This window comes from Aeromonas sp. 604282 (assembly GCF_049170575.1).
In the GTDB taxonomy this organism is placed as follows: Bacteria; Pseudomonadota; Gammaproteobacteria; order Enterobacterales; family Aeromonadaceae; genus Aeromonas; species Aeromonas veronii_A.
Genome location: NZ_JAAKMV010000003.1, coordinates 56,007 through 171,349 on the forward strand (window position 1 = coordinate 56,007; position 115,343 = coordinate 171,349).

General features: G+C 57.1%; 96 protein-coding genes, 1 tRNA gene and 2 pseudogenes (1 of these 99 only partly in view). 65 read left to right on the top strand and 34 right to left on the bottom strand.

Translation table 11 applies throughout. The features are described 5' to 3' along the window. Window positions 1–108: 108 nt before the first annotated feature. On the bottom strand, window positions 109–1,488 hold the full coding sequence (locus G5367_RS05630; RefSeq protein WP_421244154.1) for an MATE family efflux transporter: 1,380 nt from the start codon (window positions 1,486–1,488) through the stop codon (window positions 109–111). Between the two features lie 120 nt (window positions 1,489–1,608). Between G5367_RS05630 and G5367_RS05635 the strand changes: the two genes are divergently transcribed. Together G5367_RS05635 and G5367_RS05640 are read left to right on the top strand one after the other, a co-directional pair. Beyond that, on the top strand, window positions 1,609–2,466 hold the full coding sequence (locus G5367_RS05635) for a helix-turn-helix transcriptional regulator (RefSeq protein ID WP_227341102.1): 858 nt from the start codon (window positions 1,609–1,611) through the stop codon (window positions 2,464–2,466). A 69-nt stretch (window positions 2,467–2,535) separates the two neighbouring features. Then, the gene (locus G5367_RS05640; RefSeq protein ID WP_100654267.1) at window positions 2,536–4,230 is read left to right on the top strand and encodes an NAD-dependent malic enzyme; all 1,695 of its coding nucleotides are present in this window, start codon (window positions 2,536–2,538) and stop codon (window positions 4,228–4,230) included. Between the two features lie 85 nt (window positions 4,231–4,315). Here G5367_RS05640 and G5367_RS05645 read toward each other — a convergent pair whose 3' ends face one another. From G5367_RS05645 to G5367_RS05660, 4 genes are all read right to left on the bottom strand, one after another. Further along, complete coding sequence (locus G5367_RS05645; protein WP_421244153.1) at window positions 4,316–5,353, bottom strand: OmpA family protein; 1,038 nt, start codon at window positions 5,351–5,353, stop codon at window positions 4,316–4,318. Window positions 5,354–5,586: 233 nt separating this feature from the next. Then, window positions 5,587–6,585, bottom strand: coding sequence for a porin OmpA (gene ompA, locus G5367_RS05650; protein WP_127008130.1), 999 nt, complete (start codon window positions 6,583–6,585; stop codon window positions 5,587–5,589). Between the two features lie 307 nt (window positions 6,586–6,892). Then, entirely contained in the window at window positions 6,893–7,912 is a 1,020-nt protein-coding gene (gene ompA / locus G5367_RS05655) for a porin OmpA (protein WP_421244152.1), read from the bottom strand. Window positions 7,913–8,220: 308 nt separating this feature from the next. Continuing rightward, window positions 8,221–8,817 (bottom strand): hypothetical protein, encoded by a 597-nt coding sequence (locus G5367_RS05660; protein WP_421244151.1) that lies wholly within the window; start codon window positions 8,815–8,817, stop codon window positions 8,221–8,223. Between the two features lie 258 nt (window positions 8,818–9,075). Here G5367_RS05660 and G5367_RS05665 point away from each other — a divergent pair, with 258 nt between their 5' ends. Then, window positions 9,076–9,342 carry a helix-turn-helix domain-containing protein gene (locus tag G5367_RS05665; RefSeq protein WP_005343938.1) on the top strand — a complete coding sequence of 89 codons (267 nt, stop codon included), beginning with the start codon at window positions 9,076–9,078 and terminating at the stop codon, window positions 9,340–9,342. Window positions 9,343–9,542: 200 nt separating this feature from the next. Beyond that, complete coding sequence (locus tag G5367_RS05670; protein ID WP_337072569.1) at window positions 9,543–10,904, top strand: sodium-dependent transporter; 1,362 nt, start codon at window positions 9,543–9,545, stop codon at window positions 10,902–10,904. A gap of 69 nt (window positions 10,905–10,973) precedes the next feature. Here the strand turns inward: G5367_RS05670 and G5367_RS05675 are convergent, their stop codons facing one another. Further along, entirely contained in the window at window positions 10,974–11,843 is an 870-nt protein-coding gene (locus tag G5367_RS05675; RefSeq protein WP_005343942.1) for a patatin-like phospholipase family protein, read from the bottom strand. Window positions 11,844–11,877: 34 nt separating this feature from the next. Then, window positions 11,878–13,431 (bottom strand): sensor domain-containing diguanylate cyclase, encoded by a 1,554-nt coding sequence (locus tag G5367_RS05680; protein WP_421244150.1) that lies wholly within the window; start codon window positions 13,429–13,431, stop codon window positions 11,878–11,880. A gap of 198 nt (window positions 13,432–13,629) precedes the next feature. Between G5367_RS05680 and G5367_RS05685 the strand changes: the two genes are divergently transcribed. The 41 genes from G5367_RS05685 (at window position 13,630) to G5367_RS05885 (ending at window position 53,832) form a co-directional block, all read left to right on the top strand. Beyond that, window positions 13,630–14,679 carry an efflux RND transporter periplasmic adaptor subunit gene (locus G5367_RS05685; protein WP_421244149.1) on the top strand — a complete coding sequence of 350 codons (1,050 nt, stop codon included), beginning with the start codon at window positions 13,630–13,632 and terminating at the stop codon, window positions 14,677–14,679. Beyond that, window positions 14,679–17,783: an efflux RND transporter permease subunit gene (locus G5367_RS05690; protein WP_421244148.1), complete on the top strand. Its 3,105-nt coding sequence runs from the start codon at window positions 14,679–14,681 to the stop codon at window positions 17,781–17,783. Before G5367_RS05685 ends, G5367_RS05690 begins: the two co-directional genes overlap by 1 nt. Window positions 17,784–18,020: 237 nt before the next feature. Further along, window positions 18,021–18,338, top strand: coding sequence for a flagellar hook-basal body complex protein FliE (gene fliE, locus G5367_RS05695; RefSeq protein ID WP_005343949.1), 318 nt, complete (start codon window positions 18,021–18,023; stop codon window positions 18,336–18,338). Window positions 18,339–18,383: 45 nt separating this feature from the next. Beyond that, window positions 18,384–20,090 (top strand): flagellar basal-body MS-ring/collar protein FliF, encoded by a 1,707-nt coding sequence (gene fliF / locus G5367_RS05700; RefSeq protein ID WP_005343951.1) that lies wholly within the window; start codon window positions 18,384–18,386, stop codon window positions 20,088–20,090. Then, window positions 20,083–21,144 carry a flagellar motor switch protein FliG gene (gene fliG, locus G5367_RS05705; RefSeq protein WP_005343953.1) on the top strand — a complete coding sequence of 354 codons (1,062 nt, stop codon included), beginning with the start codon at window positions 20,083–20,085 and terminating at the stop codon, window positions 21,142–21,144. The genes fliF and fliG overlap by 8 nt, the downstream gene beginning before the upstream one ends. Before the next feature lie 69 nt (window positions 21,145–21,213). Next, on the top strand, window positions 21,214–22,032 hold the full coding sequence (gene fliH, locus G5367_RS05710) for a flagellar assembly protein FliH (RefSeq protein ID WP_005343954.1): 819 nt from the start codon (window positions 21,214–21,216) through the stop codon (window positions 22,030–22,032). A gap of 52 nt (window positions 22,033–22,084) precedes the next feature. Further along, a complete protein-coding gene (gene fliI, locus G5367_RS05715) occupies window positions 22,085–23,416 on the top strand; it encodes a flagellar protein export ATPase FliI (protein WP_421244147.1) in 1,332 nt (443 codons plus the stop codon). A 27-nt stretch (window positions 23,417–23,443) separates the two neighbouring features. Further along, complete coding sequence (gene fliJ, locus G5367_RS05720; protein ID WP_288726579.1) at window positions 23,444–23,884, top strand: flagellar export protein FliJ; 441 nt, start codon at window positions 23,444–23,446, stop codon at window positions 23,882–23,884. 66 nt (window positions 23,885–23,950) lie between these two features. Then, on the top strand, window positions 23,951–25,888 hold the full coding sequence (locus tag G5367_RS05725) for a flagellar hook-length control protein FliK (protein ID WP_421244146.1): 1,938 nt from the start codon (window positions 23,951–23,953) through the stop codon (window positions 25,886–25,888). A 57-nt stretch (window positions 25,889–25,945) separates the two neighbouring features. Further along, window positions 25,946–26,461, top strand: coding sequence for a flagellar basal body-associated protein FliL (fliL, locus tag G5367_RS05730; protein ID WP_005343959.1), 516 nt, complete (start codon window positions 25,946–25,948; stop codon window positions 26,459–26,461). A gap of 7 nt (window positions 26,462–26,468) precedes the next feature. After that, window positions 26,469–27,539 (top strand): flagellar motor switch protein FliM, encoded by a 1,071-nt coding sequence (gene fliM / locus G5367_RS05735; RefSeq protein WP_005343961.1) that lies wholly within the window; start codon window positions 26,469–26,471, stop codon window positions 27,537–27,539. A 49-nt stretch (window positions 27,540–27,588) separates the two neighbouring features. Next, window positions 27,589–27,981, top strand: a complete 393-nt coding sequence (gene fliN / locus G5367_RS05740; RefSeq protein ID WP_005343964.1) for a flagellar motor switch protein FliN — start codon at window positions 27,589–27,591, stop codon at window positions 27,979–27,981. Then, a complete protein-coding gene (gene fliO / locus G5367_RS05745; RefSeq protein ID WP_216979261.1) occupies window positions 27,978–28,358 on the top strand; it encodes a flagellar biosynthetic protein FliO in 381 nt (126 codons plus the stop codon). Before fliN ends, fliO begins: the two co-directional genes overlap by 4 nt. Continuing rightward, window positions 28,345–29,118 carry a flagellar type III secretion system pore protein FliP gene (gene fliP, locus G5367_RS05750; RefSeq protein ID WP_421244145.1) on the top strand — a complete coding sequence of 258 codons (774 nt, stop codon included), beginning with the start codon at window positions 28,345–28,347 and terminating at the stop codon, window positions 29,116–29,118. Before fliO ends, fliP begins: the two co-directional genes overlap by 14 nt. A gap of 25 nt (window positions 29,119–29,143) precedes the next feature. Further along, window positions 29,144–29,413, top strand: coding sequence for a flagellar biosynthesis protein FliQ (fliQ, locus tag G5367_RS05755; RefSeq protein WP_005343969.1), 270 nt, complete (start codon window positions 29,144–29,146; stop codon window positions 29,411–29,413). Beyond that, complete coding sequence (gene fliR, locus G5367_RS05760; protein WP_005343970.1) at window positions 29,410–30,207, top strand: flagellar biosynthetic protein FliR; 798 nt, start codon at window positions 29,410–29,412, stop codon at window positions 30,205–30,207. The genes fliQ and fliR overlap by 4 nt, the downstream gene beginning before the upstream one ends. Next, a complete protein-coding gene (gene flhB / locus G5367_RS05765) occupies window positions 30,200–31,330 on the top strand; it encodes a flagellar biosynthesis protein FlhB (RefSeq protein WP_421244144.1) in 1,131 nt (376 codons plus the stop codon). Before fliR ends, flhB begins: the two co-directional genes overlap by 8 nt. 107 nt (window positions 31,331–31,437) lie before the next feature. Next, window positions 31,438–33,543, top strand: a complete 2,106-nt coding sequence (gene flhA, locus G5367_RS05770; protein WP_005343972.1) for a flagellar biosynthesis protein FlhA — start codon at window positions 31,438–31,440, stop codon at window positions 33,541–33,543. A 16-nt stretch (window positions 33,544–33,559) separates the two neighbouring features. Continuing rightward, window positions 33,560–34,984: a flagellar biosynthesis protein FlhF gene (gene flhF, locus G5367_RS05775; protein ID WP_005343974.1), complete on the top strand. Its 1,425-nt coding sequence runs from the start codon at window positions 33,560–33,562 to the stop codon at window positions 34,982–34,984. Window positions 34,985–35,018: 34 nt separating this feature from the next. Then, a complete protein-coding gene (locus G5367_RS05780) occupies window positions 35,019–35,861 on the top strand; it encodes a MinD/ParA family protein (RefSeq protein ID WP_408082997.1) in 843 nt (280 codons plus the stop codon). After that, window positions 35,854–36,573: an RNA polymerase sigma factor FliA gene (locus G5367_RS05785; protein WP_421244143.1), complete on the top strand. Its 720-nt coding sequence runs from the start codon at window positions 35,854–35,856 to the stop codon at window positions 36,571–36,573. Before G5367_RS05780 ends, G5367_RS05785 begins: the two co-directional genes overlap by 8 nt. A 111-nt stretch (window positions 36,574–36,684) precedes the next feature. Then, complete coding sequence (gene cheY, locus G5367_RS05790; RefSeq protein ID WP_041234108.1) at window positions 36,685–37,068, top strand: chemotaxis response regulator CheY; 384 nt, start codon at window positions 36,685–36,687, stop codon at window positions 37,066–37,068. A gap of 12 nt (window positions 37,069–37,080) precedes the next feature. Beyond that, window positions 37,081–37,821, top strand: coding sequence for a protein phosphatase CheZ (locus tag G5367_RS05795; protein WP_421244142.1), 741 nt, complete (start codon window positions 37,081–37,083; stop codon window positions 37,819–37,821). Between the two features lie 11 nt (window positions 37,822–37,832). Then, complete coding sequence (locus G5367_RS05800) at window positions 37,833–40,043, top strand: chemotaxis protein CheA (RefSeq protein WP_421244141.1); 2,211 nt, start codon at window positions 37,833–37,835, stop codon at window positions 40,041–40,043. A 32-nt stretch (window positions 40,044–40,075) separates the two neighbouring features. Continuing rightward, window positions 40,076–41,191 (top strand): protein-glutamate methylesterase/protein-glutamine glutaminase, encoded by a 1,116-nt coding sequence (locus tag G5367_RS05805; RefSeq protein WP_421244140.1) that lies wholly within the window; start codon window positions 40,076–40,078, stop codon window positions 41,189–41,191. Window positions 41,192–41,193: 2 nt separating this feature from the next. Then, window positions 41,194–41,931, top strand: coding sequence for a flagellar motor protein (locus tag G5367_RS05810; RefSeq protein WP_005343988.1), 738 nt, complete (start codon window positions 41,194–41,196; stop codon window positions 41,929–41,931). A gap of 2 nt (window positions 41,932–41,933) precedes the next feature. After that, the gene (locus tag G5367_RS05815) at window positions 41,934–42,854 is read left to right on the top strand and encodes a flagellar motor protein MotB (protein ID WP_236344704.1); all 921 of its coding nucleotides are present in this window, start codon (window positions 41,934–41,936) and stop codon (window positions 42,852–42,854) included. Between the two features lie 4 nt (window positions 42,855–42,858). Then, window positions 42,859–43,653: a ParA family protein gene (locus G5367_RS05820; protein ID WP_005334696.1), complete on the top strand. Its 795-nt coding sequence runs from the start codon at window positions 42,859–42,861 to the stop codon at window positions 43,651–43,653. Beyond that, window positions 43,650–44,522: a chemotaxis protein CheW gene (locus G5367_RS05825; RefSeq protein WP_421244138.1), complete on the top strand. Its 873-nt coding sequence runs from the start codon at window positions 43,650–43,652 to the stop codon at window positions 44,520–44,522. Before G5367_RS05820 ends, G5367_RS05825 begins: the two co-directional genes overlap by 4 nt. 69 nt (window positions 44,523–44,591) lie before the next feature. Further along, a complete protein-coding gene (locus tag G5367_RS05830; protein ID WP_005343991.1) occupies window positions 44,592–45,080 on the top strand; it encodes a chemotaxis protein CheW in 489 nt (162 codons plus the stop codon). Window positions 45,081–45,108: 28 nt separating this feature from the next. Then, window positions 45,109–45,486 carry a DUF2802 domain-containing protein gene (locus tag G5367_RS05835; RefSeq protein ID WP_216980226.1) on the top strand — a complete coding sequence of 126 codons (378 nt, stop codon included), beginning with the start codon at window positions 45,109–45,111 and terminating at the stop codon, window positions 45,484–45,486. 292 nt (window positions 45,487–45,778) lie between these two features. Next, window positions 45,779–46,414, top strand: coding sequence for a cytochrome c biogenesis heme-transporting ATPase CcmA (gene ccmA / locus G5367_RS05840; protein WP_005343996.1), 636 nt, complete (start codon window positions 45,779–45,781; stop codon window positions 46,412–46,414). A gap of 5 nt (window positions 46,415–46,419) precedes the next feature. After that, complete coding sequence (gene ccmB, locus G5367_RS05845) at window positions 46,420–47,088, top strand: heme exporter protein CcmB (RefSeq protein WP_005343998.1); 669 nt, start codon at window positions 46,420–46,422, stop codon at window positions 47,086–47,088. Window positions 47,089–47,260: 172 nt separating this feature from the next. Beyond that, window positions 47,261–48,001, top strand: coding sequence for a heme ABC transporter permease (locus G5367_RS05850; RefSeq protein ID WP_005344000.1), 741 nt, complete (start codon window positions 47,261–47,263; stop codon window positions 47,999–48,001). 2 nt (window positions 48,002–48,003) lie between these two features. Then, window positions 48,004–48,210, top strand: coding sequence for a heme exporter protein CcmD (gene ccmD, locus G5367_RS05855; protein ID WP_005344002.1), 207 nt, complete (start codon window positions 48,004–48,006; stop codon window positions 48,208–48,210). Continuing rightward, window positions 48,207–48,698, top strand: a complete 492-nt coding sequence (gene ccmE / locus G5367_RS05860; RefSeq protein ID WP_005344003.1) for a cytochrome c maturation protein CcmE — start codon at window positions 48,207–48,209, stop codon at window positions 48,696–48,698. Before ccmD ends, ccmE begins: the two co-directional genes overlap by 4 nt. Then, window positions 48,695–50,650 carry a heme lyase CcmF/NrfE family subunit gene (locus tag G5367_RS05865; protein WP_005344004.1) on the top strand — a complete coding sequence of 652 codons (1,956 nt, stop codon included), beginning with the start codon at window positions 48,695–48,697 and terminating at the stop codon, window positions 50,648–50,650. The genes ccmE and G5367_RS05865 overlap by 4 nt, the downstream gene beginning before the upstream one ends. Beyond that, on the top strand, window positions 50,647–51,177 hold the full coding sequence (locus G5367_RS05870; protein WP_005344005.1) for a DsbE family thiol:disulfide interchange protein: 531 nt from the start codon (window positions 50,647–50,649) through the stop codon (window positions 51,175–51,177). Before G5367_RS05865 ends, G5367_RS05870 begins: the two co-directional genes overlap by 4 nt. An 11-nt stretch (window positions 51,178–51,188) precedes the next feature. After that, window positions 51,189–51,668 (top strand): cytochrome c-type biogenesis protein, encoded by a 480-nt coding sequence (locus G5367_RS05875; protein ID WP_005344009.1) that lies wholly within the window; start codon window positions 51,189–51,191, stop codon window positions 51,666–51,668. Then, complete coding sequence (gene ccmI / locus G5367_RS05880; RefSeq protein WP_005344011.1) at window positions 51,665–52,933, top strand: c-type cytochrome biogenesis protein CcmI; 1,269 nt, start codon at window positions 51,665–51,667, stop codon at window positions 52,931–52,933. The genes G5367_RS05875 and ccmI overlap by 4 nt, the downstream gene beginning before the upstream one ends. A gap of 86 nt (window positions 52,934–53,019) precedes the next feature. Beyond that, on the top strand, window positions 53,020–53,832 hold the full coding sequence (locus G5367_RS05885; RefSeq protein ID WP_005344013.1) for an MlaA family lipoprotein: 813 nt from the start codon (window positions 53,020–53,022) through the stop codon (window positions 53,830–53,832). 113 nt (window positions 53,833–53,945) lie between these two features. Here the strand turns inward: G5367_RS05885 and sodB are convergent, their stop codons facing one another. After that, on the bottom strand, window positions 53,946–54,530 hold the full coding sequence (gene sodB, locus G5367_RS05890; protein ID WP_005344015.1) for a superoxide dismutase [Fe]: 585 nt from the start codon (window positions 54,528–54,530) through the stop codon (window positions 53,946–53,948). Between the two features lie 288 nt (window positions 54,531–54,818). Between sodB and G5367_RS05895 the strand changes: the two genes are divergently transcribed. From G5367_RS05895 to G5367_RS05920, 6 genes are all read left to right on the top strand, one after another. Continuing rightward, window positions 54,819–55,163, top strand: a complete 345-nt coding sequence (locus G5367_RS05895; protein WP_421244137.1) for a Grx4 family monothiol glutaredoxin — start codon at window positions 54,819–54,821, stop codon at window positions 55,161–55,163. 359 nt (window positions 55,164–55,522) lie between these two features. Then, window positions 55,523–56,527 (top strand): bifunctional threonine ammonia-lyase/L-serine ammonia-lyase TdcB, encoded by a 1,005-nt coding sequence (tdcB, locus tag G5367_RS05900; protein ID WP_005344020.1) that lies wholly within the window; start codon window positions 55,523–55,525, stop codon window positions 56,525–56,527. Between the two features lie 11 nt (window positions 56,528–56,538). Further along, complete coding sequence (gene tdcC / locus G5367_RS05905; protein ID WP_216979252.1) at window positions 56,539–57,870, top strand: threonine/serine transporter TdcC; 1,332 nt, start codon at window positions 56,539–56,541, stop codon at window positions 57,868–57,870. A 206-nt stretch (window positions 57,871–58,076) separates the two neighbouring features. Continuing rightward, window positions 58,077–59,285 (top strand): propionate kinase, encoded by a 1,209-nt coding sequence (gene tdcD / locus G5367_RS05910; protein WP_421244136.1) that lies wholly within the window; start codon window positions 58,077–58,079, stop codon window positions 59,283–59,285. 44 nt (window positions 59,286–59,329) lie between these two features. Beyond that, a complete protein-coding gene (gene pflB / locus G5367_RS05915; RefSeq protein ID WP_421244135.1) occupies window positions 59,330–61,624 on the top strand; it encodes a formate C-acetyltransferase in 2,295 nt (764 codons plus the stop codon). 69 nt (window positions 61,625–61,693) lie between these two features. Further along, complete coding sequence (locus G5367_RS05920) at window positions 61,694–62,083, top strand: RidA family protein (protein WP_421244134.1); 390 nt, start codon at window positions 61,694–61,696, stop codon at window positions 62,081–62,083. A 106-nt stretch (window positions 62,084–62,189) separates the two neighbouring features. On the opposite strand, the gene G5367_RS05925 is transcribed toward G5367_RS05920, so the two are convergent. Continuing rightward, window positions 62,190–63,401, bottom strand: coding sequence for an RsmB/NOP family class I SAM-dependent RNA methyltransferase (locus tag G5367_RS05925; protein WP_216979248.1), 1,212 nt, complete (start codon window positions 63,399–63,401; stop codon window positions 62,190–62,192). Between the two features lie 222 nt (window positions 63,402–63,623). On the opposite strand from G5367_RS05925, the gene G5367_RS05930 reads away from it, so the two are divergent. The 6 genes from G5367_RS05930 to G5367_RS05955 all read left to right on the top strand — a co-directional run bounded on the left by G5367_RS05930 (window position 63,624) and on the right by G5367_RS05955 (window position 69,606). Next, window positions 63,624–65,639 (top strand): reprolysin-like metallopeptidase, encoded by a 2,016-nt coding sequence (locus G5367_RS05930; protein ID WP_421293955.1) that lies wholly within the window; start codon window positions 63,624–63,626, stop codon window positions 65,637–65,639. Further along, window positions 65,636–65,959: a hypothetical protein gene (locus G5367_RS05935; RefSeq protein WP_337072582.1), complete on the top strand. Its 324-nt coding sequence runs from the start codon at window positions 65,636–65,638 to the stop codon at window positions 65,957–65,959. The genes G5367_RS05930 and G5367_RS05935 overlap by 4 nt, the downstream gene beginning before the upstream one ends. 171 nt (window positions 65,960–66,130) lie before the next feature. After that, entirely contained in the window at window positions 66,131–66,769 is a 639-nt protein-coding gene (gene pdxH / locus G5367_RS05940; protein WP_216979246.1) for a pyridoxamine 5'-phosphate oxidase, read from the top strand. A gap of 36 nt (window positions 66,770–66,805) precedes the next feature. Next, window positions 66,806–67,420, top strand: coding sequence for a glutathione S-transferase family protein (locus G5367_RS05945; RefSeq protein WP_216979245.1), 615 nt, complete (start codon window positions 66,806–66,808; stop codon window positions 67,418–67,420). Next, on the top strand, window positions 67,420–69,060 hold the full coding sequence (locus G5367_RS05950; RefSeq protein ID WP_421293958.1) for a GNAT family N-acetyltransferase: 1,641 nt from the start codon (window positions 67,420–67,422) through the stop codon (window positions 69,058–69,060). Before G5367_RS05945 ends, G5367_RS05950 begins: the two co-directional genes overlap by 1 nt. 6 nt (window positions 69,061–69,066) lie before the next feature. Continuing rightward, the gene (locus G5367_RS05955; protein WP_005344037.1) at window positions 69,067–69,606 is read left to right on the top strand and encodes a GNAT family N-acetyltransferase; all 540 of its coding nucleotides are present in this window, start codon (window positions 69,067–69,069) and stop codon (window positions 69,604–69,606) included. A 96-nt stretch (window positions 69,607–69,702) separates the two neighbouring features. Here G5367_RS05955 and G5367_RS05960 read toward each other — a convergent pair whose 3' ends face one another. The 15 genes and pseudogenes from G5367_RS05960 to G5367_RS06030 all read right to left on the bottom strand — a co-directional run bounded on the left by G5367_RS05960 (window position 69,703) and on the right by G5367_RS06030 (window position 84,014). Further along, window positions 69,703–70,116 carry a hypothetical protein gene (locus G5367_RS05960; RefSeq protein WP_421293960.1) on the bottom strand — a complete coding sequence of 138 codons (414 nt, stop codon included), beginning with the start codon at window positions 70,114–70,116 and terminating at the stop codon, window positions 69,703–69,705. A 183-nt stretch (window positions 70,117–70,299) separates the two neighbouring features. Beyond that, complete coding sequence (locus tag G5367_RS05965) at window positions 70,300–71,430, bottom strand: cupin domain-containing protein (protein ID WP_043820980.1); 1,131 nt, start codon at window positions 71,428–71,430, stop codon at window positions 70,300–70,302. Window positions 71,431–71,569: 139 nt separating this feature from the next. Further along, complete coding sequence (gene purB / locus G5367_RS05970; protein WP_368175098.1) at window positions 71,570–72,940, bottom strand: adenylosuccinate lyase; 1,371 nt, start codon at window positions 72,938–72,940, stop codon at window positions 71,570–71,572. 129 nt (window positions 72,941–73,069) lie between these two features. Further along, window positions 73,070–73,684: a high frequency lysogenization protein HflD gene (gene hflD / locus G5367_RS05975; protein ID WP_005334622.1), complete on the bottom strand. Its 615-nt coding sequence runs from the start codon at window positions 73,682–73,684 to the stop codon at window positions 73,070–73,072. Window positions 73,685–73,707: 23 nt separating this feature from the next. Beyond that, on the bottom strand, window positions 73,708–74,814 hold the full coding sequence (mnmA, locus tag G5367_RS05980; protein WP_005353619.1) for a tRNA 2-thiouridine(34) synthase MnmA: 1,107 nt from the start codon (window positions 74,812–74,814) through the stop codon (window positions 73,708–73,710). Window positions 74,815–74,971: 157 nt separating this feature from the next. Further along, window positions 74,972–75,469 carry an NUDIX hydrolase gene (locus tag G5367_RS05985; protein WP_421293963.1) on the bottom strand — a complete coding sequence of 166 codons (498 nt, stop codon included), beginning with the start codon at window positions 75,467–75,469 and terminating at the stop codon, window positions 74,972–74,974. Window positions 75,470–75,564: 95 nt separating this feature from the next. Beyond that, complete coding sequence (gene rluE, locus G5367_RS05990) at window positions 75,565–76,440, bottom strand: 23S rRNA pseudouridine(2457) synthase RluE (RefSeq protein ID WP_421293965.1); 876 nt, start codon at window positions 76,438–76,440, stop codon at window positions 75,565–75,567. Window positions 76,441–76,544: 104 nt separating this feature from the next. Beyond that, a complete protein-coding gene (locus G5367_RS05995; protein ID WP_421293967.1) occupies window positions 76,545–77,312 on the bottom strand; it encodes a PTS sugar transporter subunit IIA in 768 nt (255 codons plus the stop codon). Next, window positions 77,312–77,617, bottom strand: a complete 306-nt coding sequence (locus tag G5367_RS06000) for a PTS fructose transporter subunit IIB (RefSeq protein WP_005334611.1) — start codon at window positions 77,615–77,617, stop codon at window positions 77,312–77,314. Before G5367_RS06000 ends, G5367_RS05995 begins: the two co-directional genes overlap by 1 nt. Before the next feature lie 219 nt (window positions 77,618–77,836). After that, window positions 77,837–79,243, bottom strand: coding sequence for a hexose-6-phosphate:phosphate antiporter (uhpT, locus tag G5367_RS06005; protein ID WP_005334609.1), 1,407 nt, complete (start codon window positions 79,241–79,243; stop codon window positions 77,837–77,839). 565 nt (window positions 79,244–79,808) lie between these two features. Further along, window positions 79,809–81,716, bottom strand: a complete 1,908-nt coding sequence (locus G5367_RS06010; RefSeq protein ID WP_421244124.1) for a PTS fructose transporter subunit IIABC — start codon at window positions 81,714–81,716, stop codon at window positions 79,809–79,811. Between the two features lie 535 nt (window positions 81,717–82,251). Next, window positions 82,252–83,028 carry a phosphotransferase family protein gene (locus G5367_RS06015; RefSeq protein WP_421244123.1) on the bottom strand — a complete coding sequence of 259 codons (777 nt, stop codon included), beginning with the start codon at window positions 83,026–83,028 and terminating at the stop codon, window positions 82,252–82,254. A gap of 11 nt (window positions 83,029–83,039) precedes the next feature. After that, window positions 83,040–83,555: an AAA family ATPase gene (locus tag G5367_RS06020; RefSeq protein WP_323914868.1), complete on the bottom strand. Its 516-nt coding sequence runs from the start codon at window positions 83,553–83,555 to the stop codon at window positions 83,040–83,042. A gap of 31 nt (window positions 83,556–83,586) precedes the next feature. Then, window positions 83,587–83,685, bottom strand: a pseudogene (locus tag G5367_RS06025) (GNAT family N-acetyltransferase); the annotation flags it as partial. A 65-nt stretch (window positions 83,686–83,750) separates the two neighbouring features. After that, on the bottom strand, window positions 83,751–84,014 hold the full coding sequence (locus G5367_RS06030) for a hypothetical protein (protein WP_421244122.1): 264 nt from the start codon (window positions 84,012–84,014) through the stop codon (window positions 83,751–83,753). A gap of 274 nt (window positions 84,015–84,288) precedes the next feature. On the opposite strand from G5367_RS06030, the pseudogene G5367_RS06035 reads away from it, so the two are divergent. After that, window positions 84,289–84,561, top strand: a pseudogene (locus G5367_RS06035) (transcriptional regulator); the annotation flags it as partial. Window positions 84,562–84,618: 57 nt separating this feature from the next. Here the strand turns inward: G5367_RS06035 and G5367_RS06040 are convergent. Then, a complete protein-coding gene (locus tag G5367_RS06040) occupies window positions 84,619–85,551 on the bottom strand; it encodes a LysR family transcriptional regulator (protein ID WP_421244121.1) in 933 nt (310 codons plus the stop codon). A 519-nt stretch (window positions 85,552–86,070) separates the two neighbouring features. Here G5367_RS06040 and G5367_RS06045 point away from each other — a divergent pair. Then, window positions 86,071–89,172: a hypothetical protein gene (locus tag G5367_RS06045; RefSeq protein WP_421294010.1), complete on the top strand. Its 3,102-nt coding sequence runs from the start codon at window positions 86,071–86,073 to the stop codon at window positions 89,170–89,172. A gap of 96 nt (window positions 89,173–89,268) precedes the next feature. Here G5367_RS06045 and ruvC read toward each other — a convergent pair whose 3' ends face one another. The 5 genes from ruvC to G5367_RS06070 all read right to left on the bottom strand — a co-directional run bounded on the left by ruvC (window position 89,269) and on the right by G5367_RS06070 (window position 97,241). Next, complete coding sequence (gene ruvC / locus G5367_RS06050) at window positions 89,269–89,790, bottom strand: crossover junction endodeoxyribonuclease RuvC (protein ID WP_005334512.1); 522 nt, start codon at window positions 89,788–89,790, stop codon at window positions 89,269–89,271. Between the two features lie 115 nt (window positions 89,791–89,905). Then, window positions 89,906–90,955 carry an efflux RND transporter periplasmic adaptor subunit gene (locus G5367_RS06055; RefSeq protein ID WP_421244120.1) on the bottom strand — a complete coding sequence of 350 codons (1,050 nt, stop codon included), beginning with the start codon at window positions 90,953–90,955 and terminating at the stop codon, window positions 89,906–89,908. Between the two features lie 15 nt (window positions 90,956–90,970). Continuing rightward, window positions 90,971–94,033, bottom strand: coding sequence for an efflux RND transporter permease subunit (locus G5367_RS06060; protein WP_421244119.1), 3,063 nt, complete (start codon window positions 94,031–94,033; stop codon window positions 90,971–90,973). Window positions 94,034–94,199: 166 nt separating this feature from the next. Further along, window positions 94,200–96,539 carry an acyl-CoA dehydrogenase gene (locus G5367_RS06065; protein ID WP_421244118.1) on the bottom strand — a complete coding sequence of 780 codons (2,340 nt, stop codon included), beginning with the start codon at window positions 96,537–96,539 and terminating at the stop codon, window positions 94,200–94,202. 48 nt (window positions 96,540–96,587) lie between these two features. Further along, window positions 96,588–97,241: a TetR/AcrR family transcriptional regulator gene (locus G5367_RS06070; protein WP_421244117.1), complete on the bottom strand. Its 654-nt coding sequence runs from the start codon at window positions 97,239–97,241 to the stop codon at window positions 96,588–96,590. A gap of 471 nt (window positions 97,242–97,712) precedes the next feature. Here G5367_RS06070 and G5367_RS06075 point away from each other — a divergent pair, with 471 nt between their 5' ends. Both G5367_RS06075 and G5367_RS06080 read left to right on the top strand, forming a co-directional pair. After that, window positions 97,713–98,453 (top strand): phosphatase, encoded by a 741-nt coding sequence (locus G5367_RS06075; protein WP_421244116.1) that lies wholly within the window; start codon window positions 97,713–97,715, stop codon window positions 98,451–98,453. 89 nt (window positions 98,454–98,542) lie between these two features. Then, window positions 98,543–98,618, top strand: a tRNA-Thr gene (locus G5367_RS06080). 148 nt (window positions 98,619–98,766) lie between these two features. Here the strand turns inward: G5367_RS06080 and fdhF are convergent. Next, window positions 98,767–102,978 carry a formate dehydrogenase subunit alpha gene (gene fdhF / locus G5367_RS06085; RefSeq protein WP_421293972.1) on the bottom strand — a complete coding sequence of 1,404 codons (4,212 nt, stop codon included), beginning with the start codon at window positions 102,976–102,978 and terminating at the stop codon, window positions 98,767–98,769. A 549-nt stretch (window positions 102,979–103,527) separates the two neighbouring features. Here fdhF and dptF point away from each other — a divergent pair. From dptF to G5367_RS06105, 4 genes are read left to right on the top strand one after another with little or no spacing between them, the layout of a single operon-like run. Continuing rightward, complete coding sequence (gene dptF / locus G5367_RS06090) at window positions 103,528–105,147, top strand: DNA phosphorothioation-dependent restriction protein DptF (protein WP_421244114.1); 1,620 nt, start codon at window positions 103,528–103,530, stop codon at window positions 105,145–105,147. Between the two features lie 2 nt (window positions 105,148–105,149). Next, window positions 105,150–106,478 carry a DNA phosphorothioation-dependent restriction protein DptG gene (gene dptG / locus G5367_RS06095; protein ID WP_421293974.1) on the top strand — a complete coding sequence of 443 codons (1,329 nt, stop codon included), beginning with the start codon at window positions 105,150–105,152 and terminating at the stop codon, window positions 106,476–106,478. Continuing rightward, window positions 106,459–111,561, top strand: coding sequence for a DNA phosphorothioation-dependent restriction protein DptH (gene dptH, locus G5367_RS06100; protein WP_421244112.1), 5,103 nt, complete (start codon window positions 106,459–106,461; stop codon window positions 111,559–111,561). Before dptG ends, dptH begins: the two co-directional genes overlap by 20 nt. Beyond that, window positions 111,558–113,474 carry a DUF262 domain-containing protein gene (locus G5367_RS06105; protein WP_421244172.1) on the top strand — a complete coding sequence of 639 codons (1,917 nt, stop codon included), beginning with the start codon at window positions 111,558–111,560 and terminating at the stop codon, window positions 113,472–113,474. Before dptH ends, G5367_RS06105 begins: the two co-directional genes overlap by 4 nt. 20 nt (window positions 113,475–113,494) lie before the next feature. Here G5367_RS06105 and G5367_RS06110 read toward each other — a convergent pair whose 3' ends face one another. The 3 genes in view from G5367_RS06110 to dndD are tightly spaced (each overlapping or abutting the next) and all read right to left on the bottom strand, a layout consistent with a single transcriptional unit that may run on beyond the window. Next, complete coding sequence (locus tag G5367_RS06110) at window positions 113,495–113,803, bottom strand: hypothetical protein (RefSeq protein WP_139388657.1); 309 nt, start codon at window positions 113,801–113,803, stop codon at window positions 113,495–113,497. After that, complete coding sequence (dndE, locus tag G5367_RS06115) at window positions 113,800–114,147, bottom strand: DNA sulfur modification protein DndE (protein ID WP_139388656.1); 348 nt, start codon at window positions 114,145–114,147, stop codon at window positions 113,800–113,802. Before dndE ends, G5367_RS06110 begins: the two co-directional genes overlap by 4 nt. Next, window positions 114,147–115,343, bottom strand: the 3' portion of a protein-coding gene (gene dndD / locus G5367_RS06120) for a DNA sulfur modification protein DndD (RefSeq protein WP_201989033.1). 822 nt of this gene lie beyond the right edge of the window; only the last 1,197 of its 2,019 coding nucleotides appear in the window; its start codon lies off the right edge, out of view; it ends in the stop codon at window positions 114,147–114,149. Before dndD ends, dndE begins: the two co-directional genes overlap by 1 nt.

The following is a 115,343-nucleotide window of genomic DNA, read 5'->3' on the forward strand; positions in this document are numbered from 1 at the left end:
CGACTACTGGACAGGGAAATCGTGGATCCCTGTCTCTGATTGAAGAGGCGCCCAGCATACTGCAAACAGGGTTTTTCTGTCATTGATATGACCCCGATTTGTGGCTGTTTATCCGATCACCAGATTCTTCAACCAGCAGCGCTGGCGAATACGGCGCTGTACCAGCAGCACCTTGCTGAGCTCTTCCAGCAAGACCACCGCCACCACCCAGGAGAGGGGCCAACCGAGTAGCGTGACCGCCACCCAGGCGAGCGGGATGCCGATGCACCACATGCCGACGATATCGATGAAGATGCTGTAGTTCACATCGCCCCCCGAGCGAAGTACCCCGATGATCCCCACCATGTTGAACACCTTGAGCAGCATCCCGAGACACATGATGCCGAGCACCTGTCCCGCCTCCGTCATCAGCTCGGGGGGCAGGTTGCCGACCCACTGCAGCAGGTTGGCTTGCAGCAGCCAGACGATGATCCCCACCAGTAGCGCGCCAATCGGTGCCAGCAGCAGGAACAGCTGGGAGTGCTGCCAGGCGACCTCGTACTCTTCGGCCCCGAGCCGGTGGCCGAGCAGGGTGGAGCAGGCCACTGCCAGCCCGAAGAAGAGGGAGATAAGGATGCTCTCCAGGGTGCCGAGGGTGGTCATGATGGCCAGCGAATCGGTGCCAAGATGGGCATAGAGAAAGCCGTAAATCAGCATGCCGAAGGCCCAGAGGCCGTCATGGAACAGCAGCGGCAGGGCGATCAGGGTAAAGCGCACCACCTCCTTACGCTTGAAGGCGGCCAGCCAGTCTGGTGCGCGCGGGATCAGGCGCGCCTCATAACGCTTTACGTAGAGCAGCAGCAGGGCTGTCTGCAGCAGCCGGGAAATGGTGGTGCCCCAGGCCGAACCGGCGACCCCCATCGCCTCGAAGCCGAAGTGACCGAAGATGAGGGCGTAGTTGAGGATGACGTTGGCGATGATGGCGATAATGCCGATGCGAGTCGGCGCGGCGGCATTGCCCACCGAGCGCAGGGCTGACTCCAGCGGCACCACGATGGCGGTACAGAGGATGGTGGCGCCGGTGATCATCAAGAATTGATCCGCCAGTGCCCGCAGCGCCGGATCCTGACTGGCAAAACCCAGCACGCTGCCCGGTGATAACACATAGATGAAGGCAAAGGGCAGGGTGACCAGCAGGGCGCCCACTATGGCCAGCGCCAGGGTGCGGCGCACCCCGGCCATCTCCCCGCGCCCGAAGTATTGTGCTGCCAATACCGAGACCCCGCCCGCGAGGCCCGCTATCACCAGCAGATTGAAAAAGAAGACCCGGTTACCCAAGCCGACCGCCGCCACAGCCGTGGTGCCAAGCTGGCTCACCATCATGATATCGATGAGGCCGAGCAGGGAGAACATCATGGATTGCAGCGAGACAGGCAGGGCCAGCCGCCACAATCGGGTCATGAACTCGCGATCGGTGGTTTGTTTTAAAATCGCTTGCCAATAATTCATAGTTGTTAACCGGGTATGAGAAAAGCAAGGTTTGTCAGGGGTATGATAGGGGCTGATGAGGCTCTTCTCACTGTGAGTAGCTCTCGGTTTTCTTGTGTAAAACTATCCTTTTGAGGTGTTATGCCATTTGCCAGCGAGTGTCTGGAGATAGCGCCAGCCTGTGAAGAGCAGATGCTGGGACGTGAAGGGCTGCCCCTGCTCGGCGAGGCAGGGATCTTCCTGACCGGCCTCTCCCGGGTGCGGGATCACTACCTGATCCGCCGCAATCGCCCCGAGTTTCACATCCTGATGGTGAGTCACGATGAGGGGGGCGCGCTGCTCACCGACGAGGGGGAGCAAGCCATTCCGGCCGGGTCACTGATTTTCCTGCCCGCCGCCGTGCCCGGTGGTCTCAAACTGATTGGCGAAAGCTGGCAGATCAGCTGGATTTTGCTCGATGACGTGCCGCGCTGGCAGCACCTGCATCGCCTTGGTCACCGTATCTGGCAAGGGGATGGCGGCGATCAGCTCTACCATCTGCTCAGCCTGATGCAGGGGGAAGGGGTTCGCTCTTCGCTGCAACCTCAACTGCTCAGCCTGTTGCTGGCGCTGCTGGAGCGCACCCTGCAAGGGGAGGTGCGCGGCACCCCTGAACTCAGATTGCAGGCTCTGTTTCGCCGGGTGGAGGCGCGCCTGGATGAACCCTGGAGCGTCGCCCTGTTGGCCCGACAGATGGCCTGCTCCGTCCCCCATCTGCATCGCCTCTGTCAGCAAGCGTTCGGTATGGGGCCGATGGCGAGGGTGACCGAGCTCAGAATGAACAAGGCACGCCAGCTGCTGCTCTATACCAACTGGCCACTTGGCGAGCTGGCGGCCCGGGTCGGTTACAGCGATGGGGCCAACTTTGCCAACTGCTTTCGCCGTCTGACTGGTCAGACCCCCGGCGCCTTTCGTCGACTGGGTCGCAAACCTTTTGCAACGGATGTGCAAACTCTTTGAAATTAATGAGACAAGCCCCTAGGATCGGCGGGTCCCTGCGTCTAGCTAACCGTTTAGGTACCAAGATCCATGTTTGAAGATAATAACCAGAAACGTCCTCTCTACATTCCCTACGCCGGTCCCGCCCTGCTGGAGACCCCCTTGCTCAACAAGGGCAGCGCCTTCACCAGCGAAGAGCGCAGCAACTTCAACCTCGAAGGTCTGTTGCCCCAGAATATCGAGACCATCGAAGAGCAGGCCGAGCGCGCCTATCGCCAGTTTATGGCGTTTGGCAACGACATGGACAAGCACATCTATCTGCGCAACATCCAGGATACCAACGAGACGCTCTTCTATCGTCTGCTGCACAACCACCTGACCGAGATGCTGCCCATCATCTACACCCCGACGGTGGGCAAGGCGTGCGAGGAGTTTTCCAACATCTATCGCCGCGCCCGTGGCCTGTTTATCTCCTATCCGGACAAGGACAGGATCGATGACATGCTGCAAAACGCCACCAAGCAGAACGTCAAGGTGATCGTGGTGACCGATGGCGAGCGGATCCTGGGTCTGGGTGATCAGGGGATCGGCGGCATGGGCATTCCCATCGGCAAGCTGTCGCTTTACACCGCCTGTGGCGGCATCTCGCCTGCCTACTGCCTGCCGGTGGTGCTGGATGTGGGCACCAACAACCAGCAACTGCTCAATGACCCCTTCTATATGGGGTGGCGCAATCCGCGTATCTCTGGAGATGAGTACGCCGAGTTTGTCGATGCCTTCATTCAGGCGGTCAAGCGCCGCTGGCCCGATATTCTGCTGCAGTTCGAGGATTTCGCCCAGAACAACGCCATGCCGCTGCTCAACCGCTACAAGAACGAGCTCTGCTGCTTCAACGACGATATTCAGGGTACCGCGGCTGTGACGCTGGGCAGCCTGATCGCCGCCTGCAAGGCCTCCGGCGCCAAGCTCTCCGAGAAGCGTGTTGCCTTCCTCGGGGCGGGCAGCGCCGGTTGCGGTATCGCCGAGCAGATCGTGGCGCAGATGAAGGCCGAAGGGCTGACCGATGCGCAGGCCCGCAGCCGGGTCTTTATGGTGGACCGCTTTGGTCTTATCACCGACAAGATCCCCAACCAGCTCGACTTCCAGCGCCGTCTCTCCCAGCCGGTGGAGCGGATCAAAGACTGGCCAGTGGGGGACAATATTTCCCTGCTGGAGGTGATGGAGCACGGTCGCCCAGACATCCTGATCGGGGTCTCCGGTCAGCCGGGGCTGTTTACCGAAGAGGTGGTCAAGACCATGCACAAGCACTGTGCCCGTCCCATCATCTTCCCGCTCTCCAACCCCACCTCCCGGGTCGAGGCGACGCCGGCAGACCTTATCCGCTGGACCGACGGTCAGGCGCTGGTGGCCACCGGCAGTCCGTTCGCACCGGTGGAGCACAAGGGCAAGCGCTACGTCATCGCCCAGTGCAACAACTCCTTCATCTTCCCCGGGATCGGTTTGGGTGTTATCGCCTCCGGTGCCACCCGGGTGACCGACGCCATGTTGATGTCGGCCAGTCGCGCGCTGGCAGAGTGTTCGCCGCTGGTGAAAGGGGAGGAGGGCTCGCTGCTGCCGGATCTGGCGGATATCCATCAGGTCTCCCGCTACATCGCCAAGATGGTGGCCAAGACCGCCATGCTGCAGGGCAAAGCGGTGCAGACCCCGGACGAGGTGATCGATCAGGCCATCGACGCCAACTTCTGGCATCCGGAATATCGCCGCTACCGTCGCACCTCGTTCTGATTTCTGCGGGAAGATGCAAAGCAAAAGGGATGCCTCGGCATCCCTTTTTACTGCACGTCTGACATGGTTATCGCCTCAAGATCAACTACTCGCTGCCGCCCTGTACGCCGGTGACACGCACCTCTACCCGGCGATCCGGCCCAAGGCAGTCGATGAGCGCCGCCTTCGCCTTGATGGCATCACACTGGTTGCCGGTGACCGGATTACTCGCGCCATTGCCCTGGATGCTCACCTTGTCGGCAGGCAATCCCTTGCTGATCAGAAAGTCGGCAACGGTTTGGGCCCGAGCTTCTGACAACCTCTGATTGTTGGCATCCGAACCGATACGGTCGGTATAACCCATCACGACTGCACTGCCATCCTTGGGCTGCACGTCGACGATCTGCTGGTAGAGATCGTCCAGCGCACTCATCCCCTCCTGTTTGAGGTCCGCTTTGCCAAAGGCGAACAGCACATCTGAACTGAGGTTAAAGGTCTGATCCACCACCTCCGGTTCGGCCGGTGGCGGGGGAACCACGACCGGGGCGGGCGTGGGGGCTGCTTCTTTGGGTTGGCTGCGGTTCGGGTGGATCACCAGCTCCAGCGTGGCGGTGCTGATGTCGCTGACCCAGCGCTGGGTGCCGCTGTTGGCTTTGCCGTTATCCGGATCATCGCCAACGCGCACTATGTAGCGGTAGCGTGCCTGCAGATCGACCCAGTCATGGAGCCGGGCCGTCACTCCCAGACCCGCCAGCGGCGCCAGGTTGTCGTCCCCGCCATTGACCGATTCGACATGATAGATATAGCCACCACCCTCGGCAAAGAGCGAGAACATCTCGCTGAGCGGCAGGCGGCCAATGACTGACAGTGTGGCTCCCTTGCTGTTGAAGTCATGGCCGCTGATATCCCAGTTACCGGTGGAGAGATAGCCAATCTCGGCTCCCAGATTTTCCGTAAAGTTGTAGCCGCCAAACAGGGAGAGCGCAGTCGCATCCTTGCCGACATCCTGACTGAAATCATTCAGATTGTGGGCAATGGCCCAGCCACCGCCAACCCCGGCATACCAGTCGTGAACCGGTTCCGCTTGTGCGCCTGTGCTCGCCAATGCCAGTGCAATCCACACAGGTTTTACTCTTATGTTCATCGCGTATCCTCGTCGATGTTTGGTGTAGTGGGGTTGCCTGCTGGTCAAACCCCACACTTATGTATAGGTGACGGGCTGTTTTTAACCACCAAAGAGGTATGGGGGGGCGACACGCCGTGAACCATGGCGCGAGACGGGAAGAGGAAGGGGGCAAAAGAGGGTTACAAGGTGGGTGAATTAAGCGGCAAGAAAAAGGAGGCCAGGTGGCCTCCTTGTTATGTCGAACTGCAGGATTACTGTTGTACTTGCTGCACGCCGGTGACGCGTACTTCTACACGGCGATCCGGTGCCAGGCAGGAGATCAGCTGAGCCTTGCCCTTGACGCTGTTGCACTGGGTACCGGTGACCGGATTGGCTTCACCGCGACCTTCGATGGCAACTTTGCCGGCCGGAAGACCTTTGCCAACCAGGAAGTCGGCTACGGTACGGGCACGCGCTTCGGAGAGTTTCTGGTTGTAGGCGTCAGAGCCGATACGGTCGGTGTAACCGACGACCACGGCGCTGCCATCTTTCGGCTGAACATCAACGATCTGCTGATACAGGGTGTTGAGCGCTGCGACACCTTCTGGCTTGAGGGTGGATTTGCCAAAGGCAAACAGCACGTCAGAGCTCAGGGCGAAGTTCTTGTCGACCAGTACCGGCTCGGGAACCGGCTCAGGCGCAGGGGCGGCAACCGGGGCAACATAAGAGGTACGGTTCGGGTGCATCACCAGCTCCAGGGTCGCGACGCTCATGTCGCTCTCCCAGGTTTTCTGCTCGTCACCCAGATTCCACAGATAGCGGTAACGTGCTTGCACATCGATAAGGTCGGAGAGCTTGGCAGTCAGACCCAGACCCGCCAGCGGCGCAGTGCCGTTGTCGCTGTTGCCATTGCCGTTGACGTGATTGAAGTAGGCACCACCTTCAGCAAACACCGAGAAAATGTCGCCCAGCGGCAGGCGGGCGATACCGGAGAGGGTGGCACCCTGGGTTTTGAAATCGGCACCGTCAACGCCCGCTTTACCGGCGTAGAGGTAGCCCAGTTCAGCTGCGTAGTAGTCGTTGAAGTTGTAACCGCCGAACAGGCTCAGCGCAGTGGCGTCTTTGTCAGTGTCTTTGCCAAAATCATCCAGACCGTGGGCATATGCCCAACCTGCACCAACACCGGTGTACCAGTCATCGGCAGCCTGAGCTGTGGTACCTGCGGCGGCGAGCGCCAGTGCAATCAGGGTAGGAGCCATTTTGAGTTTCATCGGTTTATCCTCGTTGTGTTAGCCCATGTCGGGCAATGCACTTGTTTTTATTGCTGCGAAAAATCGCCAGCAAAGTGGATAGCGAAGGCTTTGGACTCTCATGATGCATTGGCGTCATGGACAACAGACCGGACAAGAAGCGCTTTTTAGTGCTTATCCAATACCTTACAGGCGCAACTACTTTATGCTTTCGAGACGGGGCAGGCAAGGGCAGGGAGGCGGGAATGAGGGATGCAAGCGAGAACGAGACAAACAAAAAGGGATGCCGCAGCATCCCTTTTTTTCGCACTATCTGAACGAGGTCAGATTATTGCTGAACTTCTTGTACGCCAGATACGCGAACTTCTACGCGACGATCCGGAGCCAGGCAGGAGATCAGTTGAGCTTTAGCAGTTACGCCGTTGCACTTGGTGCCGGTAACCGGGTTAGCTTCGCCACGACCTTCGATGGCAACTTTGCTGGCAGCCATACCTTTGCTCACCAGGAAGTTGGCAACGGTACGGGCACGGGCTTCAGACAGCTTCTGGTTGTAAGCGTCGGAACCGATACGGTCGGTGTAACCAACAACAACAGCGTTGCCATCTTTCGGCTGGAACTCAACGATTTGCTGATACAGACCGTTCAGGGCTGCAACGCCTTCCGGCTTCAGGGTGTCTTTGCCGAAGGCAAACAGCACGTCTGAGTTCAGGGCGAAGTTCTTCTCTACCACTTGCGGAGCAGGAGCCGGCGCTTCTTCAACAACCGGAGCAGCTACCGGAGCTACGTAGGAAGTACGGAACGGGTGGTATACCGCTTCCAGAGTAGCGATGCTCTGGTTGGCTTTGTAACGCTCACCGTTGGCGTGCAGGTCAGCCACGTCCCACATGTAGCGGTAGCGAGCTTGCAGATCCAGCGCGTCATTTACCTTGTAAGTCACACCAGCACCGGCCAGCGGGGAAACTTTAGTGTCGCTGGTGCCCAGACCATCGGTGTGACCCCAGTAGGCGCCGCCTTCAGCGAACAGGGAGACGTCGTTGCCAACCGGCAGACGGGCGATACCGGACAGGGTGGCACCCTGGCTCTCGTAACGGTTGCCGTCGGTGTTACCACGACCAGTGTACTGGTAGCCCAGTTCGGTACCGAAGTTCTCGGTGAAGTTGTAACCCATGAAGGCGTTGGCAGCAGCTGCGTCTTCCTGGCCTACATTGGTGCTTTCCAGCTTGTTCAGGCCGTTGAAGTGAGTAGCACCGACACCGGCACCGAAGTAGATGTCGTCAGCGGCGTGAGCAGCGGTAGCACCCAGAGCAGCCATGGCGATGGCGATCATGGAAGGAGCCATTTTCATCATAAAAAAATCCTCGTTGAGATCGCACGTTATTCACGTGCTTCACACTTTGTAATTTATGTAAGCTGCAGGCTCCGCCGTACGGCTGGCGTCGAGTCTGGCAGATGACCCGGTATAACCGGGTTGCACACTCTCCTGGTGTGTCGAGTGCACTGGCATGGCACGCAAAGCGTGATAAACCGCTGCCAGGCAACTGATGTCATTCCGATGACGAGGCGCACTCTATGCCGATTTTAAAACATGATCAAGCTCACAAATGAGCCTTATGGCAAATTGTGTCGTGACCTTAACTGGCTGTTTATCCAGATTAATTAGTGATCCAGATAGGCCCTGTGCAGTTTCTTTTCCAGCTTCATATAGGCCTGAACCCAGTCGGAGTGCGGGTTGGCAGGATGTGCTCTGGCAGTAAACACCTCAAGGTACTCTGCTTCCGTTGCACTTTTAAGCAGGGGAGTAAACGTCATCAGGTAGTGGCGGGCCAGATAGGGATCCAGGGGCCAGATGTTGAGTATGGCCCGTGCCACAGGCTGAACCGCAGCTGAACAGATGAAATGGCGGTGTCCCGCCTCCAGCCAGTCGGTCATCTCGCACATGCCCGATTCGGCTACCAGACCACCATCACCCGGGGTGGTTGCCAGAGCAATAGACTGGCCATTTACCGTGATGAGTCCTTCATTGTTATGCAGGGCGCCATCGTGGCTGCGCAAAGACAGGTTCTGCGACTCCTGTTCAAGAAATAGGCTGCAACTCTCCGGCAGGGCGGCCAGCAGCTCGCTGACGTGGCTTGGCATCAAGGCCGGAAGCCAGAATGCTTCGGCGCGATATTGTGCGCCTTGAGTGAGCTGTTGTTGCAATTGGGCAGGGTCAGAAACCGGGTGCAGGCGAGAGATAATGCCGGGAAACGCCATACTTATTCCTCTTAATGGGTAGCTGGCGGATTATACGAGTTATTCTGGTGGCAACAATAAAGGTTTCTTTTCGAGACTGTTTACCTGAGACAGCTGAGCGATTACCATCCCCCGTTGAAGATAAGGGTTGTCGCCGAAAGGCGCTCATAAAGATAGAGGCTCGACCATAACGAGTCCGACCAAAACTGATACACTTGACTACGAGTCGTCGCGAAAAATAAAGACGGATTTAATCCGTCAAACGGAGTATGGAACATTATGAATTCAAATATCGTCACTGTTGGCAAGAAGATCCGTCAGATCCGTGAAGCGGTCGGTCTGAGCCGTCCGAAGTTTGCAGATTTGCTCGGTGTTCCCCCCACAACCCTGAAAAACTATGAGCTGGGTTATCGTGAAGTGGGTGGCGCCTTCCTGGTTGCCCTTGCTCACCACCCGGATCTGCACAAGTTTACCCTTTGGCTGTTGGCGGACAAAAAAGTCGCAGAAATCGGCCAGATCGGACCGGATGACCTCGCCAAGGGCTGATCATCGATATGAATAGAAATGCCGCCTTCGGGCGGTATTTTTTTGCTCGCCAATAAGAGCCCTGAGCCCCGCTTTTTTCTTATCTGTGCTCTATCTAGGGCTTTTGCTCAAAACATCTTGGCAAACCGCCATAAACTTCAGAAAATTCCGACCCTAAAAACCCGGTTCATCTCGCATGATGCGAAATAAGTGAGACAAGCATGAGTCAAACCCCCCCCAAGGTCCGCGATGGCTTTACCAGTAAATTCGGTGTCCTTGCCGCTACTCTTGGTTCAGCCGTCGGCCTCGGCAATATCTGGAAATTCCCCTATCTGACCGGTGAAAACGGTGGTGCCGGCTTTCTGCTGGTCTATGTGATTGCGACCCTGCTGGTCGGTCTGCCGGTGATGATCTCCGAGATCATGCTGGGCCGCAAAAGCAAAACCGATGCGGTCACTACCCTGAACAAGCTCGCTCCGAAAGGGCAACCCTGGTGGCTGATTGCGGTAATGGGGGTGCTGGCGGCTTTCCTGATCATGTCTTTCTACTCGGAAGTCGCGGCCTGGGTGTTTGCCTATATCTTCAAGGCGATCGATGGCTCAATTCTCTCCACTGATCCCAAAGTGACCGGCGCTGCGTTTGGCTCGCTGATCAGCAACCCGCTGCAGAGCCTGCTGTGGCAGTGGCTGGTACTGGCCTTGATGGGCGGCATCCTGCTGATGGGGGTCTCCAAGGGGATCGAAGCTGTCACCAAAAAGCTGATGCCGGTACTCTTTATCCTGCTGCTGGTGATCGGTATCCGCAGTCTGACGCTGCCGGGAGCGAGCGAAGGTCTTTCTTTCCTCTTCTCACCCGATTTTTCCAAGATCACCGGCGCCGTGGTGCTGACCGCCATGGGACTTGCCTTCTTCAAGCTCTCCATCGGCATGGGCTGCATGATGACTTACGGCAGCTACTTCCGTGATGACCAGAACATTCCGGTCACCGCGTTCCGGGTTATGTGTGCCGACCTGTTTGTCTCCATGCTGGCCGGTATCGCCATCTTCCCGGCGGTGTTTGCCTTCGGGTTCGAGCCGACCGCCGGTCCTGCTCTGCTGTTCATCACCATTCCGGCGGTCTTTGCCAGCATTCCGTTTGGCCATGTTTTCATGGTGCTCTTCTTCGTGCTGTCGGCCATCGCGGCCACCGGTGCCATGCTCTCTATTCTGGAAGTGCCGGTTTCGGTGCTTTCCGAGCGCTTCAAGATGAGCCGCGCCAAGGCGACCCTGATCAACCTGCTGGTGCTGGGTGCGGTGGGGTCTACCTGTGCGCTCTCCAACAGTGCCATGGCGGATGTGCAGATTGCGGGCAAGACCTTCTTCGATCTGTTCGACTACCTCTCCTCCAACATCCTGATGCCGCTTGGCGGTATCTTCCTCTGCCTGTTTGTTGGCTGGGTATGGGGCGAGGAGAAGATGCGCGATGCTCTGACCAATGGCGGCGAGCTGGTTCTGCCCATCCTCAAGCCACTGTTTTTTATCATCCGCTACGTATCACCGCTGCTGATCCTGATCGTGATGCTCAAGGGGCTTGGGCTGTTCTAAACCGAAGGTTTTGCCATAGCAAAAGAGCGCCACAAGGCGCTCTTTTTGTTGGTGTGATGGGCGTGGGGATCACAGTAATCCAAGGCGGCCCAGTTCATCCTTGAGCTGATCGAGGTTGCGCTCGACACAGGCTTCCCCCTCGTTGATGGCATCGCTGGCGCGATGAAAATCCATGATGGAGAAGCTGCCAAGCCGTGGGCAGAGCTGGATCTCCGGCGGATCACCGGCCATCCGGGCGCGGGTGATGCGCTCCTGCATGATGTTGATGGAGCCACTCATCACGCTCCAAAGACCCGGGGTGGCTGGCGCGGATTCACCGCGGTTGAGCCACTGGCTGAGCAGTCCGCCGCTGCCGGGTTGATCCGGCTCGTCGGTCCAGGGTTGATGCATGTCGGTGTTGAGGTTGACCGCAATCACCACCTCGGCCCCCATGGCACGGGCCAGAGAGATGGGCACCGGATTGACCACAGCGCCATCGACCAGCCAGCGGTCGTTGATCCGGGTCGGGGTGAGGATCCCCGGCATACCGCAGGAGGCGCGCACCGACTGGCGCAGCGGGCCCTGTTGCAGCCAGATCTCGCGGCCTGTATCGAGCTCGGTGGCGATGCAGGCGAAGGGGATGGGCAGGCTCTCGAGATCGGGGTCCCCCAGATGGCTGGCCGCAAGACCAAACACCTTTTCGCCGCGAAACAGACCGCCGGAGAGGGCCGGGTCGAGCAGGCTGACCACCTGCAGGCGGGTAAAGCCGCGCACCCAGGTTTCCAGTCGATCCAGTTCACCAGCGGCATAGGCGGCACCGACAAAGCTGCCGATGGAGCAGCCAGCGATCAAATCCGGTTTGATGCCGAGACGTTCAAGGGCGCGGATGACGCCGATATGGGCCCATCCTCTGGCGGCGCCGCTCCCGAGAGCGAGTCCTACGCGGGGTTTACGTGGCACGACTTTTCTCCAAAAAGGGGTTTGAGCGACCAGCTTACTCCGAGAGTCGGGATGCGTCACCCCACCATCGCTCACTGCGGTTGCGTCCATTGGCCTTGGCCTGATAGAGCGCCACATCGGCGCGCCGCACCGCTTCGTGCAGAGGAATATCTGGCTGATAAGGGAGATACCCCAGGCTGATCGTAACCTTTAATCCGGGCACGATGGCCTCCCAGTTGTGTTCGGCTACGGCTTCTCGCAGCTGTTCTGCCAGCTCCTCTATCCGCACCTCATCGCTGTTGGCAACCAGCAGCAAAAACTCTTCTCCACCCCAGCGGAGCAAGCGGTCTTGCCGGCCAAGTTGCTGTTGGCAAAGCTGCACCAGCCTGATCAGCACCATATCACCCACGGCATGGCCGAAATGATCGTTGACTCGCTTGAAGTGGTCGGCATCGAACATCAGTATCCCTGCCCGCAGTTGTGCCAGCTCGCCTCCTTGTTTCAGTTGCTCCAGATAGTGGCGATTGAAGGTACCGGTAAGGGCATCGTGGCAGGAGAGGTAGTTGAGTCGCTGGTTGAGACGGCGAGCTTTCAGGTTGGCAAGTGCGGCCAGCAGCAGAAACGCAATAGCCAGAAGAGTTGGCGCAGACTGGCAGAGTATTGCCCGGAACAGCGGCAGCAGCCTCACCTGGTGTACCAGCCGCAAAGGGGTATCGGGGATAGCCAGCGTTAGCTGCCATGCCCCCTGTCGCCAAAGGTATTGGCCGGTTGACAACGGTTCTGGTGGCGGTACGAGCTCGTGCGCACTGCTGGCCAACACCTGATGGTACTGATTGAGCAGCAGATACTGCCCCAGCTCCGGGGTCAGCTTGTCGAGTTGTTGCTGCAGACGTGCGAGCAGCACATCCATACTGATCATCCCTACCAGCGTCCCCTCTTTGTAGAGTGGCTGGGACATGGTGACCATGGGGCCGCGGCCAATAAAGTCATCATAAGGGCGTGAGAGGACGGTTTTCTTGTCCGGGTTGCTGCTGGTCAGAGTGTCTTGCCAAAAGCGTTTTTGGTAGATGCTCGGGTAGAAATGAAACCTGCTGGAGGGCTGCCAGGGGTAGAGATAGATAAAGTTATCCACACCGGTAAAGTAGACCCAGGCGATCTCTTCTCCCAGGCGTTGGCTGGCGGTGGAGAGAAGCGGTGACAGACTCAGTGCCAAGTGAATGCGAGCTTCCCGCTCGCTGCCCGGTGGTGGTAGCGGACCGGTACCAGTGAGATTGCCCACCAAACCTTTGGGCAGGTCGGCAGGAATGTTGTCGAGCGCGAGCCCCTTGCCCGGAAGTTGTTGAATATGGCGATAAAGCTGGCGGGTCAGCACGGAGTGAGGGTCGCTGCGCAGCCGCTCTTCGGCCTGCCCGCGCATCGCTTCCAGAAAAATTTCGCTCTGTCGGAACTGCTCTCGTAGATAAATAGCACTGTTGAGGGTATCGCTCTGATAAAGATTCTCTATCTGTTTCAGACTGTGCTGCAGGGTCACTCCGACCAGCAGTATGGCCAGAGTCAGCAGTAGCCAGGTCAGGTGCGCAAGGCGGCGAAGATCGAACACATTGGGCATCGAGAGTCATCTGAATTGGCGAAGAAAGGGCATTAGTGTAAGCGAAGCGCGGTGAAAATGACCAGAATCCTGCACAGCGCGCTGATCTTGCCACGCTCCGGTTACGTTTTGTCACATTTATACATAGTCACGGCATAGTCTGGGGCTAAAATGGCCCCCAATCAGATTTACCCCTCTTAACACTTCATGGATTGTTTGATGAAAATGCGTATCTGGATTGGCCTCGGCCTGCTCTCTCTGATAGCGGCCATCTGGTGGGCGGTTGGCCACTTGCAACCGGCAACCAAAGCCCCTTCCCGCGAGATCAATATTCGTACCCAGACCGTCAAGCAGAGTCTGGCCGAGCCAACTCTCAAGCTGGTAGGCAAGCTGGCGGCCAACAACTCGGTGGTGATCACACCAGAGGTAACCGGACGCCTGATCAAGATTGCGGTACAGTCGAGTCAACAGGTCAACAAGGGCGATACGCTGGTCGCGCTGGATGCGGGCAAGCAACAGGCTGAATTGGCCGAACAGAGTGCCAGTCTGCGCGACGAGAATCGCAAGCTGGCCGAGATGCGCAAGCTGGTCGCTCGTGGTGCCGTCACCCAGTCGGTGCTGGAGGGGCAGGAGGCCATCGTCGATCAGGTGCAGGCGCGGGTCGATGCCGCCCGTTACGAACTATCCCTTCGTACTCTCATCGCCCCCTTTGCCGGCACGGTAAGCCTGATTGATTTGAGCGAAGGGGCGCTGGTCAATAGCGGCGATACCCTGCTGCACCTCGATGATATCGATACCCTGCGCCTCGATCTGGCGGTGCCGGAGCGTTACCTCGCCCTGCTGCGCCCCGGCATGGCGGTGACGGCGACCAGCACAGCCTGGCCGGAGCAACGCTTTAACGGCACCCTCACCACTCTCGATAGCCGCATCTCCAACGAGACCCAGAACATCAAGGCGCGGGTTGAACTGCCCAACCACAACGGTCAGCTGCGCCCGGGCATGCTGCTCAATGTGGAGCTCTCGCTCCCCTCCCGCCAGCTCACCATTATTCCCGCCCAGTCGGTGGAGTACGCCGGCGAGCAGCGCTTCGTCTATCGCCTCGAGGCCGATGGCCGGGTCAAGCGGGTACCGGTGGTGCTTGGCGAGACCGAGGGGGAGACCGTCTGGGTCACCGAAGGGCTGAAAGTAGGCGATCGCATCGTGGTCGAGGGGCTGGTCAATCTGCGTGATGGCGCCAAGGTCCACGATCTGGCAGAGGTAAATGGCTGATGTGGCTCTCCGATATCTCAGTACGCCGCCCGCTGGTGGCGGTGGTGCTCAGCGCCCTGCTCAGCGTGTTCGGTCTGGTCGCCTTCAGCAAATTGACGGTGCGGGAGATGCCCGATGTGCAGATCCCGTCGGTCTCCATCACCACCACCTATGAGGGGGCCGCCCCGGCAGTGATGGAGAGCCAGGTCACCAAGCCCATCGAGGATCAGCTCTCCGGCATCAGCGGTATCAAGAACATCAACTCGGTGACCCGCAAGGGGCGCTCGATGATCACGGTGGAGTTCAAGCTTGGCTGGAACATGGTGGAGGGGGTCTCCGATGTGCGTGACGCCCTGACCCGTGCCAAGAGCAAGCTGCCGGAGGATGCCGATGACCCGCTGGTGACCAAGGATAGCGGCAGCGGTGATGTGGCGGTCTGGCTCAACTTCAGCAGCAGCCAGATGGACCGCACCGCCATGACCGACTACGCCAACCGGGTGCTGGTCGACCCCTTGAGTCTGGTGGATGGGGTGAGCGAAGTAGCGCTATCCGGCGATCTCACCCAGGTGATGTATGTGCGGCTGCGCCCGGCCGACATGGCTGCGCGCGGCGTCACGGTGGCGGATGTGCAGGATGCCCTCAAGCGCGAGAATATCGAGCTGCCGGGCGGCGAGATCCGCAACAACTCCATGACCATGTCGGTGCAGATTGCCCGGCTCTACCACACGGCTGAAGATTTCCAGCAGTTGCAGGTGCGTACCGCCGCCAACGGTCAGAGTGTCTATCTGGCCGACATTGCCGATGTGGAGGTGGGAGCCAAGAACGAAGACAGTGCCTACCAGCGCAATGGCCGCGAGAGTCTGGGTATCGGCATCGTCGCCCAGTCCACCGCCAACCCGCTGGCGGTGGCACAGGGGGTGGAGAAGAAGTTGGTGGAGATGCAGCGCTTCCTGCCGGAGGGGGCCAAGCTGGAGGTTGACTACGACTCCACCATCTTTATCAAGCAGGCCATCGACGAGGTATATGAAACATTGGCCATCTGCGCCGTGCTGGTGGTGGCGGTGCTCTATCTGTTCCTCGGGCAGGGGCGCACCACCCTCATTCCTGCCATCACGGTACCAGTGTCACTTATCTCCGCCTTTATCGGCGCCTGGTATCTCGGTTTTTCCATCAACCTCATCACCTTGCTGGCGCTGATCCTCGCCATCGGTCTGGTGGTGGATGATGCCATCGTGGTGGTGGAGAACATTCACCACCATCTGCAGCGGGGTGAATCACCCCTGCTGGCGGCCTGGCACGGCACCCGCGAGGTGGGGTTTGCGGTCATAGCCACCACGGCGGTGCTGGTAATGGTCTTTATCCCCATCGCTTTTATGGATGGCATGGTGGGCAGGCTCTTTACCGAGTTTGCGATGTTGCTTTCGCTGGCGGTGCTCTGCTCCTCGTTGGTGGCACTCACTCTCACTCCGGCCATGGGCTCCTGGCTGATGCGCCCGCTTGACAAGCCGAATCGGCTGACGGCGGCCCTCGATCGCACTCTGGGCCGGGTGGAAGGGCACTATCGCCACCTGCTGTCGTGGGTGCTGCGTCGCTCGCGTTGGATACCGCTGGCGCTGCTGCTCTGTCTTGGCGGTATCGGTGCTCTGTTCACCCAGCTGCCGAGCAGCCTCACCCCGACCGAGGATCGCGGCGTGGTCTTCGTCTTCGTCAAGGGGGCTGAGGGGACCAGCATCGAGCGGATGAAACGCAACATGCAGCAGGTGGAATCGACCATCATGCCGATGCTGGGCCAGGGGGTAGTCAAGGCGATGAGCTTCAGTACACCCGCCTTTGGCCGCGGCGGCGATCAGACCGGCATGGTGATCATCCAGCTCACCGACTGGGCCGAGCGTGATGTGACCGCCACCGAGTTTTCCCGCTCGCTCGGCGCCAAGCTGTCGGTTATTCCCGATGTGATGATCCGCACCTTCCAGCCAGGCTTTCGTGGCGGCTCTACCGCTGCGGTGCAGTTCGTGCTGCAGGGCAACGACTATGCCGAGCTCTACCAGCAGGGGCTGGAGCTGCAAAAAGCGGCGCAGGCGAGCGGCCTGATGATAAGCCCGGATCTCGACTACGCCGAGAAGACTCCTGAGCTGCAGGTGACCGTCTCGCGCGACAGCGCCAGCCAGCTCGGCATTCCGGTTTCCACCGTCGCCAGCACCTTGCAGGCGATGTTGGGCGGGGTGAGCAAGACCACCTATGTGGACAGGGGCGAGGAGTATGACGTCTACCTGCGCGCTAACCAGAAGGAGTTCAACGGCATCTCGGATCTCGGTCGCATCTACCTGAAGGCAGCCAATGGCGAGATGGTGAGCCTCTCGACGCTGGCGACGGTCAAGCAGGTGGCGACCGCCAACCGCCTCAACCACTACCAGCGCCAGAAGGCGGTGACCCTGACCGCCGACGTGGCACCGGATCATACCCTTGGCGAGGCGCTCGACTTCCTCGACGGCTGGGCCAACGAGCATCTGCCGAGCGGCATGACGGTCGATTATGCCGGTGACTCCAAGGATTACCGCGACAATCAGGGGGAGATGGCTATGGTCTTCGGCCTCGCCCTGCTGGTGGTCTATCTGGTGCTGGTGGCCCAGTTCGAGAGCACACTCACCCCGACCGTGGTGATGATGACGGTGCCGCTCGGCATCTTCGGCGGCTTGCTTGGCCTCTGGCTGACGGAGCAGGAGATGAGTATCTACAGCCAGATCGGCATGATCATGCTGATCGGCATGGTGACCAAGAACGGCATCCTCATCGTCGAGTTCATCAACCAGCTGCGCCAGCGCGGGGAAGGGTTCGAGGAGGCGATCATTGCAGGCTCGGTGCGCCGCCTGCGGCCTATCCTGATGACTTCGCTCACCGCCATTATCGGTGCGGTGCCGTTGATGCTCTCCATGGGGGCGGGCTACGAGAGCCGGATGGCGGTGGGTACCGTGGTTTTCTTCGGTCTGTCGCTGGCGACCCTGGTTACCTTGCTGGTGGTGCCCGCTATCTACCACCTGATAGCCCGTCACGCCGGCATGACCGGGCAGCGGGATCAGCAAGTGGATGAGGCGCTGGCCGCCAGGGGGGACACTTCTGTGCCATAACGGCTGTGTCCGGTGCCTGCTTTGACCGGGGCACCGGAATACATCACGCAAACGCGCAGAGCTTGATAGCCGGCTCTGCTGTTGTAGCCTTCGAGGGGATAGTGACATGATTGAATCGGCACTATCCTACTCACCACCTTTTTCTCCTCTATTTCTGCGGCTTGAGGCCATTTTTACCTGATTGGCACTTTTATTGCTTTCGGTCTGTCAGCGTCAATGAATTGTCTGGGGACGAAAATGGAAATAAGTGCAAGCAGCCTGATGCAAGAGATGCAGGCACTCAAGGTAGAGGCCGGTGCAACCCCGCTGCCACAGCCTGGCCGCCAGGTGACCTCTGATTTTGGCCTGCTGTTGCAGCAAGCTCTCGGTAACGTCAACGAGTTGCAGGGCGCCGCCAATGATCTGCGCACCCGTTTCGATATGGGCGACAAGTCGGTGGATCTGGCCGAGGTGATGATTGCTGGCCAGAAATCCTCTATCGCCTTCGAGGCGACAGTACAGGTGCGCAACAAGATGGTTGAGGCCTATAAAACCATCATGAATATGCCGGTATAAATGATGACTGTGCATCATGACATGTCAGCAATAAGGACATAAATCGTGGCAACTGACCAAAATGGCGATCTGCTGATAAATGATGAGGGCACCGCCGCCCTCGATGCCAACGAGCAGAAGAGCTCGGCACTGGGATTCTTGTCCAATACCGATGTTCTGCGCCAGATCACGCTGATCCTGGGGCTTGCCATCTGTCTGGCCATCGCCGTCTTTATCTTGCTATGGGGCAAGGAGCCGGATATGCGCCCTCTTGGCACCTACACCACCCAGGAGCTGGTCAAGACCCTCGACTTTCTCGATCAGCAGAAGATCCCTTATGAGGTGGACGGTAAGAGCGTGCTGGTCAGTGCCGAGAACTTTGCCAGCATCCGTTTGGCGCTGACCCGGGCCGGTCTCACCAATGCGGCTGATGTGACCAATGGTGGAGAGGATATCCTGCTCAAGGACTCCAGTTTTGGCGTCAGCCAGCGGATGGAGACCGAGCGCCTCAAGCTGAGTCGCGAGCGCCAGCTGGCTAGCGCCATCGAACAGTTCCAGAATGTGGCCAAGGCCCAGGTGCTGTTGGCCATCCCCAAAGACAACGTCTTTGCCCGTAACGAGCGCAAGCCCAGTGCCACCGTGGTTCTCAACCTGAAAGGGGCTGCACTGGGGCAGGGGGAGGTGGACTCTATTGTTGATATGGTGGCCTCTGCGGTACATGGCCTCGAGCCGACCCGTGTCACCGTGACCGATCAGAATGGTCGCCTGCTTAATTCCGGTTCCCAGGATCCCGTCTCTGCCCAGACTCGCAAAGAGTTTGCGATGCAGCAGAAGCAGGAGCTGGAGTACAAGCAAAAAATTGACGCCATTCTGATCCCGGTGCTCGGCGCCGACAACTATACGGCGGAAGTGGATCTCTCTCTCGACTTCTCCCAGCAGGAACAGACTCGCAAAACCTACAATCCCGATCTGCCTGCGGTGCGCTCCGAGATGACGCTGGAAGAGAACAGCTCCAGCGGCAGCAATGGCGGAGTGCCGGGGGCCCTCAGCAACCAGCCGCCTGCCGCGTCCAATATCCCTGAACAGGCCACTGGCGGTGATGGTACAGGTGCGGCGGCTTCGGGTCGTTCTCGCAAAGAGGCGACTCGTAACTTCGAACTGGATACCACCGTCAGCCACACCCGGCGCCAGATGGGTGGCATTCGTCGCATGACCGTTTCCGTTGCCGTGGATTACAAGGCAGTGCCAGGCGCTGACGGGGCCGTGACCCGCGAAGCGCGCAGTCAGGCGGAACTCGATACCCTGCGTCGTTTGCTCAGCGGTGGCCTTGGTTTTGATGTAACCCGTGGTGATACCCTTGAGGTAGTTGCCATTCCGTTCAATCGCCCCGAGCTTGATACCGTCGCCGAGGTGCCGCTCTACGATCAGCCCTGGTTCTGGCGTGCGGTACGGATTGCGGCATCTGTACTGGTGATTATTGTCTTGATCGTCACCGTGGTTCGCCCCATGCTCAAGCGGCTGCTCTATCCGGATGCCAAGCCGGAAGGGGAAGTGGACTTTGACAACCACACCGTACTGGGTGGTGACGACGAACTCAGCTTGTTGGCAGCTCAGGTTGAGGGAGAGCAGGTATTCGGGGTACGCGATGGCCAGCTGAAACTGCCGGATCTGCATCGTGACGAAGATTTGCTCAAGGCGGTGCGTGCCCTGGTGGCGAACGAACCGGATCTGGCCGCTCAGGTCATTAAAGAGTGGGTAACCAAAGATGCCTGAAGAAAGTAAAAACCAGGTAACCGGCAACGATATCACCGATAGCCAGCGTCAGTTGCTGGATCAGATGTCCGGTATGGAGATGGCGGCGGTATTGATGTTGAGTCTTAACGAAGAGGATGCCGCCCAGATCTTCCGCCATCTCGAACCCAAGCAGGTACAGCGGCTCGGTATGTCGATGGCATCCATGTCTGATTTCAGCCACGATCGGGTAGCGGCGGTGCACCGTCAATTCATCGACGATATCCAGAAGTACACCAACATAGGTATCGGCAGCGAAGATTTCGTGCGCAAGGCACTGGTAGCCGCGCTTGGCGAGGACAAGGCGAGCAACCTGGTGGACCAGATCATTCTTGGTTCCGGTGCCCGCGGCCTCGATTCGCTCAAGTGGATGGATGCCCGTCAAGTGGCCAGCATCATCCAGAACGAACACCCGCAGATCCAGACCATAGTGCTCTCCTATCTGGAGCCGGAGCAGTCTGCCGAGATCCTGAGCCAGTTCCCGGAGCAGGTGCGTCTGGATCTGGTGATGCGGATCGCCAACCTCGAAGAGGTGCAACCGGCAGCATTGCAAGAGTTGAACGACATCATGGAGAAACAGTTCGCCGGTGCGGCGGGTGCCCAGGCGGCCAAGATGGGTGGCCTGAAAGCGGCTGCCAACATCATGAACTACCTGGATACCAACATCGAAGGCCAGCTGATGGACTCGATCCGCGAGTCGGACGAAGAGATGAGCCAGCAAATCCAGGATTTGATGTTCGTGTTCGAAAATCTCATCGATGTGGACGACCGCGGTATCCAGACTTTGCTGCGGGAAGTGCCGGGGGATCTGCTGCAGCGCGCCCTCAAGGGCTCCGACGATCAGATGCGCGAGAAGATTTTCAAGAACATGTCGAAACGAGCGGCCGAAATGCTGGCAGACGATCTGGAGGCCATGGGGCCAATCCGGGTCTCCGAGGTGGAGGCTGCCCAGAAGGAGATCCTCTCCATCGCCCGCCGTCTGGCCGATGCAGGCGAAATCATGCTGGGCTCCGGCGGTGGCGAGGAGTTCCTCTAGACCATGACCAACTCATGGAACCTGTCTGCCAGCCCAGTATGCGGTCATGGCAAGGAGCGGCGCGAATAGATGAACAACAAGCTGCGTGGCTATGTACGGCCTGAAGGGGAAGAGACCCGGGTAGAGACCTGGGGCTGGCCCGAAATGGATGTGGCGGTCGAGACCGAGACCAATGCTCTCGGTCTTGCCCCTGACTGGTATCAACAGGAAGAGGAGGTGGTGGAACCGGAGCCTGAACAGGAGCCGACTCCCAGCATCACCGCCGAAGAGCTCGAAGCGATCCGTCAGGCGGCTTGGGAAGAAGGGATGGCTGAGGGGCGCGAGGCTGGCTATGCCAAAGGGCTCGAAGAGGGCAAGCTGGAAGGACTGCAACAGGGGCACTCGGCCGGTCTCGAGCAGGGGCGGGAAGAGGGACTGGCCATGGGGCGCGATCTGGTTGAGCAGGAGATCGCTCACTGGCAGGGGCTCGCCGCCCGCCTCGCCAATCCCCTGATTGAGCTGGATCAGGCGGTAGAGCAGCAACTGGTCGCGCTGGTGATGCAACTTTCCCGCGCGCTCATTCGCCATGAAGCCGAGACCTCTCCCCGCATCCTGCTGGAGGCACTCAAGGAGGGGCTGGCATTGCTGCCCGCCGCCGAGCAGGGGGTGACTCTGATGCTGCATCCCGATGACATCACGCGAGTCGAGCAGGCATTTGGCGCCGACGAGTGCGCCAGACGCCACTGGCGATTGCAGAGTGATCCCACCCTCTCCCCTGGCGATCTGCAACTGGCTACTGAACTCTCCAGCATCGATTTGACCCTCTCCGGGCGCATCGATCAGTTGCTGCGCAACTTCTTGCGGGACAACGCGTCGCAGAACCCGGCTTCGCAGGATCCACGCCCATAACCGATGCCTGACGATGTCGTCCGGTTGCACTTTTTAGTTCCCAGGAGGCCAGATGAGCAGCTCGCTACTGAACCGGTTGCAAGGGTACAAGGTACGCGACAGCGCCCCCAAACCGCCGGTTGCCGGCAAATTGACCAGGGTGGTGGGGCTCACCCTAGAAGCCATCGGTTGCCGTGCCGCCATCGGAGCCTTGTGTCGCATCGACACTCTCGAGGGAACTCTGGAGGCTGAAGTAGTGGGGTTCTCGGGCGATCGCCTCTATCTGATGCCGAGCGAACAGCTCAAGGGGGTGATCCCCGGTGCCCGGGTGGTGCCCGTCACCGAAGAACATGGCATACCGGTTGGCATGAACCTGCTTGGCCGGGTCATCGACGGTATCGGCCAGCCGCTCGATGGCCTCGGCCCCATTCTCTCCTCCCGGACTGTGCAGTTTGCTCAGCATCGCATCAACCCGCTCTCTCGCCGCCCGATCCATCAGCCGATGGATGTAGGGGTGCGTGCCATCAATGCCGTGCTGACGGTGGGTCAGGGCCAGCGAATGGGGCTGTTTGCCGGTTCTGGTGTCGGTAAATCGGTGCTGCTTGGCATGATGACCCGCGGCTCGGTGGCGGATGTGGTAGTGGTCGGCCTCATCGGTGAACGGGGCCGGGAGGTGAAAGAGTTTATCGAAGATATTCTGGGGGAGGAGGGGCGTGCCCGCTCCGTGGTGGTGGCGGCCCCTGCCGATGCCTCGCCGCTGATGCGGCTAAAGGGATGTGAAACGGCGCTGGCCATCGCTGAATATTTTCGCGATCAGGGGCTCAATGTGTTGCTGCTGATGGACTCACTGACCCGTTATGCCCAAGCCCAGCGTGAAATCGCCCTGGCGGTGGGGGAGCCGCCGGCCACCAAGGGATATCCACCCTCGGTCTTTGCCAAATTACCTGCGCTGGTGGAGCGAGCGGGAAACGGCAGTGACGGCCAGGGCTCCATCACCGCCTTCTTCACCGTACTGACCGAGGGGGATGATCTGCAGGACCCCATTGCTGATGCGGCGCGGGCGATTCTCGATGGCCACATTGTGTTGTCGCGCGAACTGGCCGACGCAGGCCACTATCCGGCTATCGATATCGAAAAGTCCATCAGCAGGGTCATGCCCATGGTCACTTCGCCGGAACATATGGAGTTGGCGCGGACCCTCAAGCAGTTTTACTCCCTCTATCAGCAGAACCGGGATCTCATTACTATCGGTGCCTACAGTCAGGGTTCTGATCCGCGTATCGACCGAGCCATCATTCAAAAACCCTATCTGGATCAGTTCTTGCAACAGGGGATGCGTGAGGTCATTCATTACGATGATGGCCTGCAAGCCTTGCAGATGGTGGCGATGCCCTTGATGCGTTGATGACGGTTGGGAAGAGAGGGTGAGGCTATGAGTAAAGGGTTGCTATTGTTGGCTGAGCGGCTGGCTGAGGCCGAGCAGCAGTGTGCTCTGGCTCTGGTAAAAGCGCAGCAGGACCTCAAGCTGTTTATGGATCAGCAAAATGCTCTCAACCAGTACCGCCAAATCTATCACCAGCAGTGGACCGATCGAGGCTTGCAGGGGATCTCACCCCAGCAAAACAGCCAGTATCACGCCTTTATCAACAAGCTCGAGCAGGCTGCTACCCAGCAATACGAAGGGGTGCTGCAGGTACGTCAGGCTCTGGAGCAACGTCGTGAAGAGTGGCTGGCGGCTCAGCAGCGGCGCAAGGCGGTAGAGCTGTTGCTGGAGAAGCAGGCCAGCCGCGAGCAGCAGAAAGCCCAGCGTCAGGAGCAGAAAATGCTGGATGAGTACGCCATGTTGCGGCGTTTTCATCAAGCTGGCCTGTAACTTGCTTTGATCTGGACATTGTCGGCGGCTATCTCGTTGGGGCCGCCAGAATTCAGGGATGCCATCATGATGCAGACAGTGCTGACACAAACGCCTTCGGTTCCGACTAACGGATTGGATAAAGCGCCTCTGAACGGCGCTTCCGAGAGCAATGGCATTGATATGGTGGGGAGCGAGAGCAAGGGGGATTTCGCCTCGCTGATTGCAAAGGTCCAGGGCAGTGAACAGGGTGTTGCTGATAGCAATCAGAGCGTTAAGACTCTTCAGTCTGCCAAATCTTTGGCGACCGAGAGTGCCTCTTCCCACGAGGAGCCCAGCAAGGAGCAGGATCCTGACGCCGACAACAAGGTGGAGGAGGTTCCCGCTACCGACTTTCTGCTGCGTCTGCAAGACTCCCTCAAGCTTGATACCTCGCTAGTGACACCCCAGCTGGTGGTGGCAGCCCAACAGAGCGCCACTGCGCTAGACGGCAATCCGTTGCCGCAAGAGGGTGAGCAGGAGAGCATTGGGCTTGATGAAAGCGCGCTGGCCCCTGCCGCTTCCAGGATTGTCCGCCAGCTTGCTGGTCAGACCGGGGCGCAATCGCCGTTGGCCACGACCGTCACATTGACCCCGGACACCACAGTATCGCCCTCTGCGGCGCGAGTGGTGGCGCAGGGCGACGCATCATCCTCCGTCGTTCTCTCCCATGCGGCCTTCTCCTCTGGGGAGGAAGCTGTTGCCCCCCCATCGGATCAGCAGTCTGGGGAGAAAGTCTCTGCCAAGGGAGAACCGCTCGGGGCGGATGGCAAGCCAACCAAGCCCCTTACGGGGGCAGAGCGAATGACTCTGCTGGCCAAGGTGCTGCCGGTCGATGAGTCGGCCAGTACTACCAAGTCTGTTGAGTCACTCGTAGCGAAAGAGGGGGACGACAGCAAATCCGGCTCCTCAGCCAATGGTGTGGTGACCGGCAAGGGACCAACGGCGCAAGTCGTGACACAGGGGACTGTACTCAAGACATTCAGCGAGGGGCTCAAGCAACCTGATGCGGGCACCGTAACCACAACCGCTGAGAGCCTTGGCATGGCTGGCAAGGGGGCTGAGAAGCGTGCCGCCGAGGTGAGTCAGCAGACAGCCACTACCACAGTAGCCAATCAAGGTTCGGCACCGGTGATGATGACGCAAAGTGCCGCGGCTCAGGGGAGTGTGACGGTAAATGCGACGACTCAGACCGATAGCACTGCCGCTCCCGTGATGGTGGCGCCGCAGCAGGTGTTGGCCCAGGCCGAATCTCAGGGGCCACAAGCACCGCTGTCGAGCATTTCAGCCGGCATCAAGCAGATGGAAGTGACCGGTACCGACGAGGTGCGCAAAGCGATTCAGCAGGAGCTGAAACCGAAGGTCGGTGAGGCGGAGAAGAGTCTTGTTGCTACAACATCGAACAGTGAGAGCAGCCAGAGCCAGACTGTGCAGCATGGCCAGAACAGTCAGCCCCAGCCACAGCCACAGGTTGCCGAAAGCCGGGCGCCCGCCACTGAGGCTACGTTGCGCCGTGAACCGCAGAATTTACCCCATCTGAAACTGGCCAGTCAGGAAGCGCCTGCCGAATTGCACCAAAAGGTCAACGTGATGCTGGCCGAAAAACTGCAACAGGCGGAAATTCAGCTTGACCCCCTCGGTCTTGGCAAGATGAAGATCCAAATCCAGATTGGAGCGGACAGTCAGGCTAACGTCCATTTCGTTGTTCAGCATGGACAGACTCGCGAGATGCTGGAGCAGGCGATGCCTCGTCTGCGTGAAATGCTGGCAGGGCAGGGGATCCAGCTTGGCCAGACGCAGGTTCAACAGCAGTCGCAGCAACAGCAACAGCAGGGTCAGCCCACTTTTGGCGGGCAGGGGCAGCAGGGCCAGGGTGGCGGTCAGTCACATGCGGGTAACAGGCTGGTTGAGGGAGAACTCACCACAGCCAACCTCAGTTTGCTGGTGGAATCGACAAACGGCTCCGGAATAGATTTCTATGCTTGATGCAATCCCGAGTAAGTTTATGATATCGAACAAGTTTGAGACTAGGGTGGACAAGGGATGGCTGACGATAACGAATTGACGCTAAAAGACCCGGCTGCGGGCAAGAAAAAGAAGCTGATCATTATCATTGCCCTGGCGGTTATTTTGCTGGGCGGTGGTGGAGCTGGTGCCTGGTTTATGCTCTCCGGCTCGGATGCGCCCCCTGCAGAAGCGGCGGAGGGGGCCGAGGCCCAACCCAAGGTGGAAGCCCCCCAGCCATCTCTTTATGTCGGGATGCCACGCCCCTTTGTCTTCAACGTCGCGGGTGCCCAGCGGGATCGGTTGGTGCAGATCAAGATCCAGTTGATGGTGCGCGGCACCGCCGACGAGACGTTGGCCAAACAGAATATTCCCCTGATTGAAGGTACCTTGCTGCGGGTGTTCAGTGCGGCCAGTGCCGAACAGCTGATGACCTTTGAAGGCAAGGAGAAGCTGCGCAAAGATTCACTGGAAGAGTGCCGTCGGGTGCTCAAGGACCTGGTCTCTTCCCCCGTTATCGAACAAGTGCTGTTTACCGGCTTTGTAATGCAGTAGGTGAAGCGTGAGCGATCTGTTAAGTCAGGACGAAATTGATGCCCTCTTGCACGGTGTCGATGATGTCGAAGAGGAAGAGATAGGCGGCGCCGGAGACCCCGGTGTTGCCCAGTTTGACTTCTCCTCCCAGGACCGCATCGTCCGTGGCCGGATGCCAACCCTGGAGCTGGTGAACGAACGTTTTGCCCGCCACATGCGGATCAGCCTGTTCAACATGATGCGCCGTACCGCCGAGGTCTCCATCAACGGCGTACAGATGCTGAAGTTTGGCGAGTATGTTCATACCCTGTTCGTGCCGACCAGCCTCAACATGGTGCGTTTCCGACCATTGAAAGGAACCGCACTCATCACCATGGAGGCGCGGCTGGTTTTCATCCTGGTGGAGAACTTCTTTGGTGGTGACGGTCGCTACCACGCCAAGATTGAGGGACGTGAATTCACGCCGACCGAGCGCCGGATCATCCAGATGTTGCTCAAACTGGTGTTTGAGGATTACAAGGATGCCTGGGCGCCGGTGATGGACGTAGGGTTTGAGTATCTCGACTCTGAAGTGAACCCGGCGATGGCCAACATCGTCAGCCCGACTGAAGTGATCGTGGTGAGCTCCTTTCACATCGAACTTGATGGTGGTGGCGGTGATTTCCACGTGGCTATGCCTTACTCCATGCTGGAGCCGATCCGTGAACTGCTTGATGCCGGTGTGCAGAGTGACAAGGGTGATACAGACGTGCGCTGGAGCAAGGCGCTGCGCGACGAGATCATGGATGTAAAAGTCGAGTTGAGGGCCAAACTGCTGGAGACCGAGCTTACACTGCGTGAGCTGATGGAGCTGCAGCCGGGAGATATTATTCCGGTCGACATGCCTGAACATCTGCTGGTTTATGTGGAAGATTTGCCCACCTTCCACGCCAAGATGGGGCGGACGAAGGAGAATGTGGCACTCAAGATCACCGACAAGCTCAAGCGCCCGGAAGGGGTCAAGACCGAGATGCATCTGGTGACCCGGGGCGGTGTACGTATCGATGGTGAGGCCGAGCTGGAAGAGCTTGAGCGCAGCATCGAAGAACAACAGCGTTAATCGACGGTTTGCGGTTATGGACTGTCACGAAGCGGTATAAGGAAACAAGATGAGCGGAACAGAGGAAGAGGATCTGATGGCTGATGCCTGGGCGGCAGCACTGGAGGAGCAGGTGACGGCGGAAGCCAAACCGGCTCCGCTGGAAGAGCTCAAGGACGATGCCCCTATCAGTGCCGAGGAGCGGCGCAAGCTTGACACCATTCTGGATATTCCGGTCACCATCTCGATGGAGGTCGGTCGCAGCCAGATCAGCATTCGTAATCTGCTGCAGCTCAACCAGGGCTCGGTGGTGGAGCTGGATCGGGTGGCAGGCGAGCCGCTGGACGTGCTGGTCAACGGTACCCTGATCGCCCACGGCGAGGTGGTGGTGGTAAACGACAAGTTCGGTATTCGCCTGACTGATGTCATCAGCCAGATTGAACGGATTAAGAAACTCAAATGATGCGTCTGCTGCTGTTGTTGCTGCCACTGCCGGTATTTGCCGAGGTGGGGGGGGCAGCAAATGCTCCCAGCCTGAGCTCTTGGCTGATCTCCAGCCTGATGGTGATCGGGCTTATTTTGGTGCTGGGTTTTTTGCTCAAGAAGAGCAAGATTGCCAACGCCATGGGGGGCGGACAGATGAGAGTGATCGCCACGCTGCCAGTGGGATACAAGGAGAAGTTGCTGGTGGTCAAGGTGGGTGAGCAGCAGTTGCTGCTAGGGGTGACGCCACAGCAGGTCAACTTTCTCTATCGGCTGGAGGAGCCGCTGGACGAGCAGCAGCCGCAGGCATTTTCCCAGCAGCTGGGTAAATTGATGGGCAAACATGAAAAAAACTAACGGCTTGTTGTGGCAAACCGGATGGCTGGCTTGCCTGTTGATCCCGCTGTTTTACGCCTGGCCTGCGTTGGCGCAGGATGGTATGTCGGCAGTGACAGTCAAGACCATGGGAGATGGCTCTCAGGAGTACAGCCTGACCCTGCAAGTGCTGGCGTTGATGACCGCGCTCTCCTTCTTGCCGGCCATGGTCATCATGATGACCTCGTTTACCCGCATCATCATAGTGTTGGGTATCTTGCGTCAGGCGATCGGTCTGCAACAGAGCCCCTCCAACCAGGTGTTGATCGGTATTGCCTTATTCATGTCGTTTTTCATCATGTCGCCGGTGCTGGATCGTATCAATGATGAGGCGCTGCAGCCCTATCTGTCCGAAACCATTCAGGCCAAGGAGGCGCTGGAACGGGCTGAATTGCCCATCCACCAGTTCATGCTGGCTCAGACCCGGATAAAGGATCTCAATACCTTCATGGAGATCGCCAACGTACAGGTAGAGAAGCCTGCCGATGTGCCGCTGCGTGTGCTGATCCCGGCCTTTGTTACCAGCGAACTGAAAACAGCCTTCCAGATTGGCTTTATGCTGTTCTTGCCGTTTCTGGTCATCGATCTGGTGGTCGCCAGCATCCTGATGGCGATGGGGATGATGATGCTCTCGCCGATGATCGTCTCGCTGCCTTTCAAGCTGATGCTATTTGTGATGGTGGATGGCTGGAACCTGATCCTGGGATCGCTGGCTAGCAGTTTCGGACTGGGTGCCGGTTAACCGGTCGCGAGCAAGGAGCCAGAACATGAGTCCCGAAACCTTTGTCGACGTCTTTCGTGAGGCGCTCTGGCTGGTCAATATCATGGTAAGTGCCGTTATCTTGCCCAGTTTGGCTATAGGTCTGGTTGTCGCCATCTTTCAGGCCGCTACCTCCATCAACGAACAGACCCTGAGCTTTCTGCCACGTCTCATCGTGACACTGCTTGCGCTGGGTGCCGGTGCTCACTGGGGAATGCAGAGTCTGATGGACTTCTTCATCCTGATGGTTAATCAAATTCCCGAGGTGGTGGGGTGACCTATACCACCGCTCTGATCATGGAGTGGTTGTCTGCCATTCTCTGGCCACTGGCCAGAATAAGCAGCCTTTTCATGGTTATGGCGGTATTTGGTAGCCGGCTGGTCGCCGCACGGATCAGGTTGGGGCTGGCGGTAGCCGTGACGTTTCTGGTTGCTCCTCTGCTTCCTCCCATGCCTCCTGTGGAGCTCTTCTCTGCCGGCAGTTTTCTGGTCTTGGGCCAGCAACTGCTCATCGGTATTGCGTTGGGGTTGATGACCCAGTTTCTGATGGAGAGCTTCGTGATGGCGGGGCAGGTGATCGCCATGCAAACCAGCCTGGGTTTTGCCACCCTGGTGGATCCGATGAATGGCCAGTCGGCCCCTGTGGTCGGTCAGTTTTATCTGATGCTGGCGACCCTGGTATTTCTGGCGCTCGATGGTCATCTGGTGATGCTGCGCCTGGTGATCCTCAGTTTTGAGACGCTCCCCATCTCCGATAGCGGTTTGTCTGTCTCTTCGATGCAAACACTGAGCGCATTCCTGGGGGTCATGTATCAGGCCTCGCTGGTGATGGCTCTCTCTGCCATCGTGGCTTTGCTGCTTATCAACTTCGCTTTTGGCGTGATGACCCGGGCTGCCCCCCAGCTCAATATTTTCAGTATCGGTTTTGCCGTCAGCATGATGTCGGGTTTGCTTATCCTCTGGCTCACTATCGGCGGTTTCCTCGGCCATTTCGACACCTTGTGGGAGCGGGTGCAGGAGGTCAGTTGCGAGCTGATCGACACCCAATGTTTCGGAGGTGTCAATGGCTGATACCGACCAGGAACGTACCGAACAACCCACGGGCAAACGACTGCAACAAGCCCGTGAAAAAGGGCAGATTGCACGTTCAAAAGAGCTGGGAACTGCCAGCGTACTGCTGTCAGCCGTCTTTGGCCTGCTGTTGATCAAGGGTTACCTGGCGAGCGCCATGCTCAAGGTGGTGACTATGGGCTTCACGCTAAACAGAGAGCAGGCTTTCGATCCCAATGCCATGGTAGCCATGGTGCCGGCGCTGCTGGGGGAACTGGTGTTTCCGCTCGGACTGCTCTTCGCTCTGGTCGCCATCGCGGCTTTTATCGGCAATATCCTGATGGGGGGAATGAACTTCTCCACTGAGGCAATGATGCCGAAATTCAGCAAGATGAGCCCCATCAGCGGGTTCAAGCGAATGTTTGGAGTGCAGTCACTGATCGAGCTGGTAAAGTCCATCGCCAAGGTGGTGTTCATTACTCTGTTTGCCTGGTGGATGCTCTCAAGCCAGTTTAATCATCTGCTCAACCTCTCCATGGAGGGCTTTCCCGGCGGTATCATAGATGCCCTTGACCTTTTTTTGTGGATGCTGATCATCCTTTGCTGTGCCTTGTTGCCCATTGTGGCCATCGATGTGCCGTTCCAGCAATGGAACCATATGCGTCAGCTCAAGATGACCAAGCAGGAGGTGAAGGACGAGTTCAAGGATAGCGAGGGTAAACCCGAGGTAAAGGGCAAGATCCGCCAGTTGCAGATGCAGATGGCGATGCGCCGGATGATGGGGGATGTACCCAAGGCCGATGTGGTGATCACCAACCCGACCCACTACTCGGTGGCGCTCAAGTATGATGTGGGCAAACCCGGTGCCGCACCCAAGGTCGTGGCCAAGGGCACTGATGAAATTGCAATGAAGATCAGGGAGATAGCCAGAGAATACGAGATACCCATCATGCCGTCACCGGCCTTGACCCGGGCTATCTACCACTCTACCGAGTTGGGCCGCGAGATTCCGGAAGGGCTGTTTGCGGCGGTTGCTCAGGTTCTGGCCTATGTCTTCCAGCTCAAGAAATTCCGCCGTGGCCAGGGGCGCCGTCCTCAGCCGTTGGCCAAGGATCTCCCCATTCCGACCGAATATCGCAAATGACAAAGTTCTGACGCTGTAAAAGTAAATTCATTGTATTTCAATGTTTTGCATTGTTGGCTTAATGTTTGCTTTAATCTGGCACCAGCAGGTTGACATTGAGAAGAGCGATGGATTTCAAGGCAGTATTGGGCCAGTTAAAACAGTCTCGGGGAGTGTTGAGCAAAGGCCTTGGTACCCCTCTGCTGGTATTGGCTGCGCTCGGCATGGTGGTGTTACCCATCCCCCCGCTGATGCTGGATGTGCTCTTCTCTTTCAACATTGCGCTCTCTATCGTGGTGCTGCTGGTATCCGTTTATACCCGGCGCCCCCTCGAATTTGCTGCCTTCCCGACCGTATTGCTGCTCGCCACCTTGCTGCGGCTGGCGTTGAACGTGGCCTCGACCCGGGTGGTGCTGCTGGAAGGTCACAATGGCAGTGCAGCGGCAGGCCATGTGATCGAGGCATTCGGTAACGTGGTGATCGGCGGCAACTATGCGGTCGGTATCATCGTCTTTACCATCCTGATGATCATCAACTTTGTAGTTATCACCAAGGGTGCCGGGCGGATCGCGGAAGTGAGTGCCCGTTTTACCCTGGATGCGATGCCGGGTAAACAGATGGCTATCGATGCCGATTTGAATGCCGGTCTCATCAATCAGGAAGAGGCGAAGAAGCGTCGCCTTGATGTAACCCAGGAAGCCGATTTCTATGGCTCCATGGATGGTGCCTCCAAGTTCGTCAAAGGTGATGCGATAGCAGGCATCATGATCCTCTTCATCAACATCATCGGCGGTTTCATCATCGGGATGATGCAGCATCATCTTACCTTCAGCGAGTCTGCCGAGATCTATACCCTGCTGGCGATCGGTGACGGTCTGGTGGCGCAGATCCCCTCCCTGCTGCTCTCCATCGCCGCTGCCATCATAGTGACCCGTCAGAATACCGATCAGGATATGGGCACAGCGGTATTAGGCCAACTGTTCGATAACCCCAAGGCCTTGATCATCTCTGCCGGTATCCTGCTGATGATGGGGTTGGTGCCGGGGATGCCGCACTTCGCCTTCCTGAGTCTGGGGGCGCTCGCTGCCGCCGGAGCCTGGTGGTTGTTGCGTCGCGAGAAACTGGCGGTAGCCAAAGCAGCCAGTGGCGAGTTGATGCCGACCAGTGCAGACCAGCCATCGCATGAGCAGAAAGAGTTGAGCTGGGACGATGTGATGCCGGTAGACATCATCGGGCTGGAAGTGGGTTACCAGCTAATCCCGCTGGTGGATCGCAATCAGGGGGGCGAACTGCTCAACCGGATCAAAGGGGTGCGCAAGAAACTCTCGCAAGAGCTGGGCTTTCTGGTGCCTGCCGTCCACATTCGCGACAACCTGGATCTGGCACCCAACCAATATCGCATCACCTTGATGGGAGTCAGTACCGGCGAGGCCAACGTCTACCATGATAAAGAGATGGCCATCAACCCGGGGCAGGTATTCGGCCAAATTCAGGGGATTGCCACCCGGGATCCCGCGTTTGGACTTGAAGCAGTGTGGGTAGCCAAGGAGCAGGTGTCACAGGCGCAGACCCTGGGGTATACAGTGGTGGATACTGCGACCGTAGTTGCCACCCATTTGAGCCAGATCTTGACCAACCATGCGTCACTGTTGCTCGGCCATGACGAGGTACAGCAGTTGCTCGACATGATTGGCAAACATCAGAGCAAACTGGTCGAAGGGCTTGTGCCTGAAGTGATCAGCATGGGTAACCTTGTGAAGGTATTGCAGAATTTGCTCAATGAAGGGGTGCCAATTCGCGATATGCGCACTATCCTGCAGACCCTGGTGGAATACGCGCCGCGCAGCCCGGATCCGGAAGTGCTCACCGCGGCTTGCCGGATTGCCCTGCGTCGCCTGATTGTTCAGGAGATTGCCGGCCCTGATCCCGAGCTACCGGTGATCACATTGGCACCTGAATTGGAACGTATATTGCATCAGTCTTTGCAAGCGGGTGGTGGTGATGGCGCCGGTATTGAGCCGGGTCTGGCGGAGCGAATGCAGCGTTCACTGGTGGAAGCCACTCAACGACAAGAACTGGAAGGCCAACCGGCTGTGCTTCTGACATCGGGGATCCTGCGTAATACCCTGGCGAAATTTGTCAAGAATGCCATTCCTGGATTACGTGTGCTGTCCTATCAGGAAGTGCCGGACGACAAGCAGATTCGCATCGTCAGTGCGGTAGGGCAGAACTAGTTAGCGGAGACGACGGGTGAAGATTAAGCGGTTTTTTGCCAAGGACATGCGAACGGCTCTGGCCGAGGTCAAGGAGACGCTCGGGCCCGATGCCGTCATCATGTCCAACAAGAAGGTTACCGGGGGGGTAGAGATAGTCGCCGCTGTTGATTATCAATCCCAGGTTCCGGGCCCCAAAGATGCGCCGGTTCGCCGTCAGCTGAACGATGAGAGCGTCAATATTTCGTCTGCTGCTCGGCAGATGACCCGTCCCGAGCCCGCAAAGGTTCAGGAACAGAACGAACATTATGCTGATACCCTGGCCGCCCTCCTCGCGCGTCAGCAGAAACTGAAGCCTGGCAATGGGGCTCCCATGGGCAACACCCAATCGGCTGGTCTGGCTGCTGCCAATGCAGTGCCCAGAACGCTGGCCGAGCAGGGACAGTGGGGCACAGTCCCGGAACCTGCCAAACCCAAGGCGCGTGTCGTATCCGGCCAACGGGCCCATCAACCTGCCCAGCGGGATCAGGAGATGGAGGGGATGCGCAAGGAGATGGCCAGCATCCGTAAACTGCTGGAGCACCAGATCTCGGGTCTGATGTGGCAGGAGGTTGAACGACGCGAGCCGATGCGTGCCCTGCTCATCAAAGAGCTCAAGAAGATGGGCTTTGACGATGCGTTTTCCGATCAACTGGCGGGGCTGATCCCTGAAGACATGCCTATCCATCAGGCGATGGCCCAGTTGGCTGAAGTGTTGACGGCTCAGCTCAAGATCAGTGAAGACGAAATTTTACGTCAGGGGGGCGCGGTTGCTCTGCTGGGGCCAACAGGGGTGGGCAAGACGACCACCATCGCCAAATTGGCCGCCCGTTTTGCCATGAAGTATGGCGCCGAGCAGGTGGCCCTTATCACCACTGACAACTACCGGATCGGGGCTCATGAGCAATTACAGACTTATGGCCGGATCATGGGCTGTCCGGTACGTCAGGTGCGTGATGCCGAAGAGCTGGCCAATGCCCTCTATCAGTTCCGCCACCGCCGGCTGGTATTGATCGATACGGCAGGCGTGGGGCAACGGGATATCCGGCTGACCGAGCAGCTCGATACCCTGGTCAAAAATGCCAAGGTGAGGATCCGCAGCTATCTGGTGATGTCGGCAACTTCCCAGCGTCGGGTAATGCAGGAAGCGGTTGACCATTTCCGGCGCATTCCCTTGAGCGGCTGCATACTTACAAAGTTGGATGAGAGTCTGAATCTGGGCGAAGTAATTAACGTGTGTATCCAGAATGCCTTGCCTATCAGTTACATCACAGATGGGCAGCGGGTTCCGGAAGATATTCAGGTTGCCAATGCGGCGCAGCTCGTCGGAGCGGCCATGGGCTCGCTGGAGCGAGAAACAGAGGAGCCCTATTTCTGGGGCACAGGCTTTGGCGAGGCCGAAGATTCGGAGTTTTATGAGTAACATGTATATGGATCAGGCGAGTGGTCTGCGCAAAATGCGTCAAAACAATAGAGTAAAAGTGATCGCCGTTTCCGGTGGTAAAGGTGGCGTAGGCAAGACCAACGTGACCCTGAACGTGGCGGGAGCCATGGCGGCCCAAGGCAAACGGGTGATGGTGCTGGATGCTGACCTTGGTCTGGCAAATGTTGACGTCATGCTTGGGTTGCGGGTTCATCGCAATCTCTCTCACGTGCTGGCAGGCGAGTGCACGATCGACGACATTATCGTTGAGGGACCGTACGGCATGATGATTGTGCCTGCAACCTCGGGGACCCAGTCTATGGTCGAGCTTTCGCCGGTACAACATGCCGGACTGATCCGCGCCTTCAGCGAGATGAAGACCCAGGTTGATATTCTGATGGTGGATACGGCGGCGGGGATCTCGGACATGGTGCTGAGTTTCACCCGCGCCGCGCAGGACATCATGGTGGTGGTGTGTGACGAGCCTACCTCTATTACCGATGCCTATGCCCTTATCAAGATCCTTTCCAAAGAGCACGGTGTATTTCGCTTCAAGGTAGTGGCAAACATGGTACGCAGCCTGCGCGAAGGGCAGGAGCTTTTTGCCAAGCTGACCCGGGTAACGGATCGTTTCCTCGATACGTCACTGGAACTGGTTGCCTGCGTGCCTTATGACACCAATTTACGCGCAGCAGTACGCAAGCAGAAACTGATTGTCGAGGCGTTTCCCAAGTCGCCGGCGGCTTTGGCTTTCCGCGCATTGGCCAACAAAGCGGCTAGCTGGCCGGTACCCAACCAGCCTGGCGGTCATCTGGAGTTTTTCCTGGAGAATCTGTTACAGACTCAGGCCACCACACAGGAAGGTTCCCGTGAATAAAGCCCAAGCGTACTTGCGTCATCAGGATTCCTATCTGCTGGTAGAGCGCCATGCTCCACTGGTCAAGCGGATTGCCCAGCATTTGCTGGCTCGCCTGCCAAGCAGTGTCTTGCTGGATGACCTGATCCAGGCAGGTATGATTGGGCTTCTCGAAGCGTCGCGGAACTTTGATGGTAGCAAGGGGGCCAGTTTCGAGACCTATGCCGGGATTCGTATCCGTGGTGCCATGCTGGATGAGATCCGGCGTGGTGACTGGGTGCCTCGTTCCGTGCATCGAAACAGCCGAGCGATTGCAGAAGCGATCGAAAATGTTGAGCAAGCCAATGGACGGGATGCTCGTGATACGGAAGTCGCAGCGCAAATGGGAGTCTCTCTCGCTGATTATCATGCCATGTTGCAGGATGTCTCCTGCGGCAAGATCATCGGTATCGAGGATTTGGGGGTCAGTGAGGATGTGATCGGTAACCCTGATGAAGCACCGTCAGGCTCCGGGTTTGATGAACTGGCCGCAGAACGATTTCAAATTCAACTGTCGGAGCAAATCGGTCGCTTACCAGAGAGAGAAGCTCTGGTTCTCTCTCTTTACTACGATGAAGAGCTGAATTTACGTGAAATTGGTGAGGTTTTGAATGTAAGTGAGTCTCGAGTGAGTCAGATACATAGCCAAGCAATGCACAGACTGCGCGCTCGTTTGAGAGATTGGCATCTATAAGTGTTTGTACTGGCTACACTGAGATGAAACTCTAAGGCATAATCCGCATGACACAACCCATTTTTAGCATCATGTAAGTGAGCCACTCAGGTGGCTATTGAGGAGGGAATTTTGGACAAGAACATGAAAATCCTCATTGTTGACGATTTTTCAACGATGCGCCGGATTATCAAGAACTTGCTGCGCGACCTTGGGTTCAACAATACCCATGAAGCGGATGATGGCAACACAGCACTGCCGATGCTGAAAAATGGTGATTTCCAGTTTGTGGTTACTGACTGGAACATGCCAGGCATGCAAGGTATCGACCTGCTGAAAGCCATTCGTGTCGATGAGAAGCTCAAGCATCTGCCGGTGCTGATGGTGACGGCGGAAGCCAAACGTGAGCAGATCATTGAAGCCGCGCAAGCCGGCGTTAACGGTTATATCGTCAAGCCTTTCACTGCAGCAACGCTCAAAGAAAAACTCGACAAAATTTTTGAACGCCTTGGCTAAGGAGCTGCAGGGATGATGGCCAAAACGAGAGCAATGATTTCGCTCGACCAGGCAAGGATGCTTGTTGCTCATCTGGAGCAAGGTGAATTCGAGCTGGCCGATGAACTGCTTGCCAATGTATGTGCCCCCAACGCAGCCGATCTGTTTGAAAAAGTTGGTCAGCTGACCCGACAACTGCATAACTCACTTCAAGAATTTCGTCTCGACCCCCGAATTCCCGATTTGGCCACCCATGACATTCCCGATGCGAGGGAGCGCCTCAATTACGTCATAGATATGACCGACAAGGCTGCTAATCGCACCATGGATGCGGTAGAGGCCAGTCTGCCAATAGCGGATCGCCTGAATGATAATATCCAGCTGGTGATGCCCAACTGGAATGCACTGATGTCCAGAGATATGAGCGTGGGGCAGTTTAAGTCCTTATGCCATCAACTTGATGATTTCATTAAGGCTTCTGAGTCAGATGCCGATAAGTTACGACAACTGCTGACAGAAATTCTGATGGCACAAGACTTTCAGGATTTGACAGGCCAGATGATCCGCAAGGTCATAAAACTGGTTCAGGAAGTTGAAACAAAATTAATAGAAATGCTGACTATGTTTGGTGAGGCTGCAGCTGAGCATTCAACTCGTACTCTCCCTGTGAACGGGATTGAAGCCGAAGGCCCAATCATGAATCCAGAGGCGCGTGCCGATGTAGTCAATGGTCAGGATGATGTGGACGATCTGCTGTCTAGCTTGGGATTCTAATGGAGTGACGCATGGCCTTCGAAGTTGATGAAGACATACTGCAAGACTTTCTGGTCGAAGCATCCGAAATATTGGAACAGTTGTCTGAGCAACTGGTCGACTTGGAAAAGCGGCCTGATGACAAGAATCTGTTAAATGCCATCTTTCGCGGTTTCCATACCGTAAAAGGCGGTGCCGGTTTCCTGTCTTTGGGGGAGTTGGTTGACGTATGCCACGGCGCTGAAAACGTATTTGATATCTTGCGTAATGGCAAGCGAACCGTGACTGCCGAACTGATGGACGTGATCCTGCAAGCGCTGGACGCCATAAACGTCATGTTCGCCCAAGTACAAAACCGTGAAGCGCCAAGTCCTGCGTCTGATGATCTGCTCCATGACCTCCACGAGTTGTGCAAGCCTGAAGGAGAAGAGCAACTCCGAACCGCGACAAGTGGCGCTATTGCCATGGAGCAGGAGGCTGTCACTCCTGTTGTTGAGGTTGTCTCCGACCCCGAGGTTGTTGAACCGATAAACCAGGCCAGCGATCCTGCTCCTGTTAACGGGGGCGGCTCCATCGACGAGATTTCAGCTGATGAATTCGAGCGTCTGCTGGATGAGCTGCATGGCGTAGGGGGCACACCAGCCAAGAGTGCGCCAGGAGCGACTGTTGCTGGCGAATCTGGCGATATCACCGATGATGAGTTTGAGGCCTTGCTGGACCAGCTCCATGGCCAGGGACAGCACATGGGGGCGCCAGAGGTGAATCCTCTGAAATCGGTGCAAAAAGAGGTGGACGAGCTTATCGATGATGATGAGTTTGAGCGTCTGCTTGATGAATTGCATGGTCGTGGCCAAGGTCCTCAGAGTAGTATGGCACCTGCCGCACCTGCCGCACCTGCCGCACCTGCCGCACCTGCCGCACCTGCCGCACCTGCCGCGGTGACTCCGTCCAAACCGGCCACTCCTGTAGCCAAACCTGCACAGGCTGATCCCGCAAAACCTGCCGAAGCAGCCAAGGCATCAGCGCCTGCCGCCAAGGCTACGCCAGCTCCTGCCGAAAACAGTGCAGTGCAAAGCGATACGACGGTGCGGGTGGATACCAAGACCCTTGATGTCATTATGAACATGGTAGGTGAGTTGGTACTGGTTCGTAACCGGCTGGTGAGTCTGGGTATTGCCAGTAATGATGAAGAGATGTCAAAGGCGGTTGCCAATCTGGATGTGGTAACGGCCGACCTGCAAGGTGCGGTTATGAAAACCCGCATGCAGCCAATCAAGAAGGTATTTGGTCGTTTCCCACGCGTGGTACGTGATCTGGCCAGAACCCTCAAGAAAGAGATTGAGCTGGTGATGGTGGGGGAAGAGACCGATCTTGATAAAAATCTGGTAGAGGCGCTCGCCGATCCTCTGGTTCACCTTGTTCGCAACTCCTGCGATCATGGGGTCGAAATGCCTGATGTGCGGGAGAAAGCGGGCAAACCGCGGCAAGGGACGATCACCCTTAGCGCCTCCCAGCAAGGTGATCATATCCTGCTTTGCATTGAGGATGATGGGGCTGGGATGGACCCTGAAAAACTCAAGTCTATTGCCATCAGTCGTGGTGTTTTGGATGCAGACACTGCTGCTCGCATGAGTGATAACGATGCCTATAACCTGATTTTTGCCCCGGGCTTTTCAACCAAGGCCGAGATCTCCGATATCTCTGGCCGTGGTGTCGGGATGGATGTGGTTAAAACCAGCATTGTCAGCCTCAATGGGTCGGTGCATATAGATTCCACTTGGGGGAAAGGTACCCGTCTCGAAATCAAGGTTCCGTTGACGCTAGCCATTCTGCCGACTCTGATGGTTGAAGTGGGTGAGCAGACCTTCGCACTTCCCCTTGGTTGTGTGAACGAGATTTTCCATCTGGACCTGAAAAAAGCCAACATGGTTGATGGCCAGCTCACCATCATTGTGCGCGAGAAGGCGATACCGCTCTTCTATTTGCACAAATGGTTGATTCGTGGCGCCAACAAACGTTCACGTCAGGATACCGGACATGTGGTAATAGTGCAGATTGGCACTCAGCAAATTGGATTTGTGGTAGACAGCCTGATTGGTCAAGAAGAGGTGGTCATCAAGCCTCTCGATAACCTGCTTCAAGGTACCCCTGGCATGGCTGGGGCGACGATTACCAGTGATGGCGGAATTGCTCTTATTTTGGATGTGCCGAGTCTGCTCAAAGCATATGCGCGTAGACATTAATAGCTCAGGCCCAAGGAGTTAGAAAAACAACAATGGCAGTCAAGGTATTAGTTGTCGACGATTCGAGCTTCTTTCGCCGCCGGGTGAGCGAGATCATTAATCAGGATCCCATGCTGACGGTGATTGATACGGCCCAGAATGGACGTGAAGCAGTGGACAAGGTGATGTCCCTGCGTCCTGATGTGATCACCATGGACATTGAGATGCCCGTGATGGATGGCATCAGTGCGGTGCGGGAGATCATGGCCAAGTGCCCAACCCCCATTCTGATGTTTTCATCCCTGACTCATGAAGGCGCCAAGGCGACGCTGGACGCGCTGGACGCCGGTGCTCTCGACTTCTTGCCCAAGAAATTTGAAGACATTGCCAGAGACAAGGACGAAGCAGTCAGACTGTTGCAACAGCGGGTGAAGGAGATCTCCCGCAAGCGCTTCCTGATGACATCCGCTGCCCGTCCCAAAGCACCTGAACCGGTTATTCGTGCTCCGCTGGGAAGCACTGCGCCCAGAACTCCTGATCGTCAGCCTGACCTACAACGTATTGTGCCAAGTGCTTCCTTCAAGCGCAGTGGCAAGAGTTATCAGTTGGTGGCAATCGGCACTTCTACCGGCGGACCAGTTGCTTTGCAAAATGTACTGACCAAGTTGCCGGGGGATTTTCCCCATCCCATCCTGCTTATCCAGCATATGCCAGCCACTTTTACCGCCGCGTTTGCTGCCCGTCTCAACGGGTTATGTCAGATTGGCGTCAAGGAAGCGGAAGATGGCGATGTGCTTAAACCCGGACATGCCTATCTGGCGCCTGGTGGTAAGCAGATGCTGTTGGAAGGTCGCGGTACTGGGGCTCGCATCCGCATCGTGGATGGCAACGACAAGGTAAATTATAAGCCTTGTGTGGACATCACTTTTGCCTCTGCGGCCAAAACCTATGCCGACAAGGTATTGGCGATTGTGCTGACCGGTATGGGCGCAGATGGCCGTGATGGCGCCAGACTGCTGAAAGAGCAGGGATCAACCATCTGGGCTCAGGATGAGGCTTCCTGCGTGGTATATGGTATGCCCCAAGCGGTAGCCAAAGCGGGGATTGCCAGCGAATCACTCCCTCTGGACAAGGTGGCCCAGCGTATTCTGGTTGAGTTGGGGCGCTAATCATGGGCTTGCTCGGTCTGCTCCTGGCATTGGGGGCGATTGCCATTGCCCAACTGTGGCATGGCGGCTCCCTGTTGACATTGGTGGACGGCCCCGCTTTTCTGATCGTGCTGGGTGGTACCGTTGGTGCCGTCACGTTGCAGACTCCAGCCAAGTACATCCTGCTGGCGTTGCGCCAGCTGTTATGGATTTTTACCCCTCCCCGCCAGGATCTCGCGACGCAGGCCGAACGGTTGCAGTCATGGGCCGTCTTTGCGCGCCAGCAAGGGCTGCTGGCCCTTGAAAATCAGGCCGAGCAGGAGGAAGACAACTTTACCCGTCAAGGGCTCGGCATGATTGTCGATGGGGTATCCACAGAGGATATCCGGATGCTGCTGGAAGCGGACATCGATATCGAGCAGGAGCGCAATGAACATGCCGCCAGAGTATTTGAAGCCATGGGGGGGTACAGTCCGACCATCGGGATCATCGGTGCCGTGCTGGGCCTGATCCAGGCCATGTTTCATCTCGAAGACCCGTCAGCACTGGGGGCGGGGATAGCAGTGGCATTTGTGGCAACCATCTATGGAGTGGGGTTTGCCAACCTCATCTACCTGCCTATCGCCAATCGGTTACGCGCATTTCACTATCACTATGCACTTTTTCAGGAGATGACCCTGGAAGGGCTGCTGGCTATCGCCCATGGTGAAAACGGCTTGCAGGTTGAACGCCGGCTCAGGGCCTATTTGAAAGGAGAGTAGCCATGCGCAAGCGCTATCGGTTGCACTTGCAGGGTCGCGAGCATCTTGACCGTTGGCTGGTCTCCTATGCCGATTATATGACGCTGATCTTTGCCTTGTTCGTGGTGCTCTACTCTGTTGCGCTGGTGAACAAGGACAAGTATCGCGCGGTGATTGATGGTATGAGCCAGGCGTTCAGTGTCATGCAGTCTGGCGGCAATGGCTTGCTTGAAGGGCAGGGTAATTCCCTGCTGGATAACGCGGTATCTGCCTCTCCATCGTTGCTGGAAAGCCCAGCATCCTCCTCTCCTTCACTTGCTCCCATTTCTGGTGTGCCAGTGCTGCAAGATGGCGCGACACTTGCAAAACTCGATATGCAGTTGCAACAGAGCATGGGCTCGCTGGTGGATGCCGGTATCGTCAAACTGACGCAAGACGAGAACTGGCTGACGGTTGAACTCAGTTCTGGCTTGTTGTTTAGCAGCGGCAGTGCCTTTTTGGGGCCAAACGCCGCACCGGTCATTAATACTCTTTCAAGTATTCTCAAACCGGTCGATAACTATGTAAGGGTTCGGGGTTATACCGATAACCAACAGATAAATAATGAAATTTATCGTTCTAACTGGGCGCTTTCTGCTGCTCGGGCCGAGGCGGTCCTCAATGGCTTGATTGCCGATGGGATCGCCCCCCAGCGTCTGGCGTTCGAGGCATATGGCGAGTTTTCCCCTTTTGCTGACAACGGCAGCGAGCAGGGCAGACTGCAGAATCGCAAGGTTGTGGTCGCTATCTCCAAATTTGCCTGGGTGCCGCCGGCACCTGTGGTTGCAACGCCTACGGTAGTTGCTGAACCGGTTCCTGCTGTACAACAGGCGGTGGATGCAGGAGAGATAAAGGTGATCACCTTGCCCGGTGGTGGCATACGCATAACAACAAGGCAGGATTGATACAGTGATTGTTTGGACGGTTGCCAACCAGAAAGGTGGTGTGGGTAAAACCACCACAGTGGTCTCGCTTGCGGGGATCCTGGCCCAGCGTGGCCAGCGGGTGCTGTTGATTGATACCGACCCCCATGCTTCGCTGACTGCATATCTTGATTTTGATTCAGATCGCCTGGATGGAACCCTCTATGAGTTGTTTCAAGCTGTCAAACCGACAGCCGAGCTTGTCAATAAACTGACGCTCAAGACCAAATTCGAAAATATCAACTTACTGCCAGCATCTATTACCTTGGCGACCCTTGATCGGGTGATGGGCAATCGTGAGGGGATGGGACTGGTACTGAAACGGGCACTGCTGCGCATACAGGATCAATATGATTACGTGCTGATCGATTGCCCGCCAGTGCTGGGGGTGATGATGGTCAACGCGCTGGCTGCCTGCGATCGCATTCTGGTGCCTGTCCAGACCGAATTTCTGGCCCTCAAGGGGTTGGAGCGGATGATGAAAACATTTGAGATCATGCAGCGTTCCAAGCGTGACAAGTTCCGTTATACCGTGATCCCGACCATGTTCGACAAGCGCACCCGTGCCTCTCTGATGACCTTGAAGTCGATTAAGGATCAATATGGAGATTCAGTATGGAATGCGGTGATCCCTATTGATACCAAGTTTCGGGATGCCAGCTTGCTGCATATCCCCCCGTCTATCTATTCTCCCGGGAGTCGTGGAACCTATGCATATGAAACGCTGCTCAACCATCTGGATGCCCTTGAGCGGCAACGGGTTCATGAGGTGACGGCATGAGAGATACTATTCAAGTACGGGCGATGGATGACTATTTCCACTCCCTGCTGCTCGATGAGCCGATGGTCATGGATGAGGTGGAAGACGTTGAATCTGCCCCGGTGCTGCAGTTGCAGCGTCAGCCCCAGATCGCCCCTGATGTGGTCGCTGCACCTTACCTCGAAAGCGATCCACGTCTTGCTCAACTTAGCGAACTGCTGGCTCAGGTGGGACAAGTCCAGTTTGAGAATGATGCTTTCACCCAAGAGGTAACACTCACCGCTCCGTTGGAGATTGTGGCCGAGGAGTCACTATTGCCTGTCGAGCCTGAATGGCCTGCTGAGATGCTGTTCCCTGAGGTTGCGGAGCCCCATACTACTATCTTGACCGAGACTGCGCTGGAGGTTGCTCCGGTAGAATCCAGTGAACCTGTTACCTGGGAAAATATCGATACCGGTAAAGAGTTTCAGGCCCTCTTTTTTGAAGTTGCGGGTGTGACGTTTGCGGTGCCGCTGACCGAACTCGGTGGTATCCATCAGCTTGGCGAGATCACCTCCCTGTTTGGCCAGCCTGGCTGGTACAAGGGGATCATGACCTCCCGCGAGCAGAAGATGAATGTGGTCGATACAGCCCAATGGGTCATGCCGGGTCAGCATTTGGAGATGGATGATTACAAGTATCTGATTATGCTGGGTGAATCCCCTTGGGGGCTGACTTGTCATCATCTCAAAGGAACTGAATTGTTACACCGTGACCAGGTGAAATGGCGCCATCAGGAGGGTAAGCGCCCCTGGTTGGCGGGCATGGTCAAAGAAAAAATGTGTGCCCTGTTACACGTTCGCGAACTGCTCCTGTTGCTGGAGCGTGGGGTTAACATAGAAGGTCGCTGATAACTTCTGCAATCGAGCTGTTTTATTGCTAGTTTTAGCAGTAGACGTTTTCATAAAAGGAATAAAAACATGACAGAAAAGCGCAATATCGCACAGAATCTGGCCGAAGATGAAGTGCTGCAATGGGTAACCTTCCAACTGGAAAACGAAACCTACGGCATCAATGTGATGCAGGTTCAGGAGGTGTTGCGCTACACCGAAATTGCACCGGTGCCGGGTGCGCCTGAGTACGTACTGGGGATCATCAACCTGCGTGGCAATGTGGTGACTGTCATCGATACCCGTTCCCGTTTCGGTCTGCCTTCCGGTGATGTGAGCGAAAATTCCCGTATTGTTATCATCGAGGCCGAGAAGCAGGTGATTGGCATTATGGTCGATAGTGTGGCGGAAGTGGTTTATTTGAAATCTTCCGAAATCGATGCGGCTCCGGCCGTGGGAACCGAAGAGAGTGCCAAGTTCATTCAGGGAGTCAGCAACCGTGACGGTCAACTGCTGATCCTGGTTGACTTGAACAAGCTGCTCTCCGATGAAGAGTGGGAAGATATCGGTTCCCTCTGACAAATAAGGTGATGTTTTGATAATCGAGATGGTTGCCTTGGGGGTGTCCCTGATTGCCTTGGTGTTTGCCTCTTATAACTGGTTCAAGAGCAAGCGTAGCAAGCAGGAGTCCGAGGCCAGTGTGGCAACGCTGCAAGGTCAGTTGGAAAGCTTGCGCAAACAGATGATGGAGCTTCATAGCGGCTCCATTGGCATGGGACAGCGGTTACAGTCGGTAGAAGGCGCGATGCAGCAGGTCAATGAACGCCAGCAAGAACTGACCATGCAAGATCCCGAACGCAGGCTCTACAGTCGAGCGGCTAAGATGGTCGAACTGGGCGCCGATCTTGATGAAGTCATGAGTGAGTGTGAGTTGCCAAAGGCAGAAGCAGAGCTCTTGATATCGTTGCGAAAAGGTCGCTCTTGATTATTCAGGGAGGCAGTCGCCTTCCTGAATTTTTTCTGCTCCTTGCATACAGCTCTCTGATGTAGCGCGATGTACAGTGAGATGATTGAATTATTATGTTTTAAGATGATTTTTTATTAATCTTTTCGATTTGATGTATTTTGAAGTCGTTGATTGTCATCATTTTTCCCGCCTATTTTCTCTTATGCGCGATCTTCTCCACAAAAACAGTGGATGATGGGCATCTTGGAAAAGACGTATTCCAATACTGTGTTAAGATGCAGGCCGCTTCATTTTCTCTGAAAAAATCTCCATGCTGCTTCAAGTTAACAATCTGAGCTGCGTGCGTGAAGATCGCACTCTGTTTGAACATCTCTCCTTTGCGGTAGTTCCCGGTGATCTGGTGCAAATTGAAGGTCCCAACGGGGTAGGCAAGACCAGCCTGCTGCGCCTGCTGACTGGGCTGTCTCAGCCGTTTGCCGGTGAAGTGTGCTGGAATGGTGAAAATATTCGCCATTGCCGTGATGAGTACCATGCCAATCTGCTCTATCTCGGTCATCAGCCCGGGGTCAAAGCTGCTTTGACTCCGCTCGAAAATCTCGCCTTTTACCAGAAGCTGCATCATGTGTCCCGGCAGACGGTCGATTTGTGGCAGGTGCTTGCCCAGGTTGGGTTGGCCGGTTTTGAAGAGAACCCGACCGGGCAGCTCTCGGCAGGTCAACAGCGCCGGGTGGCTCTGGCCAGGCTTTGGCTCAGTGACAAAGCGGCTCTCTGGATCCTGGATGAGCCCTTTACCGCCATTGACAAGCAGGGGGTCAAGGTGCTGGAGAGGCTGTTTCTGGCTCATGCCGAGCGGGGGGGGATGGTAATCCTCACCACTCATCAGGATATGACGCTGATGCAGGGGCGACTGAAGACCCTCTCCCTTACGCCCTTGCTGCAGGAGTAGTTTCGATGTTGCGTGCCGTCATGCATTTGATCCACCGCGAGTTATTGATGGCCTTGCGCCAGCGTGCAGACATTCTTAACCCGCTCTGGTTTTTCCTTATTGTCATCACCCTGTTCCCACTCGGTATCGGCCCTGAGCCCAAGTTATTGGCTCGCATTGCTCCCGGCATCATCTGGGTTGCGGCTTTGCTGGCGGCCATGCTGTCGCTGGAGCGGCTGTTTCGCGACGACTTTGCCGACGGTTCGCTGGAGCAGCTGATGTTGATGCCCCATTCACTCGGGTTGCTGGCGCTGGCCAAAGTGATTGCTCACTGGTTACTGACTGGATTGCCGCTGCTGCTGATTTCGCCCTTGCTGGCGATTTTGCTGTCGCTGGATATGGACAGTTATCTGGCGGTAGTCGCCACTCTGGCACTCGGCACTCCGGTGCTGAGCCTGCTCGGTGCGGTCGGTGTAGCCCTTACGGTCGGACTGCGCAAAGGTGGAGTGCTGCTCAGTCTGCTGATCCTGCCGCTCTATATTCCGGTGCTGATTTTTGCTACCTCTGCTATTGATGCGGCGGGGATGGGCTTGCCCTATGGCGGTCAGCTTGCCATTCTGGCCGCCATGATGGTTGGTGCCTTGACGCTAACGCCACTGGCCGTTTCGGCTGCCTTGAGGGTCAGTCTTAACTGATGGTCTATTGGTAGAACGCAGTGTGGTTTCGTGTGGGGCTTTCTTTTCCTGAAATAAAGTTGCGATGGATCAAGCGGATTGCCGCTTATTGCTTTCGAGGTATTTGATGTTATCCCGAGGTCAGTATGTTTAGGCCTCGCCAAACAATTAATAACAAAAAGGTTTGTGAGTTATGTGGAAATGGTTGCACCCTTACGCTAAACCCGAACGGGCATATCGGTTGGCAGGAACCTTGTTACCCTGGTTTGCCGTGATAAGTCTGCTGTCGTTCATCATCGGCACTGTTTGGGGGCTGGCTTTTGCCCCCGCCGATTATCAGCAGGGTGACTCCTTCCGGATCATCTATATCCATGTTCCTTCCGCCATTCTTTCGATGGGAGCTTACTCTACCATGGCTGTGGCAGCCTTTATCGGGCTGGTATGGCAACTGCGGATGGCGGACATGACAGTGGCGGCTATTGCTCCTGTCGGTGCCGTGTTCACTTTTATTGCACTGTTTACCGGTGCAGCCTGGGGCAAACCCATGTGGGGAACCTGGTGGGTGTGGGATGCACGGCTCACCTCCGAGTTGATCCTGCTGTTTCTCTATCTTGGCGTGATTGCCCTCTACAACGCCTTCAGTGACAAGGTTGTTGCTGGCCGTGCCGCCGGCATTCTGGCGCTGGTCGGGGTGATCAATCTCCCCATCATTCACTACTCGGTTGAGTGGTGGAATACCCTGCACCAGGGGGCCACTATTACCAAGTTTGACAAACCCTCTATCTCTCCCGAGATGCTTTGGCCATTACTCATCATGATCCTGGCGTTTGCTGCCTTTCTCGGGGCCCTTACCCTGATGCGTTTTCGAAACGAGCTCTTGATGCGGGAGTGGCATCGCCCTTGGGTTCAAGAGATTGCCGAGCAGGAGAAGTAAGCATGTACTTTGCCTCATTCAGTGACTTTCTGGCGATGGGCGGTTACGCCTTTTACGTCTGGCTCTCCTTCGGACTGACCTTGCTCTGTCTGGTCGGTATCATCATTTCCACCCGTATGAAAACCCGTAGTCTGTTTAATGAGTTACGCAGCAAGCAGGCACGCGAGAGCCGTCGCAAGGCAGCTCGGCAGATGGAGAACACCCTATGAACCCGAGACGCAAAAAACGCCTCACCATTATTCTGGCCATCACGCTGGGCCTCGCTACCGTGAGCGGGCTGGTGCTTTACGCCCTCAGTCAGAATATCGACCTCTTCTATACCCCGAGCGAGCTGGTGGAAGGGAAGGGGCCGGACAAGATCAAACCGGAAGAGGGGCAGCGCCTGCGCATTGGTGGTCTGGTGGTCCCCGGCACAGTCAAGCGTGATCCGAACAGCCTCAAGGTCAGCTTTAACCTGATCGACAATGGTGGTCATCAGGTGATGGTGCAATTTGATGGCATCCTCCCGGATCTGTTCCGCGAGGGGCAGGGGATTGTGGCGCAAGGAACTCTCAAAGATGCCACCACGGTCGAAGCCTTCGAGGTACTGGCCAAACACGATGAAAACTACATGCCGCCAGAAGTGGCCGATGCCACCAGTGGCATGCACTTCAAACCGGAATACACTGATGCGCAGTTGAAGGGGAATAAGCCATGATCCCGGAATTAGGACAGTTTGCGCTGATCCTGGCCTTTGCGACCTCTCTGTTGCTGGGTAGCTATCCGCTGCTTGGTGCAAGTTGGGGGCGTCTTGGCATGATGTCGGCAGCGCGTCCGCTCGCCTATGCCCAGTTTTTGTTACTGCTGCTGTCGTTTCTCTGCCTGACCTGGGCCTTTATCGACAACGACTTCACCGTGCAGTATGTGGCCACTAACTCCAACAGCCTGCTGCCGCTTGCCTATCGCATTTCCGCTGTATGGGGCGCCCATGAGGGCTCTTTGTTGCTGTGGGTGCTGACCCTGGGCGGCTGGACTGCGGCGGTGGCCATGTTCAGCCGCCGTCTGCCGCTCGATGCGGTGGCGCGGGTGCTTGGCGTGTTGGGGCTGATCTCGGTCGGCTTCACCGCGTTCGTGCTGTTCACCTCTGATCCCTTCACCCGCACCTTGCCCTATTTTCCGGTCGATGGCCGCGACCTCAATCCGCTGCTGCAGGATCCGGGTCTGATCTTCCATCCACCGATGCTTTACATGGGCTATGTGGGATTCTCGGTGGCGTTTGCTTTCGCCATAGCCTCATTGATGACCGGTCGTCTCGATGCAACCTGGGCCCGCTGGTCGCGCCCCTGGACCATGGCGGCCTGGGTATTCCTGACCCTCGGCATCGTGCTGGGCTCCTGGTGGGCCTACTACGAGCTCGGTTGGGGCGGCTGGTGGTTCTGGGATCCGGTAGAAAACGCCTCCTTCATGCCCTGGCTGGCGGGTACGGCCCTGCTGCACTCGCTGGCGGTGAGCGAGAAGCGCGCCACCTTCAAGGCGTGGACCGTGCTACTGGCCCTCTCGGCCTTCTCGTTGAGCCTGCTGGGTACCTTCCTGGTGCGCTCCGGCGTGCTGGTGTCTGTGCATGCGTTTGCCTCCGACCCGACCCGCGGCCTGTTTATTCTCGGCTTCCTGCTGGCGGTGATCGGTTCATCCTTGCTGCTGTTTGCCTTCAAAGGTTCGCAGGTGAAAAGCCACGGCAAGCATGAGCTGTGGAGTCGTGAAACCCTGCTGCTGGCCAACAACATCATGCTGGTGGCTGGCCTGCTGACTGTGCTGCTCGGCACCTTGCTGCCGCTGGTGCACAAGGAGCTGGGGCTGGGGAGCATCTCTATCGGTACCCCCTTCTTCAACCATATCTACAGTTGGCTGATCATTCCGTTTGCTCTGCTACTGGGGGTTGGTCCGCTGTTTCGCTGGCGCCGCCAGGAGCTTGGCGAGCTCAAGGGCAAAGTGATCCTTGCGCTGGTGCTGAGCCTGGCTGCAGCCCTGCTGTTGCCGCTGCTCTTGGCCGAAACCTTCAAGCCGTGGGCGGCGGTGGGGATTGGTCTGGGGGTCTGGATCATCGTTACCAGCCTGCAGGAGACCTGGGTGCGGGCCACCCACAAGCACCATTTTGCGGTCGGTGTGCGCAAGCTTGGCAACAGTCACTGGGCGATGATCCTTGGCCATGTGGGGCTGGCAGTCAGCATCATAGGCATCGCCTGTACCCAGAACTACAGCATCGAGAAGGATCTGCGGATGCAGGCGGGTGATCGGGTGCACTTTGCTGATTACGAGTTCGTCTTCACCGGTATCAAGGAGAAGAATGGCCCCAACTATGATGGCTTCAAAGGCGTGCTGGAAGTACACAAGAATGGCAAACAGGTAGCCCTGCTCAAACCCGAGAAGCGGATGTACACAGTGACCCGGATGCCGATGACCGAAGCGGCCATTGATGCCGGTTTCACGCGAGATCTTTATGCGGCCCTTGGCGAGCAGCTAGACAATAATGCCTGGGCTGTGCGGATCTACTACAAGCCGTTCGTGCGCTGGATCTGGTTCGGTGGCGTCTTTATGGCTATCGGTGGCGTGCTGGCGATGCTGGACAAGCGTTACCGTTTCGGCCGTCGTGAGGAGGAAGCCAAGGCATGAACAAAAAGGTCTGGTTGTTTCTAATTCCCTTTATCGTTTTTTTGCTGGGGGCTGTGTTCCTGTTCAAAGGGCTCTACTCCGATCCCACCAAACTCGAATCCGTGATGGTGGGCAAGGAGGTGCCGGTATTTACCCTTCAGGACATTTACGATCTGGGTAAACAGCATGATCGCACCATTCTGACCGGCCGGCCCATGTTGCTCAACGTCTGGGCTACCTGGTGTCCTACCTGTTATGGCGAGCACACTTACCTCAAACAGCTGGCAGGGCAGGGGATCCCCATTATCGGCATGAACTACAAGGATGAACGCGCCAAGGCGATCAAGTGGCTGGCTGAGCTGGGCAACCCCTATCAGGTCAATCTCTATGATCCGGACGGCATGCTGGGGCTTGATCTGGGGGTGTACGGCGCGCCGGAAACCTTCTTTATCGACAGCAAGGGGATAATCCGTTATCGCCACGTGGGGGATATCAACCCCCAGAACTGGGTATCGACCCTCAAACCCATCTTTGACGCCATGAAGTGAGGGGTGTTTCGATGAGAGTGTTTATTGCTTCCCTGCTACTGTTGCTGGGATGGGTGGTACAAGCGCCGGCCATGGCTGCGATCGATGTCTACACCTTCGAAAACGACAATCAGGAGCAGGTCTTTCGCGAACTGACCAAAGAGCTGCGCTGCCCCAAGTGCCAGAACCAGGATATCGCCGACTCCAATGCGGGGCTGGCCAAGGACTTGCGCGACAAGACCTACCAGATGGTGCGCGAGGGCAAGAATAAAGAGGAGATCGTGGACTACATGGTTGCCCGCTATGGCAACTTTATCCTCTATAACCCGCCCCTGATGGCTTCGACCCTGATCCTCTGGCTGGGCCCGCTGTTAGTGATCGTTATCGGTCTCGGCGTGGTGGTGATACGTAGCCGACGCTCTGCGGCAACGTCAGAGCCTGTGGATAGCACCCTGAGCGATGAAGAGCAGCGTCGCCTGGCCGAGCTGCTCAAAGAGGAAGAGAAACAATGACAGCCTTTTGGATTGTGATTGCGGCCCTGCTGGTGCTGGTGAGTCTGGCTCTGGTGTTACCGTTGTGGCGCAGTGAGGGGAACCAGAGCATCAGTCGTTCGGCGCTCAACAAACAGCTCTATCGTCAGCGCTTGCTGGAGATCGGCGAGGAGCGAGAACAGGGTGTGCTTGCCGAGGAGCCCGATTCGCTCATCGAGTTGCAGCGCAGCCTGCTGGATGATATTCCCGATGTGGAGCAGACCGCCCGCAGTGGCAAGAGTCTGAGCTGGATCCCGGGTGTTCTGGTGCTGGTGGTGGTGAGCCTGGGAATCTACTACAAGCTGGGTTCATGGCAGGAGGTGAGCCGCTGGCAAGACGCCAGCAGCCGTCTTGGCGAGCTCAGCAACCGAATACTGGTTGAGCGCGATGCCAAGGTAACCGAGCAGGATCTGCTCGACTTCACGCTGGCACTGCGTACCCGCCTCAAGGATGAACCGAACGACTATCGAGGCTGGTTGCTGTTGGGGCGCTTGGCACTGGATGGCAATGATCCCGAGATGGCCAACGATGCGCTGTCGCGTGCCTACAAGCTTGCTCCCCAGAAATCGCTGGTGGCGGTGCCCTATGCCCAAGCGCTGATGATGACGGGGGAGGAGGTGCAGGCCGATGCACTGCTGCGTGCAGCCATCGCGCAGGAGCCTGATAATATCGAGGCGCGCTCCGTCTATGCCTTTATGGCGCTGCAGAAAGAGGACTTCCAGACCGCCCTCGATCGCTGGCAGGCGATGTTGCCCTTGATGGAAAAAGGCTCTCCCCGTTATGTGATGGTTGAGCGCTCCATGGAGTATGCCCGCACGCAGCTCAAGCAGCGTGGCATAGAGGTGACGAATTCAGGCGCAGCCAAAACGGGAACAGAGCAGGTAAAGCAGTCTGACGTTAATGAGGGAGAGTTCCCCATCCACATCACGCTGGCTGCGGGCATCCAGATGCCGGAAGATGCTCATCTCTTCGTCTTTGCTGTAGTGCCCAACGGACCACCCATGCCCATCGCGGTGAAACGTATCGCTGGGCCAACCCTGCCTGTCACCCTTTCACTGGGGGATGGTGACGCCATGATGGAGGGCAGCAAGCTGGAAGCGTATCCAGAACTGCAGTTCAAGGCACGTCTCTCCCGCGGTGGCAATGTGATGAACAAGGAAGGAGCCTTCGAAGGGGTATCCGTTCCGGTCAAGACGGCCGAGATCCCTACTGCTCCGATTGACATCCGTATCGATCACGCCCTCTAATATGTCCTTTGAATAACCCGGCTCCTTGATAGGGGCCGGGTTATCTATACTTCTGATAAATCAAAATAAAACGTCAGGACAATCATATGTATCTTCGTTCAGGGGCCATACTGGCAGCCCTCTTGCTGGCTGGTTGTGCCGGTGGCCCGCCCAAGCCTGGCCCAGAGAGTCTGGATCTCAATCCCGGTATGAATCGTCCGGGCGCCACCAGTACGGCGGCCGACCCGCGTGATCCCTTCCAGGGAGCAAACCGGGCCATGTGGGCGGTCAATTATGATGTGCTGGAGCCCTATGTAGCACGTCCTGTGGTACATGCTTACGCTCGCTATATTCCGGTGGGGGTGAAGGATGGCATTGCCAACTTTGTTGCCAACTTTGATGAACCGAGCAGCATGGTGAACCACCTGATCACCGGCGACTTGAAAGGAGCGGGTACCAACCTGGGGCGTTTTACCATCAACACCACGGTCGGTCTGCTGGGTATCTTCGATGTGGCCAAACATGCCGGTCTCGAGCGCAACAAGCTGGAGATGGATACCGTACTTGGCAAGGCTGATATTGGTAATGGTGCTTACATCATGGTGCCTGTTTACGGTCCGACTACCACCCGGGAGCTGGTCGGTGACACCATTGATACCATCTATTTCCCCTATGCCTTGCTGACTATCCCGTTAAGGGTTACCCATTGGGTACTGGATGGTTTGGGTAATCGCGCCAAGCTGATCGATCAGGAGCGGATCATCGACAACTCCCTCGACCCCTATGCGCTAACCAAGGACTTCTATCTGCAGTACAGCCAAGGCAAGGTGACGGGCAAGCAGGCTGAGCTGAAAGCGTCTCAGCAAGAGCAGGCCGACGATGCCAATCTGGATGAATATATGGACGAGTTGGACCAGTAAGTTGGCCATCCCGATATGTAAAAAGGCGCCTGCGGGCGCCTCTTTCATTTCAGCCGCTATATAGAGATAAAAAAACGCCCCGCAGTGCGGGGCGTTTTGGCAAGCGAGGCTTATTAGGCAGCCAGATTCTTGGCCACAAATTCCCAGTTAACCAGAGCCCAGAAGGTTTCCATGTACTTCGGACGCAGGTTGCGGAAGTCGATGTAGTAGGCGTGTTCCCACAGGTCAACGGTCAGCAGCGGGGTGGTACCGGCTTCAGTCAGCGGGCAACCTGCGTTGGAGGTGTTAACGATAGCCAGAGAGCCGTCAGCTTTCTTCACCAGCCAGGTCCAGCTGGAGCCGAAGTTACCGATGGCTGATTTGGTGAAGGCATCTTTGAACTCGGCGAAGGAGCCGAATGCCTTGTTGATGGCATCAGCCAAGGCGCCAGTCGGCTCACCACCGCCATTCGGGGAGAGGCAGTGCCAGTAGAAAGTGTGGTTCCAGATCTGGGCTGCGTTGTTGAAGATGCCGCCGCTGGAGGTCTTGATGATCTCTTCCAGAGACTTGCCTTCAAACTCGGTACCCGGCACCAGATTGTTCAGGTTGACCACATAGGTGTTGTGGTGCTTGCCGTGGTGATATTCCAGAGTTTCCTGGGAGATGTGCGGTTCCAGAGCGTTGATTGCATAGGGCAGAGCGGGAAGTTCGAATGCCATTTTCTACTCTCCATTGGCTGGACCGTGCGAAGGCGACGGTTGCAAGACATTGCGTACTCTTTTCTATATCTGAAAAGAGTTGTTTTTAAAATGATGGGGCCGAGTAGCCCAAAGCCAAGGGATTGTAGCAGTATCAAAGATGGCCTAACAACTCTTGATTGGCGCCATGATCGCGATCAAGCCTGAGTGGGTTCTTTGCACAATTCGAGCCGAGTCACCCCTTTGTCAGTTTGTGCTCTGGCAAGATTGCAGTAGAATGGCCGCCGAAATCGCTCTAGTGAGGCACCTATGGAAACTATTGAAAAGATTAAGCAGCAGCTGGCTGACAACCCCATCATCCTCTATATGAAGGGATCCCCCAAGCTACCCAGCTGTGGCTTCTCTGCCCAGGCCTCCCAGGCTCTGATGTCCTGCGGCGAGCCGTTTGCATATGTTGATATCCTGCAAAATCCGGATATCCGTGCTGAATTGCCGAAGTTTGCCAACTGGCCGACATTCCCGCAGTTGTGGGTTGAAGGTGAGCTGATCGGCGGCTGTGACATCATGATCGAGATGTTCCAGGCTGGCGAGTTGCAGGGTCTGATCAAAGAGACTGCTGCCAAGTACAAGAAAGATGATGCAGCAGCCGAGTAATCGGTCCTGTGTTGTCGATAGGGAGCCATATCGGCTCCTTTTTTATTATCCCGGTTCTGGCAGGCAAAAAACTGATCACCGGTTGCAAAAAGCAACGCAATTGCCCTGAAAAATCTAATCTTTGCCGCTTTGTTTTGGAGTTGTTAACCATATTGATTTTCCAATCTACGATTACTTTTTTTAATCATTTTGGATTCAAGTGTCGCTGTCATCACATTTTTTGATAATTTCACCGTTACGCAGTCTCTTTGTAGATTTTTTTGTGTTTATGCTCACATTAATTGCAAGTGATAGAACCTAGTATCGCTTCGCCCAGTGAAATAAAACCCTACAAATTAATAAATAAAAAGAGATTTGCGATGAAGATGTATAGCAATCTGCCCATTGGTCTTCATGATATTACCGAAGCCAAAAAAAGACTGACCAACCATATATACAAGACCGCGCAATTACCCTCTAACTATATCAGCGAACGTTGTCATGGCGAGGTTTACCTCAAGCTTGAAAACATGCAACGTACTGGCTCTTTTAAAATTCGCGGTGCTTTCAACAAACTCAGTTCATTAAGTCTGGAGGAGCGTCAAAAAGGTGTTGTCGCCTGCTCTGCCGGTAATCATGCGCAGGGGGTATCTTTGTCCAGTGCCATGCTGGGAATTGATGCCAAGGTGGTCATGCCTTGCTGCGCACCCAAATCAAAAATTGCTGCAACCAGCGATTATTCGGCGGAAGTTATTCTGCATGGCAATAGTTTCAATGACACTATTGCCAAAGTCAGCGAAATCGTGGAAATGGAAGGTCGCGTATTTATACCCCCTTTTGACGATGCAAAAGTGATTGCCGGCCAAGGAACCATTGGCCTGGAAATTATCGAAGATTTGTATGATGTCGATAACATCATAGTGCCGATTGGCGGCGGTGGTCTGATTGCCGGTGTTGCCATGGCCATCAAATCCATCAACCCGACTATCCGTGTGATTGGCGTGCAGTCGGAGAATGTTCACGGCATGGCGGCTTCATACTACGCAGGCACCATTACCAATCATAGAACCAGTAGCACGCTGGCTGATGGCTGTGACGTGGCAAGACCCGGCACCCTGACCTATGAAATTGTCAAAGAGCTGGTCGATGACATTGTTCTGGTGACTGAAGATGATATTCGTCATAGCATGGTTGACCTGATTCAGCGCAACAAGGTGATTACCGAAGGGGCGGGAGCTCTGGCCTCGGCAGCACTGCTCAGCGGCAAACTCAAGCATTATGTCGAAGGCAAAAAGACCGTCAGCATTATTTCGGGTGGCAATATTGACCTGACCCGGATCGTCGAAATTATCGAACAGAACAATATCCGTCAATTTAGCCTGTAAGGAATACAGTCATGATCTTGGATAGTGTCGTTAGCAGCAGTAAAGAGAGTGTCAAAGCATGGCGTAAATCGGATACAACCTGGGGACTCGGTCTGTTTGGTACAGCGATCGGTGCAGGTGTTCTATTTTTCCCCATTCGGGCCGGATATGGTGGCCTGATACCAATATTAATCATGTTGGTGCTGGCTTACCCTATTGCATTTTATTGCCACAGAGCGTTGGCCAGATTATGTCTTTCCGGCAGTAACCCATCGGCAAATATTACCGAGACCGTTGAAGAGCATTTTGGCAAAATGGGCGGGGTGGTAATTACCTTCCTCTATTTCTTTGCCATCTGCCCACTGCTGTGGATATATGGTGTGACAATCACCAATACCTTCATGGCATTCTGGGAACATCAACTGCAAATGGCGCCGCTCAATCGGGGTGTTGTCGCCCTTGGGCTGCTGCTGTTGATGGCCTTCGTGATCTATTTCGGCAAGGATCTGATGGTTCGCGTAATGAGCTATCTGGTCTTTCCCTTTATTGCCAGTCTGATCGTTATTTCTCTCTCCCTCATTCCTTACTGGAACAGTGCCGTCTTTGATCAGGTCAACCTGAGCGAGATATCCATGTTTGGTCACGACGGTATTCTGGTCACCGTCTGGCTGGGGATCTCCATCATGGTCTTCTCCTTCAACTTCTCGCCGATTGTCTCCTCTTTCATCGTTTCCAAACGGGAAGAGTATGAGCATGAGTTCGGTCGCGATTTTACCGAGAAACGCTGCTCCAAAATCATCTCCGGTGCCAGCATGCTGATGGTTGCCGTGGTGATGTTCTTTGCCTTCAGCTGTCTCTTTACCTTGTCGCCGCAAAATATGGCGGACGCCAAGGCCCAGAACATTCCGGTGCTCTCCTATCTGGCCAACCACTTCTCCTCAATGACGGGCAGCAAGTCTGCGTTTGCCACCACTTTGGAGTATGCGGCTTCTATCATTGCGCTGGTTGCCATCTTCAAATCCTTCTTCGGCCACTATCTGGGAACGTTGGAAGGGTTGAACGGCCTCATCCTCCGCTTTGGCTATCAGGGCGACAAAAGCAAGGTTTCCAGTAAAAAGCTGAACATGATCAGTATGTTGTTCATCATGGGTTCTACCTGGCTGGTTGCTTATGTCAATCCCAACATCCTCGACCTGATTGAGGCAATGGGGGCGCCGATCATCGCTTCCCTGCTCTGTCTGCTGCCGATGTATGCCGTCAACAAGACACCGGCACTGGCAAAATATAAAGGTCAGGCCAGCAACCTGTTTGTCACCATCATCGGTGTGCTGACCATCCTGAATATTGTTTCCAAGCTGTTCTGAAAACCTTTTCTGCAAGTCATCAGCCATTCAGACCCTGACCCCTTGGCGGGGTCTGCATGGCGTAGTCAGAAGCGCGCAATAACCGGTTCTTGGTTGGCCCAATTATTTGGGCCGAGGGCAAGGCTATCCGTTATTTGGCCACTAAACACAGTGGCAAAGATGCTCTGACTGCAGTGACTCGACAGCATAAATATCGAGGCGATGTAATGAAGTTTGATTCGTTGGTTCTGGTTATCAATTGTGGCTCTTCGTCGGTCAAATTCTCGGTACTGGATAGTAAAACCTGCGAGGTGGTGATCTCCGGGATGGCCGATGGTATCGAGACCGAACATCCCCAGCTGAAAATTGATAAAAACTCGGCCACCCCCTTGCCGGAAAACAACCATAGCTGTGCATTGGCGGCGATTGCAGAAGAGCTGAAACTGCGCGGTTTACTCGATGCCATCACCCTAGTGGGCCATCGCATTGCCCATGGCGGCAATGAGTTCAGCGAAGCGGCCATCATTGACGAGCGGGTACTGGCCAAAATCAGGCAGGTCTCGCCACTGGCACCGTTGCACAACCACGCCAATTTGAGCGGCGTGATGGCCGCCCGCCAGCTCTTTCCCAACCAGCCCCAAATTGCGGTATTTGATACCGGCTTTCACCAGACCCTGAAGCCGGAAGCCTATGTCTATGCGCTGCCTTACCAATATCTGCAGGATTACGGCGTGCGCCGCTATGGCTTCCATGGCACCTCCCATCGCTATGTTGCCGAGCAGGCCTGTGCATTCATGGGGCTGGACGATCAGCATGCCGGTCTGGTCATCGCCCATCTGGGCAATGGCGCCTCTATTTGTGCGGTACAGGATGGCAAGAGCGTCGATACCTCGATGGGGATGACGCCGCTGGAGGGGCTGATCATGGGCAGCCGCAGCGGTGATATCGATTTTGGCGCGCTGGCCTATATCGCCAGCAAGACGGGCCAATCCATCGAGGATATCGAGCGGGTATTGAACAAGCAGTCCGGCCTGTTGGGTATTTCGGGGCTCTCCTCCGATATGCGGGTATTGGAAGCTGCCTATCACGAAGGACATCCCGGGGCAAAATTGGCCATTCACGCTTTTGTCCATCGTATTGCCCGCCATATCGGCGGTCATGCCACCTCATTGCGCCGGCTGGATGCCGTTATTTTCACCGGCGGGATCGGCGAGAACTCGGCCTTTATCAGAAAGCTGGTATGCGAACGACTGCAGGTATTTGGTGTAGCGATCAGTGAGTCGTTTAACCAGCGTCCCAATAGCGAGGGCTGCCGGGTAATTTCGGCGGCAGAGTCCATGGTACTGGCGGCGGTTATTCCCACCAATGAAGAGAAAATGATCGCGCTGGATGCCATTCGTCTGGGGCAGCAGGTTCGTCAGGCCGAGTGCGTCTGACATCTTCCACTGTAGTGTCATGAGTAGTGAATGAGGTTTATTTGATGAAAGTTGATATGCAATTGGATCAGGATAAATTCCGTCAGGCATGGCAAGGGTTTGCCGGTGAAAACTGGAAGCACGAGATCAACGTCCGTGATTTTATCCAGCAGAACTACACCCCCTATGAAGGTGACGAACAGTTTTTAGCAGATGCGACCGAAGCGACCACCACTTTATGGAACAAGGTGATGGAGGGGATCCGTATCGAGAATGCCACCCACGCACCGGTCGATTTTGATACCAATATTGCCACGACCATCACCGCCCACGGGCCGGGTTATATCGAGCAGGGGCTGGAAAAGATTGTTGGCCTGCAAACCGACAAGCCCCTTAAAAGAGCGCTGCATCCATTTGGCGGCGTAAATATGATTCGCAGCTCTTTTGAAGCATATGGCAGGGAGATGGATCCCGAATTTGAATATACCTTCAGCGAATTGCGCAAAACCCACAATCAGGGGGTGTTCGACGTCTACTCTCCCGAGATGCTGCGCTGCCGAAAGTCAGGGGTATTGACCGGTTTGCCGGATGGTTACGGCCGCGGTCGCATTATCGGAGATTATCGTCGGGTCGCGCTTTACGGCATAGATTATCTAATCCGTGAGCGGGAGCTGCAGTTTGCCGATCTGCAACCGGCTCTCGAGCAGGGAGAGCAGCTGGAGCAGGTGATCCGCCAGCGCGAAGAGTTGGCCGAGCACAAGCGGGCACTGGTGCAGATCAAGCAGATGGCGGCCAGCTACGGCTTTGACATCTCCGGGCCGGCGCGCACTGCCCAGCAGGCGGTGCAGTGGCTCTACTTTGCCTATCTGGCGGCGGTGAAGTCGCAAAACGGTGGCGCCATGTCCCTCGGCCGTACCGCCACCTTCCTCGACATCTATATCGAGAGGGATCTGAAGGCGGGGCTCATCAGCGAGCAGGATGCCCAGGAGCTGGTCGATCATTTCATCATGAAGATCCGCATGGTGCGCTTCCTGCGTACTCCCGAGTTTGACTCCCTCTTCTCCGGCGATCCCATCTGGGCGACCGAGGTGATCGGCGGTATGGGGCTGGATGGTCGTACTCTGGTGACCAAGAACTCCTTCCGTTACCTCAACACCCTCAAGACCATGGGGCCGGCGCCCGAGCCCAACCTTACCATACTCTGGGCGGAAGGGCTGCCACGGGCTTTCAAGACCTATGCCGCCCGCGTCTCCATCGATACCTCATCCCTGCAGTATGAGAACGATGACCTGATGCGCAACGATTTCGAGAGCGATGATTACGCCATCGCCTGCTGCGTGAGCCCCATGGTGATCGGCAAGCAGATGCAGTTCTTCGGGGCCCGTGCCAACCTGGCCAAGACCCTGCTCTACTGCATCAACGGCGGGGTGGACGAGAAGCTGAAGATCCAGGTTGGTCCGAAAGTGGCGCCTATCATGGACGAGGTGCTGGATTACGACACTGTCATGGCCAGCCTCGACAGCTTTATGGATTGGCTGGCGGTGCAGTACATCAGCGCGCTCAACCTTATTCACTACATGCACGACAAGTACAGCTACGAGGCCTCGCTGATGGCGCTGCACGATCGCGATGTCTATCGCACCATGGCCTGCGGCATTGCCGGTCTGTCGGTAGCGGTCGATTCGCTGGCGGCCATCAAGTACGCCAGGGTCAAGCCGGTGCGCGATGCGGACGGGCTGGCAGTCGATTTCGTGATTGAGGGGGAGTATCCCCAGTACGGCAACAACGACGAGCGGGCCGACTCCATCGCCTGCGAGCTGGTCGAGCGCTTCATGAAGAAGATCCAGGCGCTGCCGACCTACCGCAATGCGGTGCCGACCCAGTCGATCCTGACCATCACCTCCAACGTGGTCTATGGCCAGAAGACAGGTAACACCCCGGATGGCCGCCGTGCCGGTGCGCCGTTTGCGCCGGGGGCCAACCCGATGCACGGTCGGGATCGCAAGGGGGCGGTCGCTTCGCTCGCCTCGGTAGCCAAACTGCCGTTCAAATATGCCAAGGACGGGATCTCCTACACCTTCTCCATCGTGCCGGGGGCGCTCGGCAAGGAGCCGGCTAATCGCGAGAACAATCTGGTGGGGTTGATGGATGGCTACTTCCACCATGAGCGGGATGTAGAAGGGGGTCAGCACCTCAACGTCAACGTGATGAATCGCGAGATGCTGCTGGATGCCATCGAGAATCCGGACAAGTACCCCAGCCTGACCATCCGGGTCTCCGGCTATGCGGTGCGCTTCAACGCCTTGACCCGCGAGCAGCAGCAGGACGTCATCTCCAGAACCTTCACCAACATGATGTAACTCTCATGCCCGGGTTGAGCCGGCTTGCTCCGGGCCTACTTTTTGTTTGTCAGCACGAGGAAGTAACAGATGTGGCAGGTTATCAGTACCAAAGCGGCGCCTGGCGCCATCGGCCCCTATGTGCAGGCCACCCGGATTGGCAACATCCTCTATACCTCCGGTCAGATCCCGCTGGACCCGGTGAGCGGCGACATTGCGGAGGGTATCGAAGCGCAAACCCTGCGCTCCCTGCAAAACGTCAAGGCGATTGTCGAGGCGACAGGCGGCCAGGTGCGCAATATCTTCAAGACCACGGTGTTTGTCTCCGATCTGAACGACTTTCCCGCGGTCAACCGGGTCTACAACGACTTCTTCACCGAGCACGATGCCGTGTATCCGGCGCGCTCCTGCGTGGAGGTGGCCCGCTTGCCCAAGGATGTGAAGATCGAGATAGAGGCGATTGCTGCGCTGGAGTCCTGACGCGGCGATCCTTATCAATAAAAAGAGCGGCAGCCCGAGGGCTGCCGCTCTTTTTTCATCGAACCCGCCGTGCGCGATAAGGGCGCAAGGAGCAGATCACGCTGGATCAGGCGATCCGTTCGATACGAGCCATGTAGAAGCCGTCGAAGCCGGTCTCGGCCGGGCTTACGGTGTGATCGTCACGCAGACGGAAGTTCTCGTTGGCAGCGAGGAACTTGTCCACCTGCTGACGGTTCTCCTGGGGCAGAATGGAGCAGGTTGCATAAACCAGCAGACCGCCCACCTTCACCATCTGGCTGTAGCGCTGCAGGATCTCTTCTTGCAGTGCGACCAGTACAGGCAGACGCTCGGCGGTATCACGCCACTTGGCATCCGGATTGCGTTTGAGTACGCCAAGACCGGAGCAGGGCACGTCCAGCAGTACGCGGTCGGCGCTCTCTTTGAGGCGCTTGACGGTCTTGCTGCTGGTGATGACCCGGGTCTCCACATTGTGGGCACCGGCGCGGCGGGCGCGTTGCTTGAGGTTCTCCAGCTTCCACTCTTCCACATCCATCGCCAGCAGGCGGCCTTTGCCCTGCATCATGGCTGCGATATGCAGAGTCTTGCCACCGGCACCGGCGCAGGCGTCAATGACACGCATACCCGGGGCAACTTCCAGAGCTGCCGCAACCAACTGAGAGCCAGCGTCCTGTTGTTCGAAGCAACCATCAGCAAAGGCCTTGGTGCGGAACAGGGCGGCGTCGGAAGTGACCTGCAGGGCCGTCTCCACACCTTCAACCGGAATAGTGGTGACCTGCTCTTTGGCCAGAATGGCCTGCAGCTCATCACGGGTGCACTTGAGGGTGTTGACCCGCAGGTAACGCTTGGGCATCCAGGCCAGGGCAGCACGCTCGGCAGGCCAGGCTTCACCCAGCTGTTCGTTGCCCAGTTTCTCCAGCCAGCTCGGGCAACCATCCATCAGCACCGGGTTCTTCTTCGCCTCGGTCAGACGGCGGCGGAAGGCCTCTTCGTTGAAGCGATCCAGCGTCGGGTTGTTGGGCTGGGCGATTTTGTGGAAGGCGTGCCAGCTGTGCAGCAGCGGCCAGACATTCTTCTCGGCCTGACGCACCTGAATACCTGTCAGAGCACAGTAGAGGCTCAGCCGACGCAACAGGTCGCCGGTGACCAGGGCAATCCTTGCCTGTTCTTGCGGTTTGAGTTCGATGCCTGAGAAGTGACGGGCATAGGCACGGTCGAGGGTAAGACCCTGACCGAGCACATCGTCAATAATGGCAACGACCAGATCCCCGAAACGGGGCAACAGTGGGGATTTGAGCATGAGATTAACCTTGGCCAGATAAAGATGAACTGCACCTTTGTGAAGAGGGGCTGTTCTAAAATTGACAAATCCGCGCAATGATAGGGGTTAGACGGGGTTGGCGCAACACTCCCACTCGGGAATGGTGGAAAGGGTTGCTTCAGCTTTGTATTGATGTGGCCGAATAAAAATAAAGTACAGGCCGCAATTCAGGCGATTGCATTAATACAAGGACTAAAAACAATGCATGTGACGAAATACTCTAGGGTGGCCTTGCTGGTTGCCAGCATGCTGGGCTCAACCAGCCTGATGGCCAGCGAATGGAGCACGGTTGCCGCCAGAGCAACAGCTGACGAGGGTTATGAGGTACGGGCTCATCAGTTCCGGGTCGCCAAGGTGCCGCTCGACTATTTTGCCGGGTTGCAAGCGGGGGCCAGCAAGCTGACCTTGCCACTGCCTGATGGGGGGGAGGTTACCTTTGCACTGGAAGCTTACAATGTACTGCCCGCAGACCTTGCAGCCAAGTATCCTCAGATCCGCACCTTCAAGGGGTACAACCCGGCTCATCCGGTTGATACTGGACGCTTCGATCTGGGGCCGCAAGGTTTTCATGCCATGTTCAGCCATCAGGGCAAGATGGTGTTTGTCGATCCGCTGCGCAATGCCGAGGGGTATGCAATTTACTACCAGCAGGATGCCTACAGCCGACTGGAAGAATACGCCGACAAGGTGATCGGGGCTGACGCCAAAACGTTGGCTCGCAAGGTGCAAGTGGATGGTAATGTTCGCAAACGTTACACCATCGCTATCTCGGCCGCAGGTGAGTACACCCAATATCATGGCGGCTCCCAAGTGCTGGCCCTGGCGGCCATTACTACCCTGCTCAACCGGGTCAACGAGGTGTACCAGCGAGATGTGGGGGCCGAGTTCGTGCTGGCCAGCGGCAACGATTCTGTGATTTTTACCGATCCGGTAACAGACCCTTTCTACAACGGCGATAACCCTGACTACGTGAGCGGCGTGAGCAGCATCTATGAGGCTGATGACACCAGCAAGAACGTCCTGGTACAGGGAGAAGCCTTCGCCAATGGTGAGCTGGGCGCATTCGATATCGGGCATGTGGTCAATACCGGGGGAGGTGGCCTGGCCGGGCTCGGCGTGCTGTGCACCGCGGACAAGTCGGCCGGGATGACGGGCTCCGATAAGCCGGTGGGGGATGCCTTCTTTATCGACTACGTGGCTCACGAGATCGGCCACCAGTTCGGTGCCGACCACACCTTCAACGGCACCACTGGCAGTTGCGGCGGTGGCAATCGGGAGGCGGCACAAGCCTGGGAGCCGGGCAGCGGTACTTCTATCATGGCCTATGCCGGGATCTGCGGGGACGAGAACATCCAGCCCCACAGCGATCCCTATTTTCACAGCAAATCTATCGAGCAGATGCGGGCGCACATGGCGACCGTGCCGGCCTGTGGCACCACCCTGAATCTCGTCAACAACACGCCCCAGGCGGTGGCCGGAGCCAGCTATATCATTCCCGCCAACACGCCATTCGTGCTCAAGGGGGCCGGCGCCGATTTGGACAAGGATCCCCTGACCTACACTTGGGAGCAGATTGATCTGGGCGACCCGTCCAGCAGTGCTCTTGACATGATCGATGACGGCTCCCGTCCGTTGTTCCGCTTCGTGTCGCCGACCGGCTCGCCGGAGCGGATTTTGCCGAGCTTGCCATCGCTGCTCTCGGGCTCGCTCGCCAAGGGCGAGGCATGGCCCACCACTAACCGGGATCTCAACTTCCGATTGACGGTGCGTGACGGCAAGGGCGGTGTCGCCAGCGACGACATGAAGGTCCAGGTGATCAACACTGGCAGTGCCTTCCGATTGACCGCCCCGATTGGGGTGGCATTGACGCCGGGGGCAAGCCTGGCTGTCAGCTGGGATGTGGCCGGCACCACGCTGGCGCCGATCAGCTGCAGCAAGGTAGACCTGTTCATCACCCAAAACGAGGGAACCAGCTGGAGCAATCTGGCGGTCAGCCAGCCCAACAGCGGCGCCGCCACTGTCACCCTGCCGGCGGATCTGGCCAGCTCTGCCCGCCTGAAGGTGGCCTGCAGCGACAACATCTTCTTCGCGATCAGTCCCTCCAAGCTGCCGGTTGTCCAAAGCGGCGGCAGTTCGGGCGGTAGCGGCGGCGGTGGTGCCCTCGGTCTCTGGACTCTGGCGCTGGCCCTGCTGGGTTGGCAACGGAGGCGCGGATGAGGGTTGGCTGGCTGATGCTGGTGTCCCTGCTTGGCGGCTGTCAGGCCGACGCCGAGACTCTGGAGCAGGCGGTCAGCGCCAGCTTGGCAAAGCAGGATTACCGGTTGATCGTGCGGGCCGGGCGCGGCGAGGTGGCGCCCGGCATCGCGCCGGAGCAGCAGGCCTCGGCCAAGGCGCGCTGCGGTGTGCGCTACCTCGACGGTCTGGGGGATGTCATCAAGCCCGGACAGGAAGAGGCCCAGGCCAAGCTGGCGGCCTACGCGGCCGATTACAACCGGCGCATGCTGGCGCATTGTCCTGCTGTCGCTGGCAGGCAATAAGCCTGCGCGTACCAAGATCGTGCGAAGGGTATATCAAGGAGGGAGGCGTGAGCCTCCCTCTTTTTTTGCAGCAGCCATTTGCTGGTCACAAGGCTTGTACCCATGGCGTGCTCGTCGCACAATGCCAGCACGCATGGCCGCATGGGCGGCAAAGAGAGAAGGAAAATCAAGATGATGGATGTTGCTGATCTGCGTCGGGAGTATACCCGTGGCGGGCTGCACCGGGCCGATCTGCCGGCCGAGCCGCTGGCGCTTTTCGAGAAGTGGTTGGCGCAGGCTTGTGAGGCCAAACTGACCGATCCCACCGCCATGGTGGTGGCGACCGTCGATGCCGATGGTCAGCCCTGGCAGCGTACCGTGCTGCTCAAGCACTACGATGCCCAGGGGATGGTCTTTTACACCAACATGGGCAGCCGCAAGGCGCAGCAGCTGGAAGGCAATCCCCGTATCAGCCTGCTCTTTCCCTGGCATACGCTGGACAGACAAGTGCATGTGACCGGTCGGGTGGAGAAGATGAGCACCTTCGAGGTGATGAAGTATTTCCACAGCCGTCCCAAGGATAGCCAGATTGCCGCCTGGGTCTCCAAGCAGTCGACCCGCATTTCGGCGCGCGGTGTTCTGGAGGCCAAATTCCTCGAGCTCAAGCAGAAGTTTGCCAATGGCGAAGTGCCGCTGCCGAGCTTCTGGGGCGGTTTTCGGGTGCGGATCGACACGGTCGAATTCTGGCAGGGGGGTGAGCATCGCCTGCACGATCGTTTCTACTACACCCGCGATGGGGATGGCTGGCATATCGAGCGTCTGGCTCCCTGAGTGCGCTGTTCAAATCTGTTTTCACAAGGAGTGTGTATGCGTCTGTATGGTGATCTGCGTTCTGGCAACTGTTACAAGGTGTGGCTGCTGGCCCGCTGGCTGGAGCTGCCCCTTGAGTGGGTAGAGGTCGATATTCAGGCGGGGGATACCCGTACCCCTGCATTTTTGGCCATGAACCCCAACGGCAAGATCCCGGTGCTGGAGATGGGTCAGGGCGATACGCTGGCGGAATCCAATGCCATCCTCTTCTATCTGGCGCAAGGTAGCACCTTGTGGCCAACCGATCCGCGCCAGCAGGCCGAGGTGCTCAAATGGATGTTCTTCGAGCAATACAGCCACGAGCCATACATCGCGGTGGCCCGCTTCATCGTTCACTATCTCGGCCGACCCGAGTCGCAGGAGGCGCGTCTCGACGGGCTGAAAGCCGGTGGCGAGAAGGCGCTGGCGGTGATGGAGCAACAGCTGAAACAGAGCCCCTACCTGTGCGGTGATGCGCCGACCATCGCCGATATCGCCCTTTATGCCTACACCCATGTGGCAGAGGAGGGGATCTTCTCTCTGCAGGGGTGGCCCGCTATCCGTAGCTGGATCGCCCGTATTGAAGCCCATCCCCGTCACCTGACGCTGCCCGCGGCCTGTCAGGCCAGCTGATGGAACTGCTGATCGAGGCCAGTCTGTGGCAACCGCAGTGGGCTGCGCTGTTGCCGCACTGGCAGCAGCAGGGTCATCGCTGGCAGCTGCTGCTGGGCAAAGAGGCGGCGGCTGCCCTCGATCAAACCGATGCACCCTGGGCGAGCAGCCCTCCAGACGGGGTGCTCTGCCCGGGAGCCCTGCTGGCTGCCTGGCTCGATGGGGATCTGCTGGCGGATTTTCATGTTGATCCCAGCCGCCAGGTTCTGATCAGTGCCTCTACCTCCCTATTGACCCTCGCCAGGGAGCAGGGACTGCTCACCCTTGGCCCTGTGGGGGCCGATCTGCCGCTCACCCCCGAGGCCGATTTGGGTGCCGTGCTTAATCGCCTGCTGGCGCGCCGCGTGATGATACCGACGTTGGCCGAGGATTCGCACGCCGCTGGCGTCGTGCTGCGACCACTGCAGGCCGCCGATGAGCGCGAGATAGTGCGCTACTGCAGCGACGAGGCGCTGGCCCGCTATACCCTCAATATTCCTCACCCCTATCCGCCGGAGGGGGCCCGCGACTGGCTGGCCCTTAGCTGGCGCAAGGCGGCGCTTGGCCTTGGCTGGAGCTGGGCCATCACCTTGCCAGAGGAGCAAGGGGCGGCGCTGGTTGGGGTGATCTCCCTGCACTGGAATGGCGAGCTCGCCTGGTGGGTGGGCGTACCTTGGCAAAATCGCGGTCTGGCGACTCGGGCCGCCAGCTTGGTCAAGGAGTTTGCCTTTGACCAACTTAAACTGCCGGCGCTGACGGCTCGCCATATGCCAGACAATTTAGCCTCCGGCCGGGTGATGGCAAAACTGGGGATGCACTATCGCGGGCGGCGCCATATCAGCGGTCGTCAGCCGTGCGAGGTGAGCTACTGGCGGCTGGATCGCGCGCCCTCCTTGCCCAGCCCCTTGCCCGAGGAAATTGCCCGCTGGCTGGCAGATGAGCGGATCGCCGTGGTGATCCTGTGGGATCCTGCCACGACCAATCGGCAGAGTGCCAACGGCAAGCTGGCCATCTCGCTCTTTGTGGATGAGAGGGGCGAGGGGGAGAAGCCCTGTTTTCTGCGTTGCCCGCCGCATCTTGAGAGGTTGCTGGCGCTGCACTGTTACCCCGTCGATCTGCTGGAGCAGGCCGAACCGGAGCAGTTGTCCCATCTTGGCGGCGTCTTGCTGAAAGACAGGGATGAACGGGGGCTGGCGTGGCTGCTGCAACTGGTCGCGCTGCAGCGTCAGGGGCCCGAGCTGCTTAGCCGCGAGGAGCGCGTATCACGGCTCCACTGGTTCAACCAATTGATGGCGCAGGCGCTGGGCGGCAACGGTGACTCTTCGCAGATACGCTATCAGCAGTTACGGCTGCTGGTGGAGCTGCCGGAGCTGGTCGACGAGCTGGATGGCTGTTGGCATCAAACGCCCGAACTGACCTTTGCGCGGCTGGCGCGGGAGGCTCCCGCCCTCTGGCTGGCCTACCGCGAGGCGATGAACAGGGCCACCCCGGCTACGCTAACAGCCTTGCAGCAGCAGTTTGCCGCTCGTTTTCCTGAGTGCACCCTCCCATTTTTGGACAAAGGTACTCAGAATGACCAGCCGTTGTGTGGAATAATGCCCGCTCTGCTGTACGAGGAGTAATACCTGATGTTGAGAACCGAGCGCCCCGGTGACATGCTGCCGGTCTATGAGCTGCTGAGTGCCGCCTTCGGTCGTTCCGATGAGGCCGAACTGGTCAACCGCCTGCGCGAATGTGGTGCCGCCGTAGTGACCATGGTCGAAGAGGAAGAGTACGAGTTCATGGGGCACCTGATGCTAAGCCCGATCACCATTAACGGCATGGAAGGGCCCTGGCTCGGTCTGGCGCCGGTCGCGGTTCATCCTGACTGGCAAGGTCAGGGGATTGGCTCGGATCTTATCCGTGAAGGGCTTGATACGGCGCTCGAGATGGACTGGAAAGGGGTGGTAGTACTCGGGGATCCGGCCTATTACAGCCGTTTCGGTTTCCGCCCGGCCAGCGAGTTTGGCCTGCACTGCATCTATGAGGTGCCTGCCGACTGCTTTATGGCGATGGAGCTGCAGGAGCGCGGTTTTGCGGGTGTGCAGGGTGAGGTGCTCTATCACCCCCTGTTTGATGAACTCCCCGACGAGCTGCCGGACGCGCAGGCAGAAGTGTCCCATTTATAGCGAGACGTCGCAGCGACAAGCCATAACGAAAAAGCCCTCATCGAGGGCTTTTTCATCTTGTATTGGTCCCTGCCGGGCTTATTCGAGCAAATTGGCTCAGGCAATGATGTCGAGCTGGGTGCCCTTGCGATTATCTTCGCCCACCATGTCACCCATCTGCTGGGCGAGCGGGCTCTGCTGGAATTGCATGTAGTCGCTCAGATTCTGCTGGCGCTGGTAGCGATTGGCCGCCTGATAGAGTTCCGCTGTGCTCGGGCCCGACTTGCTGTCGCTCTCCTGACCGCTGGCCTCCAGGTAGCGCTCCACCACGGCCTTATCTTGCTGGTTGGCCGTATAAGAGACCGCCAGAGTTCTGCGAGCCGTTGCTTTCTCTTCGCTCTGCGCCTGCACTTCATCCTTCTTGGCCAGTGCTTCGTTACGGGCCTGACTGACCTGCTCGGGTGTGACAGTCAGAGAGGAGGGGTATTTGCCGTAATCGGGCAGCGGCATGGGTCGGGAGGTGATTTGCATGGTGGCGCTTCTCTTTTGAACAGGGACGGACGCATGATACTCATCGATCTTAGTTCAATAAATCACCACTTGTCGGTTCATCAAGAGTGGGTTCAGTTTCGCGCATCGATGGTTAATTGAACCGTATCTGAGTGACAAAAAAGGCGCCATAAGGCGCCTTTTTGTCGTTCAGTCATCGCTGGATCAGTTGAAGAACCAGTACCCGCGGTTGACGAGACGGGTCAGCAGTTGCAGGAAACCGGCCTGATCGGCCAGCTCCACCATATCGGCTTGAGTGATGATGTCTTTGTCACACAACAGCGAAATGGCGGCCGCGTCTTCGCTCTGCAGGGTCCAGGCTTCGCCGTCGATGAAGCACTGCTGGCTCTCGCCGCTAAACCAGACGGTGCGCAGGCCTGGTACCTTGATGGCTGGCTCGCCCTGGGTCAGCAGGTCGGCAACCTCCTCGGCGCTATAGTCCGGCTCGACCGGATTGACGTCCAGATCGTGCTTGGCCTCGGAGATCATGGTGCCGAACCACTCCTTGAACAGGGTCTCGTCATCGAGGGCCTGTTGCATCAGCTCGCGCAGACGGTGCAGCTCGTGGGGCTGGATCTCGCCGTGACGGGCGCGGGGCTTGAGATCTGCATCGCCGTAACGCTCGGTACGCACCTCGTTGTCGATCAGGTGATCGGCAAAGGAGGAGATAAGCGCCTTGGCATCCGGCGCGCGGAAACCCACCGAGAAGTTCATGGAGGGCTCGATGGCGTAGCCTTCGTGGGGGAATCCGGGCGGAATGTAGAGGATGTCGCCCGGCTCCATGATGACGTCGATGATCGCATCGAACGGCTCGCAGTGCAGCAGTGCGGCATGGGCGGCAAACTCGTTGAGCGGCTTGGCATCGCCAACCCGCCAGTGGCGCTTGCCCAGACCCTGGGTGATGAACACATCGTAATTGTCGATGTGGGGGCCGACACCCGCGTGAGGGGTGGAGAAGCTCACCATCACATCGTCAAAGCGCCAGCCCGGAATGAACTGGAACGGCACCGCCAGCTCGTTCACCTCGGGAGCCCAGTGGTTGCAAGCCTGTACCAGAATGGTCCAGTTCTCTTCGCCCAGATGGTCGTAGGATTCGAAGGGGCCGTGGGCAGCATCCCACTTGCCGTCGAAACGGGTGACGAGGCGGGACTCTACCACCTCTTCCATGGCCAGACCCGCCAGCTCGTCCGGGCTGATGGGATCCTGAAAGTCCTTGAAGCCACCCTTGATAAGGAGCGGGCGCTTCTGCCAGTAGTGCTCAAGGAAGTGAGCGATATCCAGATTGAGTTCGTACATGCTGTTTCTCGTGTCTCGCAAAGAGGTTTTGCCCAAGGCAGGCTTGGGAAAAGCCACTCGGGATCCTGCCGTGGCAGGGAAAATAACAGGGGCCCTGTGGCGTATCGTGCACAGGGCCCCTTCGTCACTGCCGGTTGGCTTACTTCAGCAGATCGACCAGACGCTGGGCGTCACCGATGTAGTTGGCCGGGGTCAGCTTCTTCAGCTCAACCTTGACCGCTTCCGGCAACTCTAGGGTGTCGATAAAGGTGCGCATCCCTTCAGCATCGACGCGGCGACCACGGGTCAGCTCCTTGAGTTTCTCGTAGGGCTTCTCGATACCGTAGCGGCGCATTACGGTCTGGATCGGCTCGGCCAGCACTTCCCAGTTGGCATCCAGATCGGCGGCCATGGCGGCGTCGTTGGCTTCCAGCTTGGAGATGCCCTTGAGGGTCGCCTGATAGGCAATCAGGGAGTAACCCACCGCCACACCGAGGTTGCGCAGCACGGTAGAGTCGGTCAGATCACGCTGCCAGCGGGAGATGGGCAGCTTGCTCGCCAGATGCTGGAACACGGCGTTGGCCAGACCCAGATTGCCTTCGGAGTTCTCGAAGTCGATGGGGTTGACCTTGTGCGGCATGGTGGAGGAGCCGATTTCGCCTGCGATGGTGCGCTGCTTGAAGTGACCCAGGGAGATGTAACCCCACACATCACGGTCGAAGTCGATCAGGATGGTGTTGAAGCGGGCCATGGCGTCGAACAGCTCGGCGATATAGTCGTGCGGCTCGATCTGGGTAGTGTAGGGGTTCCAGGTCAGACCCAGGGAGGTAACGAACTCCTCGGAGAACTGGTGCCAGTCCACATTCGGGTAGGCGCTGAGGTGGGCGTTGTAGTTGCCGACCGCGCCGTTGATCTTGCCGAGGATCTCCACCGCCATGATCTGCTTGAACTGGCGCTCCAGACGGTAGGCGACGTTGGCCATCTCCTTGCCCATGGTGCTCGGGGTCGCCGGCTGGCCGTGGGTGCGGGAGAGCAGCGGCATGTCACGGTACTCGTGGGCCAGGCGCTTGAGCTCGCCGATCAACTTTTCGCAATAAGGCTTGATGACCTCTTCGCGGGCGGTTTTCAGCATCAGGCCGTGGGAGTTGTTGTTGATGTCTTCCGAGGTGCAGGCGAAGTGGATGAACTCGCTGACAGCCGCCAGCTCCGGGTTCACTTCGACCTTCTCTTTGAGGAAGTACTCCACCGCTTTCACATCATGGTTGGTGGTGCGCTCGATCTGTTTGATACGGGCGGCGTCACTCTCGTTGAAGTTGCTGACGATGCCGTCGAGCAGGGCGTTGGCGGCCGCGCTCAGGGCAGGGACTTCCGGGATCCCGGCGTGGCTGGCCAGTTTTTGCAACCAGCGCACCTCGACTTCGACGCGAAAACGCAGCAGGCCGAATTCGGAGAAGATAGGGCGCAGGGCATCGGCCTTGTCGCCATAACGACCGTCAATCGGGGAAACAGCAGTCAGCGCGGACAGCTCCATGGGGTGAACTCCTGATGATTTGTGTGGGGGATCCGTATCCACTCGCGCGTGGGGCTGAGTTGTCATCAAGGCGGATGTGCGGCTGTTCACCCTGATGTCGACCTCGCTTGCCCGCGCGCGAGCCGATGATTAGTAACGTTTGGCCAGCTCCACCATCTTCTTGCGAGCGAAGATGATCTGGGTGCGGCTGCCACCGAGCTGACGCCACAGCACGCAGGCACGAATGCCCGCCAGCAGCAGGGCGCGCACCTTGTGCTGCACCAGCGGTTGCTGCAGGAACAGCGGGGTACCCGCCACCTGGATGCGCGGCCCGATGGGGCTGATAAGATCGCTGTAGATGCTCGCCATGTTGGCCAAAATCTGCTCGTCGAGCAGATCGAAGTGCTGTTGCTGGCGACCAATCTGGCTGATCCGCTCACCCAGCATATTGAGAATGTCCTTGCGCTTGGCCAGCTTGCGCTCCAGTGCAATCAGGCTCACCACGTAGCGGGTCAGCTCGGCATTCTTCTGGCTGCCGTCGGCACCCAGCTGTTCGACCAGCGCACGGTAGCCGTCGCGAATGGCCAGATGGGTGTTGTTGAACACCTCGAGCGGCTGGCTCGGGTTGGTCACCAGAATGCTGGAGAGGCTCTCGCGTAGGGCGGCCTCGTCACAGCTGCCGTCTCGGGCCACCTTCTGCACCAGATACGCGGCCTGGCAGATGCCGGCAAAGGCCATTGTTCTGTCTTGGAATTTATCGCTCACGTCTGCTGCCTTCTGTTAAGGATTCAAACCGGATGGCTGAAACGTTGTTCGATGATGCCGCCGCCCAGACACACTTCCCCGTCATAGAAGACGGCGGATTGGCCCGGGGTCACCGCAGCCTGTTTCTCGTCGAAGATGACCCGGATGGTCTCGTCGTCGATGGGCTGGATCAGGCAGGGGATATCCTGCTGGCGGTAGCGGGTCTTGACGGTGCAGCGACGCGGCTCGCGAATGGGGGTGCGATCCACCCAGTGCAACTGGCTGGCAATCAGGCCATCGGAGTAGAGGCGGGGATGTTCGCCCTGCGCCACCACCAGCACGTTGCGCTCGACCTCTTTGTCGACCACATACCAGGCCTCTTCGGTGGCATCTTTGCGACCACCGATGCCGAGCCCCTTGCGCTGGCCCAGGGTGTGATACATCAGACCCTGATGCTCGCCGATCACCTTGCCATCCACGGTCTCGATTTTACCGGGCTGGGCGGGTAGGAACTTGGCCAGGAAGTCCTTGAACTTGCGCTCGCCGATAAAGCAGATGCCGGTGGAGTCTTTCTTCTTGGCGGTAATGAGATCCAGCTGCTCGGCGATGCGGCGCACCTCGGGCTTCTCCAGATCGCCAACCGGGAACAGGCTCTGACCCACTTGCTTCTCGCTCAGGGTATAGAGGAAGTAGCTCTGATCCTTGTTGGTATCGAGACCGCGCAGCAGGCGCGGGCGGCCGGTGCTGTCGTCACGGCGCACATAGTGGCCGGTGGCGATGTAGGTGGCACCCAGCTCTTCGGCGGCAAATTCGAGGAACGCCTTGAACTTGATCTCCTTGTTGCAAAGGATATCCGGGTTTGGCGTGCGGCCAGCCTTGTACTCTTCGAGGAAGTGCTCGAACACATTGTCCCAGTACTCGGCCGCGAAGTTGATGGTGTGGAGTTTCATCCCCAGCTTGTCGCAGACGGCCTTGGCATCAGCCAAATCCTGGGCGGCAGAGCAGTACTCGTCCGTGTCGTCTTCTTCCCAGTTCTTCATGAACAAGCCTTCGACCTGATAGCCCTGCTGCTGGAGCAGGTAGGCCGAGACGGAAGAATCCACGCCGCCGGACATGCCGACGATCACCTTGATTTGGCTGTTGTCTGTCATTAGTCGAAGTTACCAGTTCGTTTAAACGGGGCGTATTCTACCAGAGTTTTGCGTCCCCGGTCACATATCCATGCCGCAGTTCCCATCAGGAGCCTGATAGCAGGAAATCGTTTTTCTGTTGTTGGCCTTTGTCACCGAAAAAGAGTTTCAAATGGCCTCAGATAAAGGCCTTGAGGGCCGACAGTGGCAGCCGTGTACCCGCCAGATAATCCTGAATGCACTGCCACACCAAGGGGCTGCGCAGGGCCGGTTTGCATTCCGCTATTTCTTCCAGAGTGAGCCAGTGGCAGGCGAGGATATCGCCGTCAGGATCCTCTGGATGGTGCTGACCCGGCGCTTTTTCAAGGTCGAAGATGATGGCGGTGCGCACATAGGTGGCCTCGCTGTCGGCCGGTTTGTAGAGATAGGTGCCAAGCCAGGAGGTAGGCGTGGCGGTCAGCCCCGTCTCCTCTTTCAGCTCGCGGCAGGCGGCGGTGAGCAGATCTTCACCGGCCTCCACATGGCCGGCGGGCTGGTTGAAGCGGCGCTGGCCTTTAATCTCCTCTTCCACCACCAGAAAGCGGCCCTGCCACTGCACCAGCGCGGCAACCGTCAATCTGGCCTGCATGCGCTCATGCGGCGTTTTTTCCTGCGATGCAGAAAGGTTATCGCTCATAAGGACTCCTTGTCTCGTTACCGGTTTGGCCCCGGCCGGAGCGGGGGCTCGATTCAGCGCTGTTCTTTACTGTTCGATTGCCAGCGGGCTGCGCGTCACTTCGAGGGGTTGTTGCGGGCCGGTCGGCGCGCGGTACCACGGCCGCCGCTGCGATTGGCCGGGCGGGGGCTCGCGTCACGGCTGTCGCGCCGCTGGCCCTGACCATGCGGGCTTCGGGTCGGTTGGGAAGCGCGTGGATTGCTGCTGCCCGTGCCCTGACTGCGCGGTTTGTTGGGTGCCTGTGCCCTGCGCGGGGCTGGCGCCAACTCGGGAGCGGGCAGGGCGCGGCTCTCGCCGGGGGCCAGACCATCTAACGTCCAGTCGCCGATGGCGTAGCGAATAAGGCGCAAGGTGGGGTGGCCGATATGGGCGGTCATCCGCCGTACCTGGCGGTTGCGCCCCTCCACTATCTTGATCTCCAGCCAGCTGGTGGGGATCTCCTTGCGCTCGCGAATGGGCGGATTGCGCGGCCACACCGCAGGTTCATCCATGATGCGCGCCCCGGCGGGCAGGGTCATGCCGTCATTGAGCTCCACCCCGGCGCGCAGAGCGGCCAGTTTCTCCTCGCTCGGGATCCCTTCCACCTGCACCCAGTAGGTCTTGGGGGTCTTCTCCCCCGGCTGGGTGAGACGCGCCTGCAGCTTGCCATCGTTGGTGAGCAGCAGCAGCCCCTCACTGTCGCGATCGAGCCGCCCTGCGGCGTAGATGCCGGGCTCTTTGATGTAATCCTTGAGAGTCTCGCGGCCCGCCTCGTCGGTGAACTGGCAGAGCACCATATAGGGCTTGTTCAGCAGGAGCAATTTGCGATCCTCTGGGGCCAGCTCCGGTTTGCGGGGGGATGCATGGCGGGGGGCGGCGGGTTTGGCCGCCGTGCGCGGGGCGTTATCGCGCGGCGCGCGGCTGACAGAGAGACGGGAGCGGGGAGATTTCATCGGATACACACTTCAGACAGACGATGGCAGCGAGTGTACCACAGGGTGCTGAGGGCAGGATGAATGGCTGGCGTTACAGCAAGCAGCGCCCGGAGCCAATTCGCCTAGCTCAGCAGGCTCTCGATCACGATAGCCTGACGGGCGGGGGGCGAGCCCGCCAACAGCAGGGCGTGGCTGACCACATCGTCGATCATCGCCTGCGCCAGTCGGGTGAGGGGGCGCAGGGTCTCCCGTCCGCTACCAACCGGTACCGCCAGCAGAATGATGGTCTGCACCGGCCCGATTTGAGAGCCCCACTCGATGGGCTCCTTGCAGCTAAGCAGGGCCAGCGTTGGCTGGCTGATCCCTTCGCTCAATACATGAGGCATGGCAAGGCCGGGGCGGATGATGGTGGCCGAGACCTGCTCGCGCCGCTCTACCGCAGCTGTCAGTGTGGCGCGGTCGGTGAGCAGCTCGGCGGGCAACAGATCGATCAGATGCTCGATGGCTTCGGCCTTGGTCAGCGATTTGGGGCTATGGGCCAGCTGGCGCAGGGCAAAATGGTAGTCGGGCAGAGCGTTGGCCAGTCGCAACTCCGCCAGCGCGGCGGTGCGCGGGCGCACCAGCGGTTGACCCAGTTCGCCGCACCAGCAGGTGAAGGCCATGTGGGCCAGCTCGGCATCGCACCCTTCAATTTGCAACTGGCAGAGATCGCCGGGCTGGGTGGCGAGGGTCAACAGGGAGAGCTGGTTGCTGGCCGCAACGGTCTGGCGCCGGGTGAGGTTGGCGCAGCGGATGGTGGATTTGAACATCCTCGCCAGCCGGTTCAACTGCTTGGCCTGGGTGATGCTCAACCCCTGCTGGCAGTAGAAGGTGATTTCGCGGGTCAGCATCAGGCCGGGATCGGCAGGGCCTTGAGTACGGCGTTGGCATCCAGCAGCACGGTTTCCAGTCTCACCTGATGGATGGTGCAGCCGAGGAAGCGCTCTTTCTGCTCAATCTCGATATCGGAGGCAATCAGCACCAGGTCGGCGCTGGCAATATCGCGGGCGGTCAGCATGTTTTCCATGCCCATGGCGCCCTGAGTCTCGACCTTGATCTTGAGTCCCAGCCCAGTGGCGGCTTTTTGCAGGGCATCGGCAGCCATATAGGTATGGGCGATACCGGTCGGGCAAGCGGTGACGGCGACGATCTTCATCTGCTCTCTGTGATGCTGACAAGGGGGAGCAACAAGATAGCGCCAGTGGGGGGCTTTTACCAAAAGTCCATATGAAAAGTGGGATCTTGATGGGGATATGCCCGTCCCTTGAACGGCTGTGCAAGCTCATGCCGGGCCAGTCGGGTGTCTGGTTGCTCTAAACAACAAGGGCCACCCCTGTGGGTGGCCCTGAACAATCTGCGTCTGTTGTTATGGCTATCAGGCGGTCTGGGCGGCCAGCTCGGCGGCTTTCAGTTCGCGCTTGATGCGGCGGATCTTGCGCTCTTCGGCGACCGCGACACAGCCCATCAGCACCAGACAGGCGGCTGCTGCGATATCCAGCGCCGCGAAGGTGCCGGTCCAGCCGGTCAGACCGAAGATGGGGGTGCCATCGGCGATCATGCCCAGACCCAGTTTGGCGAAGCTGTCACCAATCAGGTAAGCGAAGGTGCCCTTGACGCCATCGGCTACGCTGATGCCCTGCTTGGGGACGAAGCCCACGGCGGCGACGCCAATCAGCAACTGCGGACCAAACACCAGGAAGCCCAGGGTGAACAGGGAACCCAGGAACATAAACTGGGTGGTCGCATGCTGGTAGAGACCCAGGGTCGCGATGATCAGCGCCAGCGCCACACAGGCAACCAGACCACGACGGCCATTGGCCAGATCGGAGAGGTAACCCCACATCAGGGTGCCGACCAGTGCGCCCACTTCGAAGAAGGTAAAGCCCTGAATAGCCACATCTTTGGAGAAGCCCAGCTCCTGGTGGGCATAGACGGTGGACCACTGGTCGATACCGATACGCACCACGTAGAGGAAGATGTTGGCAAAGCAGAGCAGCCAGATCACCTTGTTCAGCAGCACGTACTTCACGAAGATCTGCCACTTGGTCAGCTTCTGCTCTTCGGTGGCGATATCCTCTTCGCTCGCTACTTCGTCAAACAGCTCTTCCACCTTGCCAAGGCCATAGGCTTCCGGTGAATCGCTACCAAAGCGCAAGCCGATAAAGCCGACGATCAGCGCGATGATGGAGGGGAAGATAAACATGCCGAGCACGTTGCCATCGAACAGGTAGTTGGCACCGAACAGCGCCACACCGGCCGCGCCGGCCCCGCCCACGTTATGGGAGAGGTTCCACATGCCCAGATAGGTGCCGCGCTTGTTGCGAGGGGTCCACTTGGTGATGGTGGAGTAGCTGCACGAGCCGCCACAGCTCTGGAAGAAACCGCTCAGGGCGTAGAAGAAGATCATGAAGTAGAGGCTGAAACCGGTGCCACCCATGCTGGCACTGAAGCCCAGCATGCACAGGGCGGAGAGGATCAGCATCAGCGGCAGGAACTGCTTGGTGTTCTTGCCATCGGCGTAGTAGGAGACGATGGTCTTGCCCACCCCGTAGGTGATGGAGAAGCCAAGGCCGATCATGCCAAGCTCGGTCATGGAGAGACCGTACTCCTGGATCATGTCATTTTGCGCAATGTTGAAGTTCTTGCGGATCAGATACATGGTCAAATAGCCAATAAATACAACCAGATAAGATTGCATAAACGGCTTGAACCAGAGCTTGCGCCGGGCTTCGACCGGCAGGTCGAGGGTGGGGACCCGGACCTGTTGGAGCAATTTCAACATCTTCGTTCATCCTCTGCGAGATAGACGGTATTTCCGCCGCGCCCCTCATTTGTAGATAGGTTGTTCGAGGTCACGCCACGGAAGGGGGAACGGAACGTCGGGGCTGTCAGCCGTTGCTGCGCTCGACGCTCCATCCATATAAACCCGGGCCCGGCACGGGATGACGGGGCGCATTGCCCGTCGCGGTGCGGGTCACGACATCAGGTGGGGTGACTCTAATAAGAGGGGCAAAAAATGGCTTGAGAGCCATCCCTAGTGGGGCTAGGAAATTTTCCTAGTTTTTGCGCTTTCGCGGACAAAGCGTGAGAAACATCACACCGCTGACGCCGGATTGCTGCCATTTCAGCCAGTTTGGCGCTCTGTGCGAGTGCTGGGCTGAGGAGGGGAGAGGTCAGAAGGGAGCCAAGTAAAGGAAAGGGGAGAGACGAGGAAGAGTGCTTATCGACCACTATTTCTCGGGGGGCGATATTGGGAAATACGGCCCGCCAGCCATCCCCAAAAAACAAGAGGCCACCCCGTGGGGTGGCCTCTTTTATGATCTAGGAGCCGTCATGGCGAGGGGAACTCAGGCCGCCTTGGCCAGGGTTACCTCGTCACTCTTTTTTACCCGCAGCTTTTTCAGGGCAACCGCGACCACACCGGTGACGATGGCACCGCAGATCATGCAGAGCAGGGCCAGCAGCGGCTTGTTGACCGCACCCAGAAGAGCCACGATAGGGCCACCGTGGGCAACGCTGTTGGTGATGCCGAACAGGAAGGCCATCACAGCGGCGGTCATGCTGCCCAGCACGTTGGCCGGAATGACGGCCAGCGGGTCACGGGCGGCGAACGGAATCGCCCCTTCGGAGATACCCACCAGACCCATGGCACCGGCGGCTTTGCCCGCTTCGATCTCGGACTCGTCAAAGATGCCGAGCTTGCGACCGAGCACGGTCGCCAGCGACATGCCAAGGGGCGCAGCCGGGATGGCGCAAGCCATGGCACCCATGAACTGGGTCTGACCGGAGGCGATCATGCCGACGGAGAAGAGGAAGGCCACCTTGTTGACCGGGCCACCCATATCAAAGCCGGCCATACCACCGAGTACGATACCCAGCAGCACCAGGCTGCCGCCGCTCATGGAGAGCAGCATGGCGTTGAGGCCGGTCATCATGTCGGCAATCGGGGCGCCGATAATGAAGATGAATACCGCAGCAATAAACAGGGAACCGACGATGGGGGCGATCAGGATCGGCACCAGCGGCTGCACCATCTTGTGGTACTGACGGGTGGCGATCCAGCGCACCAGATAACCGACCAGGAGGCCCGCAATGATGGCACCGATAAAGCCGGTACCGGCATCCGCGCCGTAGAAGCTGCCGTTGTTGGCGATCCAGCCGCCGATAAAGCCCGGTGCCAGCGCCGGACGATCGCCGATGGCGTAGGCGATATAGCCCGCCAGTATGGGGATCATCAGGGTGAAGGCGGCCACGCCCACGTTGAGGATCTGGTTCCACATGCTCCCTTCCGGGATCTGCATGCCGCTCGGGGTCGGGTTGCCGCCGATGGCCAGTGCCAGCGCAATCAACAGACCACCTGTCACTACAAACGGGATCATGTGCGATACACCGTTCATCAGGTAGCGATAGAGATTGGAACTGCCGCCCGCGCTCTTCTCTTCACCTTTTTTATCTTCTTTGCCAGCCACGTAGGCGGGGGCTTTCAGGGCCTGCTCGATCAGACCCTTGCCATCCTTGATGGGGGCCTTGACGCCGGTTTTGATCAGCGGCTTGCCAGCGAAGCGGGCCATGTCCACCTGCTTGTCACAAGCCACCACGATGGCGGTGGCGCGGGCGATCTCGTCCGCGGTCGGGCTGTTCTTGACGCCGATGGAGCCGTTGGTCTCCACCTTCACCTCATAACCCAGCTCCTTGGCGGCGCGCTCCAGCGACTCGGCAGCCAGATAGGTGTGGGCGATACCGGCCGGGCAGCCGGTGACACCGATGATAAAGCCCTTGCTGGTGGTCGGGGCCGCGCTCTGCTCCTCTTTCTTGGTCAGCAGCAGCGCCAGCGCATCGGCCGGAGTTTTCGCCGCCAGCAGCTTGGCGATAAAGCCCTCTTCGATCAGCTTGCCGGAGAGCTCGGCCAGCACCTCGATATGGTGGTTGGCGCCGCCATCGGGGGAGGCGATCATAAAGAAAATATGGGACGGCTTGCCATCTTCGGCGCCGTACTCGATGCCGTTGCGGCTGATGCCGATGGCGACCGCCGGGTTGCATACCGCTGCACTCTTGGCGTGGGGCAGGGCCACGCCCTCTTCAAAGCCGGTGTTGCCCAGCTCTTCGCGGGCCCACAGATCCTTGATAAAGGCCTGCTCGTTGCTGACCTTGCCTTGCGACGCCAGCAGGCGGGCCATCTCGGTGAAGACCTCTTCCTTACGCGTCGCTTTCAAATCGAGGTTGATCAGATGTTCATTGATCAAGGTGGTGATCATGGCGCTCTCCCCGCTTCCGGTGACGGAAGCTATGCGTGAGTACGTATCGACGTACTGGATAAAAATGACCTTATCATTATCGCGGCTCGCCCGCCCCCTCCCTATCGGACAAATGTGCTAATCACTGGATTTTTGTGCGCAGTAAAACGCGATGTGATGAAGATCCCGTTTTCAGGTAGGACTCACCATTTTCAGGTTATTGCTAATTTTGTCTTTAAAAACAAATAAATGGATTGTGGTTGGTCTCGTAGCCAGGTTTGTAATGTGTCATGTCAATAAATTAATCACCAGCAGGGTCTGGATTTATATGTGGTTTTAAGGCGTTATCAGATGTGACCCTTCTCACAAAAAGTCGCCATTTCGTCGGGCGAATTAGGATTTTTATGCGCCTGATGGCGGAGGCCAATCGCATTGGCTGGGCGAGCGCAGAGGGGTGTTGTTTGGGAAGAAAGTGTGGTGGCAAGAGAGGGATGGCTGAAAAGATAGAGGTGATAACGCGAACGTTCGAATACGCTGCGCTATTCGAACCTGCGGATTACACAATATGCGCCACCGACCCCAGCCAGTTGGGAACTTGTTGCCGATACCACTCCAGATATTGCTGTGCCTGCGGCTTCTCTCTTCTGGTCAGCAGATTGGTGACCTCAATAATCAGCCAGCACTTGGCCATGACGAGATGGCGGAGCAACCGGTCGCCAGAGAGCAGCGAACTGTGGCGCAGATAGCGTTCAATGATGGTTTCATACTCAGCCAGCGAACCCATCCGCGGCACCAGCGGGGCCAGATCGATGGCCGGACTGCCATAACCAAATCGCTCCCAGTCAAACAACACCAGCTCACCATTGTTGCGGGTGCCCCAGTTGCCCTCATTGCTATCTCCCGAAATCAGGCATGACTCCTCGAATAGTTCGTGACCAAGTTGCTGGATATGGCGGATCTTCTCGTTTACCGCTTCCGGCAGGCAGAGTACAGAGAGCGCCTCGTTGGTGTCGGCGAGCGACCAGCCGTGAGTTTTAACCGCAAAGTCGGGCTGATAGTTGGCGTTATGCAGGCTGGACAGCTGAGCAAAGGTCTGTTCGTTGTGGTGCAGCTGCGTGAGCGTGACCGGATGAGGGATCTGCTCAAGGAACAGGATCTCTCCTTCGGCCCTGAGCAGGGCAGGTGTGTTGAGCCCGCTCAAATGCGGGGCTGCACGTTGGTAGAAATGGCGCTCGACCGGTGATGCGCCGCTTTTTCTGATACAGGGCTTGCCATCCAGCAGCTGGATATTGACCGAAGCGCCCCCCATTTTCGCCAGCTCCTGTTGCGTCATCCTCTACCCCGTTAGCTATGAGTGGTCAGGTGCGTGAGATAGCTATTTACCTCTGCCCGAGTCGTGAAACGGTGCTTGTCGTTTGGGAATCGATCAAACAGCTCGTGATGGAATTGGCGGGAGCTTTTGCCGGCTCGCTGCCCATATTCCGATGCCCACACCAGCAGTTGTTGAAAGCTCTCTTCGGCTGCCACTGCATCCCGTTGCCTGGCACTTTGTGATCCGCGAGATAGCAGTGAATCACGGCATACCGACCAGTCGAGATCCAGAAATAGCAGGGTATCAGCGGCATCAAGTAGTTGCTCGGCCAGGGCACCAAATACCCCTTCGACCACCCATGATGGCTCTTGAGCAAGTGTCTGAATGGCATGGTCAATCTCATGCTGGGGCCGTTTTTGGTTAAAGCCGCCCGGCTGCCAGACAATGGTGTCCAGATTGACCTCGCGGATAGTTAACCCCTCAGCCAATCGAGCCGCCAACCAGCTCTTGCCCGATCCCGAGTTGCCAATAATCAGAATTCGCTTCATCAATGAGTGCTCTTTTCTGGAACAGATATCTGGAGGCTGGAAAGTAGGGGGCAATGCGCTGCTCTGCGGGATCGGCCTCCAGCAGCAGCGCTAGCGGCAGTTGGTCGGGGTTCGTCTCGACAAACGTCATCTTTATTTCTCTTTTATCCCGCTCTGACGGTCCGTGGTGCGCCGTCCTCTGGGCCTGATGGTCACTCAATATTCCAGAAACTTCTCGCCGCAGCGCTCGCAGATCAGGTGCTTTACATGGGTGGCCTGGTAAGCCAGCGTTTCGCCAAACGCCCAGTTGGTAATGCTGCTGGAAGTAAAGGCTTGCCAGAAGGCTTTGCGCGGATCCTTGGGCATTATGTCCTGGCTATGATCGCGGGCGACCAGCACCACGATATGGCGGGTACGCTCGCCACATTTGTCACAGAGATGGATTTCACTCGGTGGGTTCTGGTCGTGCGGGTTGCTCATAAAGAGGCTCGTGAAGAGAGTGGACGCCCATCATATCCCTCTCCACTTGGCTCTCAATCTCTCCTTGCCAGCGCAGTGAGCAGGCTCACATTTTGCGCCCCCTCTTTGTTATTTGCCCGCGCGCCGCAGTCGTGTGCCTCTGGTCGATGCCCGCTTTTGCGGTTTGCTGGTGAGTGGTGATGATATGGCGGGTGGGGCGAGCTCGGGTTGCTGCATCTGGGTCAGCAGCCGCCTTGCCGTCTGACGACCGATTCCACGGGCCGCCTATCTGCAGCGGCTCAACGCGGCTTTCCCCGCCATCGACTATCGGGTGCCCGAGGGAACCTATCTCGCCTGGATTGACCTGCGCGGCCTTGGCATCGACACGACCGAGCGGATGGATGCGTTGCAAACCTTGCTGGTGGATAAATACCGGGTCGCCATCATGCGCGGCGACACCTACGGCCCGGAAGGCACAGGCTATATCCGCCTCAACGTCGGCTGCCCGCGCTCGAAGGTTGACCAGGGGCTCGACGCTCTGATCGGTGCGCTGGGGGAGCTGGTGTAAGGATTGGTACATCTGGCTGGATGAGCTGTTGATTCATCCAGCCCGGTTGCCGCGGGTTCAGAAGGTGGCAATTAAGGGGCTATTGCAAGCGACCTGAGCCTGAATGTCCTGACACAACATCTGAATGTGAGGATCATCAATCTTCTCGCGGGGAATATAAATTCCGATCGTCCCCTTGTTGTACTCTTCGCTCATTTGCAGCGTGCCGATGCCGAATCTGGAAAAATAACTGGCCATGCTCACTGGATATGGCATGACAGCATTGCTGCTATTGATAATATCAATGCTAGTGAGCAAGGAGTTGCTGCTATAAATGATTTTATCATTCAGTTTCATGGCGGCGCGATCCTGTTTTTTGCGCGCCAAGTCCTCGACCAGATGAAGATATTTATCCTCATCCGGGGTCACCAGCAGGCTGGGATAATCAACCAGATCCTGCTTGCTGCATATTTTCCCTGTGAGGGGATGACCCGCTCTGACAAATACCCCATCGTGAGAAATAAAAAGCGGAATAAATATCAGGCTGTAATTTTTGGCCAGCCCGTGAATCTCATGTCCGAGAAACAGATCGATATGATTGCCGAGCAGCAGATCGAGCAGGCGCAGATGGTTGCCGACTTCAATGTTGATGGCGCAGGATGGATTGGCTTGCTGATAACGGGCGGTGACAGGTTGCAATACCGGTTGCCACCACGCATGTCCGGTGCCCACGTTTAGTGGCCGCGCGGCTCGCTCGTGCAGGCTGGCCAGTTGCCTGAGGGTATCATCGTAGATCCGCTGCATTACGCGCGCCTGCTCCAGCAGCAGCTCTCCGGCGGCGGTGAGCGTCACGCCGCTGGCATGTCTGACCAGCAAGGTCGTGCCCAGACTCTCCTCAAGTTTTTTCATGTTGTGTGTCAGCGTCGGCTGGCTGAGTCCCATTTGCCTGGCGGCCAGACTGACATTTTTGTGGGTGGCTACTGCAATAAATTGTCTTAGATGCTTGTCCACGAATATGGCGTCCGGTCATGGGCGGGTGGTGCGCCAAGCTAGTGTAATCACCATGGGCTGTCAAATAATCCTCTTCGCTGACAGGCTATTTTATGTGGCTCCCTTCACGTTGTTTTCAATTCATTTTTACCGCCTGATAGCCGGTTTGGTGCTGGGGATCACGTAATTTCATCTGGTTATAGATGTTATCTATGTCGATGGTGACATGGTCTATTTTTCTGGCGAATGCTGATCACGTAAACTGACAAAAACAGTTTTACTCAATGCTGTATCAATAACAAAACAAAAAAGTAACGAAGGGAATATATGAAAATTCGTCCATTGGCTTTATCCGTGGCGTTATGCTGCGGCGGGGTTCTTTTGTCCGGTTGTAACGACAGCGCATCCAGCGGTAACGATAACGGGGTCAAGCCCGAGGTGAAAGAGCCTTGGAATTTTGATCTCTATCTGGTCGGTGAATTCAGCGGCTGGGGTCGTGAGGAGAAGTTCAAACTGACCTTCAAGGAGGGCGTCTATCGTCTGGACAACCTTAAGATGAACTCTGGAATGTCCCCCTTCAAAGTGGCCGGCCCCGAGTGGACCAAATATCCCGATTTTTCTGCGGACTCCCGCAAGGAGACCAGCATCTTCCCCGGTCAGGTCTACCCCATGTACTACCAGAACAACGGGCAGAACAACCGTCTGGTGGTGACGGAAAAGGGGCTGCTCGACATTCAGGTCAAGGTGACCAATGACGATCTGGCTGCTCCGGCCATCGAGTTCTCCATGGTGCGTGATGATCCCAATTACAGCGAGAGTCTCTACCTGAAAGGGATTGATGGCAATCTGGCGCCCGTGCTGCAGATGATCTATCAGGGGGACAAGCAGTATGTGATGGTGGCCAAGCTGACGACGGGTGAGCACAAGATAAAGATTGCCTCCGCGCAGGAGGGGATCGGGTTTGGGCTCAATGGTGCCATTTCATTGAACAACCTGGTCAAGATGCAGCGCTGCGATGCTCAGTGCCAGCTGGCAACAGTGCGGGTAGAGCAGGAGGGGTATTACAAGTTCCTGCTGGATGCCAGCCAGGATGAGAATGCCCCCCTGTTGCAGGTTAGCGTCGCCGGAGAGGGAGACCTTGGCATGATCAATCCCCATGAAGGGCATGAGCTGATCGAGAAGCGCGAGTATGAGACCTATAAACCCGGGGTGACGGCAACGGCCACCTTCTCGGTCAAGCAGGCCAGTGATGAGTATCGCAGCTATGCGCAGTCGACCACTCAGGAGTTGCGTGATCCGGGCGAGAACTTTACCACCTATCAGGAGCAGTCCGATCTGCCCCGCCTGCGCTCCGGCAATATGGTATTTGATGCCCTGTTTGCTCTGGCCGCTCACGAGATGCGCCAGAACAGCGTGGCTCAGGTCAAAGATGGCAGTTACAACGGGGGGCAGGCGATCCCGTGCGACTGTTTTGAAACCGGCGCCAAGTGGCATTACGTCTGGACGCGGGATCTCTCCTACGCCACCGATCTGGGGCTGGGGGCGCTTGATCCCATGCGTGCGCGCAACTCCCTGCGCTTCAAGCTCTCTGATTTCAGAGCCGAGCTGACAAGCGATCTGGACAGCTTGATCCCGCAAGGACGCCAGATCATCCAGGATACCGGTACCGGGGGCAGCTGGCCCATCAGTACCGACCGCATGAGCTGGGCCCTGGGGGCCGAGCGGGTGCTGGCCGCCCTGCCTGATGCCGAGCGCAGTGCGTTCTTGCCCGAGGTGTTTGAAGGACTGAGCAACACCATAGAGAGTGATCGTCTGGCCGCCTTCGATAGCGCAGATGGTCTCTATGTCGGCGAGCAATCCTTCCTCGATTGGCGCGACCAGACCTATGCCAAGTGGATCACCGCCGATATCGCCCACATCGGCATGAGCAAATCTCTCTCCACCAACGTGACCCACTATCAGGGGTTGCTGCTGGCCGCGCGGGTGGCGGGCGAGCTGGGGCACGATGAGCTGGCGATCCGCTATAACCAGTGGGCGGGGGATCTGAAACTGGCGATTAATCGCGCTTTCTGGCTGGCGGACGAGAAGATGTATGCCAGCCTGATCAACACCAGTACCGATCAGAGCCCGGCCTACAAGTTCGATCTGCTGGGGGAATCCCTCGCCATTCTGGCCGGTGTTGCCGATGAGGCGCAGGCCAAAGAGATCATCAGTCGCTATCCCATGGGCCCTTATGGCGCGCCGGTCTACTTCCCGCAGCAACCCGATATGCCGGTTTACCATAACCGCGCCATCTGGCCCTTTGTCTCCGCCTACGGGCTGAAGGCGGCGGCCATGGTGCAGAACGTTGCCGTGGTCGATCACCATATCGACTCCCTGATGCGCGGTGCCGCGCTGAACCTCTCCAACATGGAGAACCTCGAGTGGCTCTCCGGCCAGCCCTCCCTGATGGATCTGACCCATCCCGATTTGACGGGACCGGTGATCAACTCCCAGCGCCAGCTCTGGTCTGTCGGGGGCTACCTTGGCATGGTGACCGACACCACCTTCGGCTACAAGGTGGAAGAGGGGGGGATCCGGATCAAGCCGTTTGTCACCGCTCACTTGCACAAGCTGATGGGGGCCAAGCCCGAGGCTGCACTCAAGGGATTGAACTATCGTGGCAAGCAGATTGACATAGTGCTGCAACTGCCGGAGCTGGGCGGGGAGGGCAGTTACTATCCGGTGCAGAGCGTGACGCTCAATGGCGTTCCGGTGGGGGAGCAGATAAGTGAAAATATGCTGGCCCCTGGCAACCGGATTGAGGTGACGCTCGGTGCCGCCGTGGCTGATGATCAGGATATCCGCCTGATCAAGGATGTGGCGCCGCTGGATGTCGAGAACCGGCAGGTGTTTGCACCGACCGAGCCGACCCTGCTCGGGGTTAGCGAGCAGAGTGGCAAGCTGGTTGTTGCCCTGCAGGATAGTGTCAACAAGGGGGCGCTCAGCTACAACATTTATCGGGATGGCAAGCAGGTGGCCTCCGGGCTGGATCGTGCGACCAACTGGGTCGACGACATGGTGTTACAGCCGGGCCAGGCCTATTGCTACAGTGCCGAGGCGGTCTATCCGGAGTCCGGCAACCGCTCCCATCATGCCAAACCGGTTTGCTATCAGCCTGCGCTGCAACATATCGCCATCGATGGGGCCAACGTCTCCCATACCGGCAGCGTGAGCGCCGCCGATGGGGCCATTCCCGTCCCTTACCTCAAGGATTGGGGCCGCCCCGACGACAGCCTGCTGGTGCAGGGGGTCAAGCTGGATGGCAAGCGTACTATTCGTTTGCAATACAGCAATGCCCAGCATGCCATCAATCTGGGGGTGACCAACGGGGTGAAACGGATCTCGGTGCTTAGTGGTGGCAAGGTTGTCGCCAGCGGCATGGTGCAGATGCCCCATGTGATGAAAGAGGGCGACCTCAAACCGTTGCGTGACTCGACGCCGTTCGTGGTGGATCTGCCCGCCGGAGAGTATGACATTCGGGTGAGCGATTTTTACAACATGAGTTACCTGAAGGCGAACGACACCTACAACGATGCAGGCGGTCAAAAGGGGGCGGTCAATCTGATCGATCTCGCCAGCATCACCGTCTCGGCTCGCTAGGTAGCCAAACAAAACGGCCAAGCAAAACCGCCCCGGAGGTCCGGGGCGGTTTTTTATTTGGTGATACCGAGACGAGTCGTCTGGGTGGGCAGGGGCTCAGCGATAGCGGCCACGTACCGAGCTGCTGGCGCGGCCGGCCATCTTGATCAGGCTCTGGCGGGTGTGCAGGTGGCAGAGCGCGACGCCGAGGGCATCTGCTGCATCCGCCTGCGGGGTGGCGGAGAGTTTCAGCAGATGGGTCACCATATGCTGCACCTGCTCCTTGGCGGCGCCACCGGTGCCCACCACTGCCTGCTTGATCTGGGTGGCAGAGTATTCGCTCACCGGCAGATAGGCGTTGACCGCGGCGACGATGGCGCTGCCCCGGGCCTGTCCCAGTTTCAGGGCCGAGTCGGCGTTGCGGGCCATAAAGACCCGCTCGATGGCAAATTCGGTGGGTTTGAACTGGGTGATGATCTCGCATACCCCGTCATAGACCTGCTTGAGGCGCTCCGGCAGCTCGCCGCAATCGGTGCGGATGCAGCCAGAGCCCAAGTATTCGGCCTTGCCGCCCACGACCCGGATAACCCCGTATCCGGTGATCCGCGAACCCGGATCGATGCCCAAAATAATGCTCATGGGTGTTGATTGCTCTAAACGCGAGTGATGGCCGCCAAGATAGCAAACTGTGGCCCGTTTGGCTGTATGTCCCGGGTCAAGCGGGCAAAGATTGGCCAGCTTGCGTCGGGCCTGGTTAGCCCTTGAACAGCGCTATGGTGTCGCCATCCTGCAGGCTGCCTGCGCCACGCACCACCACCCGATCCCCCTGCTTGAGGGCGCCGCTCACCGCAACTTGCTGGCTGTCGCCAAACAGCACGGTGACCGGCACCCGATTCACCTTGAGCGCCTTGCCGCTTCGCGCCACCTGATAGACCACGCTGCCATCGGTGCCGAGCACCAGAGCGTCCCGGGGCAGCAGCATGCTCTGCTGATCCCCCAGTGGCAAGGCAACCCGTACCGGCGAGCCGATGATAAAGGTGCCCGCTTCCGGTTTGAGGCGCAACTCGATGAGGCGCGACTTGGGATCGGCGCTGGCGGCTCGCTGGTAATAGACGCCGTGACCGCTCAGCTGCTCCCCCTCCACCCGTAGCCGGGTTTGCGGCGCCAGCTGCTGGGCCCAGAGAATGGGGGCTTGCAGGCGGATATCCGGCTGATCCGGATTGACCAGTTCCAGCGCCTGCTCGCCCGCGTCCACATGCTCGCCGGGCTGGATGAAGTGGTTGTTCACCACTCCGTCGAACGGGGCATAGATGTGGCTGCGGCGCAGCTGTTCTTCAATCTGGTTTACCTGTATGGCGGCCAGTCGCTCGGCCAGCGCGGCCTGCTCCACATCGTAGCTGGCCTTGTCGTACTGGCTCTGGGAGGCGCTCTTTTGCTGGTGCAGTCGGGTGATCCGTTGGGATTCGGCGCGAGCGAAGCGCAAGTTGCTCTGCCATTTCGCCTGCTCGGCGCAGGCCTGCTCCAGCGAGAGGCGCAGCGCTGCGCTGTCGAGGCGCAGCAGCTCGTCCCCTTTTTTGACCCGGCTGCCAAATTCGGCGATCCACTCCACCCGGCCGCTCACTTCGGCACTGAGCGCAGCTTGCTGGCGACTCGCCACCGTGCCGCTGACCCAGATATTGGCGGCCGCATCCCCTCGGGTCACATCCGCCAGGGTCACCATCTTGCCCTGATCGGCCAATACCGGTAGCGCACTGCCTGCAATCAGTGCAGCGCCAGCCAACATTCGGGTAATCATATGTGTCATTGATGAGCTCCTTGCTCAGGCCCGCTGGCGCAGGGGTTGTGGGATCGCCACCTGCTCCCCGAGACGCAGGAAGGCAGGCAACAGGATCAGGGTAAACAGGGTGCTGCAACTCATGCCGCCAACAATGACGGTGGCGAGCCCGCGGTAAATTTCGCTCCCCTCGCTCGGGCTCAGCATCAGCGGCAGCATGCCGAAGATGCTGGTGAGGCTGGTCATGGCGATGGGGCGCATCCGGCTTTGCAAGGCATCAGCTACCGCCAGCTGACGGCTCATACCGTCCCGTTCGGCGGTGCGGGTCTGATGCACCAGCAGGATGGCGTTGTTGACCACCAGTCCCAGCAGGATGACAAAGCCGATGATGGTGAGCAGGTCCATCGGCAGCGGCACCAGCAGCCCGCTCAGTTGCAGCGCCAGCACGCCGCCAACCGAGGCAAGGGGCAGGGTGAGCAGCACCAGCAGGGCATCCTTGAGGGAGGCAAACACTCCCCACAGCAGCACCAGCAGGATCACCACGGCGAACAGGAAGATGGTCCCCAGATTGTCGAGTGCCTGTTGCAGGCTGTCGGCATTGCCGGCAATGCGCAGCTCGCCACCGGCGGGCAGCAGGGGGCGGATGGCGGCAAAACTGCGGTTTTTCAGGGTATCGATCACCTGCTCCATGGTCATGCCCGCCGGGGGCGCTATCTGCAGGATGATGCTGCGACGCCCATCGGCCCGGAAGATACTGGCCGGGCCCATGTCGTGCTCCACCCGCAGCAGCTCGCCAAGGGGGACGATGCGCCCGGAGGGGGTGGCCAGCGGCACTGCCTTCAGTTCGTCCGGATTGGCGGAGCTCTGCCCCATCAGCATGATGTCGAGCCGATCCTCGCCGTCGAAATACTCGCCAACCCGCAAGCCGTCGCCAAAGGTCTGGATGATGGTGGGCAGGGGCGTGCGATCCCAACCCACTTCGGCGAGACGCCGATCTTGCGGCACCAGTTTGAGCTCGGGGGCGGTGAAGTCGAGACTCGGTTCGGGCCGGATCTGTACTCCCGGCAGGTCCTTGCTGAGGATCCCCATGCTGGCTCGGGCCGCCAGATAGAGCTCGGGCAGGTTGCCTCCCTGCAGCAGCAGGGAGACGCCGTTCTCGCTGTCAAAGCCGCCAAACAGCGACCCCTGACCGCCGAACACCCGGGTGTCGGGAATACCCACCAGCAGCTGTTTCATCAACAGGCTCTCCAGCTCCTTGATGCGGGTCTCGTCCTTGGGTCGCACGCCAATCTGGGCGCCCCCCGGGTAGCGCAAGATGTAGTAGTTCTTGAGGGCAGGCTCTTTCTCCCCCTTCATGTAGGGGGCGAGGCGGGCTATCAGGGTATCGATCACCTCTTCGCGCTGGGCCTTGAGGTTGACCCCGGGGGTGAAGTTCATCCAGACATCCACCGCGTCCCGTTTCACGTCCGGCAGATAGTCCATCTTCGGCAGCAGCGCCCAGGTGGCCAAGGCCGGCAGGCTCATCATCAGGGTGATGACCGTCCAGCGCTGGCGTGAGGTCGAGGTCCAGCGGATCACATGACGAGTGGTGCGCTGCCACAGCGACTCATAGGGATCGGTCAGTGTTTCATGTCCCATCCAGCGCGCAGCCACCGCAGGCAGCACGATGACGGCGACCAGCATGGAGACCGTCACGGCGCAGGCGATGGTGAGCGCCAGATCGGCAAACAGCTGACCCTCCACATCGTTGAGCAGCAGCACCGGCAGGAAGATGGCGACCGTGGTGAGGGTGGAGGCGACCAGCGCCGTCCACACCTGACGGGTACCTTCGAGCGCCGCCTCTGCCTTGCTCAAATCCCCCCGCTCGTGGCGCCGGTAGATGCTCTCCAGCACCACGATGGCGGCGTCGAGCACCATGCCGACGGCAAAGGCGATGCCCGCCAGCGAGATGATATTGAGGGTGCGATCCATCACCTTGAGCAGACAGAAGGTGAGCATGATGCTGATGGGGATGGCGAGGGCAATCATCAGGGTCGCCTTGAGCCGGCGCAGGAAGAGCCAGAGGATGGCACAGGAGAGCAGCACCCCGAGCCCCAGGTTGGCAGTGACCATGCTGATGGCGCGATTGATGTAGAGGGAGGCATCGAACGACTGCTCCATGTGCAGCCCGACCGGTTCCAGCACCTCGCGGTTAAGCTCGTTCACCCGGGCCTTGATCGCCTCAAGGGAGGCCAGGGCATTGGCACCGCTCTCCTTGAAGATCTGGGTGGCGATGGCGGTATTGCCGTTCTGGATCCGCAGCACCGGGTTCTCTTCCCGGGCCACCCTTACTTCTGCTACATCCCGCAGATAGATGGGCAGGCCATCGCGCCAGTCCACCACCTTGTCCCCCAGCGACTCGACATCGTAACGACCGGCGAAGCGCAGCTTGTACTCCCAGCGACCGATGTCGAGGGTACCGGCCGACACGTCCCAGCCGGTGGTGGCCCGGCTGGCCAGCACCGGGATCTCCACCCCCAGCTCTGCGGCGCGGTAGGGGTCGAAGCGGATCTGGATCTGACGCTCATTGATCCCCTCGACTGCGACTGTCGAGACCCCTTCGATGCGCTCCAGCTCGGGTTTGACCCGCGCCTCGATCAGCGCCTGATGATCATCGATCACCCCTTTGGCACCGGGCAACTGCTGGATGAAGAAGAAGGTGAGGGTATCGTTGCTGCTGTAGTTGTTGACGTAGGGGCCGCCGATCTTGTCCGGCAATCCCGAGACCCGGTTCAATCGCGAAATCACATCGAGTTGGGCCCGTTGCATGTCGGTGCCGAGGGCAAACTCCATGTCGATTTCGGTAAAGCCGGGATAGCTTTTGCTGACAAGGCTCTTGAGCCCTTGCACCCCCTGCATCTCCTGCTCGATGGGGTCGGTGATCTCCGACTCCATCTCTTGCGGCGAGGCTGAACGCCAGCTCACCGAGATGTTGAGGTGTGGACGGTCGATGTCGGGGAACAGCTGGATCGGCAGTCCCCGGATGCTGAGCAGGCCCAGCAGGAAAATCAGCACGATCGAGACCGCCACCCAGATGGGGCGTTCGATCGCCGTTTTGGCGAGGTTCATTCACTCTTCCTGAGTTGTTGTTATCGGCCATTCCGCTGGCCTTGCTTCCAAAGCCCCTGCAACAGGGACTCAAGCATTTAACTGGAATTCTCCCGGCTTGTAAATGCATGGTTAACAAACAAAAAACCGGCCACAAGGGCCGGTTTGGTACTGGTTTGCCAGGGGATCAGGCGGCGTGCTCGACCTTGTTTGGCTGCTTGTTTGCTTGCTGGGAGAAGCCTTCCAGCTCGCCCGGGGCGAAGTTGTCTACCTGGATCGCTTCGTAGCGCAGGGCATCGGCGGCCAGCAGCTTGTCCGCTTCGTCCTTGCTCAGGATGGAACCGGCCAGCGCGGCGGCAACCAACTCCGGCAGCGCCAGTTTGCGGGGCAGTTTGCCCTCTTTCTGGGCCTGCACCAGCTTCTTCTCGTAGGGCTGCACAGCGACCATGGCCTGGAAGGCGCGCTCCATCAGGCCGACCGGATCCGTCTCGTCCTTGCCGACGTAGCACAGCGCCGTCAGACGGTCGCGGAATTCGCTCGGCTTCATCATGGCCAGACAGATGGCGTGGCAGCGGTCGTCGGCCGGCATCTTGTAACCGACACCGAACGGGAATACCACGCGCTTGAGTACGGCACCCACCACCTTGTTCGGGAAGTTTTGGAAAAAGCCCTCGAACGCCTTGCCAATCAGGTAGAGGTTGCGCTCCACCGCGTACTGCACGAACGGCAGATCGGAGACCATACGGCCCTGATCCTCGTAGTGCTTGAGGGTGGCGGAGGCCAGATAGAGGTGGCTCAGCACGTCACCCAGACGGGCGGAGATCATCTCCTTGCGCTTGAGATCGCCACCCAGCATCAGCATGGAGACGTCGGCGCACAGTGCCAGCCCTTTACTCATGCGAGACAACTGCTTGTAGTAACGGGCGGTTTCGCCGGCCACCGGCGCGCTGTTGAATTGACCCAGAGTCAACCCCTGGAACAGGGAACCGAAGAAGTTGCCGGCGCCAAAGGCGATGTGTTTCATCAGCAGGGTGTCAAACTTCTCGAGACCGCGCTCCACGTCGGTATCAGCCGCCGCTTCCAGCTCGGCAAAGACGTACGGGTGGCAGCGGGTGGCCCCTTGCCCGAAGATCATCAGGTTGCGGGTCAGGATGTTGGCCCCTTCCACCGTGATGGCGACCGGAATCCCCATGTAGGCGTAGCCGGTGTAGTTTTTCGGGCCCAGCTGGATGGCACGACCGGCGTGGATGTCCATGGAGTCATCCATGATCTGGCGCGCCATCTCGGTCATGTGGTACTTGGAAATCGCAGTGACGATGGCCGGCGCCTGACCCAGGTCCAGGGAACCGGCGGTCATGCGACGGGCCCCTTCGAGCTGATAGGTGAGGCCGCCGATACGGGCCAGCGCCTCTTGAACACCTTCAAACTTGCCGATGGACATGCCGAACTGCTTGCGCACATAGGAGTAGGCGCCCACGGTGCGGCTCGCCATGTGACCGCAAGCGGTGCCCAGAGCAGGCAGCGAGATGCCGCGACCGGCGGAGAGGCACTCCACCAGCATACGCCAGCCGCGACCGGCGTAATCCGGGCCGCCGATGATCCAGTCGAGCGGAATGAACACATCCTTGCCGAAGGTCGGGCCGTTCATGAACGCCAGACCCATGGGGTAGTGGCGATCGCCAACGCGCACACCTGGGTGGCTGGTGGGGATAAGCGCGCAGGTGATACCGAGCTCTTCCTTGTCACCCAGCAGCTTTTCCGGGTCATAGAGTTTGAACGCCAGCCCCAGCACGGTGGCTCGTGGCGCCAGGGTGATGTAGCGCTTGTTCCAGTTGAGGCGAATACCCAGCACCTCTTCACCCTTGTGCATCCCCTTGCAGACGATCCCCTTGTCAGGAATGGCGCCGGCATCGGAGCCCGCTTCCGGACCGGTCAGGGCGAAGCAGGGCACCTCTTTGCCACTGGCCAGCCCCGGCAGCCAGAAATCTTTCTGGGCCTGGGTGCCATAGTGCATCAGCAGCTCGCCCGGGCCGAGGGAGTTGGGCACCATGACGGTGACCGCCACGCTCAGGCTCTTGGTGGCGATGCGGGTGACGATAGTGGAGTTGGCAATCGCCGAGAACTCGCGGCCGCCATAGGATTTCGGGATGATCAGGGAGAAGAAGCCTTCCTTCTTCAGATAGTCCCAGACCGGCTCCGGCAGGTCTTTGGTCTCGTTGACGATCTTGAAGTCATCAACCATGGCGAGCAGGGTTTCGACCTGATTGTCGATAAAGGCCTGCTCCTCGGCGGTCAGCTCGGCCTTGCCGTAGCCGTGCAGCTTTTTCCAGTCGGGGTTGCCGCGAAACAACTCGCCATCCCACCAGACGGAGCCGGCTTCCATGGCCTCCCGCTCGGTGGCCGACAAGGGCGGCAATATCTTCTTGAAGATGCCGAACACAGGACGGGTTACCCACTGTTTGCGCAGTGAGGGGACGCCGAGCACAACGGCAATCGCCAGCACCAGCAGGATAAGCAATGTGATCATACCGAAGTTCCTTCTATTTCACTGTTTCCGTTGATTTATTGTTGGTTGTTACACGGCCAGGGAGAGCCTGGTCGACTCCACTGGCGCCCCGACTCCGGACGCCAGATAAGGAATGACGTTGCGAACCAGCCCCTCGACATCGAGCTGCTGGCCAAAATCGGCCAGGGCGATGTCGCGCAGCGCATCGGCAGAGGCCATGGTGAAGACGACGGTGCCCAGGGTGAAGTGCAGGCGCCAGAAGAGATCCGCTGGCGACAGGGCCGGGTTGGCTTTGGAGATGGCCTGGGTGATCCGCTGCAAAATGGGGCCATAGTGGGCGGTGATAAAGCGGCGCAGGTGACCCTGGCTATCGATATAGCCGCGCCCCAGCAGCTGCATGAAGATGGCCGGGCCATTGGCCCGCACCGCCGAGAGCTTCATCAGCGGTTCGACAAAGCTTTCAAACAGTTGCAGCAGGGTCAGCTGCTCTTGCTCCATCAGCATCCGCAGGCGGGCATCTAGATCAGGCATAAACAGACTCAGATAGCGGTCGAGCACCGCCTGGATCAGCTCCTTCTTGGAGCCGAAGTGATAGTTCACCGACGCCAGATTGACATCGGCCTCGCTGGTGATCAGACGCAAAGAGGTATCAGCGAATCCCCGCTCGGCAAACAGCACTTCAGCGGCGTCGAGAATACGGTTTTTGGTATCGATTTTACTCACAGGACACCTCACTTAAACGAATGTTTAAAAAGTACGTTTCATAACGTGAAGTGTCAAGAGAATGTGAATGAGTGTTAGCGGAATGTTTTTTGTTAAAAGGGGCAAAAAGATTGGAACTAACTCCACAGCAGGAGACTCTATATCAATGCCACTGCAATTAAACATTAAGTCTCGCCCAACCTGCTTCTTGCTAGTTGGGCATTTTTTTGCCCTGTTGACAGCGATGTGGTGGCAAACAGGTAAAAAAAACCGCCGCGGGGAGCGACGGTGGGGAAAGTGAGTTTGCATCATCCTGATGACAAACTGTCGATGCGAGTTCAGGCATGTATCGACGGGAGCCAGTATGCCAGTCAGCCCCGCTCAGACTATGTCAGTTCCTCGGTATTTTGTGACAAAGTGTGGCAAGTGCCGGCGTGGCCCAATTCCCCCTACTTTGTTATGCTGCCACTTCAAAATATGAGGGGAGAGAAGATGAAGTACCCGGTCGATACCCACACTCACACCATTGCCAGCACCCACGCCTACAGCACCATCCACGACTATCTGCCCATCGCCAGAGCCAAGGGGATCAAGCTGTTCGCCACCACGGATCATGGCCCCGAGATGGCCGATGCCCCTCATGTCTGGCATTTTGCCAACTTGCCGATATTGCCAAGAGTGGTGGAAGGGGTGGGGATCCTGCGGGGTATCGAGGCCAACATCAAAAACCTCGACGGGGAGATCGATTTCCCAGAGCGCTATGAGTCGCGCCTCGACATGATCATGGCGGGTTTTCATGAGCAGGTATTCCCTCCCTGCGATCAGGCAACCCATACCCAGGCGATGATCAACGCCATCAAGAGCGGCCGGGTCGATATGATCAGCCACCCGGGCAACCCCTCATTTCCCATCGACATTCAGGCGGTGGTCAAGACGGCTGCGGACTATCGGGTGGCGCTGGAGATCAACAACTCCTCCTTCATTCACTCGCGCCCGGGTAGCGAAGGCAACTGTCGCGCCATCGTTGAAGCCGCGCGAGATCTGGGGGCCTACCTCACCTTCGGCTCCGATTCCCATGTCGCTTTCAGTCTCGGCGATTTTGACCATTGCCACCGGCTGGTGACCGAGGCGGGCTTCCCGCTGGAGCGGATCCTGGTGCGCTCCCCCCGGGCGCTGCTCGATTTCCTCGAGAGCCGTGGCCGCGCCCATATCCCCGAGTTTGCCGATCTATAAATCGGGCGCTAACACCATGAGCCAACTCATAAAATTAAGTTGGCTCGATTGACACGCTAGCCATTTTTCATGAATCTGACTGGCAACAAGCCGGTATAGCTCAGTTGGTAGAGCCGCGCATTCGTAATGCGAAGGTCAGGAGTTCGATTCCCCTTATCGGCACCATATAAAACAAAGGGTTAGCTTCGCAGTGAAGCTAACCCTTTGTGCTTTTTGGTTGGTGGCCCCTTCTCATACCCCTCTTTTGCTCTCGCAAAGTCAAGGGGGAAGGGTCAGCTCCCGGCAGGCGGCTACTCAGGTTTTGCTATTCCCCTCAGGCAACCTCGATGTCTGGCTTGGCTGGCTCCTTCTGCATGGATAGCTCTCCAGCTTGCGACGGGGATTCCAGCTTGTCGATGCGCACCGCCGCCACCTTGAACTCGGGGATCTTGGCGTGAGGGTCGGTGGCATTGATGGTGAGCCGGTTGGCCGGTGCTTCGGCAAAGTGGAACGGGATAAAGACCACTCCTGGCTGCATCCGTTTGGTGACGAAGGCGGGCAGCTCGATATGGCCGCGGCGGCTGGTGACCTTCACCCGCTCACTGTTGCTGATCCCCAACCGCTGGGCGTCCGCCACGCTCATCATCACCCGCGGGCCAGCCAGCTTGTCGAGCCCCCTGGTCTTGCGGGTCATGGTGCCGGTGTGGAACTGCTCCAGCAGGCGGCCGGTAGTGAGCACGATGGGATAGGTCTCGTCTGGCAGTTCGGCGGCATAGCGGAACGGGGTCGCGACCATCTCCCCCTTGCCACGGGTGAACTGCTTGCCGTGGAGCAGGCGAGTGCCTTCGGGCGCCGCGTCGTTGCAGGGCCACTGCAGCCCTTGCGCTCCCACCTTGTCCCACTGGATGCCGGCGTATTGCGGGGTGACCCGGCAGATCTCGGCGGTGATCTCCTGTGGGTGTTGATAGCGCCAGTCGCCACCCATGGCGTTGGCGATCTGCTGGATGATCCACCAATCCTCCCGCGCTTCACCCGGCGCCTTGAGGGCGGGGGAGATGCGCTGTACCCGCCGCTCGGTATTGGTGAAGTGGCCGCTCTTCTCGGCAAAAGAGCTGGAGGGGAGCACCACATCGGCGAGTTGGGCGGTTTCGGAGAGGAAGATATCCTGTACCACCAGAAACTCCAGCTGCTTGAGCCCCTCAATGACGTGATGCTGGTCCGGATCGCTCAGCACCGGGTTTTCACCCATCACATAGAGCCCCTTGATGCTGCCTGCACAGGCGGCATCGATGGTTTCGGTGAGGGTGAGACCAGGCGTGCGCGGTAAGTCTGGCTGCTTCCAGGTGGTGGCGAAGCGGGCATGCACCTCTGGGTCGGTCACCTTCTGATAGCCGGGCAGGCAGTTGGGCAGCGCCCCCATGTCACAAGCCCCCTGCACGTTGGACTGGCCCCGCAGCGGGTTGATGCCGCCCCCTTCGATGCCGATGTTGCCGCACAGCAGTTGCAGGTTGGCGATGGCCCGCACGTTGTCGTGGCCGGTAGTGTGCTGGGTGATCCCCATCGAGTAGTAGATGGCGGTGCGTTCGGCGGTGCCGATGAGGCGGGCGAGCTCGATCACCTGCTCGGCCGGCACGCCGGTGACGAGGGCTACCTTGTCCGGTGCATAGGCCGGGGAGAGCACCTCCGCTTGCAGCGCCTCGAACCCTTCTACTCGTGCGGCGATATAGGCCTTGTCGTGCCAGTTGTTCTGAATGATCTGCTGCATCAGGCCGTTGAGCAGCATCACGTCGGTGCCGGGGCGGTGGGCCAGGTAGAGGCTGGCGTGGTCCGCCATCTCGATCCGTTTCGGATCGGCCACTACCAGCCGCGCCTTGCCCGTGGTGACGGCCTGCTTGATATGGGAGCCGATGATGGGGTGGGCCGCCGATGTGTCGGAGCCGATGATGAAGATAAGATCCGAGTGATCAATGCTCGGGATGTCGTTGGTCATGGCGCCGCTGCCGAGTGACGCCTCCAGCCCGGTGACGGTGGAGGCGTGGCAGAGCCGCGCGCAGTGATCCACGTTGTTGGTTCCCAGCTCCCGGCGCATGAACTTCTGGAACAGGTAGTTCTCTTCGTTGGTGGTTTTGGCCGACGAAAAACCTGCCAGCGCATCGCTGCCATAACGTTGGCGCAGGGCGGTGAAGCGTTCTGCAACCAGCTCAATGGCATCTTGCCAGCTGGCGGGCACCAGCTCGCCATCCTTGCGAATGAGCGGGGTAGTGAGGCGCTCCTCGCTCTGGATAAAATCAAAGCCGAAACGTCCCTTGACGCAGAGCAGCCCCTGGTTGACCGGTGAGTTGCGGTTCCCCTCCACATAGCGGATGCGGTTGCGCGCCTCATCGACATAGAGGGTGACGCCGCAGCCGACCCCGCAGTAGGTGCAGATGGTATTGACCGGCGTGAGTAGTTCGGTGCGCCCCTGTGACTTGTCGCGGGCATCCACCAGGGCGCCGGTGGGGCAGACCTGTACGCAGGCGCCGCACTGCACGCAGTGGGAGTCGCCCATCGAGAGTCCCGTGTCGAACTGCGGCCGGTTCGAGAGGGTTCCATCGCTGTTCTTGGCAAAGCGCAGCACCCCTTGTACCGCCTGCTCACCACATGTCTGCACGCACTGGCCGCAGCCGATGCAGCGGTTGGCATCGAACACGATAAATTCGCTGCTGCTATCTACTGCAAACCTCTGGCATTGACTGGTATCGAGAGCGCTCTGTTCGACCCTGTATTCGGTGGCGTAGTCGCGCAGTGTGCAATCGGTGTTGGCCTGACAGCCGCACTCGAGGCAGCGGCTGGCTTCGCTGCGGGCATCGGCATCACTCAAACCACGCTCCACCTCGGCAAAGCTGCCCTCGCGATCCTTCTCTGCCAGATGGGGCATGATGGTGCGGGCGACTTTTTTCAGGTGAGCAAACTGAGCGGGATCGACCTGCTTGAGTGTGGGGGCCTTGCAGGCGTTGAAAGGACGAACCGGATCGATCATGTCACCGTGGAGGAACTGATCGATGGTTAGCGCGGCCTTGCGCCCATCTGCGACTGCCTCTATGGCGGTGGCGGGCCCGCGGCGCAGATCGCCGATGGCGAACAGGTTGCCGTGGCCGCTGTGCATGGTTTCGGGATGGGACTCCAGCGTCTGCCAGCGGGTGAAGGGGAGGGTGAGGGGCTCCCCTTCCATAAAGCTGAGATCCGGCTGCTGTGACACTGCCGCAATCACGGTATCGAACTCTTCAATGAGGTACTCGCCAGTGGGCTCCGGGCGGCGACGGCCGGAGGCATCCGGCTCGCCGAGGGCCATCTTCTCGAGGCGCACCTGACAGACGCGACCACGGCTGTCCGGCAGGTTCTCCACCGGATTGGTCAGCATCATGAAGCGCACCCCTTCATGCTCCGCCTCGTCGATTTCGTAGACTTCGGCGGGCATCTCGGCACGGGTGCGGCGATAGATAAGGGTGGTTTCGGCGCCGAGGCGTACCGCCGTGCGGGCGCAATCGATAGCGGTATTGCCGCCGCCGATCACCGCGACTTTCTTGCCGGTGGTGAGCCGCTTGGCCAGCATCCGATTCTTGAGGTAATCGACCCCGAGATAACAACCGGCCAGGGTGCTGCCCGGGTAATCCATCGGCACCGCCTTGGAAGCGCCGACTGCCAGACAGACCGCATCATAGTCGCGGCACAGCTCCGAGAGGGTGATTTGGTGGCCCAGTCGCTGCTGGGTGTGGATCCGCATGCCACTTTGGCACATCAGGTCGATCTCCTGATCGAGGATCGCCTTGGGCAGCCGGTATTCAGGGATGCCGTAGCGCAGCCAGCCACCCGCTTCGGGCATCGCCTCGAACAGATCGACCTCGAACCCCTCGTAACCCAGATAATAGCCGCAGGTGAGACCGCCCGGGCCGCTGCCGATAATGGCCACCCGCTTGCCCTTGGCGGGCTTCTTTGCCGGTTGATAGGGAGCAACCTCGGCCAGATCGAGATCGGCGGCATGGCGCTTGAGTTGACGAATGGCTAGCGGCTCATCCACCAGCGCGCGGCGGCACTCGGCCTCGCAGAATGCGGGGCAGACCCGGCCAATGGAGAGGGGCATCGGCAGGGTCTGCTTGATGACGGCCATTGCCGCTTCGTGATCCCCCATGGCGATGTGATGCAGATAGGATTGAATGTCTACCCCGGCCGGACAGGCGCGCTGGCAGGGGGCTTCGCAATCGGCGTAGTGGTCCGAGAGGATGCGGCCGAGCGCCTGCTGGCGGTGTGCGCGCAGGGCATCACTTTTGGTCGTGATCATCATTCCTGCCTCGGGGGGCGTCTCGCAGGCGCGCCGGATGCCGAGACCGGCAATCTCGACCACGCAGAGATCGCACGGCGTTTTGGGAGCGCTGGTGTTGTCACTGCACAGGGAGGGGATATCGATCTGGTGCTGTTTTGCTATCTGGAGCAGGGTCTGGGTCGGGTCAACCGTCAACTGAACTCCATCGAGGGTGATGGTGAGCATGGCGTCATAACTCGGTTTCAAGGCGCAGAAAATGCTGCATCTGGCGGAGCCAGCAGGGAAGCGATAGAGAAGACCGCTTGGTATGACCTCACCATACCAAAGATGATATGCAACTTTATTTGATTTAACTCAGGTTCTCTGTCTAAAAAGAAAACGATTTCACCTGTGATGGCGATCTGGGGAGCGATAACCCGGTGCGGGTTGCAAATATCTAGTTAAAACATCGTTTTGATTGCTATTTTATGGTCATTAAAGCAGTCATAAGCTGCATCTAATATGGTGATTACTCGTGATAACACGATGAGGAACACCCTAAAATATGCAACTTTTGTTTTGGTGTTGGTAGGGGGCAACTTAAATGGGGAGCAATCGAGCCGGAGGCGCTGGCGACATCTTTACTTTAAAAGGGGGGGGGCGCGTTTAGGGCTAATGGTGTGAGAAAGCTAGATTACTAATTAGGGGATGATATGACAGAGTGCACGGAGTCATACAAAGACATGTCTTTCTAATAGTCTCTCAATGATTCAATCGGTTACTATCTTGCTGATATGGAAATGGCAGGGTTATACCGTGAGCTCAATCCCCCTTCGCAAGGCCCTCGGGGTCTTGGCTAAATCTTCTTCCTTCTCGGTCAAGACGACAACACAACGTCAGAGAGATCTGTTTGATGACCTCAAGGATTATCTCTACGTTACACCCGAAATCGAGCATGACTTTGAAAAGTGCCTCCGTTCATTGCAGCCTGGTGAGTGCGTGTTTTTATGCGGCAGTAGTGGTGATGGCAAATCTGAAATTTTGTCGCGTAGTTATGACCAATATAAAAACAGATACACTTTCCATCTGGATGCAACCCATAGTTTTTCGCCTCATCAATCAGCAATCGATGCGCTAAACGAACTCTTTGATCGTGCAGGAGATGGGGCCCAACCCCTGGTGGTTGGTATCAACATCGGCATGCTGGCCAACTTTGCCAAAGAAGGGGCTGAGCGGCACAGTGCACTGCGTGGCGTGATCGAGCGTTTTTTGGATAGTGGCGAGAGAACGCAAGGGGCATATCACTTTCTGGATTTCGAGTCCTATCCAAAATTTCGTTTTAATGATGACGCTGGCAGCTATTCAAGCTTTATGCGTCAACTGCTCAAGCGGTTAACCCAGCCAACCGATGACAATCTGTTTCATGCTATTGCCCTTGCAGATGAGCAACGCCAACGCGACATGCGCCTCATCGCCAATTTCAGGCTGTTGGCCAATGAGCACGTGCAAGAGATTATCATTACCACTCTGTTCAAAACCCGTTTGATCAAGGATCAATTCATTACGACTCGCGCCTTGCTGGATCTGTTGCATCAGCTTCTGGCCGGGGAGCATTACCTCTTTGACAACCTGTTTCTGGCTAAAGACAGCGAGCTAAGCCTGCGTCTTGCTGACTTTGACCCTGCCTTGATTCATACCCAAGCGGTAGACCAGTTTGTGCTGCGTTATGAGCTGAATCTACCGGATGAGGCGCTGGATGCCTTTATGGTCGAGCTGGCAAAACTGGGGCTCATATTCAACGAGCCTCGTGATAAAGCGGGTCAAGCCGCATCCCTTCTGCGCCTTTTTTATCTGCTTAAGGACTGTGAGCTTGGCAATAACTACCATCACCAATTCAAAGTCGATTTTGAAGAGCAGGTACTTGAACACTATGCCACTGTCTGGCTGCAGCATAGTCAGTACCTTGGGGAGGGGGGAAGCCAGCTGGCCTTGCGCAATTTCTATGTGAAAGCGCTGATCCCGGCCATTTTTGTCTATGCCAACCGCAATGCCCCTGAGTTGTCAAAGCGAGAACTTTCTCTTGGTCAATTTGGCCAGTGTCATGTCGCGGCACCTGTCGAACTGAAAGCTGATTACAGCGCAATTCAGCGCCAGCATGTCGAGAAACACGATCATTTCAGTGCCTATCTGAAGGTTGATGATCAGCCCTTGGCACCAATGGCAATCAACCTCAATCTGTTTGAGCTGATCTGCAAGCTCAACAATGGCTATCGACCAAACAAGTACGACAAGAATGCCATTGTGTTGCTTGATGAGATGGTTGAGCAAATCCGCGCTGTCGCTAAAAAGAGCTCTGTTCTTCACTATTACGAAGGTGATCAGCATTACCGTCTTGGTTTGGATGACGGCATGATCACTGTAGAAGGAACCAGATAGTCATGTCTCTGTATCCAATTCCTGTCGGATTAGCTCCGGTTGATAAAAACAAGCTCACCAACTACTGGCCCATTCGCAACAAAGGCAATGAGTTTGACTGGGATACCGTGACCGGTGTCGTGCTCGGGCTTTCCTTGCGCAAGCAGGTGACTGCCTATGAATTTGAGCAGTTTAAGGAGGAGTGCAAAGCTCGGTTTGTAGGCAAGCTCGATGATCCTGATTTTTGGCAGGTGCTTGAGCGAGCCTATTTTTCAAATGACGCACTCTTTCATATTTCACCGCTGTTCCTGTTGTTCAAGGCCAAAGGGAAGAAGAGTGGACAAGCCGATCTCAGCGCACCAGATACGCGGTTGTGCAAATTGTTTGCAGGCCTGTTGGGGGATTTCTTTCTTGAAGATGCGCTCGATGACAAGCTCAACTTTGTCGAGCAAGAACTGTTGTCCGTTCTGCAAGGCAATCTTCAAGGCGGCAGCCTGGTAAAAAATGAGGATGAGCAACCTTACCTGCCTTTTTTGAATGCCGTATTTCGTGAAGATATTCGCTTTTTGGCGGCACATCCCCAGTACCTGCTGCAAGCCTTGCCTGGCACACTCAAGCTCTATGCCTTTGCTTACTGTGCTCAGCTGGCACTGAATGTGACCGACTGGCAACATGAGCCCCAAAGCAAGCCTCTCTACTTTATTCTTGATTCGGAAAAGGCCAGCTCTGAACGTACTTCGGTAAAGCGTTCTGGCTACAAGCTGCTGGCAGCTGCCAGCGAGCGGGTTTTCCCGCTGCTTTCCGCCCTTGATGTGCTCCAGTTGCCAGGGGATGCCAAGAAAAGACCGCTCTGGCAGGTTTATCACGATGCAACGCAATATGCTGACCAGACTCAGTTGCTGGAAGATTTGAACAACTATCTACAGGCCTTTAGAGATAAGCGCGGGTTACGGCCTGAGCGTCCTCTCACCAACAGCGTGGCAGAAGCCTTTGAGCAGCTCAAAGAGTTGGCTCTGGAGCAATTCCGTGATGCCAATACCTCCCGTGGTGGCGTGAACAAGAAATATGTCAAAGAGCTGGAGGAGAAGCTGCTCAGTGATTTTATTCAGGCACGGGGGGCCGCTGGCCGCACCCTGGTGCTGAATCAGGATCAGCTGTTGCTGTTGACCAATCTCACCATCGGCAAGGCCGACAAGCTGCGCCTGCACGATCTGCGCAAAGGCTTCGAGCAGCGCGGTTTTTATCTTGATAACCAGTCATTGCAGCAACTGGTCAGCTTCTATGAGCGCATGGGCAATGTAGAACGAATGAGTGACAGTGGAGACGCCGTATATGTCCGCAAGACCCTTTGAGCATTTTCTGGCCGAACGTTTCATCGAGTGGGTCAGTGCCGACATTGAACCCGGCTCTCGTTACCAGTTCAAATCCCCCAGTGCAGAAAACGGTCTGGTGCTCTATCAGTCACTGGTGACCTTTGCTGCCACAAATACTCTTGCTACGGCCGATGGCATTGACCTGCCATACATAGAGTGCAATGGCGTGCGGGTTTTACCTGTGTTGCATGGTGAGGCTCCGGGATTTACCGAAAACTACATTTCCCGTTTGCGTGATCTGGTCGCAGGGCGCAGTGCAGAATTTGAAAAAGCAGCCCTGCTCATTATCCACAACAGCATGCTGGATACCCTGATCAACAGTGCGCTTGATTTGGGGGCGCCCGGTGCAGTCTGGCATCCGGATAGTCTCTCGCAGCAGCTTGGCGCACTGATAGATGTTGGCAGCAGTAACAAGGAGCTGTCAGCCTGCCTGCTTGAAGAGCAACTGGCCCTCATCACCGAAGAGGGGGCTACCGTATTTGGTTTTGCTCCTCTGTTCAGTGCACTGGATCAAGATGGTGTTCTGGAGTTTGATGAGCTTCAGCTATTCAATGACCCGGCCATTTTGAGCTGGAGTGGCAAGAAGGCTCAGATCAGCAAGCGGCTCCAAGCAAACCGCAAGCTGCGACGCGAGATTGAAGATGCAGTTGAGCATTATGATCTCGATCAGCTCGAGAGTGTCCTGAAAGAGTTCAGCGCCAAGTTTATCCGCCAGCATTTCCAGGATGAGAGCTGGCGTGATTTGGAATTCGAGGCCTACCTCAAAGAGATTGAAGCCAACAAAGCGCAAAAGTTGCTATTGGAAGAGGTGGCCGTTGACAGTGGTTCACTGCAACAAAGAGCCAAAAGCCAGAGCAAGGCGGGGCAGCGCGACCTGAGCCTGCTGATCCAGCTCCCGCCGGGAGAGAAAACCCTCAACCTCTCTTTTACCTTCATCGGTAATGATCTGGACGAGAGCCAGTTCAAACTGATGCACAATGGGCCGCTCAAAAATGCGGTCACTTATTCTGTCAGCCGTGTCGGTGGTAAACGCTGCTGGGCGACGGTGACCTTGCCCGTCACGGGAGAACCCACCTTTTTTAGCCTTGAGCTCAAACGCGATAACCGCTCCGAAGAGTACAAGTTCCGCTGTCTGGTGGTAGAGCAGGGAGATTTCTATTTCGATGAGTTGTTGCACTGCTTCCGAGTGGATGCGGGCAAGAAGTGGCTGACCCTGCTGCTGGAAGAGAACAAGTTCAAGGTCAACCCAGAGCAAAACGCCATCATGCATCTGGCTGATGATGAGGGCGAAGTGGACTGCAGCGCCTGTGGCTGGGTGAACTTTGATGCGCTGGCCGAGCAGAGTGAACAGATCCAGTTTGAGCTGGTCAATGGCGAGCGTCGCTTGCCCATCAATATTGAAGGCCCGGCCGCCGAGGAGAGCATTTGCGTTCCGCTGCTATTTGACAGAGATCGTTTTGCCAAGTTGCTCAGAGATGACCGTAATGCCGAGTATCTGCGGGCCAAAGGCAAGATCATTTTCGATAACAGCGAAAGTGGCGTGGCCGGTATCCGCCAGCAGCTGCTGAATCTCGAAGCTAGGATGGTTGATGAGCGGGCCTTGTATATCGGTCTGACTGCCGACCCAATGCCACTTGCAGCGATTAGTGCAAGGTTCCCTGATTTGCATAGCGCTTATGCCGCCCTGTTTGACTATCTGCAACACCAGAAAACCTTGCCGAGCCTGGTGGCCTGGGGCGACAGCTATTGCGCCCTGGTACAGCGGGTGCTGGATGCCTACGAAGCGGCGCTAAGCGAGATACCAACCAATGCGGTGTTGGCGCTCGAGCACAAACAGTTGATGCGCATTGGACTGTGCCGCCAGGATGAGTGGCAACGCCTAAGCCCGCTGCACCCCTTGGTACTTGCCTATCACCTGCAATTGGTGGCCGAGATAAAAGCCGATCGCGATGAAGATGGCGTCAGCTCTTTTGCCGAATTACCAGAGGTGACCCGCGAGCGCCTGGTTGCATCTGGCTTGCTGCCTTTCGTTTATGACAATGACTCTGGCTACGCCCATCTGCTGCCGGTGCGGGAGAACAGCTTCTGGCTCGATGTGGTGCCACAAAAGCAGGAGAGCTACAGCTACATCAAGCGTCTGGTGCGCGACAAATTGGCCGAGTTTACCCAGGCCTATTCCCGGCTGTTCAGTGCCGGGGCCAAGAGCACCCTGATCGTCAATGCCATCAATCAGGCGAGTGCGGCAGAGCTCTTCCTCGGTTTGATCGAGCACTTCAAGCTGCACAAAGAGCAGGCGATCGCCATTCATGTGAACTTCTACGATGAGCGGTTGCAATTCAATGACTTCGACCGCTTTGCCGAAACGGCCGCTTATGACGAGCTGAAAGCTTGGCTTGGCTTGAACACCACTGCGCTGCGTGCTGAGGCCGATATGCTGATCGACCTGATCCGCAGCCGTCTTACCTACAGTAAGTTCACTCTGCCCAACGAGCGCGAGCAGTTTGCCTATGCCCATCTGGCGTTCTTCCGCAACCAGGAGCCGGTAGAGTGCCATCCCATCAATACCGATGAGGCACTGAGTGGTGTGTTGTGTGATGGCTTGATCGCCGGGGAAGCAGCTGAAACGAAAGGGGCGGCCTATTTCACCGCGTTTGGTCTGCGTGGCGTGCCCTATCAAGGGGTGCAGTCGCTGCGGGTGGCCCGCCTGCTGGGCAACCTGTGGCAACCGGCCAGCCAGAGCAATGCCCAGTATCTGGCAACCAGCCTGGGGCTGGCGGTCAGTGCCGATTTCAAGGCACTGCTGACCCGCTCTTATGACAGCGCACTGTGGACCACCATCATCGATCCCAAGGTGACCCTCGATTTCTTCACCAGTCAGCAGGATGTGGTGCTGATCCACTACTCGGATCAATACACCAGTGCGGCCGGTTATGACGCCATCACGGTAACCAAGCAGGTAGACCTCTTTAAACGCTTGCTGCAAAAAGAGGGTCACGGACAAGGTGAGACGCTGCTCTCCGAATTCAATGCCTTCAACGGCGAGTGGCTGCTCAAGATGCTCACGGCCAACGACAAGGAGCGCAAAGAGAAGAACGGCATCATCGGTGCTTACAAGTTTGTCTCGGCCTTGTTGCGGCAATCCGATATCTGCTGGGTCCCCCTCTCCGTGGCCGAGATGATCCGCGTCTCCGGCAATGTTGGCCTCAAGATGAGTGACAGCGAGTTCTCCCGTCAGGTGCATGGGTATCGCAAAGGGGCCATTTCCGATGACGTGCTCTTTGTCGGCTTCAAGGGCAAGCAACTCTATTTGTTGCCTTTGGAGGTCAAGACCGGTGTCAGACCCGACTTTGCCTATGCCGGGCAACAGGCGTTGGAGCTTAAACGTTACTTGATGGAAGAGGTGCTTGGTCCCAATACCCTGGCTGCGCGGCTCTACCGTGGTCTCTTTATTCGCCAGGTGCTGATGCAGGTCGACAAGCTTTGCCTCTATCAGGTGATGCAGCCGGCGCAGCTTGCACCGCTGTTGACCGAGCGGGAGTGGTGGCTCAAAGGGGAATATACCCTGGCCTGCGTGCCCGACTATCCCGAAGGCTTTGTGGTCGCCCATATCGAAAACGACAGCTTCTTTGTACCTCACTACCAGATGACCGAGCGGGGCGTATTGCAGGTTGAACTGCCCTACGCCTTGCTGGGGAGCCTTATTCAGGCCTGTAGCGCCCCTGCGCTTGATGAGCTGGTGACCCTGTGCCATGTAGACCAACAATATCTGCTGGGGCCCAGAGAAGAGATGGCGGAGCCTGAGTCTGGCTCTCAACCGCAGCCAAAAGAAGGGGGCAATCAGGCGGTGGATATGGCGCCAGTGGCACCAGCCACTGATACCCAAAACACCTATCCGGTTACCCCAGTAGCGGTGGAAACGGGACTGACCGGCGAGCCGACAGAGCCCATGCGTATCCTGTTTGGCCACGAGGCGCTGCGGCAAACGCCGCTCTATTGGGAGCCCACCAATACCGCCCGCTTTATGAATACCAATACCGGCATCATAGGCACCATGGGCACCGGCAAAACCCAGTTTACCAAGTCTCTGATCACCCAGCTGATGCGCCAGCAAGACAACAATGTCGAGGGGGCACGTATCGGTCTGCTGATCTTCGATTACAAATCTGACTATGTGGATGATGCCTTTAGTGAGGCCAACCAGAGTAAGCGGCTGCGGTTGTATCGCTTGCCGTACAATCCGCTCTCGCTCTATGGCGATATGCCGATGCTGCCGGTGCATACCGCGACCGGGTTTGCCGAGACCCTGGCCAAAGCCTTCGGCCTCGGGCCCAAGCAGCAGCTACGGCTGCGCAAGTTGATCCTCGATGCGTATGATCTGGCGGGGATCAGTAGAGCTGATGCCAGCACCTGGTCAAGGCCTGCGCCCACCTTGGCTCAGGTATGGGATCTCTATCTTGAACAGGAGAAGGTAGAAGAAGACTCTCTCTATGCGGCGCTCGACTCGCTGGTCACTTACGAGATCTTTGAAACCATGCCGGATAAGGTAAGCTCTCTGTATGAGCTGCTCGATGGTGTGACTGTGATCGAGCTGGCGGGCTACTCACCCCAGATCCAGAACCTGGTGGTAGCTCTGACGCTGGATCTCTTCTATTCGCAGATGCAAAAGCGCGGCAAACCGCAAGTCAACGGCGATTATCGCCAGATCACCAAGATGATCCTGGTCGATGAGGCCGACAACTTCATGTCGCAGGACTTCCCCAGCCTGCGCAAGATCCTGAAAGAGGGACGCGAGTACGGGGTTGGGGTGATCCTCTCAACCCAGGACTTAAGTCACTTTAAAACCGGGGAAAACAACTACGGCTCTTATATTTTGACCTGGGTGGTGCATCGCGTCGCCGAGATCAAGAATGCTGATATCAAGGCCATCTTTAATAAAGATGATAAGACCGAGCAAGAACAATTAATGGAAACCATCCGCAAGCTGGATAAGCATTTTAGTCTCTATATCGATGGAGATAAAAAGGTGTCTATGATGCGGGATAAGGCATTTTGGGAATTGTGAGAGGTTTTATTTTGATTGATTTAGATAAGGTTTTTGGCTCAAGAGTATTTGTCATTCCTAGCAATCAGCGTGGTTATAGTTGGACAAAAAAGGAAATAGATGATTTATTTGGTGATCTGTCATTAATGGGGACTAAATGTCACTATTTAGGGACGGTTATTTGTACGAAAACTGATAACTTCATGGATGAAAAAACGCAAAGGCCAACATTTCGATACACATTGGAAGATGGTCAGCAGCGATTAACGACATTTCTTATTCTTATTGATGCAATAAGGCGGCGTTTTGAGGATATTGATCAAGGTGAAACTATAGATTCTCAGAAGCTAAAGGAACTGATGACGTACAAGTGTGGTGCTATAGGCCTAAGGATAGAAAATAAGAATAAATCCTTGCATGAATGCCTTACACACTTTCTATTAGGCACTCCCAGTGCTCTTCCTGCTGACTTCTCACCGTCTATGAGGTATATGGAAAATGCAGTGAATTATATTAGAGCAAAAATCAATGAGAGAGATACTCGAGAGTCTTTGATCGATATAAGGAATAAGGTTTGCCATCAAATTCAAATAATTGATGTTGATCTTTCAGATGCGCTTGTAGACCGATATTTAACATTTGATGCTATAAATTCTCGTGGTTTGCCTCTAACAGAATTTGATAAGATAAAAAATTTCTGTATTTTGGTGAGCGAAAGAAGAGGGTTAAATATCAAGGCTGATGAACTATGGTATCAGTCAGTTATTAACTTGGAAAAATATGATGTTGCCTCTAGAGGTAATGAAAATTCATTCATAGCTGATCTTTATTCAGTCTTTCATGGTGTAAGTACTAGTAATAGTGATGTACATGACACTTTTGTAAAAGAGTATAGAACCTTATTGGAAGGGGAAAATAAATTAAAGGAAAATCAGCTTATAAGTTTTGTCGGGTATTGGGTTGAATATGCTAATGCATGGGGGTTTATCTCATCTAGACATAAAACAAAATACTACGGTAGCCTTATAACAAAAGATGCTGGAAGATGGCTGGATTCCATCGACAATTTAGGGTTGCCGGGTGTAACAAAGAAAGTCCTAAGTGTTTCATTGATGTTATCTTTGAATCTTGGAGATAACTTTTCAGCAGTTGCTAGGGCATGTGAAATTTATACATTTAGAATGCATGCCATATGTCGTTATCGAGTTGATAAGAATTCAAAAGCAATACTTGAGCTAGCAAATAGTGTTTTAAGGAATCAAAAAGGTTCTGATTATACGATTAAAGGATTGTCTGATTTATTAAACTCTAATGCTCGCTTAGATACGTGTATTAGTCAGTTGTTGAGTGGGGATTTAAATTATAAGACTTGGCGAAATTATCTTTATTATATGCTATATGAGTATGAACTCAGTGAGTCGTCTGCTGGTGTAAAACCACTGAATTGGGCTTCATCAGATGATGAAAAAGATAACTCTATTGAGCATATTTTGCCGCAAGAACATAGAGATGCAGGATGGTGGGAAAAACACTGGCCGGACGCAAGTTTAGCAGATAAATTTTCGCACAGGATAGGTAATCTAGTGTTGACACAAGGCAATTCTATTTTAGGTAGAAAGCCTATAGATAAGAAAATAAAAGATCCTGATGCTGATTACTATTATAATCACAGGAAGGCTACAAATAGTGAAAAATTAATACAAAAATATACGGATGGCTCTATTTGGAAAGAAGTTAATATTTTATCACGTGAACTGGATATTATAAAGTTTGCAGCAAACAGATGGGCAATGCCTAGTGTCGTTGATGATGTAAAAATAAGTCTGCCTGAAATTTTCCCTCACTATGTTCCAGGGTGTAGCATGATGAAATTTAAATCTTATGACTACGTTGACCCTGAATCTAACGAATTTGAAACTATAGTCATCGATTAACTGATAATCCCGCCATATTACTAGGCGGGATTATTTTTAAATTCTTTCCATATTGAAAATTGTAAATTTCTATCATCAATGGTAAGGCCATTATCCATTCTATTAAAGTATGAAATTCTTGATCTGACACCATCAGGTTCCCGGAAATTTTCGCCTCTCTCTGACTTCGGATAGATATCTAGGGCTTGGAGTAGTTGACTAAGTGCAACAACTTTGGGGTTGCTAGCACTAATCTTCTCCCCACAACGCTTAATATCCTGATAAACAATCAAGGCTAATCTGTATTCATCTTCCGTCCATGGAAGATTTTTACGTTTTTTTTCAGTCATATGGCTTTGGTAAAATCGCTTAGACTACGGTGATTACGTAGTGAAGCTATACCATCTTCCACATGAGCAGCCCAAGCTTTTATCCACTCTTTATGATCCAGGTCAGGATAAATCATCTGGAGGGTGAGCTCGGTCACAACCAGTGTTTCTCCCAGCCAGGTTATTTTGTCGAGGACTAGGCTGCCATCTAGTTTTTTATGATCAGGATGGTAGCGAAAATCAGTTTCCACTGAACGAAAAAAAGCCAGGCGAGCTGCCACATTGGGAGTGATCCCGGTATTGGCTTTTAATCGTTTAAGCTGCTCTTCCGTTTGGCGGGTGAGCTGCATGCGATTCGGGAGCATTAATAAACCTCCTTGGCTTGCACTTGGGCAGGACTCTCTTTCCAGAAGTAGCCCTTGGTCAGCTGTGATGACTTGGTCAGCGCATCAAAGCGGATCTGATAGGCATGAGAGATATCATCAGCCAGAGCACTGGCAAAATAGCGTTCATCCACTTCGGTATCAGTCGACAGTAATATCACCTGATGACTGGCATAGGGGAAGTAGTGATGAATCAGCTTGTCTCTATGATGTGAGTCAAGGCGCCCCAGCGGGGTATCAATAATGACCGGCAGTTGTCTACCAGATGTTTTAGCCAAGGCTTCCAGGATCGCGATGGCATAAATTTGCTTCTCACCGGCAGAGAGCGACTTTCTATTGATAGCAATCCCAGCTTCGTCTACCAGCTCCACATCAAAGGTGTGAGGATTGATCCTGGCCTTAATCTGCAGATCTTCTTTTCTAGCCAATTTTCGGTAGGCCACTTCAAAATTCTGCTCCAGCGTTTTAACCCGGGCCTGGGTCAATACATCGCTGTATTCATCCAGCAAACTGATGGTCTCATTGGCATATTGCACTGCACTCACAGCACCATATTGCTCTCTGGCTTTATCGTGCAATTTCTGGATCTGGCGGGCGCAATCCAGTTGACTCATTACCGCTTGCTTGGCTTGTTCCAGCAGAGCCTTGTATTTGTGGCGCTCTTCTTGCCGTTGATTGTCCATCTCTCGCAGGGTTTGGAAGATATCCATCAGCTGCTCATCATCCGGTGCTCGCTCAATATTGCTGGCGGCTTGTTCCAGTTGATGTTCAACCTTGGCCAATTTACGACGCTGTGCATCAAATTTGTTCCAAGCCCGTTGGCAATCCTCACTGATTGTCGCGATGACGATGTGAGTCTCGCGCTCCGAGATATCAAAGAGGACTTCACCTTGCGGCTTGTTGGCCATAAAGCTGTCAAGCTGCTCTTCGATCGCCTGGGTTGTGATGGCCAGCGTCTCTTTACCTTTAAAGCCGATATTGGCTTTAAGCTGTTCGAGAAAAATATGGAGCTCTTGGGAAAAGCTGCGAGCCCTTTTTATCTCTATTTCTTTGGCCAGCTGTTGCTGCAGTTTGGCCATGGTGTTGGGGGCCAGTGCAAAGGGGAGGGAGCCATCACATTCATGGCGCAGACTCTTTTCAAGCTGTTCTTTTTCTTTTACCAGTTCAGCAACTTTCTG

Excerpts from the sequence above, each read along its gene's own strand:
- G5367_RS05945 (WP_216979245.1), top strand. The coding sequence starts at position 66,806 with ATGCGTCTGTATGGTGATCTGCGTTCTGGCAACTGTTACAAGGTGTGG.
- pflB (WP_421244135.1), top strand. The coding sequence starts at position 59,330 with ATGAAAGTTGATATGCAATTGGATCAGGATAAATTCCGTCAGGCATGG.
- fliI (WP_421244147.1), top strand. The coding sequence starts at position 22,085 with ATGAGCAGCTCGCTACTGAACCGGTTGCAAGGGTACAAGGTACGCGAC.
- G5367_RS05955 (WP_005344037.1), top strand. The coding sequence starts at position 69,067 with ATGTTGAGAACCGAGCGCCCCGGTGACATGCTGCCGGTCTATGAGCTG.
- fliH (WP_005343954.1), top strand. The coding sequence starts at position 21,214 with ATGAACAACAAGCTGCGTGGCTATGTACGGCCTGAAGGGGAAGAGACC.
- G5367_RS05965 (WP_043820980.1), bottom strand. The coding sequence starts at position 71,430 with ATGTACGAACTCAATCTGGATATCGCTCACTTCCTTGAGCACTACTGG.
- G5367_RS05930 (WP_421293955.1), top strand. The coding sequence starts at position 63,624 with ATGCATGTGACGAAATACTCTAGGGTGGCCTTGCTGGTTGCCAGCATG.
- uhpT (WP_005334609.1), bottom strand. The coding sequence starts at position 79,243 with ATGTTGAAATTGCTCCAACAGGTCCGGGTCCCCACCCTCGACCTGCCG.
- G5367_RS05870 (WP_005344005.1), top strand. The coding sequence starts at position 50,647 with ATGAACAAAAAGGTCTGGTTGTTTCTAATTCCCTTTATCGTTTTTTTG.
- G5367_RS05635 (WP_227341102.1), top strand. The coding sequence starts at position 1,609 with ATGCCATTTGCCAGCGAGTGTCTGGAGATAGCGCCAGCCTGTGAAGAG.
- G5367_RS06020 (WP_323914868.1), bottom strand. The coding sequence starts at position 83,555 with ATGAAGCGAATTCTGATTATTGGCAACTCGGGATCGGGCAAGAGCTGG.
- G5367_RS05800 (WP_421244141.1), top strand. The coding sequence starts at position 37,833 with ATGGCCTTCGAAGTTGATGAAGACATACTGCAAGACTTTCTGGTCGAA.
- mnmA (WP_005353619.1), bottom strand. The coding sequence starts at position 74,814 with ATGACAGACAACAGCCAAATCAAGGTGATCGTCGGCATGTCCGGCGGC.
- G5367_RS05795 (WP_421244142.1), top strand. The coding sequence starts at position 37,081 with ATGATGGCCAAAACGAGAGCAATGATTTCGCTCGACCAGGCAAGGATG.
- tdcC (WP_216979252.1), top strand. The coding sequence starts at position 56,539 with ATGATCTTGGATAGTGTCGTTAGCAGCAGTAAAGAGAGTGTCAAAGCA.
- G5367_RS05645 (WP_421244153.1), bottom strand. The coding sequence starts at position 5,353 with ATGAACATAAGAGTAAAACCTGTGTGGATTGCACTGGCATTGGCGAGC.
- G5367_RS05985 (WP_421293963.1), bottom strand. The coding sequence starts at position 75,469 with ATGAGCGATAACCTTTCTGCATCGCAGGAAAAAACGCCGCATGAGCGC.
- fliQ (WP_005343969.1), top strand. The coding sequence starts at position 29,144 with ATGAGTCCCGAAACCTTTGTCGACGTCTTTCGTGAGGCGCTCTGGCTG.
- G5367_RS05935 (WP_337072582.1), top strand. The coding sequence starts at position 65,636 with ATGAGGGTTGGCTGGCTGATGCTGGTGTCCCTGCTTGGCGGCTGTCAG.
- G5367_RS05640 (WP_100654267.1), top strand. The coding sequence starts at position 2,536 with ATGTTTGAAGATAATAACCAGAAACGTCCTCTCTACATTCCCTACGCC.
- G5367_RS05780 (WP_408082997.1), top strand. The coding sequence starts at position 35,019 with ATGCGTCAAAACAATAGAGTAAAAGTGATCGCCGTTTCCGGTGGTAAA.
- G5367_RS06015 (WP_421244123.1), bottom strand. The coding sequence starts at position 83,028 with ATGACGCAACAGGAGCTGGCGAAAATGGGGGGCGCTTCGGTCAATATC.
- G5367_RS05630 (WP_421244154.1), bottom strand. The coding sequence starts at position 1,488 with ATGAATTATTGGCAAGCGATTTTAAAACAAACCACCGATCGCGAGTTC.
- fliP (WP_421244145.1), top strand. The coding sequence starts at position 28,345 with ATGAAAAAAACTAACGGCTTGTTGTGGCAAACCGGATGGCTGGCTTGC.
- G5367_RS05925 (WP_216979248.1), bottom strand. The coding sequence starts at position 63,401 with ATGCTCAAATCCCCACTGTTGCCCCGTTTCGGGGATCTGGTCGTTGCC.
- dptH (WP_421244112.1), top strand. The coding sequence starts at position 106,459 with ATGTCCGCAAGACCCTTTGAGCATTTTCTGGCCGAACGTTTCATCGAG.
- G5367_RS05670 (WP_337072569.1), top strand. The coding sequence starts at position 9,543 with ATGAGTCAAACCCCCCCCAAGGTCCGCGATGGCTTTACCAGTAAATTC.
- flhB (WP_421244144.1), top strand. The coding sequence starts at position 30,200 with ATGGCTGATACCGACCAGGAACGTACCGAACAACCCACGGGCAAACGA.
- G5367_RS06065 (WP_421244118.1), bottom strand. The coding sequence starts at position 96,539 with ATGATCACATTGCTTATCCTGCTGGTGCTGGCGATTGCCGTTGTGCTC.
- dptG (WP_421293974.1), top strand. The coding sequence starts at position 105,150 with ATGTCTCTGTATCCAATTCCTGTCGGATTAGCTCCGGTTGATAAAAAC.
- sodB (WP_005344015.1), bottom strand. The coding sequence starts at position 54,530 with ATGGCATTCGAACTTCCCGCTCTGCCCTATGCAATCAACGCTCTGGAA.
- G5367_RS06000 (WP_005334611.1), bottom strand. The coding sequence starts at position 77,617 with ATGAAGATCGTCGCCGTCACCGCTTGCCCGACCGGTATCGCCCATACC.
- fliG (WP_005343953.1), top strand. The coding sequence starts at position 20,083 with ATGCCTGAAGAAAGTAAAAACCAGGTAACCGGCAACGATATCACCGAT.
- G5367_RS05960 (WP_421293960.1), bottom strand. The coding sequence starts at position 70,116 with ATGCAAATCACCTCCCGACCCATGCCGCTGCCCGATTACGGCAAATAC.
- G5367_RS05690 (WP_421244148.1), top strand. The coding sequence starts at position 14,679 with ATGTGGCTCTCCGATATCTCAGTACGCCGCCCGCTGGTGGCGGTGGTG.
- ompA (WP_421244152.1), bottom strand. The coding sequence starts at position 7,912 with ATGATGAAAATGGCTCCTTCCATGATCGCCATCGCCATGGCTGCTCTG.
- G5367_RS05825 (WP_421244138.1), top strand. The coding sequence starts at position 43,650 with ATGAGAGATACTATTCAAGTACGGGCGATGGATGACTATTTCCACTCC.
- G5367_RS06060 (WP_421244119.1), bottom strand. The coding sequence starts at position 94,033 with ATGAACCTCGCCAAAACGGCGATCGAACGCCCCATCTGGGTGGCGGTC.
- G5367_RS05665 (WP_005343938.1), top strand. The coding sequence starts at position 9,076 with ATGAATTCAAATATCGTCACTGTTGGCAAGAAGATCCGTCAGATCCGT.
- G5367_RS06010 (WP_421244124.1), bottom strand. The coding sequence starts at position 81,716 with ATGATCACCACCTTGATCAATGAACATCTGATCAACCTCGATTTGAAA.
- fliJ (WP_288726579.1), top strand. The coding sequence starts at position 23,444 with ATGAGTAAAGGGTTGCTATTGTTGGCTGAGCGGCTGGCTGAGGCCGAG.
- fliO (WP_216979261.1), top strand. The coding sequence starts at position 27,978 with ATGATGCGTCTGCTGCTGTTGTTGCTGCCACTGCCGGTATTTGCCGAG.
- G5367_RS06055 (WP_421244120.1), bottom strand. The coding sequence starts at position 90,955 with ATGACACATATGATTACCCGAATGTTGGCTGGCGCTGCACTGATTGCA.
- pdxH (WP_216979246.1), top strand. The coding sequence starts at position 66,131 with ATGATGGATGTTGCTGATCTGCGTCGGGAGTATACCCGTGGCGGGCTG.
- G5367_RS05995 (WP_421293967.1), bottom strand. The coding sequence starts at position 77,312 with ATGCTGACCCGCGAAATCACCTTCTACTGCCAGCAGGGGTTGAGCATC.
- G5367_RS05830 (WP_005343991.1), top strand. The coding sequence starts at position 44,592 with ATGACAGAAAAGCGCAATATCGCACAGAATCTGGCCGAAGATGAAGTG.
- ccmB (WP_005343998.1), top strand. The coding sequence starts at position 46,420 with ATGTTGCGTGCCGTCATGCATTTGATCCACCGCGAGTTATTGATGGCC.
- G5367_RS05685 (WP_421244149.1), top strand. The coding sequence starts at position 13,630 with ATGAAAATGCGTATCTGGATTGGCCTCGGCCTGCTCTCTCTGATAGCG.
- G5367_RS05660 (WP_421244151.1), bottom strand. The coding sequence starts at position 8,817 with ATGGCGTTTCCCGGCATTATCTCTCGCCTGCACCCGGTTTCTGACCCT.
- G5367_RS05850 (WP_005344000.1), top strand. The coding sequence starts at position 47,261 with ATGTGGAAATGGTTGCACCCTTACGCTAAACCCGAACGGGCATATCGG.
- flhA (WP_005343972.1), top strand. The coding sequence starts at position 31,438 with ATGGATTTCAAGGCAGTATTGGGCCAGTTAAAACAGTCTCGGGGAGTG.
- G5367_RS05885 (WP_005344013.1), top strand. The coding sequence starts at position 53,020 with ATGTATCTTCGTTCAGGGGCCATACTGGCAGCCCTCTTGCTGGCTGGT.
- dndE (WP_139388656.1), bottom strand. The coding sequence starts at position 114,147 with ATGCTCCCGAATCGCATGCAGCTCACCCGCCAAACGGAAGAGCAGCTT.
- purB (WP_368175098.1), bottom strand. The coding sequence starts at position 72,940 with ATGGAGCTGTCCGCGCTGACTGCTGTTTCCCCGATTGACGGTCGTTAT.
- G5367_RS05815 (WP_236344704.1), top strand. The coding sequence starts at position 41,934 with ATGCGCAAGCGCTATCGGTTGCACTTGCAGGGTCGCGAGCATCTTGAC.
- ccmA (WP_005343996.1), top strand. The coding sequence starts at position 45,779 with ATGCTGCTTCAAGTTAACAATCTGAGCTGCGTGCGTGAAGATCGCACT.
- G5367_RS06030 (WP_421244122.1), bottom strand. The coding sequence starts at position 84,014 with ATGAGCAACCCGCACGACCAGAACCCACCGAGTGAAATCCATCTCTGT.
- fliN (WP_005343964.1), top strand. The coding sequence starts at position 27,589 with ATGAGCGGAACAGAGGAAGAGGATCTGATGGCTGATGCCTGGGCGGCA.
- G5367_RS05950 (WP_421293958.1), top strand. The coding sequence starts at position 67,420 with ATGGAACTGCTGATCGAGGCCAGTCTGTGGCAACCGCAGTGGGCTGCG.
- G5367_RS05810 (WP_005343988.1), top strand. The coding sequence starts at position 41,194 with ATGGGCTTGCTCGGTCTGCTCCTGGCATTGGGGGCGATTGCCATTGCC.
- ccmI (WP_005344011.1), top strand. The coding sequence starts at position 51,665 with ATGACAGCCTTTTGGATTGTGATTGCGGCCCTGCTGGTGCTGGTGAGT.
- G5367_RS06075 (WP_421244116.1), top strand. The coding sequence starts at position 97,713 with ATGAAGTACCCGGTCGATACCCACACTCACACCATTGCCAGCACCCAC.
- ruvC (WP_005334512.1), bottom strand. The coding sequence starts at position 89,790 with ATGAGCATTATTTTGGGCATCGATCCGGGTTCGCGGATCACCGGATAC.
- tdcD (WP_421244136.1), top strand. The coding sequence starts at position 58,077 with ATGAAGTTTGATTCGTTGGTTCTGGTTATCAATTGTGGCTCTTCGTCG.
- G5367_RS05865 (WP_005344004.1), top strand. The coding sequence starts at position 48,695 with ATGATCCCGGAATTAGGACAGTTTGCGCTGATCCTGGCCTTTGCGACC.
- fliE (WP_005343949.1), top strand. The coding sequence starts at position 18,021 with ATGGAAATAAGTGCAAGCAGCCTGATGCAAGAGATGCAGGCACTCAAG.
- G5367_RS05725 (WP_421244146.1), top strand. The coding sequence starts at position 23,951 with ATGATGCAGACAGTGCTGACACAAACGCCTTCGGTTCCGACTAACGGA.
- G5367_RS05680 (WP_421244150.1), bottom strand. The coding sequence starts at position 13,431 with ATGCCCAATGTGTTCGATCTTCGCCGCCTTGCGCACCTGACCTGGCTA.
- fliL (WP_005343959.1), top strand. The coding sequence starts at position 25,946 with ATGGCTGACGATAACGAATTGACGCTAAAAGACCCGGCTGCGGGCAAG.
- ccmD (WP_005344002.1), top strand. The coding sequence starts at position 48,004 with ATGTACTTTGCCTCATTCAGTGACTTTCTGGCGATGGGCGGTTACGCC.
- rluE (WP_421293965.1), bottom strand. The coding sequence starts at position 76,440 with ATGAAATCTCCCCGCTCCCGTCTCTCTGTCAGCCGCGCGCCGCGCGAT.
- G5367_RS05805 (WP_421244140.1), top strand. The coding sequence starts at position 40,076 with ATGGCAGTCAAGGTATTAGTTGTCGACGATTCGAGCTTCTTTCGCCGC.
- ompA (WP_127008130.1), bottom strand. The coding sequence starts at position 6,585 with ATGAAACTCAAAATGGCTCCTACCCTGATTGCACTGGCGCTCGCCGCC.
- G5367_RS05875 (WP_005344009.1), top strand. The coding sequence starts at position 51,189 with ATGAGAGTGTTTATTGCTTCCCTGCTACTGTTGCTGGGATGGGTGGTA.
- G5367_RS05835 (WP_216980226.1), top strand. The coding sequence starts at position 45,109 with ATGGTTGCCTTGGGGGTGTCCCTGATTGCCTTGGTGTTTGCCTCTTAT.
- G5367_RS05920 (WP_421244134.1), top strand. The coding sequence starts at position 61,694 with ATGTGGCAGGTTATCAGTACCAAAGCGGCGCCTGGCGCCATCGGCCCC.
- G5367_RS06110 (WP_139388657.1), bottom strand. The coding sequence starts at position 113,803 with ATGACTGAAAAAAAACGTAAAAATCTTCCATGGACGGAAGATGAATAC.
- ccmE (WP_005344003.1), top strand. The coding sequence starts at position 48,207 with ATGAACCCGAGACGCAAAAAACGCCTCACCATTATTCTGGCCATCACG.
- G5367_RS05895 (WP_421244137.1), top strand. The coding sequence starts at position 54,819 with ATGGAAACTATTGAAAAGATTAAGCAGCAGCTGGCTGACAACCCCATC.
- tdcB (WP_005344020.1), top strand. The coding sequence starts at position 55,523 with ATGAAGATGTATAGCAATCTGCCCATTGGTCTTCATGATATTACCGAA.